Annotated in this window: 113 protein-coding genes, 1 pseudogene and 2 riboswitches (1 of these 116 only partly in view); of the genes and pseudogenes, 36 read left to right on the forward strand and 78 right to left on the reverse strand. The window is 51.5% G+C overall.

The window, feature by feature from the left end; genetic code table 11:
- The 3 genes from ACFSX3_RS23560 to ACFSX3_RS23570 all read left to right on the forward strand — a co-directional run.
- Positions 1–389 (forward strand): transposase (locus ACFSX3_RS23560; protein ID WP_379313333.1); only part of this gene is annotated, 389 nt, incomplete at its 5' end.
- Positions 390–683: 294 nt separating this feature from the next.
- Entirely contained in the window at positions 684–1,493 is an 810-nt protein-coding gene (locus ACFSX3_RS23565) for an AraC family transcriptional regulator (RefSeq protein ID WP_209990177.1), read from the forward strand.
- Positions 1,494–1,567: 74 nt separating this feature from the next.
- Entirely contained in the window at positions 1,568–2,539 is a 972-nt protein-coding gene (locus ACFSX3_RS23570; RefSeq protein ID WP_209990174.1) for a proline dehydrogenase family protein, read from the forward strand.
- 93 nt (positions 2,540–2,632) lie between these two features.
- Here ACFSX3_RS23570 and ACFSX3_RS23575 read toward each other — a convergent pair whose 3' ends face one another.
- Positions 2,633–3,376: a suppressor of fused domain protein gene (locus tag ACFSX3_RS23575; RefSeq protein ID WP_209990171.1), complete on the reverse strand. Its 744-nt coding sequence runs from the start codon at positions 3,374–3,376 to the stop codon at positions 2,633–2,635.
- Between the two features lie 114 nt (positions 3,377–3,490).
- Here ACFSX3_RS23575 and ACFSX3_RS23580 point away from each other — a divergent pair, with 114 nt between their 5' ends.
- The 3 genes from ACFSX3_RS23580 to ACFSX3_RS23590 all read left to right on the forward strand — a co-directional run bounded on the left by ACFSX3_RS23580 (position 3,491) and on the right by ACFSX3_RS23590 (position 9,928).
- Positions 3,491–4,075, forward strand: a complete 585-nt coding sequence (locus ACFSX3_RS23580; protein ID WP_379313334.1) for a hypothetical protein — start codon at positions 3,491–3,493, stop codon at positions 4,073–4,075.
- A 520-nt stretch (positions 4,076–4,595) separates the two neighbouring features.
- Positions 4,596–7,424: a sugar-binding protein gene (locus ACFSX3_RS23585; RefSeq protein ID WP_209990165.1), complete on the forward strand. Its 2,829-nt coding sequence runs from the start codon at positions 4,596–4,598 to the stop codon at positions 7,422–7,424.
- Between the two features lie 119 nt (positions 7,425–7,543).
- Positions 7,544–9,928 (forward strand): S-layer homology domain-containing protein, encoded by a 2,385-nt coding sequence (locus ACFSX3_RS23590; protein ID WP_379313336.1) that lies wholly within the window; start codon positions 7,544–7,546, stop codon positions 9,926–9,928.
- A gap of 136 nt (positions 9,929–10,064) precedes the next feature.
- Here the strand turns inward: ACFSX3_RS23590 and ACFSX3_RS23595 are convergent, their stop codons facing one another.
- On the reverse strand, positions 10,065–10,919 hold the full coding sequence (locus tag ACFSX3_RS23595) for an alpha/beta fold hydrolase (protein ID WP_209990159.1): 855 nt from the start codon (positions 10,917–10,919) through the stop codon (positions 10,065–10,067).
- A gap of 123 nt (positions 10,920–11,042) precedes the next feature.
- Between ACFSX3_RS23595 and ACFSX3_RS23600 the strand changes: the two genes are divergently transcribed.
- The 3 genes from ACFSX3_RS23600 (at position 11,043) to ACFSX3_RS23610 (ending at position 12,846) form a co-directional block, all read left to right on the forward strand.
- On the forward strand, positions 11,043–11,933 hold the full coding sequence (locus tag ACFSX3_RS23600) for a LysR family transcriptional regulator (protein ID WP_209990157.1): 891 nt from the start codon (positions 11,043–11,045) through the stop codon (positions 11,931–11,933).
- A gap of 130 nt (positions 11,934–12,063) precedes the next feature.
- Positions 12,064–12,258, forward strand: coding sequence for a GNAT family N-acetyltransferase (locus ACFSX3_RS23605; protein ID WP_209990153.1), 195 nt, complete (start codon positions 12,064–12,066; stop codon positions 12,256–12,258).
- Between the two features lie 99 nt (positions 12,259–12,357).
- Positions 12,358–12,846, forward strand: a complete 489-nt coding sequence (locus ACFSX3_RS23610) for an NUDIX hydrolase (protein ID WP_209990151.1) — start codon at positions 12,358–12,360, stop codon at positions 12,844–12,846.
- Positions 12,847–13,350: 504 nt separating this feature from the next.
- On the opposite strand, the gene ACFSX3_RS23615 is transcribed toward ACFSX3_RS23610, so the two are convergent.
- Together ACFSX3_RS23615 and ACFSX3_RS23620 are read right to left on the reverse strand one after the other, a co-directional pair.
- Positions 13,351–14,082 carry a DUF421 domain-containing protein gene (locus tag ACFSX3_RS23615; RefSeq protein WP_379313339.1) on the reverse strand — a complete coding sequence of 244 codons (732 nt, stop codon included), beginning with the start codon at positions 14,080–14,082 and terminating at the stop codon, positions 13,351–13,353.
- Positions 14,083–14,179: 97 nt separating this feature from the next.
- Positions 14,180–14,767 (reverse strand): TetR/AcrR family transcriptional regulator, encoded by a 588-nt coding sequence (locus ACFSX3_RS23620; protein WP_379256479.1) that lies wholly within the window; start codon positions 14,765–14,767, stop codon positions 14,180–14,182.
- A gap of 140 nt (positions 14,768–14,907) precedes the next feature.
- Here ACFSX3_RS23620 and ACFSX3_RS23625 point away from each other — a divergent pair, with 140 nt between their 5' ends.
- Entirely contained in the window at positions 14,908–15,792 is an 885-nt protein-coding gene (locus ACFSX3_RS23625; RefSeq protein ID WP_209990146.1) for an ABC transporter ATP-binding protein, read from the forward strand.
- On the forward strand, positions 15,789–16,589 hold the full coding sequence (locus tag ACFSX3_RS23630) for a hypothetical protein (RefSeq protein WP_209990143.1): 801 nt from the start codon (positions 15,789–15,791) through the stop codon (positions 16,587–16,589). The genes ACFSX3_RS23625 and ACFSX3_RS23630 overlap by 4 nt, the downstream gene beginning before the upstream one ends.
- Here the strand turns inward: ACFSX3_RS23630 and ACFSX3_RS23635 are convergent.
- A complete protein-coding gene (locus ACFSX3_RS23635) occupies positions 16,586–17,476 on the reverse strand; it encodes a LysR substrate-binding domain-containing protein (RefSeq protein ID WP_209990261.1) in 891 nt (296 codons plus the stop codon). The genes ACFSX3_RS23630 and ACFSX3_RS23635 overlap by 4 nt on opposite strands.
- A 127-nt stretch (positions 17,477–17,603) precedes the next feature.
- Between ACFSX3_RS23635 and ACFSX3_RS23640 the strand changes: the two genes are divergently transcribed.
- On the forward strand, positions 17,604–18,644 hold the full coding sequence (locus ACFSX3_RS23640; protein WP_209990141.1) for a YeiH family protein: 1,041 nt from the start codon (positions 17,604–17,606) through the stop codon (positions 18,642–18,644).
- Positions 18,645–18,649: 5 nt separating this feature from the next.
- Here the strand turns inward: ACFSX3_RS23640 and ACFSX3_RS23645 are convergent, their stop codons facing one another.
- On the reverse strand, positions 18,650–20,467 hold the full coding sequence (locus ACFSX3_RS23645) for an ABC transporter ATP-binding protein (RefSeq protein WP_209990138.1): 1,818 nt from the start codon (positions 20,465–20,467) through the stop codon (positions 18,650–18,652).
- A complete protein-coding gene (locus tag ACFSX3_RS23650) occupies positions 20,454–22,196 on the reverse strand; it encodes an ABC transporter ATP-binding protein (RefSeq protein ID WP_209990134.1) in 1,743 nt (580 codons plus the stop codon). The genes ACFSX3_RS23645 and ACFSX3_RS23650 overlap by 14 nt, the downstream gene beginning before the upstream one ends.
- A 109-nt stretch (positions 22,197–22,305) precedes the next feature.
- Between ACFSX3_RS23650 and ACFSX3_RS23655 the strand changes: the two genes are divergently transcribed.
- Positions 22,306–23,136, forward strand: coding sequence for a MerR family transcriptional regulator (locus ACFSX3_RS23655; RefSeq protein WP_209990131.1), 831 nt, complete (start codon positions 22,306–22,308; stop codon positions 23,134–23,136).
- 83 nt (positions 23,137–23,219) lie between these two features.
- Here ACFSX3_RS23655 and ACFSX3_RS23660 read toward each other — a convergent pair whose 3' ends face one another.
- Together ACFSX3_RS23660 and ACFSX3_RS23665 are read right to left on the reverse strand one after the other, a co-directional pair.
- Positions 23,220–23,693: a C40 family peptidase gene (locus ACFSX3_RS23660; RefSeq protein WP_209990129.1), complete on the reverse strand. Its 474-nt coding sequence runs from the start codon at positions 23,691–23,693 to the stop codon at positions 23,220–23,222.
- Positions 23,694–23,817: 124 nt separating this feature from the next.
- Complete coding sequence (locus tag ACFSX3_RS23665; RefSeq protein ID WP_209990126.1) at positions 23,818–25,599, reverse strand: glycoside hydrolase family 2 protein; 1,782 nt, start codon at positions 25,597–25,599, stop codon at positions 23,818–23,820.
- A 135-nt stretch (positions 25,600–25,734) separates the two neighbouring features.
- Between ACFSX3_RS23665 and ACFSX3_RS23670 the strand changes: the two genes are divergently transcribed.
- Entirely contained in the window at positions 25,735–26,514 is a 780-nt protein-coding gene (locus ACFSX3_RS23670; protein WP_209990123.1) for a helix-turn-helix domain-containing protein, read from the forward strand.
- A gap of 250 nt (positions 26,515–26,764) precedes the next feature.
- Here ACFSX3_RS23670 and ACFSX3_RS23675 read toward each other — a convergent pair whose 3' ends face one another.
- A complete protein-coding gene (locus tag ACFSX3_RS23675) occupies positions 26,765–26,959 on the reverse strand; it encodes a hypothetical protein (protein ID WP_209990120.1) in 195 nt (64 codons plus the stop codon).
- A 153-nt stretch (positions 26,960–27,112) separates the two neighbouring features.
- Here ACFSX3_RS23675 and ACFSX3_RS23680 point away from each other — a divergent pair, with 153 nt between their 5' ends.
- Complete coding sequence (locus tag ACFSX3_RS23680; RefSeq protein ID WP_209990117.1) at positions 27,113–27,715, forward strand: TetR/AcrR family transcriptional regulator; 603 nt, start codon at positions 27,113–27,115, stop codon at positions 27,713–27,715.
- On the opposite strand, the gene ACFSX3_RS23685 is transcribed toward ACFSX3_RS23680, so the two are convergent.
- The gene (locus tag ACFSX3_RS23685; protein ID WP_209990114.1) at positions 27,712–28,665 is read right to left on the reverse strand and encodes an NADP-dependent oxidoreductase; all 954 of its coding nucleotides are present in this window, start codon (positions 28,663–28,665) and stop codon (positions 27,712–27,714) included. The genes ACFSX3_RS23680 and ACFSX3_RS23685 overlap by 4 nt on opposite strands.
- A 173-nt stretch (positions 28,666–28,838) precedes the next feature.
- Here ACFSX3_RS23685 and ACFSX3_RS23690 point away from each other — a divergent pair, with 173 nt between their 5' ends.
- Complete coding sequence (locus ACFSX3_RS23690; protein WP_379256475.1) at positions 28,839–29,201, forward strand: ribosomal protein L7/L12; 363 nt, start codon at positions 28,839–28,841, stop codon at positions 29,199–29,201.
- A 97-nt stretch (positions 29,202–29,298) separates the two neighbouring features.
- Here ACFSX3_RS23690 and ACFSX3_RS23695 read toward each other — a convergent pair whose 3' ends face one another.
- From ACFSX3_RS23695 to ACFSX3_RS23705, 3 genes are read right to left on the reverse strand one after another with little or no spacing between them, the layout of a single operon-like run.
- Positions 29,299–29,937, reverse strand: a complete 639-nt coding sequence (locus ACFSX3_RS23695; protein WP_209990111.1) for an ABC-2 transporter permease — start codon at positions 29,935–29,937, stop codon at positions 29,299–29,301.
- The gene (locus tag ACFSX3_RS23700) at positions 29,930–30,799 is read right to left on the reverse strand and encodes an ABC transporter ATP-binding protein (RefSeq protein WP_209990108.1); all 870 of its coding nucleotides are present in this window, start codon (positions 30,797–30,799) and stop codon (positions 29,930–29,932) included. The genes ACFSX3_RS23695 and ACFSX3_RS23700 overlap by 8 nt, the downstream gene beginning before the upstream one ends.
- Positions 30,796–31,176 (reverse strand): GntR family transcriptional regulator, encoded by a 381-nt coding sequence (locus ACFSX3_RS23705; protein ID WP_209990105.1) that lies wholly within the window; start codon positions 31,174–31,176, stop codon positions 30,796–30,798. The genes ACFSX3_RS23700 and ACFSX3_RS23705 overlap by 4 nt, the downstream gene beginning before the upstream one ends.
- A gap of 187 nt (positions 31,177–31,363) precedes the next feature.
- Between ACFSX3_RS23705 and ACFSX3_RS23710 the strand changes: the two genes are divergently transcribed.
- Positions 31,364–32,830, forward strand: coding sequence for a hypothetical protein (locus tag ACFSX3_RS23710; RefSeq protein WP_209990102.1), 1,467 nt, complete (start codon positions 31,364–31,366; stop codon positions 32,828–32,830).
- A 5-nt stretch (positions 32,831–32,835) separates the two neighbouring features.
- Here the strand turns inward: ACFSX3_RS23710 and ACFSX3_RS23715 are convergent, their stop codons facing one another.
- Entirely contained in the window at positions 32,836–33,516 is a 681-nt protein-coding gene (locus ACFSX3_RS23715) for a succinylglutamate desuccinylase/aspartoacylase family protein (RefSeq protein ID WP_209990099.1), read from the reverse strand.
- Between the two features lie 377 nt (positions 33,517–33,893).
- Between ACFSX3_RS23715 and ACFSX3_RS23720 the strand changes: the two genes are divergently transcribed.
- Together ACFSX3_RS23720 and ACFSX3_RS23725 are read left to right on the forward strand one after the other, a co-directional pair.
- Positions 33,894–34,016 (forward strand): hypothetical protein, encoded by a 123-nt coding sequence (locus ACFSX3_RS23720; protein ID WP_339225215.1) that lies wholly within the window; start codon positions 33,894–33,896, stop codon positions 34,014–34,016.
- A 308-nt stretch (positions 34,017–34,324) separates the two neighbouring features.
- A complete protein-coding gene (locus tag ACFSX3_RS23725) occupies positions 34,325–35,482 on the forward strand; it encodes a C45 family autoproteolytic acyltransferase/hydolase (RefSeq protein WP_209990096.1) in 1,158 nt (385 codons plus the stop codon).
- Between the two features lie 17 nt (positions 35,483–35,499).
- Here the strand turns inward: ACFSX3_RS23725 and ACFSX3_RS23730 are convergent, their stop codons facing one another.
- Positions 35,500–36,018: a GrpB family protein gene (locus tag ACFSX3_RS23730; protein WP_209990094.1), complete on the reverse strand. Its 519-nt coding sequence runs from the start codon at positions 36,016–36,018 to the stop codon at positions 35,500–35,502.
- 96 nt (positions 36,019–36,114) lie between these two features.
- On the opposite strand from ACFSX3_RS23730, the gene ACFSX3_RS23735 reads away from it, so the two are divergent.
- From ACFSX3_RS23735 to ACFSX3_RS23755, 5 genes are all read left to right on the forward strand, one after another.
- Entirely contained in the window at positions 36,115–36,285 is a 171-nt protein-coding gene (locus ACFSX3_RS23735) for a hypothetical protein (protein WP_209990092.1), read from the forward strand.
- 246 nt (positions 36,286–36,531) lie between these two features.
- Positions 36,532–37,347, forward strand: coding sequence for a glutamate racemase (murI, locus tag ACFSX3_RS23740; protein WP_209990089.1), 816 nt, complete (start codon positions 36,532–36,534; stop codon positions 37,345–37,347).
- Entirely contained in the window at positions 37,344–38,117 is a 774-nt protein-coding gene (locus tag ACFSX3_RS23745) for a GNAT family N-acetyltransferase (protein WP_379256472.1), read from the forward strand. Before murI ends, ACFSX3_RS23745 begins: the two co-directional genes overlap by 4 nt.
- Before the next feature lie 47 nt (positions 38,118–38,164).
- Positions 38,165–38,533: a DUF4190 domain-containing protein gene (locus ACFSX3_RS23750; protein ID WP_209990083.1), complete on the forward strand. Its 369-nt coding sequence runs from the start codon at positions 38,165–38,167 to the stop codon at positions 38,531–38,533.
- A 26-nt stretch (positions 38,534–38,559) separates the two neighbouring features.
- Entirely contained in the window at positions 38,560–39,156 is a 597-nt protein-coding gene (locus tag ACFSX3_RS23755) for a DUF2441 domain-containing protein (protein WP_209990080.1), read from the forward strand.
- Here the strand turns inward: ACFSX3_RS23755 and ACFSX3_RS23760 are convergent.
- The 8 genes from ACFSX3_RS23760 to ACFSX3_RS23795 all read right to left on the reverse strand — a co-directional run bounded on the left by ACFSX3_RS23760 (position 39,134) and on the right by ACFSX3_RS23795 (position 47,379).
- A complete protein-coding gene (locus ACFSX3_RS23760; RefSeq protein WP_209990077.1) occupies positions 39,134–40,336 on the reverse strand; it encodes a response regulator in 1,203 nt (400 codons plus the stop codon). The genes ACFSX3_RS23755 and ACFSX3_RS23760 overlap by 23 nt on opposite strands.
- Positions 40,333–42,120: a cache domain-containing sensor histidine kinase gene (locus tag ACFSX3_RS23765; protein WP_209990074.1), complete on the reverse strand. Its 1,788-nt coding sequence runs from the start codon at positions 42,118–42,120 to the stop codon at positions 40,333–40,335. The genes ACFSX3_RS23760 and ACFSX3_RS23765 overlap by 4 nt, the downstream gene beginning before the upstream one ends.
- A 93-nt stretch (positions 42,121–42,213) precedes the next feature.
- Positions 42,214–43,038, reverse strand: a complete 825-nt coding sequence (locus ACFSX3_RS23770; RefSeq protein WP_209990072.1) for a carbohydrate ABC transporter permease — start codon at positions 43,036–43,038, stop codon at positions 42,214–42,216.
- Between the two features lie 18 nt (positions 43,039–43,056).
- Complete coding sequence (locus tag ACFSX3_RS23775; RefSeq protein WP_209990069.1) at positions 43,057–43,947, reverse strand: carbohydrate ABC transporter permease; 891 nt, start codon at positions 43,945–43,947, stop codon at positions 43,057–43,059.
- Between the two features lie 168 nt (positions 43,948–44,115).
- The gene (locus ACFSX3_RS23780) at positions 44,116–45,492 is read right to left on the reverse strand and encodes an extracellular solute-binding protein (RefSeq protein WP_209990066.1); all 1,377 of its coding nucleotides are present in this window, start codon (positions 45,490–45,492) and stop codon (positions 44,116–44,118) included.
- 101 nt (positions 45,493–45,593) lie between these two features.
- Positions 45,594–46,034 (reverse strand): GNAT family N-acetyltransferase, encoded by a 441-nt coding sequence (locus tag ACFSX3_RS23785; protein WP_209990064.1) that lies wholly within the window; start codon positions 46,032–46,034, stop codon positions 45,594–45,596.
- Positions 46,035–46,180: 146 nt separating this feature from the next.
- Entirely contained in the window at positions 46,181–46,810 is a 630-nt protein-coding gene (locus tag ACFSX3_RS23790; protein ID WP_209990059.1) for a hypothetical protein, read from the reverse strand.
- A gap of 137 nt (positions 46,811–46,947) precedes the next feature.
- Positions 46,948–47,379 (reverse strand): MarR family winged helix-turn-helix transcriptional regulator, encoded by a 432-nt coding sequence (locus ACFSX3_RS23795; protein WP_209990056.1) that lies wholly within the window; start codon positions 47,377–47,379, stop codon positions 46,948–46,950.
- 159 nt (positions 47,380–47,538) lie between these two features.
- Between ACFSX3_RS23795 and ACFSX3_RS23800 the strand changes: the two genes are divergently transcribed.
- Positions 47,539–48,849, forward strand: coding sequence for an amidohydrolase family protein (locus ACFSX3_RS23800; RefSeq protein ID WP_209990053.1), 1,311 nt, complete (start codon positions 47,539–47,541; stop codon positions 48,847–48,849).
- A 333-nt stretch (positions 48,850–49,182) separates the two neighbouring features.
- On the opposite strand, the gene ACFSX3_RS23805 is transcribed toward ACFSX3_RS23800, so the two are convergent.
- The 11 genes from ACFSX3_RS23805 to ACFSX3_RS23855 form a co-directional block, all read right to left on the reverse strand.
- Entirely contained in the window at positions 49,183–49,509 is a 327-nt protein-coding gene (locus tag ACFSX3_RS23805) for an antibiotic biosynthesis monooxygenase family protein (protein WP_209990050.1), read from the reverse strand.
- Positions 49,510–49,545: 36 nt separating this feature from the next.
- The gene (locus tag ACFSX3_RS23810) at positions 49,546–51,747 is read right to left on the reverse strand and encodes a DEAD/DEAH box helicase (RefSeq protein WP_209990047.1); all 2,202 of its coding nucleotides are present in this window, start codon (positions 51,745–51,747) and stop codon (positions 49,546–49,548) included.
- Positions 51,744–53,063 (reverse strand): ATP-binding protein, encoded by a 1,320-nt coding sequence (locus tag ACFSX3_RS23815; RefSeq protein ID WP_209990045.1) that lies wholly within the window; start codon positions 53,061–53,063, stop codon positions 51,744–51,746. Before ACFSX3_RS23815 ends, ACFSX3_RS23810 begins: the two co-directional genes overlap by 4 nt.
- 9 nt (positions 53,064–53,072) lie before the next feature.
- The gene (locus ACFSX3_RS23820) at positions 53,073–54,788 is read right to left on the reverse strand and encodes a TerB N-terminal domain-containing protein (protein ID WP_209990039.1); all 1,716 of its coding nucleotides are present in this window, start codon (positions 54,786–54,788) and stop codon (positions 53,073–53,075) included.
- 356 nt (positions 54,789–55,144) lie between these two features.
- Entirely contained in the window at positions 55,145–56,764 is a 1,620-nt protein-coding gene (locus ACFSX3_RS23825; RefSeq protein WP_209990036.1) for a response regulator, read from the reverse strand.
- Positions 56,761–58,575, reverse strand: coding sequence for a sensor histidine kinase (locus ACFSX3_RS23830; RefSeq protein WP_209990033.1), 1,815 nt, complete (start codon positions 58,573–58,575; stop codon positions 56,761–56,763). Before ACFSX3_RS23830 ends, ACFSX3_RS23825 begins: the two co-directional genes overlap by 4 nt.
- A 30-nt stretch (positions 58,576–58,605) precedes the next feature.
- Entirely contained in the window at positions 58,606–59,454 is an 849-nt protein-coding gene (locus ACFSX3_RS23835) for a carbohydrate ABC transporter permease (protein WP_209990030.1), read from the reverse strand.
- Between the two features lie 3 nt (positions 59,455–59,457).
- Positions 59,458–60,366: a carbohydrate ABC transporter permease gene (locus ACFSX3_RS23840; RefSeq protein ID WP_209990256.1), complete on the reverse strand. Its 909-nt coding sequence runs from the start codon at positions 60,364–60,366 to the stop codon at positions 59,458–59,460.
- Between the two features lie 62 nt (positions 60,367–60,428).
- Positions 60,429–61,772, reverse strand: a complete 1,344-nt coding sequence (locus ACFSX3_RS23845) for an ABC transporter substrate-binding protein (protein ID WP_209990027.1) — start codon at positions 61,770–61,772, stop codon at positions 60,429–60,431.
- A 187-nt stretch (positions 61,773–61,959) separates the two neighbouring features.
- Positions 61,960–63,177 (reverse strand): MFS transporter, encoded by a 1,218-nt coding sequence (locus ACFSX3_RS23850; RefSeq protein ID WP_339225234.1) that lies wholly within the window; start codon positions 63,175–63,177, stop codon positions 61,960–61,962.
- Positions 63,178–63,256: 79 nt separating this feature from the next.
- On the reverse strand, positions 63,257–64,024 hold the full coding sequence (locus ACFSX3_RS23855) for a DUF1836 domain-containing protein (RefSeq protein WP_209990024.1): 768 nt from the start codon (positions 64,022–64,024) through the stop codon (positions 63,257–63,259).
- A gap of 115 nt (positions 64,025–64,139) precedes the next feature.
- On the opposite strand from ACFSX3_RS23855, the gene ACFSX3_RS23860 reads away from it, so the two are divergent.
- Positions 64,140–65,462 (forward strand): hemolysin family protein, encoded by a 1,323-nt coding sequence (locus ACFSX3_RS23860; RefSeq protein WP_209990021.1) that lies wholly within the window; start codon positions 64,140–64,142, stop codon positions 65,460–65,462.
- A 117-nt stretch (positions 65,463–65,579) separates the two neighbouring features.
- Here the strand turns inward: ACFSX3_RS23860 and ACFSX3_RS23865 are convergent, their stop codons facing one another.
- Complete coding sequence (locus tag ACFSX3_RS23865) at positions 65,580–65,939, reverse strand: VOC family protein (protein ID WP_209990018.1); 360 nt, start codon at positions 65,937–65,939, stop codon at positions 65,580–65,582.
- 148 nt (positions 65,940–66,087) lie between these two features.
- Between ACFSX3_RS23865 and ACFSX3_RS23870 the strand changes: the two genes are divergently transcribed.
- Positions 66,088–67,440, forward strand: a complete 1,353-nt coding sequence (locus ACFSX3_RS23870; protein WP_209990015.1) for a TrkH family potassium uptake protein — start codon at positions 66,088–66,090, stop codon at positions 67,438–67,440.
- Positions 67,441–67,814: 374 nt separating this feature from the next.
- Here the strand turns inward: ACFSX3_RS23870 and ACFSX3_RS23875 are convergent, their stop codons facing one another.
- Positions 67,815–68,096: a hypothetical protein gene (locus tag ACFSX3_RS23875; protein ID WP_173137010.1), complete on the reverse strand. Its 282-nt coding sequence runs from the start codon at positions 68,094–68,096 to the stop codon at positions 67,815–67,817.
- A 162-nt stretch (positions 68,097–68,258) separates the two neighbouring features.
- Between ACFSX3_RS23875 and ACFSX3_RS23880 the strand changes: the two genes are divergently transcribed.
- The 3 genes from ACFSX3_RS23880 to ACFSX3_RS23890 all read left to right on the forward strand — a co-directional run bounded on the left by ACFSX3_RS23880 (position 68,259) and on the right by ACFSX3_RS23890 (position 71,199).
- A complete protein-coding gene (locus ACFSX3_RS23880) occupies positions 68,259–69,503 on the forward strand; it encodes an aminopeptidase (RefSeq protein ID WP_209990013.1) in 1,245 nt (414 codons plus the stop codon).
- Between the two features lie 51 nt (positions 69,504–69,554).
- Positions 69,555–70,784 carry an aminopeptidase gene (locus ACFSX3_RS23885; RefSeq protein WP_209990253.1) on the forward strand — a complete coding sequence of 410 codons (1,230 nt, stop codon included), beginning with the start codon at positions 69,555–69,557 and terminating at the stop codon, positions 70,782–70,784.
- Between the two features lie 238 nt (positions 70,785–71,022).
- Entirely contained in the window at positions 71,023–71,199 is a 177-nt protein-coding gene (locus ACFSX3_RS23890) for a hypothetical protein (RefSeq protein ID WP_209990267.1), read from the forward strand.
- 188 nt (positions 71,200–71,387) lie between these two features.
- Here ACFSX3_RS23890 and ACFSX3_RS23895 read toward each other — a convergent pair whose 3' ends face one another.
- From ACFSX3_RS23895 to ACFSX3_RS23910, 4 genes are all read right to left on the reverse strand, one after another.
- Entirely contained in the window at positions 71,388–72,080 is a 693-nt protein-coding gene (locus tag ACFSX3_RS23895) for an AlkZ-related protein (RefSeq protein ID WP_379256468.1), read from the reverse strand.
- An 82-nt stretch (positions 72,081–72,162) separates the two neighbouring features.
- The gene (locus tag ACFSX3_RS23900) at positions 72,163–72,522 is read right to left on the reverse strand and encodes a HesB/IscA family protein (protein WP_209990011.1); all 360 of its coding nucleotides are present in this window, start codon (positions 72,520–72,522) and stop codon (positions 72,163–72,165) included.
- A gap of 26 nt (positions 72,523–72,548) precedes the next feature.
- Positions 72,549–72,881, reverse strand: a complete 333-nt coding sequence (locus ACFSX3_RS23905) for a winged helix-turn-helix transcriptional regulator (protein ID WP_379256467.1) — start codon at positions 72,879–72,881, stop codon at positions 72,549–72,551.
- Positions 72,838–74,244, reverse strand: a complete 1,407-nt coding sequence (locus tag ACFSX3_RS23910; RefSeq protein WP_209990007.1) for an MFS transporter — start codon at positions 74,242–74,244, stop codon at positions 72,838–72,840. Before ACFSX3_RS23910 ends, ACFSX3_RS23905 begins: the two co-directional genes overlap by 44 nt.
- A 168-nt stretch (positions 74,245–74,412) precedes the next feature.
- Here ACFSX3_RS23910 and ACFSX3_RS23915 point away from each other — a divergent pair, with 168 nt between their 5' ends.
- Positions 74,413–75,072 (forward strand): helix-turn-helix transcriptional regulator, encoded by a 660-nt coding sequence (locus tag ACFSX3_RS23915; protein WP_209990005.1) that lies wholly within the window; start codon positions 74,413–74,415, stop codon positions 75,070–75,072.
- A gap of 37 nt (positions 75,073–75,109) precedes the next feature.
- Here ACFSX3_RS23915 and ACFSX3_RS23920 read toward each other — a convergent pair whose 3' ends face one another.
- The 6 genes from ACFSX3_RS23920 to ACFSX3_RS23945 all read right to left on the reverse strand — a co-directional run bounded on the left by ACFSX3_RS23920 (position 75,110) and on the right by ACFSX3_RS23945 (position 80,324).
- Entirely contained in the window at positions 75,110–75,694 is a 585-nt protein-coding gene (locus ACFSX3_RS23920; protein WP_209990003.1) for a TetR/AcrR family transcriptional regulator, read from the reverse strand.
- Positions 75,687–76,415 carry an MBL fold metallo-hydrolase gene (locus ACFSX3_RS23925; protein WP_209990001.1) on the reverse strand — a complete coding sequence of 243 codons (729 nt, stop codon included), beginning with the start codon at positions 76,413–76,415 and terminating at the stop codon, positions 75,687–75,689. Before ACFSX3_RS23925 ends, ACFSX3_RS23920 begins: the two co-directional genes overlap by 8 nt.
- A 194-nt stretch (positions 76,416–76,609) precedes the next feature.
- Positions 76,610–77,386: a phosphate ABC transporter ATP-binding protein PstB gene (gene pstB, locus ACFSX3_RS23930; RefSeq protein ID WP_209990000.1), complete on the reverse strand. Its 777-nt coding sequence runs from the start codon at positions 77,384–77,386 to the stop codon at positions 76,610–76,612.
- A gap of 97 nt (positions 77,387–77,483) precedes the next feature.
- On the reverse strand, positions 77,484–78,380 hold the full coding sequence (gene pstA, locus ACFSX3_RS23935) for a phosphate ABC transporter permease PstA (protein WP_209989998.1): 897 nt from the start codon (positions 78,378–78,380) through the stop codon (positions 77,484–77,486).
- Positions 78,377–79,210 (reverse strand): phosphate ABC transporter permease subunit PstC, encoded by an 834-nt coding sequence (pstC, locus tag ACFSX3_RS23940; RefSeq protein WP_379256465.1) that lies wholly within the window; start codon positions 79,208–79,210, stop codon positions 78,377–78,379. The genes pstA and pstC overlap by 4 nt, the downstream gene beginning before the upstream one ends.
- A 166-nt stretch (positions 79,211–79,376) precedes the next feature.
- Positions 79,377–80,324, reverse strand: a complete 948-nt coding sequence (locus ACFSX3_RS23945; RefSeq protein ID WP_209989994.1) for a phosphate ABC transporter substrate-binding protein PstS family protein — start codon at positions 80,322–80,324, stop codon at positions 79,377–79,379.
- A gap of 259 nt (positions 80,325–80,583) precedes the next feature.
- Here ACFSX3_RS23945 and ACFSX3_RS23950 point away from each other — a divergent pair, with 259 nt between their 5' ends.
- Positions 80,584–81,501 (forward strand): LysR substrate-binding domain-containing protein, encoded by a 918-nt coding sequence (locus tag ACFSX3_RS23950; RefSeq protein ID WP_209989991.1) that lies wholly within the window; start codon positions 80,584–80,586, stop codon positions 81,499–81,501.
- Between the two features lie 37 nt (positions 81,502–81,538).
- On the opposite strand, the gene ACFSX3_RS23955 is transcribed toward ACFSX3_RS23950, so the two are convergent.
- The 10 genes from ACFSX3_RS23955 to ACFSX3_RS24000 all read right to left on the reverse strand — a co-directional run bounded on the left by ACFSX3_RS23955 (position 81,539) and on the right by ACFSX3_RS24000 (position 89,253).
- Positions 81,539–82,375 carry a class I SAM-dependent methyltransferase gene (locus tag ACFSX3_RS23955; protein WP_209989990.1) on the reverse strand — a complete coding sequence of 279 codons (837 nt, stop codon included), beginning with the start codon at positions 82,373–82,375 and terminating at the stop codon, positions 81,539–81,541.
- A gap of 73 nt (positions 82,376–82,448) precedes the next feature.
- The gene (locus ACFSX3_RS23960; RefSeq protein WP_209989988.1) at positions 82,449–83,363 is read right to left on the reverse strand and encodes a DMT family transporter; all 915 of its coding nucleotides are present in this window, start codon (positions 83,361–83,363) and stop codon (positions 82,449–82,451) included.
- Positions 83,364–83,544: 181 nt separating this feature from the next.
- Complete coding sequence (locus ACFSX3_RS23965; protein WP_209989986.1) at positions 83,545–84,681, reverse strand: zinc-dependent alcohol dehydrogenase; 1,137 nt, start codon at positions 84,679–84,681, stop codon at positions 83,545–83,547.
- A 91-nt stretch (positions 84,682–84,772) separates the two neighbouring features.
- Positions 84,773–85,585, reverse strand: coding sequence for a VanW family protein (locus tag ACFSX3_RS23970; protein ID WP_209989984.1), 813 nt, complete (start codon positions 85,583–85,585; stop codon positions 84,773–84,775).
- Between the two features lie 62 nt (positions 85,586–85,647).
- The gene (locus ACFSX3_RS23975; RefSeq protein WP_209989982.1) at positions 85,648–85,809 is read right to left on the reverse strand and encodes a hypothetical protein; all 162 of its coding nucleotides are present in this window, start codon (positions 85,807–85,809) and stop codon (positions 85,648–85,650) included.
- Between the two features lie 96 nt (positions 85,810–85,905).
- Positions 85,906–86,628 carry a 7-carboxy-7-deazaguanine synthase QueE gene (queE, locus tag ACFSX3_RS23980; RefSeq protein ID WP_209990244.1) on the reverse strand — a complete coding sequence of 241 codons (723 nt, stop codon included), beginning with the start codon at positions 86,626–86,628 and terminating at the stop codon, positions 85,906–85,908.
- Positions 86,621–87,103 carry a 6-pyruvoyl trahydropterin synthase family protein gene (locus tag ACFSX3_RS23985; protein WP_209989980.1) on the reverse strand — a complete coding sequence of 161 codons (483 nt, stop codon included), beginning with the start codon at positions 87,101–87,103 and terminating at the stop codon, positions 86,621–86,623. Before ACFSX3_RS23985 ends, queE begins: the two co-directional genes overlap by 8 nt.
- Positions 87,088–87,768, reverse strand: a complete 681-nt coding sequence (gene queC / locus ACFSX3_RS23990) for a 7-cyano-7-deazaguanine synthase QueC (RefSeq protein ID WP_209989978.1) — start codon at positions 87,766–87,768, stop codon at positions 87,088–87,090. The genes ACFSX3_RS23985 and queC overlap by 16 nt, the downstream gene beginning before the upstream one ends.
- Positions 87,769–87,813: 45 nt before the next feature.
- Positions 87,814–88,314: a preQ(1) synthase gene (gene queF, locus ACFSX3_RS23995; RefSeq protein ID WP_209989975.1), complete on the reverse strand. Its 501-nt coding sequence runs from the start codon at positions 88,312–88,314 to the stop codon at positions 87,814–87,816.
- Positions 88,315–88,396: 82 nt separating this feature from the next.
- Positions 88,397–88,440, reverse strand: a riboswitch (PreQ1 riboswitch).
- Between the two features lie 72 nt (positions 88,441–88,512).
- Entirely contained in the window at positions 88,513–89,253 is a 741-nt protein-coding gene (locus ACFSX3_RS24000; RefSeq protein ID WP_209989972.1) for a ZIP family metal transporter, read from the reverse strand.
- 164 nt (positions 89,254–89,417) lie between these two features.
- Between ACFSX3_RS24000 and ACFSX3_RS24005 the strand changes: the two genes are divergently transcribed.
- Positions 89,418–89,753 (forward strand): hypothetical protein, encoded by a 336-nt coding sequence (locus ACFSX3_RS24005; RefSeq protein WP_209989969.1) that lies wholly within the window; start codon positions 89,418–89,420, stop codon positions 89,751–89,753.
- A gap of 196 nt (positions 89,754–89,949) precedes the next feature.
- On the opposite strand, the gene murB is transcribed toward ACFSX3_RS24005, so the two are convergent.
- From murB to ACFSX3_RS24085, 16 genes are all read right to left on the reverse strand, one after another.
- A complete protein-coding gene (gene murB, locus ACFSX3_RS24010) occupies positions 89,950–90,864 on the reverse strand; it encodes a UDP-N-acetylmuramate dehydrogenase (protein WP_209989966.1) in 915 nt (304 codons plus the stop codon).
- Positions 90,865–91,055: 191 nt separating this feature from the next.
- The gene (locus tag ACFSX3_RS24015) at positions 91,056–91,862 is read right to left on the reverse strand and encodes an ABC transporter ATP-binding protein (protein ID WP_209989963.1); all 807 of its coding nucleotides are present in this window, start codon (positions 91,860–91,862) and stop codon (positions 91,056–91,058) included.
- A gap of 41 nt (positions 91,863–91,903) precedes the next feature.
- The gene (locus ACFSX3_RS24020) at positions 91,904–92,938 is read right to left on the reverse strand and encodes a FecCD family ABC transporter permease (protein ID WP_209989960.1); all 1,035 of its coding nucleotides are present in this window, start codon (positions 92,936–92,938) and stop codon (positions 91,904–91,906) included.
- Positions 92,935–93,996, reverse strand: a complete 1,062-nt coding sequence (locus ACFSX3_RS24025) for a FecCD family ABC transporter permease (RefSeq protein WP_209989957.1) — start codon at positions 93,994–93,996, stop codon at positions 92,935–92,937. The genes ACFSX3_RS24020 and ACFSX3_RS24025 overlap by 4 nt, the downstream gene beginning before the upstream one ends.
- A 152-nt stretch (positions 93,997–94,148) precedes the next feature.
- Positions 94,149–95,183, reverse strand: a complete 1,035-nt coding sequence (locus ACFSX3_RS24030) for an ABC transporter substrate-binding protein (protein WP_209989955.1) — start codon at positions 95,181–95,183, stop codon at positions 94,149–94,151.
- 174 nt (positions 95,184–95,357) lie between these two features.
- Complete coding sequence (locus tag ACFSX3_RS24035; protein ID WP_209989952.1) at positions 95,358–97,175, reverse strand: APC family permease; 1,818 nt, start codon at positions 97,173–97,175, stop codon at positions 95,358–95,360.
- A 128-nt stretch (positions 97,176–97,303) separates the two neighbouring features.
- Positions 97,304–97,464: riboswitch (cyclic di-AMP (ydaO/yuaA leader) on the reverse strand.
- A gap of 226 nt (positions 97,465–97,690) precedes the next feature.
- Positions 97,691–98,125 carry a disulfide oxidoreductase gene (locus ACFSX3_RS24040; protein WP_209989949.1) on the reverse strand — a complete coding sequence of 145 codons (435 nt, stop codon included), beginning with the start codon at positions 98,123–98,125 and terminating at the stop codon, positions 97,691–97,693.
- Positions 98,122–98,883: a DsbA family protein gene (locus ACFSX3_RS24045; RefSeq protein ID WP_209989946.1), complete on the reverse strand. Its 762-nt coding sequence runs from the start codon at positions 98,881–98,883 to the stop codon at positions 98,122–98,124. The genes ACFSX3_RS24040 and ACFSX3_RS24045 overlap by 4 nt, the downstream gene beginning before the upstream one ends.
- A 93-nt stretch (positions 98,884–98,976) precedes the next feature.
- Positions 98,977–100,884, reverse strand: a complete 1,908-nt coding sequence (locus tag ACFSX3_RS24050; RefSeq protein WP_209989943.1) for a sensor histidine kinase — start codon at positions 100,882–100,884, stop codon at positions 98,977–98,979.
- 161 nt (positions 100,885–101,045) lie between these two features.
- On the reverse strand, positions 101,046–102,362 hold the full coding sequence (locus tag ACFSX3_RS24055; protein ID WP_209989941.1) for a hemolysin family protein: 1,317 nt from the start codon (positions 102,360–102,362) through the stop codon (positions 101,046–101,048).
- 316 nt (positions 102,363–102,678) lie between these two features.
- Positions 102,679–103,080: a spore coat protein GerQ gene (gene gerQ, locus ACFSX3_RS24060; protein ID WP_339225435.1), complete on the reverse strand. Its 402-nt coding sequence runs from the start codon at positions 103,078–103,080 to the stop codon at positions 102,679–102,681.
- Between the two features lie 192 nt (positions 103,081–103,272).
- Positions 103,273–103,695 carry a cell wall hydrolase gene (locus ACFSX3_RS24065; RefSeq protein WP_209989938.1) on the reverse strand — a complete coding sequence of 141 codons (423 nt, stop codon included), beginning with the start codon at positions 103,693–103,695 and terminating at the stop codon, positions 103,273–103,275.
- Between the two features lie 237 nt (positions 103,696–103,932).
- Positions 103,933–104,331: a DUF2500 domain-containing protein gene (locus tag ACFSX3_RS24070; protein WP_209989937.1), complete on the reverse strand. Its 399-nt coding sequence runs from the start codon at positions 104,329–104,331 to the stop codon at positions 103,933–103,935.
- Between the two features lie 174 nt (positions 104,332–104,505).
- The gene (locus tag ACFSX3_RS24075) at positions 104,506–104,682 is read right to left on the reverse strand and encodes a hypothetical protein (RefSeq protein ID WP_209989933.1); all 177 of its coding nucleotides are present in this window, start codon (positions 104,680–104,682) and stop codon (positions 104,506–104,508) included.
- A 229-nt stretch (positions 104,683–104,911) separates the two neighbouring features.
- Positions 104,912–106,204, reverse strand: a complete 1,293-nt coding sequence (locus ACFSX3_RS24080) for a WD40/YVTN/BNR-like repeat-containing protein (RefSeq protein WP_209989929.1) — start codon at positions 106,202–106,204, stop codon at positions 104,912–104,914.
- A 40-nt stretch (positions 106,205–106,244) separates the two neighbouring features.
- The gene (locus ACFSX3_RS24085; protein ID WP_209989927.1) at positions 106,245–107,630 is read right to left on the reverse strand and encodes an APC family permease; all 1,386 of its coding nucleotides are present in this window, start codon (positions 107,628–107,630) and stop codon (positions 106,245–106,247) included.
- A 200-nt stretch (positions 107,631–107,830) separates the two neighbouring features.
- Here ACFSX3_RS24085 and ACFSX3_RS24090 point away from each other — a divergent pair, with 200 nt between their 5' ends.
- Positions 107,831–108,754 carry an L-lactate dehydrogenase gene (locus ACFSX3_RS24090; RefSeq protein ID WP_209989924.1) on the forward strand — a complete coding sequence of 308 codons (924 nt, stop codon included), beginning with the start codon at positions 107,831–107,833 and terminating at the stop codon, positions 108,752–108,754.
- Between the two features lie 279 nt (positions 108,755–109,033).
- Here the strand turns inward: ACFSX3_RS24090 and ACFSX3_RS24095 are convergent, their stop codons facing one another.
- The gene (locus ACFSX3_RS24095) at positions 109,034–109,963 is read right to left on the reverse strand and encodes a tyrosine-type recombinase/integrase (protein ID WP_209989921.1); all 930 of its coding nucleotides are present in this window, start codon (positions 109,961–109,963) and stop codon (positions 109,034–109,036) included.
- A gap of 21 nt (positions 109,964–109,984) precedes the next feature.
- Between ACFSX3_RS24095 and ACFSX3_RS24100 the strand changes: the two are divergent.
- Positions 109,985–110,227, forward strand: a pseudogene (locus ACFSX3_RS24100) (amino acid permease); the annotation flags it as partial.
- Between the two features lie 483 nt (positions 110,228–110,710).
- On the opposite strand, the gene ACFSX3_RS24105 reads toward ACFSX3_RS24100, so the two are convergent.
- On the reverse strand, positions 110,711–112,084 hold the full coding sequence (locus ACFSX3_RS24105) for a DUF4179 domain-containing protein (RefSeq protein WP_209989918.1): 1,374 nt from the start codon (positions 112,082–112,084) through the stop codon (positions 110,711–110,713).
- Positions 112,081–112,617, reverse strand: a complete 537-nt coding sequence (locus ACFSX3_RS24110; RefSeq protein WP_209989915.1) for an RNA polymerase sigma factor — start codon at positions 112,615–112,617, stop codon at positions 112,081–112,083. Before ACFSX3_RS24110 ends, ACFSX3_RS24105 begins: the two co-directional genes overlap by 4 nt.
- Positions 112,618–112,754: 137 nt before the next feature.
- Between ACFSX3_RS24110 and ACFSX3_RS24115 the strand changes: the two genes are divergently transcribed.
- Positions 112,755–113,705, forward strand: coding sequence for an alpha/beta hydrolase (locus ACFSX3_RS24115; protein ID WP_209989912.1), 951 nt, complete (start codon positions 112,755–112,757; stop codon positions 113,703–113,705).
- Positions 113,706–113,787: 82 nt separating this feature from the next.
- On the opposite strand, the gene ACFSX3_RS24120 is transcribed toward ACFSX3_RS24115, so the two are convergent.
- Together ACFSX3_RS24120 and ACFSX3_RS24125 are read right to left on the reverse strand one after the other, a co-directional pair.
- A complete protein-coding gene (locus tag ACFSX3_RS24120) occupies positions 113,788–114,144 on the reverse strand; it encodes a hypothetical protein (protein ID WP_209989910.1) in 357 nt (118 codons plus the stop codon).
- Between the two features lie 112 nt (positions 114,145–114,256).
- On the reverse strand, positions 114,257–115,098 hold the 3' portion of the coding sequence (locus ACFSX3_RS24125) for an aminotransferase class I/II-fold pyridoxal phosphate-dependent enzyme (protein WP_379256458.1). The gene runs 379 nt beyond the window's last position; the window shows 842 of its 1,221 coding nt (coding positions 380–1,221); its start codon lies off the right edge, out of view; its stop codon occupies positions 114,257–114,259.

Here is a 115,098-nt window from a genome sequence, read left to right on the forward strand (position 1 = left end):
TTGGTGCCATTAACTATGAAATCGGCCAGGTTCATCACCGGGAAGAAGAAAAAGCGGATACGGCAGCCTTTATTCGATTTCTTGAAGATCTTCTCTCAGCCTATCCAAGTGGAAAAATTGCATTGGTTTTGTTTAACAGCCGGATTCATCACGCTACAGGGTTACAACCGTTTTTAAAGGAACACCCGCGTTTGCAACTGGTCTTTCTACCGCCTTACAGCCCAAACTTGAATCCGGTAGAAGGGCTATGGCTGTGGCTCAAAGCGGATGTGGTGAACAACATCTTTTTTGAAAAATTCTATAAGATTAGGCTTCATGTGAGTCAATTCATGAATCGGATTAACAAGCAACCGATGGAGACGATAGATCGTCTCCTCGTGAGGTTATAAACTTAATTGCGGTTTATATAGATTAGTAGTATTGACTTAGAGTGTGCTTAAACTCGTATACTGGTTACGTACGATGCAAGTAAGCGTAAGTTTAGAAGAGCATGAGCGGAAATTAATTGAGCAGGTTCAAACGATTCATCAAACTTTGGATATTCTGCGGAATAAAATTGATTACTACCGTTTTTGGGAAGATGATATCAGTCGCGAAGGAGACCGTTTGGAGTCAATTCGATGACCAGTTCAGCTATGATATAGATTAGAAATCGGTCAGAGCGATCAGGAAGGAGGGAAAGCATGCCTGAAGTTACGTTTTACCGGGATGAAGCGCTACCATTTCTGGAGGGGAAGTACTGTACGGCGGACGATCTAGCCTACCACAGGCATTTTCACGAAGAATATTCGGTCGGGCTCATAGATGCAGGCCACACGAACGCCTGGTGCGACGGCGAACAGCTTCAGGTGGAAGCGGGGAAGATGATCAGTTTTCCGCCGATGATGCTGCATGCCTGCCATCCGAAACCGGACGTGGAATGGCGGTATAAGATGTTGTTTATCCGCCCCGACTGGCTGCAAAAGCTTGGACCGGGGGAGCTTAACCGGCTGCACATCCCGTTCTTGTTGGGCGGAGGTAAGAATGAAACGTGCCGCGAACGATTAAATCACACGATGGGTGCGCTCGCAGGCGGCGGTTCTCCGCTTGAAACCGAGACGGCTCTCATTGAACTCGTGCAAGCTTTGGTTGACCCTAACGAGAATGACCTGGGGCATGCAAGCTCACCAGGTGTTCAGGAGCAAAAATACGTGAAGCTGATCAAAGACTACTTACAGGCGAATTTTACCGGGCAGGTCACACTTGAGCAATTGGAACAGGAAGCCGGAATCAGCCGCTTTCATCTGATCCGGCTCTTCAAAAAAGGGAGCCATCTGCCCCCTCATGCCTATCAAAACCTGCTTCGCATCAATCATGCCAAAATCCAGCTGGCGAAGCAGCGTCCGATCGTTGATATCGCGGCGGAGGCAGGTTATTATGACCAAAGCCATTTTACCAAGGCTTTCTCGAAAATTGTAGGGGCAACGCCCAGGCAATATGCGATGTCGATATAGAAGAGCAATTTTTTACAAGATTATGCCCTTCTGCGCAAGTACACTTGAAATACTTGTAGAAGGGGGGAACGTAAATGCATGATAACAAAGAGTGGGAACAGCAAGCTGCAGACGCATTAAAGTCAGTCGCCAGACGAATGGAAATCAAGGCTTATGTGGAGCAATCACCATTGCTATACGGGCTACTGAAAAAAGCCGCTTTACAGTATGTAACAGGCGAATCCCGTATAGACGGGCTCGAAGCGGGGCAGAGGCTTACTGCCAAAGGCTATGCCATTTCGCTAGAGTACATTGGCGAGAATACGGTAAATGCCGAGGAATGCGAGGCGGCCGTTCTGGAAATAACAGCGCTAATCGATGATCTCGGTAAACAGGGGGAATCCGCCCGCGTATCCTTCGATTTGTCACATATCGGACTGATGCTGGATACCGGGCTTGCTTATACGAACCTAATCAAATTAGCGGCACGAGCACTGGAAACAGAATTGGAGCTGTTCATCAGCATGGAAGAGTCCGCTAAGACAGAGCAGATCCTCGAGGTATACAAGCGGGCCGCGTCCAGATATCCGAATATCGGCATTACGCTGCAGGCACATTTACATCGGACGCCGGATGATTTGGCCGCGCTATCCGCTTCGCCAGGCCGGATACGAATCGTGAAAGGCGCCTATCAGGAGTCGGATGAGGTCGCGATACCCCGATCCGAATCGCTGAATGAGGGATATTTGCAGCTAGTGGGACAAGCGCTCGGAGACGGACACCGGGTTTCAGTTGCTACGCATGATGAGCGCATCATAAGGGAAGCGATACAGCGAGGTCTATTGACGGTGCATGGTGCGAAGCTGGAAATGCTGTACGGCATCCGGCCGGAGCTTGGCAGCAAGCTGAAATCAGCCGGTTATCCGGTTCAGATCTATTTGACCTATGGCCATGAGTGGTACTTGTACTTATGCCACCGGATCGCCGAATATCCACCGAATCTGTACCGGGCAGTTGCGAATATGGCCGATTCGCAGCGCGTTGATCCTGTGGAGGCATATGAATGAAGGATGTTCCATTTAAAAAGGCTGAGCCCAAAGTCATATCCTTGATTTAGGCTTAGCCTTTTAAAGCTGTTTCAAGCCCGTTAATCCGGGCAGTTATTTACAAACATTGTGTCTATTCGGATTCAGGACGAGGAAATCATCTGAAAGCTCAGACAGCTTGGCAACCAGTTCGTCCATACCGGACTCCAGTTTGAATTCCATTTCCTCCCGGTAAAGCGGAACCAGGAAATAAACCTGAACCTGATTGCCATCTTTCGTATGGACTGTGCTAACCTCTTCCGGCAGAGCAAACAGGATCACACCGGACAGCTCAGTGTTAGCCGCATATGGCTCGTAATCCTCAGTGTTGGGGATAGTATGGCCGTATCCAAGCCACGTCTGATACATATGCGGGAATCGGGCAAGCATCTTCATCAGCCGGATGGGCCAGTAGTTCTCCTCCGCTTCAAAATCCTCCTGCGTAAGCGGCCAGTCCGCCGGCAAAAACATCATCAGCTCCGCGCGTTCAAGATGCTTGTACTCTTTACGGATCTCCTGTGGGAGTGTCATCGGCAGATCGCTCATCCCATTGGTGTACAGCACCCGGTATGGCTCATCAGGTGTAGCATCCATAATATTCACATCAATATGTACGATGTCTGAAATCAGTTCGTGGAACACGCCAGTTTCCCGGTTTGGAAAGACTCGATTAAAATGTTCGTTTAAATCTTCCATATACAAAATATTGGAGGGAGGTGTAATCTGCCGCTCATCCTGAGCATCATAGCCATAAATGGTGGTACCGTCTTCCGATTTGGCCAATGTATTGCCGCCAAACAGCTTTTTGAAAAAGTTCATGTCTTTGCACTCCTCTGTGTGGATGGTTTGAAACCTCACTTGGAAGTATAACAAAAGACATAGCCCCGGAGCGATGGGTCTATCGATTCGAATTACATAGGATATGCATGCACAATGGTCGTGTATCAACCAGAGAGTTATTATGTGCCAGGACAAGAAACGCTGTACTTACATGTTGGAGAAGAAAGATTCTCTGAGACAAAAGCTTGGTCACCCGATACACTTCGAGCTGTAGATCCCAAAACTGGAAAGGTGAAGTGGGTATTCTCGTTTGCAAAGGCAGGATACGGATGGCCAAGTACAGAAAATCCTTTTGCTTATGCACCAGACGGTACGGTATACGCCTATTTCTCATTTCCAGGAGTTCTTTATTCTGTGAGTCCTGCAGGGAAGGAAAATTGGAGTAAGCGCGTAGGACAAGATCTAGGAGCATTTGACGGCAAGTTATACCGCATGAGTGACGGAAGCTTAATTATTGCAGGTCAGAAATCGGATACAATCGGTGCAGAAACGGTACAACTACTATCTTTCGATAAAAATGGCAATCAGAAAGCAAGTAAGGTGGTATCCGGCAAGTTAACTACTGTGTCGAAGAACCAAATCGCCATAGAGCTGTTAACAAAGCAGGGTAATGCTCAAAAAGTTGAAGTATACAACTCCTCCTTAATGTCGATTTGCTTACCTCCCAGTATATTTTAGATGCAAAAACGTTGGCATCTATTCACGAATTTAATGGAATACAAGGGTCTATATTGGACTATCGTGAGAATAGTGTCTTAGTATACGACTGGAATGAGGATAGGATCTCAAAGCATATATTGAAATAAGGTTTTAATAAATTGGATATGATTTTAAAGCCGCTTTCAGAATATTAATCTGTTAGCGGCTTTTTTGGTGGATTGAATAGCATTGTATATTTAACAAAGGCTTATACAATATAGACACTTGAAGGCAGGTGACATTAGGCATGGAGAGAGCTTTGACTATGCTTAAACTGCCACTTGAAGGTACTCAAACTATAAACATTTGATAACAACACTGTAGATTGATATTTGAATAAATAGTGAAATTCTGCATAGGGTGAAATAACAACAAATTTACGGAGGAGGAAATTATGAAAGCGCTATTATATTCGCTACGATGAAGTAAGCTGTTGAAGCTTTGTGTATACGATATGGGTAAGCCGTGGGCGCACGGATCGAAAAAAGGAGGATTTTCAATGATGTCAAAACGATTTGGCAGAGTGCTCGCGTTCCTCTGTTGCTTGCTAATGGTGGCGTCACTAATGCCTACCAGCTTTGCCGCCGCCACTGACAACAATGAGTATACAGAAGCACTTAATGGCGACAGCAGTTCTACAGCTCTTACAAGCTTGCAGACAAATGAAACGCCGACCGCCATTTTTGGAACTCCCGAACTCGGGTCAGACGACCCGCTGTGGGCCCTGACAATGGAGCATCTCATCAACAAAAGCACTGTGCCCGGCGACCCCAGGCCCCATTCCACAGGCACAGCCAGGATCCTTTGGGACCAAGATTACCTATATGCTCGCGTAGTCGTGGAGGATAGCAATCTATATCAGGGACCCGGCAATGATTATCAGTACGACGGCCTGGAGTTTTATGCCGGCGCTGGAACCCAAGGCGCGAATCAATGGCGCATCAGCGCGACGGGCGTGTTTTCAGGGCAAAACGCTCCGGGCAGAGCTGCGTGGACTGAGATCACGGACACAGGATATATCGTGGAGATGAGAATACCTAAAAGAACCTTGAACTTGCAGGCAGGCTCGTTTACCTTTGAAGTTTATATCAATAACTCGTCGGAAAAGGGCGGTGACCGCTATGAAGTCGTTTCCTGTTTCGGAATTCCGGACGCGGCTTACAACAATGCTGCTTCTTATACAAACAGCCTGAATCTCATTGCCGCTAGTGGAGCGGACGACAGATTCTCAATCACCGCCACGGCGGAATCGGGCGGCCGAATAACGCCGAACGCAGCCGGCAATGTTCTGAGAATAGCCAGCGGCTCAGACAAAACGTTTACGGTTACCTCCGATTACGGCAAAATTGTAAATACCGTAAAGGTAGACGGAGAGGACGCAGTTCTATCCGATGATGGCACTTATACCTTTTCAAATGTTGCCGCTAACCATACCCTTCAAGTGACATTCAAAAATGATTCGACCGCGGAGTTGCTCCCCTTTATTGTATGGAATGACAACTTCGCCCGTGGCGAGTACACGACGGCTGTCATCATTGATTTAGGCGAAGGGAAGGCGGCGGAAGGCTCCAAGCTTAATCCGGACTTGTTTACCGTCTCGGCCAGGAACACGACCCTGAACGGCGACTCGGTAACCTTTGAAGGGACGCGCAAGATCACTAGGGTATACGCCAATGACGAACCGAAGGTACGCGGCTATCTGGGGACGGTAAGCCGTTCACCAGATTATCAGGACGGACTGGAACGCGGCCGTTACATCGTAGTTGAGTTCGAGTTCTATTCAGAGAGTGGCGGCAATATAACGCTGGATGGCAACATGAACTCAACAAAACAGGTTTACAGCATCGTCCAAAACGGCGGGATCTTACTGACAGAAGGGGACCCGCTTAACTACGTGGTTTTTGAACAGGAAAAAGTTGTGAATCCGATCCTAGACCAATTTACAGCACCTACGGGCAATTCGGTCAATCGCGCGCTCTACCTTCACAAGGATGGAAACGGTGAGGTGTCGCGGGGCTTGCCGCTGTATGTCTATACCCACGGCATGGGACGCGGCGGCACAAGCGCTGCGACTGACCCAAAAGCGGCGATGAAATCCGCGAACGGCTCGGTCGCTCTGATGAAAAAAATAGAAAAAGATCCCGATAAATACGCCAGCCATATACTGAATATTTCCTATAATGGCACGAGTACTCCCTCCACAGCCAATGTTAAGAAGGTTATAGACGACCTGGTTGCCAGCGGTGCAGTGGACCCTAACCGTATTTACGCGGCGGGCTTCTCATGGGGCGGTCAGTATACGAACAGCTTAGTTAACGCATATCCCGGCTTCTTCGCGTCCGCCGCACCTATGTCTCCGGTAAGCGGCTCACCGAACGCGAACGCCAACTACGTTCACACCAACCTGGCCTATTGGATGTTTATCAATGAGTATAACGTTGGAGTATACCAGACTAACCTCGCTAACTTCATAAACGCCAATATGCCGAAAATGATCAACGCGAGAGCTTCGCGCTTTGAGAGCAATGAGGCTCTTATATGGCCTTACAATCAATTTGATCAGCCGAATCAGAAGCCGAATCCGAACCATTCACCTGCCCTGAGTGATTCGGTGGCGCACGAAGTTGAAGCGGCTGTTCTTTACAACGACATAACGATGGGGACGTGGAGCATAGCGCCAACAGCGCAGTCCTCTAACTTGCCGGCTTGGAACAATGACTACACTGACGTCTTTGATTGGATGTTCGCGCAGACCTCAGCAAACAATCGGCCTGTTGCCGGATACGGTTCACCAGTATTGGGCACAAACGACAAACTGTGGGAACAAGCTGTGGAGTTTGACATCAACAACAGTAGCGCACCCGACCAGAAGATAGGCCCCAAGGCCACCGGCAAAGCCAAAGTATTTTGGGACGAAGACTTTCTGTATGCACGCGTTGTGGTTACAGACCCGAATGTCTGCGTCGGTCACACGCCTGGCACTGAGTACATGACCGACAGCGTGGAATTTTATGTCGGTGACGGAAGAAGTGGCTCAAACCAGTGGCGTATTGGCGCAAGCGGTATTTTCTCAGGTCAAGCCGCTGCGGGCCGCGACGGTTCGGTTAAACGAACTGACACCGGGTATATCGCGGAAGTGAAGATACCTAGAAGAACCATTGAATTCACGAGCAATTCCCCGATTACGTTTGATGTGTACATCAATAACTCAACTGGTGCAGGGAATGACCGTTATGAGGTTGTATCCGGTTTAGGCCAACCCGACGCGGGTTATGGCAGTTCTGACAGTTTCAAGAATAGCTTGCTGCTGCTGGGAGCTCCACGGTAACCAGGCACCCTGTTAACGCCACGGCAGGATTAAACGGCACCATCTCGCCATCCGGCTTGATTCGGGTAGCTGACGGCGGAAGCCAATCCTTTACATTCACTCCTATCAGCGGTTATGTCGTGGATACCGTAACTGTAAATGGTGCGTCTGTAGAGATTGCAAACAATACCTATACCTTGAAAAACGTGAACACCGATGACAAGGTAATCCATGTTACATTCAAACCCGATCCGGCCGCAACGTTACTTAACTTTATCGTATACAATGATAACTTTGCCACCGGAGAATTTACCACAGCTGTTATCATTGATCTGGGTGCGGGAAATGAAGCTGTGGGTGCCGACCTTAGTTCAAATCTGTTTACAGTATCGGCGAGGAATACTCTGCTGAATGGTAACCTGGCATATCAAGGCACACGCACCGTCAATAGAGTATACGTCAATGACGAACCTAGACCCAGAGGGTATAAGGGTGTGAACCAGAACTCACCTGATTATCAAGCTGAACTTACTAAAGGCCGCTACATTGTTGTAGAATTGGAATTTTGGACATTAACCGGCGGACAGTCCACTTTGGAAGCATCCAAATCCACCGTCCAGAATTACAACATTGTATCTAGTGGCGATATCAAGCTTGATGGCAAGGCTGCCATTGTTAAGTCGTCTTTCGCACAGTCAGGTACCGTCAATGAAATCATCGACAAATTTGAAGTTGGTCCCAAAATTGACAAAGCGGAAGCGATGCAGTATGGACTCTATATTCATAAGGACGACAACGGCGTTCCGGTAGAAGGGCTTCCCCTTTACATCTACGCTCACGGTTCTACCCGCGGCGGTACACAGGACGGGGATACCTTTGCGCCCATCAGGTCCGCCAACGGAGCCACCGCGCTTATGAAAAAAATGGAGAAGAACGCTAAATACGCTAGTCATATCATCGCTTTGCGGGCTCAAAACAACGTTCAGGCAACACCCGCTACCTTAAAGGCTTATATCGATGATCTGGTAAGTAAGGGACTTGTTGACCCCAACCGTATCTACATGGCAGGCTTCTCTATGGGATCCGCTTATACGAATACTTTCTTGACGACATATCCCGATTTGCTCGCAGCCGCGGCGCCTATGTCTTTTCCACCATCAATCAACGCGAAACAAGCCGAAACTCTTAAAAACTTTGCATACTGGTCATTCGTTAACACAACTGATTCTTCAACAATAAAAACAGGGGCGGAAACTTATATAGCGAATATAATGCCCCTATTGGAAAACGCTAGGCACACGTTCATCGACAGAAATGAAATATTCGTTTGGCCTTATGACCAATGGACAAAGGCGGAAGCACCTGTTAATGGAACCAATTGGATTCCTTCCGGCCATGAGATGGAAGCTTCAGTTCTGTGGAACAATATTTCAGGGTACACAGATACTGTGTCCAATGTAGGTTCCAAAAAGGAGTGGAGCCTTAAACCTACGGCGCAGTCCTCTAAGTTGCCGACTTGGAACAATGACTACACTGACGTCTTTGATTGGATGTTCGCGCAGAGAAAAACGAGCGTACCCGGTGCTTCTGGTGGCAGTACGGGCAATACCGGCAATACCAGCACCAGCAATACGGGCAATACCAGCACCGGGACAGTCACTGGATCGTTGAAGCCGACCTACACAGTGATCACACCGAAGGATAAGCCCGCGGTCACGGACAAGAACGGCAATACCACCCTGCCCGGCGGCGGCGAGATTGCGACCAAGGGCGGGACGAAGATTAAGGTACCCGAAGGCACGACTATAGACTCAAAAGGTAAGGTGACCCTTCCGGCGGGCAAGAGCGCCGAAGTGACACTACACGGCGGCGCGAGTGCCGGCTTAGACAAAGGCATGTCGCTGAACATCCATGAGGGTACGGAATTTGTATTCGATGACGACACCCCGCTGGGCTTCCTCGTGGTGTCTGGCAATCCTTTCAGGGATGTCAACATGGACGACTGGTTCTACAGCTACGTAAACTCCGCCTACACATACGGTCTTTTCAACGGCACGACGTCCACGACGTTCTCACCGGGCACCTCAATGACGCGTGCGATGTACGTGCAGGTACTGGCCAATCTTGAGAACGTCAACCGCTCCGGCTACACGAATTCCCGTTTTAGCGACGTGACGGATGGGCAGTGGTACACGGCGGCAGTCGAGTGGGCGGCCGAAAGCGGCATCGTCAACGGTATAAACGCAGACCTGTTTGAACCCAATTCACCGATGACACGCGAGCAGATGCTGGTGATGCTGTACAATTACATGAAGTACAAGGGCTATGAGATACCTGAAAGCCAATCTAAGTCCTTCGCGGACGAGAGTCAGATCAGCTCATGGGCGTTGAAGGCCGTTCAGGCACAGCAGGGCATCGGAATTGTATCAGGTAAGCCGGGCAACTTCTTTGCCCCTCAAGCCACCGCCACCCGCGCTGAAGTAGCTGCTATCTTTATAAAGTTCATCGAATATCTCGCTAAGTAAAAGCGTAAACAGAAACATGCGGACCCTTTCGGCTGGGCAAGATCCAGCCGGAAGGGTCTCTTTTCAGCAATCCTGATTTCTGGAATCTGCTCCGCAGCACCATGAAATCACTTTCACAGTTCATTGGGAGATTGTATTAATCATTTTTTAAGAATTGTTTAATAAGCTCACTGATCTCTTTAGCATGTGTTTCGAGAGCAAAATGCCCTGTATCAAGTAAATGGACTTCCGCAGATGCAATATCACGCTTATAAGCTTCAGCTCCTGCAGGGAGGAAGGCAGGATCATTTTTACCCCATACGGCTAAAAGTTTAGGTTGATACCTACGGAAATAGGCCTGAAAATCAGGATAAAGATCCACATTTGTTCTATAATCAAGAATCAAGTCCAGTTGGATTTCCTCAGCCTCGGGGCGCAACATGTAAAAAATATCTAGGGAATAACCGTCTGGTGAAACAAGGCTAGCATCAGCTCCATATAGATACTGGAAGTTGCGAATGCTCTCGGGGGTCAAGGAATCGCGACATGCTTCACGATTATCAGGTGTCGGAGAGTGCCAATAAGTCTCCCAGGATCCCCATGCATCACTAAATCCCTCAGTATAAGCGTTGCCATTCTGACTAATAATTGCTTGAACTCTTTCCGGGTGAGCCACTGCCAAACGATAACCAACAGGTGCACCGTAATCAAACACATAAAGTACATACTGTTTGAGAGCTAATGCTTCAGTAAAACCATCAATAACTTGGAACAGGCTATCGAATGTGAATTTAAATTGACTGCGCGGTGGGGTTGTAGTATGACCGAATCCAGGGAGATCAGGGGCAATGACACGGTATTGTTCTGCCAGTTTGGGAATTAGGTCGCGAAACATATGACTTGAAGATGGAAAACCGTGTAATAATAAAATAACTTGACCGTCCTTAGGACCAGCTTCACGATAAAAAACTTCAATATCTCCAACCTTTTGCTGATGGTAACTAATCTTCATTCTTACATCTCCTTAGTGTAATTGGCTTTGAACTAAGGTTATCGTATAATAAAACCGTGTATTTGACTAACGAATAAATTGAATGTCTACTATTTCAATTTGGAATATAGAAGGGTGATCGATATGATAGATTTATTAGAAGGTCGTTTTTTTCTGGCCTTTATTGCTTTGCTTGAAGAAAAAAGTTTCAGTCGAGCTGCGGTTCGTTTAGGTTATGTTCAGTCCACAGTAACAACTCATATTCAACAGTTGGAAAAAATTAGCGGACAAAAATTGTTTCATCGATATCCACGAGGGATAGAACTTACAGAAGCGGGAAAGGTATTTTCAAAATATGCTTATCAGTATGTTCACTTAAGTCAATCCCTTAAAGAAAGTATGAACGAACTGGATCAGCCATGCGGAACAATACGTATTAGAACACAGGAATCTTTCTTTCTTACACGGATGCTTCCCTTTGTTCAAGAATACATAAGAAATTATCCAAACGTAAATTTGCGTATTGAACAAGGATCGTATCAAGATATCCTAAATGGTGTACTAGATTATGAGTTGGATTTTGGGATTGTTCCTCAAGATCCGAATCGCCAAGATATTCTTTTTTATCCAATTATGGAGGAGACGATTGTTTTTGCTGCATCTGAGGATATAGCTCGGAAAGTGAGAAATGCGGGATTTCAGATTCTAAATGACCAACTTTTTATCAGTAACGGCACATCTTGTTTGTATCATACGTCTGCTGTAGGTGTTTTAAAAAATGCTGGTATTATGGTTAAAGATGCGTTAGAGCTACCAAGTCTTGAGATGATAAAACAATATGTAAGCTGTGGAAATGGTTTTGCCTTACTCCCTGAAATAGCTATCAACAACGAACTAAAGACGGGTACACTAAAGATCCTTCCGTTTAATTCCAAAATGAGTTTTTCGCATGGTCTAATTGTTCATAAAAATCGTGAGCTTAGTTTTACTGCAAAAAGTTTTCAATCTGAACTCCAGCGTTTTTTATGGGTATAGGGGTTAGTGACCATTCTGTCTAAAATTCGGTAGCTTTTTAAGCTATTATGAATATAAAGTGAGTAACTATTATGTTCAATTGTTAAACTAAAATCCGATGCGGATAAGGGCGTGGGGATAAAAGAGAGCAATGGAGTTATGCGTCTCACGCAAACGGAAGGGAGAAGGAGTTGGCCGTGAACTCATTCGCTACGCGGAGAGTTATGTTCGGGCCATTGGAAACAGCCGGCTTCGTCTCGACTGTATGGCCGACAACCCAAGACTGAATTCATACTACGTAAATCTAGGATACGTGTTGCAGGGTCGCTTTGACGCGGGCTCCTGAAGCGCGCACTTGTATGAGAGGGAGATCACCGCAAAAGCAGGAAGGTACAGGAATGAAGTGGAATAAATATACAACTTTATCATATTTGGAGGTTGTAAAATGACGTTCCCGACACATATTGTATCTGCAGGCGGATTTGTAGAAGATGGAAATGGAAATATCCTTTTAGTAAAAGCCCATGATGATGGTTGGGTGTATCCTGGTGGGATAACCGAAGTTGGAGAAAATTTGGTTGATGGCGTTATTCGTGAAATCAAAGAGGAAAGTGGAATAGACGCCACCGTTAGCCATTTAATTAGTGTAGTTTCGAATACAGCAATCCATAAGTGGTATGACGGTGTGTCTGATGTCCCAACGAAGGTCATGTTCGATTTCGTGTGTAAAGCTGTGGGAGGAGAATTAACTACTTCTAATGAAACGAGCAATTGCAGATGGGTTCCAAAGGAACATGTTCTGGATTTGATTACTTTACCTGGGATCCGCATGCGCTATGAAGCGTATTTAAATTTTAACGGCTCTGTGAACTATATGGAGTATGTCACTGCGTCAACGACAGATTTTAATGTCAAGCTTCAAAGGAGTGTTTAGTTGTACAGATCAATAAACAAGATACTTAATAAATTCGAATGTTTAAGTAAAATTTAATGGAATAAAAGGGTCTATATTGGACTACCGTTAGAATAGCGTCTTAGTGCACGCGGGAAACGTTAGTTCAACGACAACAGCGGCAGTCTAAGACTTTATTAATCAAGTCTTAGACTGCCGCTGCTTTTATTATTGGATTAGTCTCGTGTTAAATCAATAACTTCATTTACTGCAAGAAAAAAGGGGGTTACTCAAAAAAGCGGCCTAAACACAGGAATAGCGTACAACAACAAGGGACTATGTTCTTGTCCACCGACAAATGAACAATCAGTGATGCAAAAGGCTGTTAGTCTTCATACATACATATGTACAAAATACGGGTTTTGTGAAGAAGTGTCATAATCAGTATTTCCACACCAGGCTTGCGGTTTATTTGTCTTTGAATATGGGAATGAATTCCTAATAAATATTAGGAGGGATTTCCAAACGTTGTTCGTTATGTCTTTTCTAATGCAAGATTGGCGGCGCAGAAGGCTGCTCGTTCAAATTCGTTATATTTAGATCGTGCTTATCATTGGCGGTGGCCAAAAAGACATCCGACAATTTTATCTTTTTACTGTTTAATTGTTCGCAAAGCCATGCTTCGGTTAAATTTAATTTTTCCAAGGTCTCCTTTTCAATTCTTCCTTCAATGATCACCGGGTAAGATATTGCAGGAACCTGAATAGAGATTCCCAAATCATTTCTCGTTACGGCGCACTTTTCAGCTTTCTTGAACGCTGTCAGCTTTCCATTTGCTTCAAGTACTGCCGTATCGACCTCTGAAATATCAAATATATCTACTTCTCTTAGCATTTGTAATATATTGTCAATCGGATAACGCTCCTTCTTCATGTTTTTCACTATAAAAAGACCATCCTTAATTACGACTACAGGTTCAAATGATACTAACCTCCCGAATCGTTTGCTCCTAACGAGTAATACCGAATAAATTTTTTGCATCAAGGCAATGACGATAATGGCTATCGCCGTATGAATATGTTCTATTTTAGGGTCCGCAATATCGGCACCCACTACGGCACCCAGCGCAAGAATAATTAAGAAATCAAATATAGGCAATTCGCCTATAGCTCTCCTCCCCATAAATAGTGTGGTAAATAACAGAAGAGGAAATATTGTTAGGATTCTTCCTATTACCACCATGCTATCTCTTGCAACATGCATAAAATTAATCTCCATGATTCTTACCTCCAATTTAATTATACTTAATTTGGATTACTCAGAAGATTTTTATGCACAATGTAATGGATAACATACATTTATCATCCGATAACATCTACTCTTTCTTTCCAAAGATCCCGTAAAAGAACAGATTACCGAGCTCTTTGCGCATATCAACGGTCAGCTTCTCCGCAATAGACGGGTTACCCATCATCGCTATTAATCCTTGCATATACATCATTATGGCTTCGGCGGATACACCGCCGTTTATTTGATTCTCCGCCTGCCCCTGCTCAATTAACTTCATGATCTCAGGAATGATTACTTCTCCGGCGTACTGCTCCACATGCTCTTTAAACGCGGGATCTTCAAACATAAAGTTCTTCATGCCCTCACTGTTTAAGGACTCTTGATTATTTACTGAAAGTTCGTACATTCTCTCCATCTTTTCTTTAAACGGCAGATCAGAATTAATCATTTGGATGAAATCGGTCCCAGTGCTATCCATCTCATAATAGAATACTTCCTTAGCCAGCATTTCCTTGCTTCCAAAAAAATTGTATATCGACGCCGGTGATACGCCTGCTTGCTGTGCAATCTCCCGCACACCGATCTCTTTAAAGTTTCGTGTCATAATCAGCTTGGTTAGCGATTGCAGGATTTGTTCCTTCTTCTTTTGTCTCCGTTTCTCAAAACCGTTCATATCCAATCCCTGCCTACCCCTTTAAAAGTTATGTAATAGTTTAACCTAATGTTATATTTTTATTGACTTCAGATCAAGCTGCGAATATTATGTAACTGAAATGATTATTGTTCTACGAATTTGCAGGGAGGTTGAATTCATTGATTAAGGTGGAGTCATTAACCAAGATTTACTCCAACGGCAAGGGAATACGGGATGTCAGCTTCGAGGTTCAAGAAGGCGAGGTCTTTGGTTTTCTTGGGCCCAACGGAGCCGGCAAAACAACAACCCTTCGCCATTTGATGGGCTTCATCAATCCTTCCAGCGGGAAGGCAAGCATTAACGGCCTGGATTGCCGGAAGGACGCCGCTCAAATCCAGAAAAAGCTCGGGTATGTACCTGGAGAAATTGCCTTTTATGAGAACATGACCGGAGCACAGTTTCTGACATTCATTGACGAATTGCGAGGCCGCAAGGATCACACACGCCGAGCCCAATTAATGACCCGATTTGAACTGGAGTCTGACCGGAAAATCCGTAAAATGTCCAAGGGAATGAAGCAAAAAGTGGGCTTAATTGCAGCGTTCATGAACGATCCTGCTGTGATTATTCTGGATGAGCCTACCAGCGGGTTAGATCCGCTCATGCAGAAACGGTTCGTCGAGCTAATCACCCTGGAACGGAGCAGAGGCAAAACGATTCTGATGTCTTCCCACATGTTGGATGAGATCGACCAGACCTGCGAACGTGCCGGCATTATCAGGGAAGGCGAAATCGTTGCCGTGGAGAAGATCCATATACTGAAGGAGGGGCTATTGCAAAGCTTTGTGGTAACGCTAGCCAGTGAAGCAGACATGGCAATCATCCAATCCAGCGGTCTTGACTATACTCCAAAGGGTCCTCTTATCGTTGAAATCTTCGTCAAACAGAACTACCATGATATGCTTCGAACGCTTGCCGATTGCAAGGTGATTCATATGGTCTCGCCCCCGCAGACGCTGGAGCAGATTTTCATGGGCTTCTATGGAAAGGAGCACTCCTTATGATCTCATGGGCCTTATTCAAAGCAAACCTAAGAGTCAACCGTTTCATATGGCTGCTTATTATCGCTGTCTATTCCTTCTATTCCGCTGTCCTAGTAAGCATGTTCAATCCTGATAGCGTAGACAAGTTAAAGGAAATGCTCGATATGCTTCCTGCTGAGTTAATGAACGCGATGGGAATGAACTTTGGGACCACTCTGCTTACCTTTTTGTCAGGAACACTATACAGTATCCTGCTCTACCTGTTCCCGTTGATCATCTCCATTATTGTTAACCATCGTCTCATAGCTGTACATGTGGATAAAGGCAGCATGTCCTACCTGTTGTCAACGGCCAACTCCAGAACCCGGATCGCTGCAACTCAGGCTGTATATAGCCTGGCTTCGATTACAGCAGTCTTCATGTGGCTTACAGGCTTGACGCTAGTCATCTCGTCCGCCATGTTCCCCGGACTTCTGGATACCAAGCAGTTCATCCTTTTGAATCTTTACGCGCTTTTGATGTATTACACCATCAATGGAATCTGCTTCTTTGCTTCCTGCATAGCTAATGAAGGCAAATATAGTCTTGGGCTTGGAGCCGGCCTCCCTATAACGTTTGTATTATTGCAAATGCTCGGTGATTCCGGAGAAAAGCTGAACTGGATTGGAAACTTGTCTTTGTTTGCTTTGTTTAGCCCGGAACGGTTATTCGCTGGTGACAGCTTTGCCTATGCAGCGATGGGAATTTTTGCTGGGCTTGCTGTCATTCTATATGCTTCGGGCATCTACTGTTTCAACAAGAAAGATCTGCATATCTAAAATGCATTGTCCAGCTTAACCAATCTCTCCACGAACACCTCATTTGCTCTGCTGGGAATATGACCGGTCAGCCGCACAATCGAGAAGTCTCTTTCCAGGCTCAGGCCCGGCACCGAAATCTCCATGAGCTGACCGGTCTCAATCTCCCTGCGGACCACCCACTTCGAAAGAATTGCAATGCCCAGTCCGGCAGCCACAGCCTCCTTCACCCCCTGACTGCTGTTGATCTCATAAGAGCGCTTAATCCTTAAATCTGCCTGTTCAAAAAAACGGTTGCTGAACGAACGTGTTCCTGAACCCCCTTCCCGCAGCACCCATATCTGATCCTGGAGTAAGGCAATCTCCGTGCCCCCCGATCTCACGAGCGGGTGACTCTCTGCAGCGACAATGATTAACTCATCTCTCATAAAAGGGACAACCTGAAGATCCGGCCCCTCAATACTCCCTTCGATCAGCCCCACTTCAATCTTATTCTCCCGTAAGGCCGCAACAATCTCCGTGGAATTGGCAATCGTCATACCCATGTCCACGTCAGGATATTGCTTGGCGAAGGATGAGAACAGCCGGGGCAACACATATTCGCCAATCGTAAAGCTTGCCCCGATATGTAAGCTTCCGCTGACGGTATCATGCAGCCGGGCCAGATCCAGCTTCACGGACTCATAGAGATTCAGCATTTCCTTCGCCCGTCTATAGAAGAGTTCTCCCGCTTCCGTCAACTTCACCCATTTGGGCGAACGGTTCATGAGCTTTACGCCGAGTTCCTTCTCCAGATTACGGATCTGCAGACTGACTCCAGGCTGTGACAGATGCAGAAGCTCTGCCGCCCTGGAAAAGTTCCGCTGCTCCACAACCGTTACATAGACTACCAAGGATTCAAGCATGATCGACCGCGCACCACCTTTAAGATAACAATTTATTATGATATAGATTTAAAATCCGTATTTCCCTAATCAATCATAACTGAATATAGTGTTTAAAGGAACTAAATCCAACCTATTGGACGTGACTTCGATGAATCCACAACTCGCGGTACACATGGAGGAAAAGAAAAAACTGGGGTTTGCGCTCGGTATCGCTTTGCCTCTAATGCTGGCCCTGTTCGCCAAATACGTATCTATCTTCCCCTTCTTGAGCATTATGGGGCAATTAGTAATAGCCATCCTGCTCGGAATGATCTGGAGAGCAACGCTAGGCGTTCCAAGTTATTTAACACCCGGCATCTCCTTTACCTCCAAAAAGCTCCTGCGGTATGGCATCATTTTGCTGGGCATGCGGCTTAGCCTGAAGGATATCCTTCAGGCTGGCCCCAAGGTGCTGCTGATCGCCTTGGTTTGTATTGGGTTCACAATCTGTACGGTGCTTGTGCTTGCGAGACTGTTCAAGGTAGAAAACAGACTGGGACTGCTGACGGCCTGCGGCACGGCGATCTGCGGAGCGGCAGCGGTAGTAGCCATCGCTCCGCAGCTCAAAGCAAGTGACGAGGAGACGGCGATCAGCGCGGCAACCGTTGCGATTTTAGGCACTCTTTTTACACTGGCGTATACCCTGCTCTACCCTTTCCTTAACTTGACTCCACTGGGCTACGGCATCTTCTCAGGGGCCACCCTCCATGAAATTGCTCATGTCATTGCAGCAACCGGGCCAGCCGGCAAGCAGGCGGTTGATCTGGCAGTCATCGTCAAATTAACGCGTGTCACCATGCTGGTGCCGATTGCTATACTCATCGGAATCTGGGCCAACCGCAAGGAGCGGCAGGCGAACCCGGAGACCGGACCCTCCAATTGGAGATCTGTACCGGTTCCTTGGTTCATCCTGGGGTTCCTGCTAATGAGCACCGTCAATACTCTGCAGATCATCCCTGAAGAATTCACGGGTAAGCTTGTACTCGTTGCGTACTTCCTCATGGCAATGGCTATGGCGGGACTCGGCCTGAACGTAGATTTGGCTGCTTTTAGACGCATGGGCCTCAAGGCCTTCGGAGCCGGCTTGATCGGATCAATCCTTCTGTCCGGGTTAGGCTTCCTGCTGGTGAAGGTTTTGAACTTGGGTTGATGTACTCAATCCCATTCAAACGCTCCTGTATACAGCTGATAGTAAATGCCTTTCCGTAAGATCAACTCCCCGTGATCCCCGCGCTCCATGATCTGGCCCTTGTCCATCACCATGATGGCATCGGAATTCCTTACGGTGGACAGGCGGTGGGCGATGACGAACACGGTTCTGTGATCCATTAGATTATCCATCCCCTTCTGTACCAGCGCTTCTGTCCGCGTATCGATGGATGAGGTTGCTTCATCGAGAATCATCACCGGCGGATTGGCAATGGCTGACCTGGCAATCGCCAGCAGCTGGCTTTGGCCCTGTGACAGCCCATTCCCGTTCCCGTCCAGCTGAGTCTGGTATCCGTCCGGCAAGCGTTCGATGAAGCTCGAGGCATAGGACAGCTTGGCGGCCTGCATAATCTCCTCGTCAGTGGCTTCCAGCCGTCCATAGCGGATATTATCGGCCACCGTGCCGGAGAACAGATGCGTGTCTTGCAGAACGATACCAAGCGACCGGCGCAGGTCCGCTTTGCGGATACGCTGTATATTGATGCCGTCATAGATGATCTCGCCTTGCGTGATATCGTAGAAGCGGTTCAGCAGGTTGGCCACGGTCGTTTTTCCGGCCCCTGTAGCGCCTACAAAAGCAAGCTTTTGCCCAGGCTTCGCATATAAAGTAATCTCCTGCAGCACCTGCTTCTTCCCGTCATACGTGAAGCACACATCCTTCAACTCCACCTTCCCGGCAAGCCTTACGGCAGAGCCGTCCTCCAGCCTCCATGCCCATCCTGAGCCCTGCTTATCTTGCTCCAGGGTCACACGTCCCTCGTCCTCTTCCGGCTGTTCATCCATCAGGTTGAAGATCCGCTGTGCGCCCGCAAGCGCCACCACGAACATATTGATCTGGGAGGAGATTTCAGCAATCGGCATCGTGAAGTTACGGGACAGGCTCAGGAACGCCGCAATACTTCCCAGCGTCAAGCCTTCATTCCAGCCGGATATCGACATGGCCCCACCCGCTATTGCCACCAGCACATAGATTAAGGTAGCCAAGTTGGCATTCACCGGCATCAGAATGTTGGAATACTTGTTGGCTGTCGTGGAATTCTCAAATAGTTCATGATTCAGCTGTGCGAACTGCTCGATGGATCGCTCTTCACGGCCGAATACCTGCACTACCTTTTGCCCGTGAATCATTTCTTCGATATATCCGTCTAGTGCGCCGATAGATTCCTGCTGCTCGAAAAAGTGGTGTGTCGCTTTTCCCCCTACTTTCTTGGTAATCCATAGCATCACCAATGCGCCTAATACCACTACAATCGTCAGCGGGACATCCAGATACAGCATCGTGCCCAGCACCACTATGACCGTCACAACCGTAGACAGCAATTGCGGCAATCCGTCTGTAAGCATCATATTCAGTGTATCTACGTCATTCGTGTAATGACTCATAATGTCACCGTGCTCCTTGCGGTCGAAGTACTTAATCGGCAGCTTCTGCATATGAGCAAACAGATGGTCACGGATTCTTTTCATAATGAGCTGTGAGATTGTAATCATCAGCCGCTTGGAGATAAATGTGCTGAGGACACCGGCGGCATAAATGACAGCTAGAATGGCTAGTGCCTGGAACAAGGCGTCGAATACCGGATGCTGATCGCCAAGCAGCGGCGTGATGAAGTCATCGATGAGCAGTCTCAGGAACGTAGCGGAAGCTACAGATACCGCAGAACTTACCAGCACCAGTAGGAGGGCCAGAGCGGTTCTGAACTTGAAGAGCTTGAAGTAGGCCAGGAGCTGCTTAATCGTTCTGCCATAATTAATGTTGTTCATGCTGTGCTTCCTCTCCCTTCGTCTGTGTGTTGTAAGCTTCCTGATAGATCGTACTCCGGCTCAAAAGCTCCTGATGCGTCCCGATATCCGCCAGCTCCCCGTCATCCAGCACAATAATCTGATCTGCATCTTCCACAGATGCGATCCGCTGGGCAATAATGATCTTGGTCGTATCCGGAATACTCTCCTTGAACACGGTCCGGATTAGTGCATCTGTGCGTGTATCCACTGCGCTGGTCGAATCATCCAGAATCAGGATTTTGGGCTTCTTCAGTAAAGCTCTGGCAATACATAACCGCTGCTTCTGCCCGCCGGATACATTCGTCCCCCCTTGATCCAGCCGGGTATCATATCCGTCAGGAAACGACGTGATGAACTCATGGGCCTGTGCAGCCTTGCAGGCGTCGATCAGCTCTTCGTCGGTAGCCGCTTCATTCCCCCAGCGCAGATTATCCTTGATGGAGCCGCCGAACAGTACATTTTTCTGCAGCACCATAGCGACCTGACTCCGCAGCACATGCAGATCATAGTCCTTCACATTCGTTCCGCTAACGAGCACCTCGCCTTCGGTGACATCATAGAGACGCGGAATGAGCTGCACCAATGTGGACTTGGCACTGCCCGACCCGCCGATAATGCCAATCGTCTGTCCCGAGCGAATATGCAGGTTGATCCCGGATAATGCATCCTTCTTGGCCTTACTGGAGTAACGGAAGGACACGTTACGGAACTCCACCTCGCCTGTATGCAGTTCAGTTACCGGGGAACCCGGACTTGTGATGTCCGGCTGTTCATCCAGCAGGTCATGGATACGTCCGGCAGAAGCACGGGCAATCGCCACCATCACGATCACGATCCCCAGCGTCATCAGGCTCATCAGAATTTGCATGGAGTAAGCGAATACGCCTGTCAGCTCTCCGGTCGTCATGTTGCCGCCCACCACGAGCTTGGCTCCGATCCAGGAGATGATCAGCATCACGCTATACAGAACCACCTGCATAAGAGGCAGCTCATAGGCCAAGATACGTTCTGCTTTTGCCATCTGCGCAAAAATCCTCTGCGATACTTCCTGAAACTTGGATACCTCATGCTCCTCCCGCACATAGGATTTGACCACCCGAATTCCTCGGACATTCTCCTGAACAACCTTATTCAGAGCGTCGTAGCTGTCGAAGGCACGTTCAAAGACCGGGAAGGCAAACTTCAAAATGAGCATCATCCCTGCCGCAAGCACAGGAATAACGATTACAAACCACCCCGCGATGGTAGGACTGATCCTGTAGGTCATAATCGTTGCAAAAATAATCATCACCGGGCTGCGGAACGCAATGCGAATAATCATAAGAAATGCATTCTGCACATGCGTTATATCCGTGGTCAGCCGGGTGACAATTCCTGAGGTCGAGAATTTATCCATATTGGAAAAGGACAGCCGCTGCACATGACGGAACAGGTCTTCCCGCAGATTTCGTCCGAAGCCAGACATCGCGGTGGCCGAGTGTTTACCGGCAAGTGCGCCGAATACCATGGAGACCAGAGCGAACAGGATCAGGATCAGACCATACTTCACGATCTGGTTCATCTGTCCCCCGGTAATACCCTGGTCAATTAACTCAGCCATGAGCAAGGGAATCAGCACCTCCATGGCAACCTCTCCAAGCAAAAATATAGGGGTCAGCCATGTATCCTTCTTATACTCCCGCACACTTTGCAATAACTTCCTGATCATAAGCATTCTCCTTCTTTGTTGTGAACAAGTTGATTAACCGTAAGAACAGAGGTTATTATAAACTGTATAGTAACTATACAGTCAACCCGTTATTTCGAAGGAGATTAAGATGGCTATGCTTAAGAATGATTTGATGTCCATTAGCGCCTTTTCCAAGCTGTCCCGTGTTCCGCGCAAAACGCTCATTTTCTATGATCAGATTGATCTATTCAAGCCCGCCTTCGTAGCTGACAACGGCTACCGGTATTACATCCGCAGCCAGCTCGATACGATTGGCGTGATCTATATTTTCAAGGAGCTGGGTATGTCGCTGGAGGATATCCGGGCGTATCTGGAGCACCGTTCTCCTCTTAGTACCCTGGAGCTTCTGCGAAAGCAGGAGGAGGTAGTTCAGCAGCAGATCGCGAAGCTCAACCTGGCCAAGGAAATGATGCTCCAGCGCGCGGAGAATATCGAGCATTCTCTGAATGTGGATACCAGCCGGATGGTTGTCGTCCTCCAAGAACGGAAGCCGATCCTGCGCAGCTGCCGTGTTCACGAATCCAGACGGGAATTAAACGAGGAGCTGTGGGATGATTTCCAGGAACGTCTGCATAAGGAGAATGCACCTGCCGGATATCCGGGCGGGGCCATTATATGTAAGGAGGACCTGCTGAGGCGGGACGGGGATATAATCTCCTATATGTTCAGCTTCATCACTACACAGCATCACGAACAAGAATATATGCCGGAAGGCTACTATCTTGTGTCTTACACCCGGGCTGATTATGAGGATACCGAGAAGATTTATCCGCAGATTTTTGATTACATTGACAAGAATCATTATGTTATTAAAGGAGATGCTTACGAGGAATTCCTGTTGGATGAGATCGTTATGAAGCGTCCTGAGGACTATCTGGTGCGGGTGATGGTGTATATCGAGGAGCCAGCCAAGTCATAAACCTCTACCAAAAACGGCGACCCGCCCCGGTAGATCCAGGGCAGCGTCGCCGTTTGTTTATAATATAAGGATTAGTGATCGAATTAATTGCCAGTTATCTTCTGATACGTGCTCTCAGAAATGGTTCTTCTGGCGGTAACATAACGTTCTTTATAGTAACCTGATGACAAGCTGGTGATCGTAACGCCCTTATTGCTTGAGGAATGTGCAAATTTGTTGTCGCCCACATAGATGCCTGCATGCGAGATGCCGTTGCCTCCGGTGTCGAAAAAGACAAGATCTCCCGGACGTAAATCGGACTTGGCTACATATTCGCCTGCACTTGCCTGCGACTTGGATGTTCTCGGAAGATCTAAGTTGAACTTGCCAAATATGTATATTATAAATCCGGAACAGTCAAACCCTTCAGATGCCTTGGTGCCCCCCCATTTATATGGAGTTCCCATAACATCATTAACCTCTTGGTCAAGCCTGGAGCTGTCATCCGCAGATGCTTTTTCAGATCCAAACGATAGCAATAGTACAATACTCAGAAGCCACACGATTCCTCTCTTCAAAAAGAACTCAGTCTCCTTTCTTGCCGGCTAATGCTGCCTGACAAATATTAATTTTTTGTAACTATTATGAATGATAGTTTAATATTCTCCTTTCGTCAACCCCTTCGGTGCTTTTTGAAAGAGTTTACATCCCCAGGCGCAGGTTAATCTCCCGTATCCGCTCCAGGGGCACCTTCGGCTCGCGCTGTGCAGTCATTAAGCCGTTGACCTCATCCTGAACGTCCGTAACCTGTGTATAACAGTACCCGGAGATGAACGGAATGGCCTGAATCGCACGGGTCAAACTGCCGAACCGCTCCAGAAAAGCTTCCTCGCTATCCACCTGATGCCCATAACCCCAGCCGTGCTCACTCTGGAAGGCAATCCCCCCATACTCGCTGATGATGACCGGCTGCCCCTGATAGCTGTACCCTTCTGCAAAAGCAAACTTCCATTCGTTATATGTGCCGTTACTGCCGGTAATAGAGTCTTTATCCTTGTAGGTTTCATATAGCGCTTCTCCCCGCTCCACATAATCATGCAGCGTCAGAATGTCGGACACGGTATGCTCCCAGCCGTCATTCGTAATCACCGGACGATAAGGATCGATAGATTTGGTCAAATAATAGATACCCTCCGTAAATGTCTGCTGCCGGACGTCATGAAGAATATTCTGCACCCCCCACGATTCGTTAAAAGGCACCCAGGTGATGATACACGGATGATTATACTGCTGCTGCACGACCTCCAGCCATTCCCTGGTGAACCGCTCCAGAGCCTCGTCGTTATATTCATAAGCAGCCGCCATCTCCGACCAGACCAATACCCCTTTGACGTCACACCAGTACAGGAACCGGGCGTCCTCCACCTTCATATGCTTGCGCAGACCGTTGTAGCCCATCTCCATAATCGCTTCAATATCTTGAATCAGCGCTTCTTCTGACGGCGGGGTCAGATGACTATCGGTCCAGTAGCCCTGGTCCAGGATCAGTCTTTGATACAGCGGGAGGTTGTTCAGCAGGATCTGGCCGCCCTTGATAGAGATATTGCGCATACCGACATACGAGCCGACCCGGTCTATCTCCTGTTCACCCGCATACAGCACGAACTCGATGTCAAAAAGATTCGGGTTCCCCGGAGACCACAGGTTCTGCAGCCAAGGCCCGTTAATGCCGCCCATCATGCTGACCTCCACGGTCATCGAAGCTCTATCTACCGGCAGGCTAAGCTTATTCACTCTTTCCCCTTGAAACGTAATTTCCGTCTCCAGCCGGAGATCCTGTGCTTCTGTGAGGCCGTGTACGCTATAGTCCAGCCGGAGCATTTGGCGGTTAATGTCGGGTGTCATTTTCACTATATCCAGCCGGGTAGCATGGACATGCTCCAGCCAGACGCTTTTCCAGATGCCGGTGGTTTGCACATAGAAAGAGTCGTGGTTCCGGCCCGCCCAGCGCTGCTTGCCCCGGGGCTGGAGACAGCTGTCGCTGTCACTCACAATCAGTACAATCTCGTTCACGCCCTCCGGTCTGAGCAGCTCGGTAATATCGAAGGAGAACCGCGCATACGCCCCCTCATGCTCTCCGGCATAGCTGCCGTTCACCCAGCAGACCGTCTTATAGTCCACGCCTTCAAAATGCAGCACCGTCCGCTTCCCTTCTACCGCCGGGGACACGACGAGTTGCTTGCGGTACCAGATCCGGGGGTGGAAGGTCTCCTCACCCATGCCGCTGGCCGCAGTCTCGTAGGTGAATGGAACGTTAATGATATGTGTAGCCGGAAAATGATCCATCCAGCGCGCCGCAACGCCAACATTGTCATCATCGAAGCTGAAATCCCACTCTCCGTTAAGATCCAGCCACTGGCTGCGGACAAATTGGGGTCTCGGGTAGCCCGGGGTATAGAATTTCGTAGCTGCTGTTCTAGTCATATCAGTTGTAGCCCTCTCTCTCGTTACTGAAGTATTCTCCATATTCACTATCACAGAGTACTCCCTTGTCCCGGGAAAGAAAATGAATTATTCTATTGATTGACTGATCTATCATCCAATAAGGTGGAATTGTATATGATCACCCTAAAGCGGTGCGGTTCGAATGTAATTCATCCAGAGGGTATGACGATTGACCGCCCGGAGGGCTCCGGCGATTACGTCTTCGTATTCTTTCGGAGCAAGATGGAGCTGAGGCTTCAGACGCGGAGCGTGTATGCTGAACCGAATACTTTTATCATCTATAACAGAGACAGCCACTATTACTACAAGGATGCGGAGCTTCCCCTGGTTCATGACTGGTTCCATTTTGAGCTGGAGGGGGCAGATGCTTGGTTTGACCGCTTGAAGCTGCCGCTGGATACCTTAATGAAGGCCCATGACCCGCTCTATATCACTAGAAAAGTGAACGAGCTTCACTGGGAGAATCTGCAGAACGGAACCTTCCGTCAGGAGATCATCAACTCCATTGTTCGTTGCCTGTTCATGAAGCTTAGCGATATGCGGCATCATGTGGAGTCCAGCCAGCCGGTCAGCAAATACTATGATTCATTCCTGAACCTGAGAAATGAAGTGCTCAGCTCCCCCTCCACCTGGTATTCTGTCGAACAGCTCGCGGAGCGGATGAACATGAGCCCGTCCTATTTTCAGCAGATCTATAAGCAAATCTTCGGCATTCCGGCCGTCAGCGACATCATCCTTAACCGCGTGGGCCATGCCTCCTATTTACTGAAGAACACCACGTATACCGTCAGCCAGATCTCTGCGAGTTGCGGTTATGAGAACGATGTCCATTTCATGCGGCAGTTCAAGAAGTTCACCGGCCAAACGCCGAGTGAATATCGGGGGAAGGGCTGATTGCGAAGGAAGAGCGGATCGGGGTTATTGGCTAGGTTGAACTTGAAAATAGACTGAAGGGGAAAAGTGGCGGAGGAGAATTTTGGAACTGTAGGAGCGGCAGCGTCCGCCTTTGTATTTGGATTTCTACCGCGAAAAGCGGTTCTAATTAATCAGGAAATCCAAATACAACAGCGGCCGGAGGGCCAAATGTTCACCGCAACGACGACCATGCTTAAAGTTATAATCTTAAGTGCATCTTTTTTTATAATCAAAAAATCCACATGAGCACACCAACAATCAAAGCAATAACACCTACCGCAATTACCATATCAGAGATCTGCCGCCATAATCCCAAAGGCCCTTCACGATGAAGCTTCTGTTCATTAACGTCATGGTTGGCTTTGTGCCCGCCGGGGTCATTCGAATAGATAGGGGGTCCACCGCCATTTGAGAATTCAGTCATTACAATCGCCTCCCTTCCCCCAATTATACACCATTTAATCTCATTTATGGTAAACGGAAAGAATTTGGCATAGCTTACATTTGAATTTTGGCTTTAAATATCCTATTTTAAAAAGATAGAGTTTCAGCAGTTAACGGAAGAGGCGAACACAGTATGGGCGATATACATGAGAGGATGTCAGCGGGAACCCGGGCTTTAATCGAGGATAACTTCCTCCAGCTCATGGAGCAGGATGGATTTCACAAGGTGAGCGTACGCCAGCTGGCGCTTAGAACACATATTAACAGGGGAACGTTCTATCTGCATTTTACGGATAAATACGATCTGCTGGAGCAGCTGCAGCGGGAAATACTGACAGGTCTGGAGCAGGTGATGGTTGTCAAAATCGTACGTGAAGAGATGTCCGGGCATTATCTGAAGGGCTTGCCCTATCCGCCCCTGGTGCATATCCTTGAGTATCTGCACCAGCACGGCGAGCGAATCCGCTTATTTCTCGGGGCTAAAGGGGAGGCGGGATTTCCGGGGCAATTCAAGGAGGTCATCAAGCGCAGCTTCTACCGGAAGCTGGAGATGAATGGCGTATTTGCCGACCACCCGGCGGTTCCTCCAGAATATCTCGCTGCGCATTCCGCGTCTATTTTTCTCGGAATTACGGAAGAATGGCTGCACAGCGGGATGCCTTATACTCCGGAGGAGCTGGCGGTGATCTATAATGAGGTCTTATTCATGCAGTCGACTCTGATCGCTAAGGCTTAAATCGTAATCAATACCTTACCCCGGAGCTTGCCGGCTTCGCTCATAGCATGGGAGGCAGCCAGCTCGGTAAGCGGCAGACGGTCAGTAATCCAGAGCTTCAGCTTGCCCGCATCCACCAGCTCCGCAACCCGCGTCAGCAGCGCACGATCCTCTTGTGCAAACAGCTGATGTACCTTAACGCTAAGCTGCGCCGCCAGCGCTTCGTCCGCAGGATTCACTGCCGATATCAGCGCTCCTCCCTCTTTTAGCAGCGGCAGCCATGTGTTGAGCACCTCGGTACTCTCAGGGGACAGATTGAGGATCAGATCCACCTTGTCCGTTAGCTTGTCCGTGACGCTCTCCTTGGTGTAATCAATAATCTCGTCAATCCCCAGCTCCCGAAGCTTTGGCATACTGGCCGCAGAGGAAGTCCCTATGACATACGCTCCATGCTGCTTGGCGAATTGCAGTGCATAGCTGCCTACCCCGCCAGCGGCTCCGGCAATCAGCACACGCCCACCCTGCGGCAGGTTACCATGAACGAATAACCCCTGCCATGCGGTTAAGACTCCAATCGGCAGCGCAGCTGCATCGGATAGCTCCAGGGAGACTGGCGCCAGCGCGGCATACTGCGTTTTGGTGACTACATACTCTGCGGCAGCGCCGTCACGGGACATATCGAGCGCAGCATAGACTCTGTCCCCCGGCTGAAAGTCCGTAACCTCTGCTCCTGCTGCCTCCACCGTACCCGACACCTCAATGTTAGGAATGTAAGGAAATTCATGCGGGAAAAAGGCTTGCAGGTAGCCCTTGCGGATTTTGACATCTGCTGCATTGAACGCAGTCCCTGCCACCTTAATCAGAATCTCGTCCGCTGCGGGAGAGGGGATCGGCGCATCCTCATACCTTAGCTCTTCTAGCCCTCCAAATTGATGTATCCGAATCGCCTTCATATGTGTAGCTTCGTCCATTGCGATCACTCCTATAGATGAATTGGGAATCCGCGTACCGTTGAAGCAAGAGGTGTACTGTTCCTGTAACTCATTGTAGGCTCCCGCTTAAGGGGATACAATCAACAATCAGGTCTGAAGTGTTCATTCTTTCTTCTTACGGGTAGTAGATAATTAGGGAAGGAGTAATGCCTATGGAACATATGGATACGATCGATCTTATCGCCATTCTGGCTCTGGTGCTGGCACTATTGCTTATGCTGAGTGTGTTCAGTCTGAAAAGGCGTGTGAACGAGCTAGAGTCCCGATTAGCGCAAAGAGATGCTTACGGAGGAATGTACTCTCCCCCAGCTAGCAGCAGAGCTGCTGACATCCCGGCTCCCCTGTTCGTACAGAACCCGGAGCTGGCACCAGACCTCGAGCGGAGAATCCGCCTGCTGATGGCCGAAGGCAAGAAGATCCAGGCGATCAAGGTCATGCGCGAAGCGCGGAATCTGGGCCTGAAGGAAGCTAAGGACTTCGTCGATAACCTGGAACAAGGCGGAAACTTCCGCTAAGTGAACCATGAGTGTATGATCAAGAATGACCTCAGACTGCCACTGGAGTGTGGAAGCTGAGGTCATTCTTGTGATGAAGCTTATACTGGCAATGAAGCTAGATATCTTTGTGCATATAAATCCGGGACGAAATCAGATAGGAGCTATAGATAATAACGAGGTATGCCAGCACGCCGATGGCAATAAGCAAGACATTATCCAATCTGCCAGTGCTAATCCATTCGGCAAGTGCCGGAAACCGTTTAGACAAGCTGGTAATTGCCGTGAAATTCAGCATGATCACCATTATAAAGATGAAGTTGACGATCTGCATCCCTTTTTGTCCCAGCCAGTAATACAGCGGCAGATAAATTGAGGCCAATAAAGGGAACGCGGCAGTAGCTATTCCCAGCTCTCTCCAGCGCAGCGGTTCATCCAGCTTGCCCATCGTAAAAGCAACCAGATACAGCAGAATCGTACAGGTCAGGCTGAACAAGGAGAATGGAATCAGCGTCATATATTTAGCCTGAATCAGCCGCTGTCTCGGGACCGGGAGCGTAACCAGAAACTTCTGATTGTTATGCTGCATATCGATGGTACAGGAGTTAATGAGCAGCAGCATAGCCGGAAACAGAGAGAACACCGTATAGGCTTCAGCGTTCATATAACCCATAATCAGATAATAGGGAATCAGCAGGAGGATGAACTTCCGGGTAAGCATGAAGTCTTTACGGATCAGAGCTATGGAGTTATACATGTGCTTCACTTCCTTTTACCGTATAGTACATAATCTCTTCCAGCGTAGGCATCTCGCAGACTGCGGTGTCCCTGAAATAACGTTCCCCCTCAGCACGGTTGCTGATCAGCCCTTCGAAGCCCAGCCCGTTCTCCCGCAGCCCCACGAACCACCGCCGGACATCCCGGTCCAGCAGTTCCTTCCCGCCTTTGACCAGCAGATAGCGTTCGCCCAGACTCTCCTTCATCTCATTGAAAATAATCCGTCCTTCGTTAATGAATGCAATATAGTCGGCAATCCGGTCCAGATCGGTAGTGTTATGAGTCGAGAACAGAATCGACTTCTTCTCATCCTGGATATGTTCACTAAGCAGTTCCAGCATCTCCCGGCGAAAAATCGGATCAAGTCCTGAGGTCGGCTCATCCATAATCAGCAGATCGGCACCATGGGACAGGGCGATAGCGAGGGAGAATTTGATCTTCATCCCCTTGGACAGATCCTTGATCTTCTTACCCGGTGGAAGCTTGAACAGCTCCTGAAACTTCACATATGTATCATTATTCCACCCGGGATAGAACGGGGCGATAATACTCTTCATCTGCTTAACGGTCATATTCTCATAATAGAAGCTCTCATCCGAGACGTAACCGATACGCGCCTTAACAACCGCCTGGTCCTGCTGGTTGTTCTGGCCGAACATCAGAATGTTGCCTTGGTCCGGGTAGATTAACCCCATCATCAACTTGATCAGCGAGGTCTTGCCTGCGCCATTCGGGCCGATCAGCCCTGTAATGTAGCCCTCCTTGATCGGTAGCGAAATATCCCGCAGCTCAAAACGGTCGTAGCGCTTGGTCACATGGTCTAGCTCAATTACATTACTCATTCCTGTTCCTCCTCATAGAGCAGCTTCAGCATCTCCGCGAGTTCAGCGTATTCCATGCCGAGCTGCCTGCTCTCGTCAATAATCTCCTTCAGCTTGCCCTCCACCATCCGCAGCCGCTGTTCCCGGATATATTCCTGATCGGCCCCGGAGACAAAAGAGCCCTTGCCCACAATCGAATTGATCAGCCCCTCCCGCTCCAGCTCCTCATAAGCCCGCTTCGTGGTAATGACGCTAATCTGCAGCTCCTTCGCTAGTAAGCGGATCGACGGCAGCGGCGTACCCGAGACCAGCTCGCCTTGGAGAATCATCTGGCGGACCTGTCCCACAATCTGGGCGTAGATCGGTTCGCCAGATGTACTTGATATCAAGATATTCATGCAGCAGCATCAGCTTCCTTTGTGTATTATGTATTTAGTGTATATATGTAATATATACACTATGCGCAGTTGTGTCAATCCCGAATTTCCCTGCTTACGCAGCAAGGTATTGAGCTGCTCCCTTATGGGAAATGGTATTACTATATTAGGGATGGTTACAGATCGTGGATACAGAAGGAGAATGAATATGCTTAAAAAAATTGCCGCACATCCGCTCGCCTGCATCCTGCTGGTAGCCGCTGCTATTGTGCTCATGCGGCCTATGTATTCCTATAACGACCCGGACACATTCTGGCATTTGGAGGTCGGGCGCTATATGCTGGAGCACGGGAAGATCCTCTATTATGCCATTCATACCTTTTATGGAGATCGGCTGCCGTATATCCCGCATGAAGCCGGGTTTCAGCTTCTGATTGCACCACTCTATCAAGGGTTCGGCTGGCCAGGGATTTATCTGCTGACTGCCCTATGCCTGTTCGCCTTAGTGATGGGGCTACTGCGCCTTGGACAAGTATCGCGCAGAGAGCTGGGGCTGGATCAGAACCATATTCTGCTGCTGCCCTTCGTCCTGCTGATCTCCTGCTGGATCTTCTATAACTACTTCAAAGGAAGACCACAAATGGTCTCCTCCCCGTTAATCGTCTGGTTCTTTGTCTGCCTGCGGGAATATCAAATGAAGCCCCGCGTCAAAGTTGCGGCTGCAATGATAATCTTCTCCTGCGTCATTGCCAATGTCCATACCGGAGTATGGCTCGTGATAGCCGTATTCACCGGAATGGCTGCGCTCGAGTCATTGATCGCCCGCAATCTCAGCCGCAAGCGTGCTGCCGTCTTCGGGCTTGTCCTACTGGCAGGACTGCCGAATCCGGGCGGGTTCAAAGGTCTGCTGTTTATTCTCACAGTCACTAGAAATCACTTCAATCTGCTGATTAATGAATGGCAGCCTCTGTCCTTCAGCCGGTTCGATCAATTGCCCATTCTGTTGCTGCTGCTCTTCTTCGCAATCACGTTACCGTTCTCCTTGCAGCAGAAGCCCTTCCGCTTCTTCCTGATGACCGGCATCCTCTACCTGGGAGTCTCGAATTTCAAGCAGAATCTGTTCATGTGGCTGTTCATTCCCTATTTTGCGGCTGTTTTCTTCGAGGTCTTGCCGCTTCCCGGTACCTTCAAAGGGCGTGAAAACACAAGATCCATCGCTATTGGACTCGCTGCCGGACTACTAATCAACACAGTCTCCATCTTCGTAGCTCCGCCAAGTGTTGCAAGTGCAGATTATCCGGTGCATGAGATGAATTATGTACTGGAGCATACACCGGCAGGTACACGGCCCAGGGTGCTGTCCAGCTATGGAACGTCGGGTTATGTGATGTTTCGCGGCGGGGATATCCTCTGTGACGGGCGCCAGGACCCTTTTATCACCAAAGCTTCGGCGGGAGCCCTCGGGTGGACGGCCTTTGAACGCTCCATGTATGGCTTCTCGGAGTATTTGCCCGATATTGTGAAGTATGATAAGCCGGATTATGTGATTGTCCCTAAGGGCAGCTCGGGGAGGCTCTATGCGGACTGGGTAAAAGCGTTCGGCACACCGGTCTACAAAGGCAGCTACGGAAGTGTATTCGATCTCCGCAAGCCTTCCTCAGCGGGCAGCAGCTAATGGGATTAGCCAATCATCCCCTGCGACCGCAGAAAGTGGTAGACGATCTCGCTCTGCAGCCTTACTCTTAAGGCATAATCCAGGCTCCAGCAGGTCTCTACGGTCACCGCCCGGGCACCGAGCAGGCGCTGGAAGGCCATCCGTGAAGTTCCCGCGCGCTCCCTATGCCGTATGTTGAAGCGGTAAGCTCTATTCGTGATGGTCTGATTCATCCGCATCACAATTTGCTTCGCCAGTCCATGCGCACGGCTGACCGGGCTGATGATCAGAGTCTGGCCGACCCGCTTCGGATTCAGCTCGGACAGCCCGTTCGCCTCATGCAGATCCAAAACCCAGGAGGGGCGGTAGCGCAAGGCAAGCTGCCATACGGCTGCCGACAATGGATGACGGGCCGGGGCGCCTTGTCCGCGCGGGAAGGTACGGTTCAGGTCAGGATTCCCGCGAATCCCCTTGCGCCGTGCGATTTGGTTCACCAGCGGAACGATAATCAGCTTCCCTGAGCGCAACATCAGATCTCCCCGGTAGAGCCGGCTGGCAATGCCCTGCGCTGCGCGGCTGCTCGCCGGCTCATTGCCGTGAACACCGGAGATGATCATGAATACAGGTCCTGGGACTCCGCTGCTAATGACATAATATGGTGTGGCATAAGGCGTTCCCGCTGCCAGCATGTGCTTCTCGACAGACACTGTGGTTCACCTCGCTCTGGATGATGTGGATGATGGTATACAAGATTCTGGACAGCACCAACGGTTACTCTGTAATGTATGCGGATTACCTGCGGGGGATTGGACGAATAGGACAGCAAAATAACCCCACAAAGTCAGGCTTTAGCTTCGATGATGACTCAGGTACTTTACGGGGGCCCAAAAACATATAAATTCTTTCTAAAAAAGCCGGCCAAGTCCTGTAATGGACTCATCCGGCTTCTTCTCTGGATGCACGCGGGTGCTAATAGAATAATAGCAGCGGCTCCTGTGTATAATGGAATAATTATGTATAATATGGATAGATCAAGCATAACCTTTGATGGCCTAATCCATTTCTATACTCCGAGGTGACCGTAATGCGGCGAACTAAACGTTCCGGCAGAGACCTTGTGTCTTTTCTGCTCAGCGCCTTCTCCATACTGATCATTGCGTTCTTCGTGATCCGCTATGTGCTTCAGACCGTTTCATTCGCACCTTAACATCTGCGCAACGCAAAAAGGAGCATTTGGGGGAAATGCTCCTCTTCGGCTTGCATATACCATGTATTAGGTTGCACTTCCGGAAGAATTATAATCCGAAAGTCTTACCAATAATTTACCTTAAAAATCACGATAATACAAGTATTTCCTTCTATTCCAGTGAAAATGTGACTAATTTATGACTGGGCTTCGCCGCTTGGCTGCACATCCGGGGATTTGAGACGCAGCGGGCTTTGCCGCCTGATCTGTACGCCCGTTATAATGAACCTACTCTGCGCAGAGAATAACGAAAAAGAAGGAGCATTCACATGGATGCTAATCCCCTGTTACAGCGCAAGACCGTACAATTTTCACATCTCGTTACTGAAGGCACTCATTATGAGGTCGGACGCGCCTTGGGAACCCATTATAAGAATAACTCTGCCATGCTATCCTTCTTATCCTCACCCTTCATGGGAGCCTCCCCGCTGACACCGTATGCTGCGGACAAAGCCATGGAGAGCTTCGAGCGCTACTGCCCCGGCTTAAATGAAGAAATTCAGGGCTTCGCCGATGAGACCGGAATTGAAGCTGCCCATGTCGTATTCTATTATTCCTACTTTCAGGCATCGGGCCACTGCACACAGGCAGTCTTTCGAACCGGAGCAAGTGCGGAGCGAAACGGACATATCTGTCATATGCGGAATTATGATTTTGGCTGGGAGGATGAGCCGTATAATCAGCTGCTGCTCAGCACAACCCGGGTGAAGGGCAAACCGGCACATACCGGCTTTGCGCTGCAGCTGTTCGGGCGTTATGACGGGATGAATGAGGCAGGTCTTACCGTAACCACCACCTCGGGGAGAATCCGGCCGGAGATGACCGGGGAGGGCTTTGTTTTTCCAGGCGTAGTCCGGGCCTTGCTGGATCAATGTACTACTGCGGAAGAAGCAGCTCAGCTCATGCGCAGCATGCCGGTGGCCGACTACAGAAACTTCCTGATCTCTGACGCCCAAGGGAACATCGCCCTCGTGGAGACGGCTGGTACCGAGAAAGCAATTCAGTACCATCCGGCTGCTGCCAGCTTAAGTGCAAGCCAGCTTGTGCTCTCGGCGAACCATTACACCCTGCCCACCATGCAGCTACATAATCAGCAAGTTATGGAGAACTCATGGACAAGATATGACGCGTTGCGGGCAGCACTTATGGACGACAGCACCGCTATCCATCCTGTAGCAGCCATGAAAGCTGCCGCAGGACGCGAATATCCCGAAGGGATCTGCTGTCACCATTACAGCGAAGGCTTAGGCACCTTATGGTCCGTGGTCTGTGACAATACAGCCCGCGAGCTGCATATCTGCTTCGGTTCCCCGCAGCTGAACGGCTGGAGAACATTCGGGTTCCATGACCCGGCTGGAATGCGTGTATACGAGGCAGTGCTGCCGGATAAGCCGTCCGCTGAGGGATTCTGGACCAGTCCCAGGTAAGCAAACCACTATTTTTTCTACTGTGACACCTTCTGCAAAATAGACTGTACAAATGCTGTCTTCCCGTCACAATACGCATCAATGTCATAACGGTATTTCTCAGCCAGCCGCTGCTTGACCGCCTGATATTCCTCCCGGGCAGCGGGATGGCAGCGCAGATAATCACGGAAGAGGATATGTTCTACATAACCCTTGCCGTCCTTAGGACATACATAGAGATGGTATTTCATGAAGCCGTCATCCTGGTTGCTCTTGAAGGCTTCCCTGCCCTCAATGCCCATATTGCCCTGATGCTCATAACCGAACGCCTGCAGTCTGCGGATGATCTCCGGCAGCTGTTCATAGCTCTCCATCACCAGATCGATATCAATTACAGGCTTAGCCCACAGCCCTTCAATCGAAGTGCTGCCCACATGCTCAGACCGGATAATCAGATCTCCCGCGATCTCCAGCATCCGCGCCTCAATTCTGCTGTATTCCGCCTTCCAGGCCGGATCATACGGAACCACTTCTACAACCTTGGTCTTCTCAGCCATAATTGTTCTCCTCCTTCGGCTATAACCTGTACCCGCCAATGGCATAAAATACAAACCGTAATCTCATACTAACCCACAGAGACGGAGGTGAACAGTATGCCCAAGAATAGTGCAGATCCGAAGCATGACCGTGCAGATAACCGTGCCGACAGTAAGAACAATCAGCAGAATCACGCCAGCATCAGCGAAATTCCCCAGATGGTGACTCCTAATAAAGCGGCAGATGTGGTGCCGAGTCTTAACGGTGTGACCAAGAACGAGAGCTGATTTCCGCTTTGTTATGCTTATAGACCAGGCTGCCCTCAAGGTATGGACGGGCAGCCTGGTCTTTTGCCGGGCAGAGCAGTTATACTATAAATCTAATGATAGAAATAGAATATATAGATTGAGCTTGAAAACACCCATAAGGATAGTGGCGGAGGGCCAAACATTCTCTGGAGTCACGGCTATCCCGTTATGGATACCTTACAAGTATAATCTATGGAATAGAATCATCAAGAAAAGAGTGGACGTATGCGAATTGGATTTTTTGACTCTGGAATTGGCGGATTAACCGTGCTTCATCAGGCGCTTAAGCTCTTGCCGCAAGAGGACTACCTCTTCTATGCAGATACCGACCATGTGCCCTATGGGGAGAAGACGAAAGACGAAGTCAGGGAATACATCCTGCAAGCGGTGGATTTCATGGCCCGGCAGCATATAAAAGCGTTGGTTGTCGCTTGTAACACAGCCACCAGCATCGTGATTGAAGAGCTGCGGCAGCGGTATGACTTTCCGGTGCTCGGGATCGAGCCGGCAGTGAAGCCTGCGGTTGAACAATCGGAGGGTAAGCAGAAGAAGGTGCTGGTACTCGCCACCCGCTTAACGCTGCAGGAGAAGAAGTATCATGATTTGGTGCACCGTATCGATCACGGGGAGATTGTAGACAGTCTGCCGCTGCCCGGGCTGGTTGAGTTTGCGGAGCGCTTTGATTTTGACGAAGAGAGAATCATTCCCTATCTGAAAAGTGCGCTGGCACACTTGGACCTTAAGCGGTACAGCACGGTGGTCCTTGGTTGTACCCATTTCCCCTACTTCGAGGGAAGCCTGCGGAAGATATTCCCGGATACGGTTGACTTCATCTCCGGCAGTCTCGGAACCGCCAGACACCTGAAGCAGATTCTTCAAGCGGAGGGCCGGATTAATGAGGGGACGGGCGATATCCTTTTTTACAGATCCAGTGTACAGGTAGATGATCCCGCAATGTTATCCAAGTATGAGCGTCTGTTCAAACGTCTGGATGAAATGGAACAATCTATTAATCGGAGCAAAAGGAGTGATCTCACTTGAGTCACTATACAACCATAATGGAAAGATTACGCCAGAATCCGCTGAAGAATGTAACGCTGCTCAAAATGATGACGGCTTATCATACTCAGATAGATTGCGTGCTGATTGAACAAAAGGAAGAGTGGGGCGTGCTGCTGCTTATGCCTGCCACCACCTTCGGCTATGATCACCGGACCTACCCGGAAGCTGACACCGTTGTGTTGATGGACTACAGCAGCCCCGAGGTCTTCCCTGCCCTGCTCAAGCGGTTGCCGAAGGACGCCAACCTGGTCTTCAAGCTTCAGGAGGATGCTTACCGCCAAGCGCTGGAACCGTATTTCACGCTGCGGCGGGTCCGTAGTCTCTACTCTTATTCTTCGGCCGAAGGCCAGAGGTTCAGCGCAGATGAAGCCTGCACGGTCAGTGAAGCTATCGATGAACGGCTGCTGCCGCTGTGGATGGCGAATGATTATTCGTTAGAGGAGATCACGCAGTATTTTGAAGACGGGGCGTTCGCTGTGACGTTATTTGACGGGGATACGCCACTCAGTACATGTATGGTGTACCGCAATGAGGAGCGAATCTGGGAAATAGGCGGCGTACGCACCATAGAAGCTGCCAGACAGCGTGGATTGGCACAGCGCGTAGTCCGCACAGCAGTCTTCCACACCCAGAAGCGGGGCTACATTCCCAGGTATCAGGTGCTGGAGAACAATCTCGCCTCCATCCGCCTCGCCGAATCCATTGGCCTTACCCGCGCTGTCACGCTGGAGCACTGGCTTAATTATTGATGGATTGAATAGGAGCATTCGCTCACTACCTATGAAGGAGTTAGATGATGAATAATCCCCCTCCGCCCTATGGAGAACAGAATTATTACCAGCAGTACCCTAAGCCTCCGCAGGAGCGGATGAACGGCAAAGCGGTTGCAGCACTTGTGCTGGGTATTCTCTCCATTGTAATACCTTACGTCGGCATCTTATTCGGGATTACCGCAATCGTTCTGGCTACACTTGCCTTTAAGGAGATCCGTTACAGCTATGAGCAAGGCCGGGGACTCGCGATCGCCGGGCTGGTCTGCGGAATAGCCTCCACCTTTATTTACACCATTCTCATCATCATGTTTGTTTTAGCTATTCTGTTATTCAATAGTGCACACACTGCGACGGGGTATGAGTTATTATCTGCATATAGTTTCTTAGTGTAATCATCCATATATACAGGAGGTAGACTATGCAAGCAAGCGAAAGATACGTTTACCACATTGTGACCCGAAAGAAGATGGCCCTGAATCAAATCATTAATTTTGACAACCAGCAAAAAAACACCTTGTATCATTTCTTTTTTGAGCAAGAACAGATGAATTCCAAAGGGGAAGACGTTATTCAAATCCTGCACGGTAATTATACTGATGACGGATTGAAATTGGATAAAGAGGATGCAGAGGTTACGGTTAAGTATGCGGAGCAGACCATCAGAGCGGTTCGAGAGGTTATCGTTGAAATGGTTAGGCTACAGGAACATCCTGAGTATCCTTCACGTTTGTCTTGCTTATACGCAGCGAAGAGCTATGAAGACGCCCTAATGTGGAAAAGCATATTCGATTCGCACCACAGGAAAGTGTTGCAGATCGTGAGACTTAAGGTTACTGGAGCTATTTTTGAAGGTGACGGCAGTCTGTTGCCCAAGGAAGAAGCGACTCCATTCTCCCGTAAAATCGAACAAGCCAGAGAATACTGGAAAGGTAATCTCACTAACGCGCTTCCAGAGCTGTTGATTAACGGAAGAATCGAAGTAGCAGACATCATCACAGAGTACCCCTGCTCCTAAGAATGCTAATGTTCTCCGCTTGGCGGTATTCTGTAGGGGTGAGCTGGTATTTCTTGCGGAACATCTGGGTAAAATGGCGCATGTCCTGGTATCCTACCCGTTCTGCGATATCGGCCAGCTTCAGCCCCGGATTCAGCAGTAATAGCTTCGCCTGTTCCAGCCGCAGCGAGGTGACATATTCCTTGTATCCCTGCCCTGTCTTCTGCTTGAACAGCTGGCTGAAATATGCCGGATTCAGGAACACCACCGAAGCGATTCTCTCCAGTGACAGCTCCTCATAGAAATGCTCCTTAATATATTGCAGCGCCACTTCAATCGCCTTCTCTCCACTCCCCTTGAGCGGCTCAAGCGGCGGCCCCTGGAAAGCCGATGCTTCCCGCATCCGCTTCACGATCTGAGGCACCGTATGGAAGTCACAGCTCCGCCCGGAATGGATAATCTGAAAAGGGATTTTCAAATAATGCGTCAGATGAGTCTTCACCTCCTCCTGGAACTGCTCTACCCGCACACTCTCGCCCGGTGTGATCAGGCCCAGCAGGTGCTGGCGGTCATAGCTGACCACGAAGCCCCGCCCATACCGCTCGATCAGCTCGGAGAGAACATTCTCGACAATGAAATGCTCCAGACGGGCGCTCCGATCCCCCGGCTCCAGCTGAATCATGACCAGATAGAAGGAATGATAATCTTCAATGAACGCGTCGATGTCCAGATTCCCGATATCCAGCCCGGAGGCCAGCCGCTGAAAAACCCCCTCGCGCAGGAACCGCAGACTGGCCTTCAGCCGCTCGCCTTGCCGCGAGATCTGGTTATCCTGCTGGATTTCGGTCGTCAGGCTGTCGATCAGCTCGGTCAGCTTATGCTTGCCGATTGGCTTCAGCAGATAGTCGCGCGCCCCCAGCCGGACCGCTTCCTGGGCGTAGGAGAATTCGCTGTGGGCAGAGATGACAATCCATTTCACATACGGATACCGGCGCTTCGAGATTTTCATGAATTCCAGCCCGTTCATGCCCGGCATCAGAATATCGGTTAGCACGATATGGATATGCTGCTCCTCCAGAATCTTCACCGCTTCCTCCGCCCGGCCGGCCACAAACACCTGATGCTCTGCACTGATCTGCTTGATCGTGCGTTTGATGCCTTCACGGATGGCCCGTTCATCATCGGCTATAAGAATATTCATCTCGGCAGCTCTCCTTCCACTGGAATAGGCAGCACGATCGCCACCTGCGTCCCCTCACCGGGGAAGCTCTGAATCTGTAGACCATACCCCTCCCCGAACATGAACCGCAGACGGCGGTGCAGGTTCTGGAGTCCGATCCCGCTTTTGCCGCCTTCTCTGCCACTGGAGCCCGAACTATCGGGACCCTCCACATTCAACGATTCTTGTAGCCTTGCCAGCTGCTCCCCGTTCATTCCGTCCCCGTTATCCTCCACAATTAGCTCAAGATGATCGCTCTCTTGCCGGGTATAGACCTTGAGAATCCCCTGACGCGCGAGCGGCTCCAGTCCATGCTTGACCGCATTCTCAATGACCGGCTGCACCGTCATCTTCGGGACCCTTATGTTCAGCCAGCGTTCATCGATATCTGTCACGATCACGAGGCGGCCCTCCAGCCGGATCGAGATGATCTTCAGGTAATGCCCGATCTGCTCCAGCTCCTCGCTCAGGCTCACCTCAGCCCCGTCTTCCCACTGGCTGCTGTAGCGGAACATCGAGGACAGAGAGAGCACCAGCTCGCCAAGCTGTTCATTGCCCTCCTCATCCAGCATCCAGTAGATCATATCCAGCGTATTGTAGAGAAAATGCGGGTTCACCTGGGACTGCAGGGCATGCAGCTCCGCATTTTTTTCGCTGACTGAGGACAGCTTGACCCGCTCAATCAGCTCCTCGATCCGCCGGACCATCCGGTTGAAGGAAGCAACCAGAATGTTAATCTCCTGATACGAAGAGACCTTGACCATGCCGCCGAAATTCCCCACCTCCACCTGACGCATCTCGCGGATCAGCTTCTTCAGCGGCGAAGAGATGGTCTGCGATACGATCGACGCAATCAGCGTGGAGACCAGGATCAGCGCCGAGATCACAATCAAGAGATAACGCTTCATCTCCACCAGCTCCACATTCAGATCCTTGTCCGGAGTAATACTCATCACCCACCAGCCCGAGAAAGACAGCTTGGACGCCACAACCAGTTGCCCGCGCTCCTGCTGAACCATCACATGCTCCGAGGCCGGGAGCTTAGGCAGACGGGCAGCGTCCGGCTGCGGATCTGTGGCCGAGGTGACAAACCGTCCATCCGGGGACATCAGGTAGACCTGACTGTGCGTGCCCAGCTTCAGATTCTCCAGCGCCTCCAGCACCGGCTGCGGGTCCGTCTCATACAGCACGATGCCGATCGGCTTATGCTCATTGAGGTCATAGAGCTGCCGCCCGAAGGCGAAGACCGGGCTGTCCTCCACCTGGTCGATCAGGGAGTGCGGGTACACCCCGAGCCAGACCATTTTCCCCGAGGATGCCTGCAATTGCCGGTACCAGTCCTCCTGCCTATAATTCGGATCGACCACATTCATATAGTTGCCATAGTTGTAGATCTTGCCGCGGTCAGTGATCACATGGATACCCACCAGATCGTCCCGCGAATAAAAAATCGAGCCGATAATATTCGTCACCGTCTGCTCATTGATATAGGCCACCGCCGGCCCGTCCGTCTTCTCATTAATCAAGCGGATCATCTCGAAGTTATTGCTGAGCGACTTGGACAATGCGTCATACCCCTTATAGAGAAGCGTGAATAAGCCTGCGCTCTGGGCGACGTTTTTTTGCGACAAATCACCGATCTTCTCATGCAATTGGTCTGTAGTCCGGTTATAGTACAGCAGGCTGACAATAAGCAGAATACTGGACATGCAAAAAAGAAACAGCAAGAACAACCGATGATGAATGGAATGAAAGCCGATCTTCATAAGCCTCTCCCCTTTTCGCACCCAGTTCTGCCGTTTCCTATTATAAAACTTTACCAATTTCATATGCAATGAAGGAATCCAAGCGCCTGCCCTTTATCCTTTAACCGCTCCTGCCACCATCCCTTTAGTAATCTGATTCGACAGGAAGAAGTAAATCAGAATCACCGGCAGCGCGCCCATGACGAGGAAGGCCCCGATATTCCCGTAGTTGACCGAATACTGGCTCACGAAGGTGTAGACCCCGAATGGAAGGGTTTTGAGCTTCTCTGACGAGATGAACGTGGCGGCCAAGATGTATTCGTTCCAGATGTTGATGAAGGTTAAGATACATACGGTCATGACAGGTGGAATGGACACCGGCAGGATAATGCTGCGGAAGATCCGATACACGCTCGCCCCGTCGATGAACGCCGATTCTTCGATCTCATGTGGAATAGCTCTCATGAAGCCGCTCAATATGAACACGGCGATGGGAGTCGAGAACGCGATGTACGGCAGAATCAGCGACCAGTGGGTGTTGAGAATATGCATGTTTTTGAAAATAATCATCAGCGGCAGCAGCGTGGCCTGCATCGGAATCATCATCCCCATCAGGAAAATGGTCATCACGACATTGCCGTATTTCCACCGGAACCGGGAGATCGCATAGGCCGCCATCGAAGCCAGCAGAATGACACATATCATCGTAAGCGCAGTAACGAACACACTGTTCGACAGGTACTTCAGATAGCTGCCCGAGGTGTAAGCCTCGTAGTAGTTATGCCACTGGAATTTTCGCGGAAAAGAAAAGAAGCTCCCGTCCAGAATCTCCTCATTCGTCTTCAGGGAGTATAACAGCAGCCACAGCAGCGGGTAGAGCTGGGTAATGACAGGAATGGCAAAAAGAAGATACACGATTCCTTTTTTAAGCTTACGCATGGTCCGCGCACTCCTTTCCTATTCGAATTTTCGCTCAAGCCGGTTGAAGATCATGTTGATGATGCCGGTAAAAATGAGACAGACCACCACGAGGAAGGTCGCAATCGCGCTGCCGTAGCCATACTTGAAGGACAAGAAGGAACTGTTATACATATGGGTGGAGATGACATCCGTTGCATGTGCAGGACCGCCGCCAGTCATGACCATAACCAGGTCGAAGGCTTGCAGGGACCCGATAAACGCCAGGATGATCGAGATTTTGAAAATCGGAATGATCAGCGGAAGCGTAATGTAACGATCCGCCTTGAAGCCGTCAGCCCCGTCAATTCTGGCCGCTTCGTACAGCTCGTCGGGAATGTTCTGCACTCCGGTATACTGAATCAGCAGATGGTAGCCGAAATACTGCCACAGGGACACCAGATACAGAGAATACATGGCGATGTTAGGCTCGGTCAGCCAGTTATGCGTCCAGCTCTCAAGCCCCAGGGACACCAGCACACCGTTCAGCATGCCCCCCATCGAAGTAGGGTTATAGATGGTCTTCCAGAGTTGTCCAATAATAACGACTGATAAGATGACCGGCGTGAAGTAGATCGACACCAGCGTATTGGCTCTGCGCAGATAGCGGTTAAGCAGGATCGCCATCCCCAGACAGAGCGGGATTTCCAGCATGGAAGCCACGGCGTACAGCAGCGTTCTCCGTACAGAGGGCCAGAACACCGGGTCATGCCAGAACATATTCTTGAAGTTGCCGAAGCCGACGAACTGAGAGGTCGTCAGACCATCCCACTTCAATAAGCCCGTGTATAATGAGACCAGTATGGGAACGAATACCAGGCACACATAGAGCAGCAGACATGGCAGTATGAAGACGGCGATTGTGCGTGCCGGCACCTTAAGGACTTTCATCTTTCCCGCCTCCTATCAAGCAGATTCTTCTTTGTCTAATGATTTATACAGTTAATAATTAATGCCATTAACTTTAAAAAGTGCATGATAAACCCGATGCGAAGCGTCCTGAATCAGCTGGCTTCGCATCGAGTAGGACAGTTGTACGGTTACTATTTGACTTGCTGGTTATTTGTTGGCTTCAAAAGCAGCCTGATGTTCTTTGGCTACCGCCTTGGAATCCATCTTCTGGACGAACAGGTTCTGAATGCTGCTGAGGTGGACCTGTGCGGTTGCAGGGTTCATGGTGTTATCGAACGCCAGGTCGCCGCCCTTCACTTGGTTGAACAGTCCGGCAATGTTCACTGCCAGATCGGAATACCCGGCAGCCTTGAGGTCGCCATCTACCTTTTGGCCGATCCCCACAGCGTTCTTCAGCTCAAATTGCTTCTTAGGATACTCGGTGCCGAAGTAGTTCAGGAAGTCCTTGGTTTCCTTCAGATGCTCGCTGTTGGCCGATACGGCGAAGGCGCTGCCGGGGGCCAGCATGAATTCGTTGGGATCTCCCTTGCCGTTCACTGTCGGGAACTGGAAGGCTCCCACTTTACCGGCTACCGGGGAAGCGTCAATCGCGCCAGTCTCCCAGGAACCGATGGACCACATGGCAGCTTTACCTGTCTTGAAAATATTACCGCCAGCATTGGCATCAATGGAGGTGGCACCGTCAGGGAAGGCACCCGCTTGAACCAGGGCCTGGAAGGCGTCAACTGCTTCGATGAACGCAGGATCTTCAAAGGTCTTTTTGCCATCGAGCACATCTTGCAGGAAGCCGGGGCCGCCGTTAGTGCGCAGCAGAATGTTCATGAACAGGAACGAGCCGGTCCAGGAATCCTTTTCGCCGATGGCCAGTGGTGTGATGCCCTTATCCTTCAGGATCTTCACATCCTTCAGCATTTCCTCGAAGGTAGTTGGAGGGGCAGCGATGCCGGCTTGGGCGAACAGGTCTTTATTGTAGTAGACGACTTCAATGTTGTTACCGTCGGGGATGGCATACACATTATTATCGAAGCTGTAGTAGTCGAGGAGGCCCTTCTGGTACGTGTCCTTCAGGCCATTCTGATCGAGCATGTCGTTCAGCGGAGCGAACAATCCTGCATCGACGAACGGTTTCATTTGGGCTGCCGGGTTCACGATGGTGATGTCCGGCACTTCTTTGGAGGCAGCCTGTGTCTTCAGCTTCACCTTCTGCTGGTCCGTGTTCAGCGTGTCGAGTTCGATTTTCACATTGGGATGCTCTTTCATGTACGCGTCGGTCAGCTCACGGATCATTTTGTAATTGGGCGTTGCGGGATCGGGGTAGATGTTCTGGAAGGTAAGCGTTACTTTTTTATCGCTCGGTGCATCTGTAGCTGCGGCATTGCCGCTGCCTGTGGCGGCGTTCGGTGCGGCGGTGTCCTTAGCCTTGGAATTGGCATTGTTGTTCGAGTTCCCGCATGCGGCAAGGCTTACTGCCATTAGCGCGGCGAACGCGACGGTGGCGGTTTGCTTCATTTTTCTATTGACCATAATTAAAGCCCCCTCTGTCGTGATAAGCTAATTATCATCACAGAGAGCGCTTACAACAAGGTGGGAACTGCAGAAATGAGGTTTGTTTTTTCTAGGTATGGTTAATCCCCTAAGCTTTTCACTAACAGCTGTTCATCGTCTTTCACATAGCTGCACTGTTCATAGGTGCTAATGGCCGCAGTGTTGCTACTGCCTGTCAGTACCTTTATACTTTTCACTCCGCATTGTCTGAAATTTTCTTCCAGGCAAGCAATAAGGGCCATGGCCATTCCTTGTCTTCGGGCGGCTTCTTCTACGTAGAGTTCGGTTATTTCTCCATAGGGCTCATCATAACAAAAGGAAGAGTAGCATTGACCACAGCCGAAACCAACGATTCTACCGTTCATCTCTGCTACGGCAATCAGTTCATTACGGTTTATATTCAAATGTTCCCTGATCTTAGCTGCGGGTCTGGTTACCCCGCCGTTAAATTCCTGATTGAGTCTGGAAAGTTCTTCAGCATCGGCTGAGGATGCCAGCCTTACTTTTGCCGTAGAATCCATCTTGGGTCACCTCGTATATTGTATGTATATAAGCTATAAGACACACTTAAGTTTCGAACTTGAAGCTTCGTCGGCACTGCGGTGAACATTTGGACTTCCGGCCGGTTGCTACTGCTCCTACAGTTCCAAATCTCCACTCCGCTGCTTCATAATAACGCTAATTCTTGAAGAACTTCCTTTACATCACAGCTGGAATTCAAGATATGGATCATCTCTTCAGTAATGGGGAGATCATCGTAGATTTTTGCAACAACCTCTAAGGATAAGGGTAAATCAAAATAATCTGATGCAAATTCCACAAAATCCTCTGGCGTATGGAATATACAGCCCAGTAAAAAATCAGAACCATCGCTTGCACCTTTTGGAATCTCAACGTTTCCCTTGTTCCAGTTCCTGTCACTGTTTTTACGCCAAATACAAAAAGTTACATCGTCTTTTTCAAATGCTTCATCATCGAGTAAAGATAATAATTCCTTGGGGACATCATCATAAATCCCTTGCCATACTTTATGCTCATCTTGCGCATATGGGCTTAATCCGGATTCATGATCGAAGCCTTTTATGATGGAGCCTTCAGGGGAAAACAAAATAAACAGATGATCCCCTGATCCATTATCTATTTTCGCCATAGAAACACCCTCATTCCAATCTTGAACATAGCTATGGTAACGAAGCCATTCCTCCGGACAAAGAATAATATTCAGTGATGCTTGGATTTTCATTAGCTTTTGTAACATTGCTGGATCTGGTAGACGCTCTAAGATAATTGCTTCCATGAATTCTCACTCTTTCTTCTTTCATTGCACAACTAGAGTAACCAATCGTCCTCGTTAAATCCTACAAAGTCCTCCAATGAACAAGGAAATATCAACAAAGATTGATAATTAAGTTCTAAAATAGGATGGTTTTTCCTTTATGATAATTGTTCATTAATTTTGATCAATATTTCCTTCAAGATTTGCTTCTCCTCCTCGGTAAGGATTTGAACAATTTCTTCCTCTACCTTTCGGAACGAATCTTGAAATTCCTCAATCAGTTCGACCGCTTTTGGCAATACATATATATTTTTTTGCCGTTCATTATTGGCCGGGATTTTGCGCTCGATGAACCCTTTTTGTTCTAGACCTTGAAGCATGGTTGTAATACTGGCCCCACGTAGTTGAAACCGATCGGCAAGATTCTTTTGAATAATATGATTATTTTGGTTCTGGTAAATATAATCGATTACTTTTCCTTGTTGAGCGTTTAACCCCTGCTCTTTTATACTTTCGTCCGCTCTTTTCTTTAACTTAAGACCGATAATCTGAAACAAATCGAGATAAGGCGTAATCTCTCGGGATTGCATGATCGTCCCCCCTGTGATTGTTAGCAATCTAACTTTAAGCAACTAAACTATACTGTGATCCTATATACTTGTCAAAATAAATATTAGCCAATTGACAGTTAGTTAACTAATAGTTATGATTCTAATTGTTTAGATTACAAACACTTGGGAGGAATTCAAATGGAGAAGGTCACACAAAATGCTGCGTTAGAACAAGTTACGGCAATTACGAATATACGTATTTTTGATGGAAATCAAATTATTGCGCCAAGACATATTGTCGTTAAGGGTGAGTCCATAATATCAGTGGGCGGAGACCTTCCGGCCGATGCAACGATTATTGATGGAGAAAATGCGACTCTATTGCCTGGTCTTATTGATGCACATGTCCACACCTCGATCGGCGGATTACGAGATGCACTAAAATTCGGCGTGACGACAGAACTCGAAATGAACGGCGATTTTACTAAAAGAGGGCGCGAGATTCAGTTGAAAAATGTGAATGACGTCGCAGACGTCCGTTCTGCTGGCATGGCGATCACTGCTCCGGGCGGACACCCGGATGAATTATTGCCAGATGGAGATGAAATACCGGAATTCGTATTAAAGGAACTAGAGAAGTTATCGGAGGAAGACCGGGAATCAATGTTGGCTGCATACGCTCACGATCACGAAGAAATACCGCAAGTGACGACGGTGGAAGAAGCGGTTAAACATGTGCATACCCAAGTGGAGAATGGCGCCGACTATATTAAAATCATGATTGAAGAAGGAACGGTCATGGGTGCGCCTGGCCTGCCTGTACTAAGCGACGAGATTCTAAAAACAGCCGTGACTGAAGCCCACAAGTTCGATAAGCTGGTCATCGCCCACGTATTGACGGCTCTTTCCTCGCAAGAGGCCATTGATCTAGGAGTCGACGGTTTGGGACACTTGTTTATCGACAGACCCGAGTATACGTCCCGGTTAGTAATGTCCATAGCGGCTTCAGGCGCTTTTGTTACACCGTGCTTAGTGTTGAATTCATCTATCATTGGAAATCCGGCATCGGAATTGGCGAATGATCCTCGTGTTCATTCCAAACTAAGTTCGGATTGGATCGATATTTTGAACTCAAGCTTCAATACGTTTCCGCAAGGCAATATGGAGAACAGCTTTAAAAATGTGATGGACCTTCACCGTGCCGGAGTTGATATTCTGGTTGGGACGGATGTCGCTCCGGTTCCTGTTCCGAATCTTGGCGGCCTTGCTCATGGAGCCAGCGTCCATCATGAGATGCAATTGCTGGTGAAGGCCGGGTTCACTGCGATAGAAGCGCTTCAGTCAGCTACCGCAAAACCGGCCCGTTGCTTTGGTCTTAATGATCGCGGTCGTATTGCCGAAGGTGCACGCGCTGACCTTATTTTAGTAACCGGTGATCCGACAATCAACATCTCGGATACCTTGTCAATCAAATCTGTGTGGTTCAAAGGTGTGCAGCAACGAGATTAATTAGTTTCAATGTCCCCGTCAACCATTTAAAACATGGACCGCCCTCAACATGCAAAGCGAATGAGGAGGGTGATTATTTCCGGTCTCCCTGTTTTCTTGAGTTCAGAAATGCTCATTTTTATAGTTTGGGAAATTAAGGGTTTTAATCAGGGCGAGTTCTAGTAAATAAAGTTTTGGAGATTGGTGCGGGATCAGGAAGAATTACCGGGCACACTTGATTGTGGAATGAATCTCATCTATGTGGTGCAAAAGTTATAGTCCCGCCGTTCAATAAAAAGCAGCCGGTCCCTATAGGATCGGCTGCTTTTTGTTGAATTCCCATACTCGGCTTATTCAAGCCTTTTCAAATCCATAATCCCGTTCAACCTTGCATACCCTTGTTTTATAAGCAAGATACCAATCGGATATCCCTTTGCTCTGGGCTACTAAATGTCGTTCGTTTTGTTTCCATTGGTGTATAGCTTCGAGAGAATCCCAATAAGACACAGTAATACCTACACCTTCTCTGGCACTTTCTACTCCGAGAAATCCAGGTTGGACGGATGCAAGTTTCTCCATTTCATCTGCCATTTCCGCATATTGGCTATCCCCATCTGTTCGTTCCGATGTAAAAATCACTGCGTAATAAGGTGTTTGTGGTGTTTTAGCAATCTCGCTCATGATTTCACCTCCGTTATTTGGGTATCGCTATATCTATTATGCCGTAGGCAACTTCCACTGTTTGATCACGCTGACCAGTCCAGGGACATCGAGGCCGTCGAGCGAAAAGGCTTTGCGCAGCAGGTCATGCGGGATGAACTCATCGTATTTGCCGAGGTAAGGGGCTTCATCCGGCTTCAGGAGCGTGAGTGCATCCGTAGCGGCAGCGGTCTCGGCGATGATCTCATCCTCCAGCTTCTCTGCGTCCACTTTACCGGCGACCACCATATAATACGGTTCCATCGGCACGACCGAGCGCAAGCCCAGCGGCTCCTTCAGATTGTTCTTCAGCAGGCGCTCCAGGGTACGGAACTGGCGGCTGCCAGCCCACGGAAGGATGAACATGGAGTCTCCCCCGGCTGGCAGAACGGAACGTGTCAGCAGTCCGCTCTCCTTGGCGAGCCTGCGGGCCCGTTCCAGTCTGGCGGCTGCGCTTGGCGCAAGGTAAGGGTACAAGGCCGTAGATCCTAGTACCTCGCGGATCTTCGTCATAATTCGGGTATGGACATCTCCGCCTGCGCCTAGCCATAAGGTGTCTACTTTGCCGCGTGAGCCTTTGACATAGACAGCCTTGTGACGGTTGTCCACCTCTTCGACTTTCCATAGCTTGCCTGCCAGTGTGAAGCAGTAGCCCGGAGGCGGAACGGTGGTAATGGACCCGATCTCCTCCGTCCCGTTATAGACGACATGCTCTTCATCGTCCTTGAATACCGCATAGAAACGGAAGTTGTTAACGATCTTCTCGCCCGCCATCCCGATCAGCAGGCTGCCCTCATCCATCTTCTCGATATGGCCCATGCCCAGCATGTACTCCATGAAGTCATCATAATCAGCGGGATCAATGCTTCGGAAGGACGGAAGGCTTAGCACAGCCTCCTTCAGCTCCTCCGGCTCTGCTTCACCCATGCTCTTCAGGATGCTCATCGTCTGATGATACAGGAGACCGACCGGCAGCTGGCGCACGACCAGCGGCTCTACCCATTTCTCGCGTACGTACAGCTCGATGACGGCAATGGCCCGCAGCAGCGTCCACGGCATGCGCGCCGGGAGCTGCGCCTCCTCGTCCTCCTCCTCGGGCGTGACGAAGATCATCTCGGAGGCGGCGTCCCCGCGCCTGCCCGAGCGGCCCAGCCGCTGCACAAAGCTCGCGCAGCTATAAGGCGCGCCGAGCTGCAGCACCCGCTCCAGCTCGCCCAGATCAATTCCCAGCTCCAGCGTCAGCGTCGCTGCAGCAACCGCCGGCCCCGCACCCTCACGGAGCGTGGCCTCCGTCTCTTCGCGCAGCATCGCGGAGATGCTTCCATGATGCACATGGAAGACATCCCGCTCGCCGCGCTTAGCGGCAATGCGCCGCATCTCCAGGATGGCCTCTTCGGCATCGGTGCGGCTGTTCGTGAAGATCAACGCTTTCTTGACATGCGTGTGATCATAGATGAAGCCATAATAAGCCTGGCGCGCCCGCTCCAGGTGTTCGGCCTCCCCCTCGTCCCGCGCATCCGGGAACGAAAAATGCTCCACGCTCAGCCGCAGCTTGCGCCCGCCCTGCGGCGCGCTGACCTCCACGCTCTCGCGCGTGCCCGCTGCCAGCCACTCCGTGACGGAAGCGTAGTCGCTTAAGGTCGCAGAGAGGCCAACCCTCCGCGGATGACAGCCCGCCATCCGCGAGATCCGCGCCAGCTGGCTCAGCACCTGAATGCCGCGGTCCGCACCCATGAAGGCATGAACTTCATCGATGACGATGAAGCGCAGATCATGGAACAGGGCCGGGATCGCATTCGGGCGGTTCATCAGCAGGCCCTCCAGCGATTCGGGGGTAATCTGCAGCACCCCCGAAGGGTTCTGCATCAGCTTGGTCTTGTCCGCCTGCGGCACATCGCCATGCCAGTGCCAGACCGGAATGTTCCCTTCACGCAACAGATCGTTCAGCCGCGTGAACTGGTCATTAATCAGCGCCTTCAGCGGCGCGATATACAGGATACCTACAGATGCAGACGGACGCTCATATAGCTCCGTGAGCGCCGGGAAGAAGGCCGCTTCTGTCTTGCCTGAGGCCGTCCCTGAAGCGATCAGCAGATGATGAGGCGTGTCAAACAGCACGCGGCAGGCATCGACCTGCGCCTCGCGCAGCGTATCCCAGCGGTTCTTGTAGATGAATTCCTTGATGAACGGAGCTAGCCGGTAGAACGGGTTATCACTCATAGGTCGAACTCCGCCAGGAAGCCGTCCAACTCATTCTGCTCCGTCTCGGCAGGCCGCGAAGTCCGCTCTCCGACCAGCTTCTCGAATGAAATCTCCGGGTGCTGGTGCAGGGTATGCAGCAGATCCATGAAGTCCCGCACCACCTCACGTGCGGTGAGCAGTTCATCAGCCCCCAGCCGGTTGACCGCCTCTTCCATGAAATGCACCAGCTGCTCCTGCGTTAGTCTTGCTTCATATCCGTAATGCAGCGCATGAATGTCCCGCAGCTTCTGGAGCAGGATCAGAATCTCTTCGTGGGAGAGCATATCCAGTGCAATAATCGGTCCTGTGTAATTGTTCAGCCCGCTGCCTGCATACCGTCCGGCCACCAGCCGGGAGCGCAAGGCCTCATAGCTGAACAGTCCGCGCCGGTGGTCCTCCACGAATTGTGGCGTACCGCCAACGAAGATGCCCAGCCGCTCTGCTTTGCCTTGCATCGTATCATTGAACATGGTCAGCAGCTTCTCGTAATTGCTCTGCCGCGAGATGCTGTTCGTAATCTTGTAGAGGTTCACCCCTTCATCGATGAACAGCAACAAGCCTTTATAGCCGATAGCTCCGGTGAATTCTGCCCACAGCTTCATGTAGTCATACCAGTTGTCATCATCGATGATGACACCAACCCCTAGTGCCTTCCGCGCTTCCGTACGGGTCGGGAATTCTCCCCTCAGCCAGCGCAGGGCATCCTGCTTCAGCTCGTCATCGGCCAGCTTGTGTCCGTTCCAGTAGGAAGCCAACACCTTGGCGAAGTCGAAGCCATGTACCAGCCCGCGCATCTCAGAGGCCACTGAATAAATGCGCTGCTCGACCTCATCGCCCAGCTCCGGTGCGTCAGGGCCGTAGCCCTTTTCCTGCATCACAGCCTGCTGCAGCGTCATGATCCACTTTTGCAGCATAATCTCCAGCGCCCCTCCATCCGGACGGGTCCGGGTCGAGAGATGGCTCATTAGCTCGCGGTAGGTGGCGAGCCCCTGGCCCTTCGTGCCCACCAGCCGCCGCTCCGGCGACAGATCGGCATCGGCAACCACGAAGTCGCGGTCCATCGCATAGTTGCGGATGATCTGGAGCAGGAAGCTTTTACCGCTGCCGAATTTGCCTGTAATCAGCTTGAAGGCGGCTCCGCCATCGGCGATGTTCTCCATATCGCGGAGAATCGCCTCCACCTCCGGCCGGCGGCCGACGGCGATATGTTCAAGACCGATACGCGGTACAACTCCCGCTGTCAGCGAATTGACGAGCGCGGTGGTCATCCGCTTCGGTATTTTGAGTGGGTTCATTTACGAATTTCACCTCTTTATATAGTCCAGCATGGTTAGACATTCTTCGGTCAGCTCTTCCCCGTCAATGATGAGGTCTCCCAGACTGTCCATTGCCAGCTCATTAATCTCATCGTACAGCAGCTCTGCCATCGTTCCTGCTCCCGCAGCCAGCCGCTGCACCTTCGCAGAACCGTCCTCCTCTGCCAGCGCCAGCATGGTCTCCCGTTGCAGCGGAGTCAGCTCCGAAGCAAACAGTGTCCAGCGGTCCGCTTCGCTATCAGAGGTTGGCGGATGGGAAGCGGTAAGCTTCTGTCCGGCGGACAGGGAATCACCGGGAGGCTCTTCGCGGTGCACTACTACGTGCTCACCACCGGTGATCTGGCCCGCTTGCTCTTCAGGTTTTGAAGAGCAAGCGGAAACACTTTCCTCGCCCGCTGATTCAGCTCTCCCAAACGCATCCACAGCATTTCCGATACCAGCCAATCCGGCTTCTCCATGTGCTTCTTCAGACTCAATTCCCCAATCCGCATCATCTTCATGACCCGGCTCCCCTGTGTCTTCCACCGTAAGCAGGGAACGCACCACCTCGGAGTCGCTTTCCAGCTGCTCCAGCTTCTGCTGGTCAATGACCACCGCCGGTCCCTTCTCTTCCTGCTCCGCCTTGCGGAATTCACGCTCCAGAAAACGGGTGACGAGATCATCCATATCGGCATCGACCCGTACATCCTTCAGTCTTCCCCGGTAGCCCATCAGCGCCCGCAGCTTATTCTCGGTCAGCCGGAAGAGGCGGGTAATCAGGCTGCGCAGCGGTGGGGACTTGCTAACACGGATAACAGGCACAAGAACAGAATAACCATACAGGGAGATATCGTATACCGCACTGCGGAACAAATACCGTTCACGGACGATTGGCGGGCTAGGCGGGAACATCGTGATCAGATTCGAGCCGTGCTTCCGCGCGACATAAGCATCAATTAGGGCTACTACCTGGGGGATGTAACGATCCGCAGCGATTTTACCCTCGCCGGTATAAAATTTCGACTTGCTGATATCATAGTCCGACATCACACTAAGCACCTCAATGCTAAGCTGCTCCGGGGCAGCCGACAGGCAGCGGACCAGCTCAAGCTCAGCCAGATCCCCCGCCAGCCCACGCGAACGGGCCACGATCTCCGAGAGCGGAATATCCAGCTTATGGACAAAAGAGAAATCCGCAATCCACCCGCCAAGGTACTGATCCAGACGTTTGTAATTATCGCGGTAGGCCTCCCACAGCAGGCTGAGCTGACGGCAGCCCTCCTGAGGCTCATCCCAGCCCACGCCGTTAATCAGCTCATAGATATGCAGGAAGATATATGAAAGATCGGTCTTCGGGTATCTCCCCTGCCGGACTTCATCCCGCCAGAAAAAATACCATCTGCTCTGTGCGCCGGTCATATGCCCGTAGGTAGGCCAGTAGCTTTTGAACGGGACGAAAAGCGCCGCAGGCTCCTTGTGCTCTACAAGCTCACGGGCACGCTGAACGAACTCACTCTCTGTAGTGGTTACCGGCTCCGCACTCTCTTCCATATCCCATAACTGGAGCTGGACTGTATCGTAACCGGACGTTGTTTTCTTAACCGGCGCTGACTTAGGCTTCCGGCTGCCTTCATCTACAACACCGCGCGGCGGAATCGCCACATTCTGCTCCGTACTCTCCCAGACCAGCTCCGAGAAATGCAGCCCCTGCCTGTCTTTAGCCATGCTTCATCGCCCCACCCGTATGTCTTGGTAATTCTCACATTATATCATATAGCCTATGCAGCAGATGCAGCCGTTCCAGTCATGTATTGGAGTAGTCCGCATCACCGCTAAAATATCCGAGATACCCGTCTATGTAGTCGCACATTCGCACAGCAGGAATACGCCCGCCCTCCAGCATCCCGCCATAAATCAATAAAAAGACCTTGAGAGACTAACTTCTCAAGATCTTGGATGAGAGCGTCTGTCACCGCACCGCAACTTGATGTAACCTGCCGGGCAATGAGAACGTTCGTTTGTGTCTCCATAAGAATATACTATACTCACCCTGCGGGCTGCAATAGCGGAGATCGGGAAAATCACCCCTTCAAATAATCACTAGGGCTGCGCCCGGTAATCATCTTGAACACCTGGCTGAAATAGGCAGGGTTGTTGAAGCCGACCATTTCACTGATCTCATACACCATATGCTGGCCGGATTGCAGGAATTCGATGGCCCGGTCCACCCGGTACTGGTTCAGGTAGCTGACGAAATTCTCACCGCTGATCCGTTTGAACAGCTGGCTTAGATATTTCGGATGCACATGCAGCTCCTGCGCGAGGCCCATGAAGCTGATCTCCTGGGTATAGTGGGCTTCCACATAGCTTTTGACGCTCTCCACCAGCCGGTTCTTCTTGACGTTCATCTCGGTAAAAGCTGCGGTCAGGAAGGCCGGGATCATCTGGCCCATCCACTCCGTCAAGCTTCTCCAGGTATAGTAGCCCGTCACCGCCTGCAGGAATTCGGACATGCTCATAGGAGGAGTGCGGCCTGGGCAGCAGGCATTCCAATAGTACATCAGCGTAGTGAACAGCCCGACACACACAGTCTGAATATCCTGAATGTTATTCTGGTCATCCTGCCGGAGCCTGCCGAAGATGATCTCCCAGGTCTCCCATACTTTTGAGGAATCCCGGCACAGCAGCACCTCATTCCACTCTTGAAGCAGCCGGGAATAGTCCTCCAGCGTCCAGGGGTTGGTGCTTCCGCACGGCTCATAGGCGTAGATGGGACTGGTCTCCTGAAACTCTGCGGAAGCAAGCGCCTCTCTGCTCTCCAGATACGAATCGATCAGTTCATGGATAGCAGATTTGACCGAACCAATGCCGGCATAGGCCTGAAGCTGAATGTAATTCCGGATTTTATCCATCGTCTCCTGAACCACTTCCTTCAGAACGGGAATCGGCTCTCCCGCCTCACGGTCCAGCAGCAGCACCACCAGCAGATCGTCGGAATAGTCGAGCACATGTCCCTGCACAGAGGGATGTCCGGCAAGCTTGTGCTGCAGCGTCTCCCGGCAGATATTACCGGCTCCGAAGCGAAGCAGCTGCCATTCGCGCTCCTTCAGCTTGTGCAGCGGCGAAGGGCGGTTCAGCTGGATACTGGCCGCCGCCAGCCGCTGCGGACGGGTAATCTGCAGATATCCAAGCCGTTCCTCAGAGCATTCCTCCGCGCTGTAGCGGGTAGTCAGCAGTTCCATAAGCAGGCGTTCCCGCAAAAAAGGAAGCGTGCGGCCGAATTCCTGCTGATAACGCTCCTCCAGCCGCTTCTTCTGCTCTCCGGCATTCAGAGCCAGCAGCACAACGCGGAGCACAGCTTCGATCTCATCTACCCGGGCCGGCTTCAGCAGGAAATGGCTGACGCCCCAGCGCATCGCCTGCCGGGCATTCTCGAATTCCTCGTAGCCGCTCAGGATAATAACCGGCAGCTCCGGGGCCAGCTCCCTCAGGGCCTCTGTAAGTTCCAACCCGCCCATGCCCGGCATATAGACATCGGTCATCACCAGATCGGGGGAGAGCCTGCGGAACAGCTCCAGCGCTTCATGGCCGTTGACCGCTGTTCCAGCCAGGGTCAGGCCCAGCTTCTCCCAGTCCACATGTCTCGTAAGGGCTTTCAGAATATGCGGGTCGTCATCCACCAGCAGGATAGAGCGGCTCATAGCTGATCGCGCAGCAGCCGCTCCAGCTGCTCCTCCGTCTCAATGACTGGCAGCGTAATCATAGCCGCAACCCCTTTCTCCGGCCGGTTGGCCAAGTATAGTCCGTACGGTTCCCCGCAATACAGCTGAATCCGGCTCATCACATTCCGGGTGCCGATGCCGCTCACCTGCTCCATCGACCAGCCTTCCGCCAAGCCCCGGCCGTTATCCAGCAGTGTGATTTGCAAGTAAGGCTGGCTTCCCGGCGTTTTGACCTCCCTGACCTCCAGGTGAATTTGCAAAGGGCCGGAGCCAGGCTCCCGGCTGCCATGAATAATTGAATTCTCAATCAGCGGCTGGATTATGACCTTTGGAATGAAATAACTCCTCACCGCCGGGTCCGCAATCGACTCCGTATACTCGATGGCAATCGGCAGCCGTTCCTGCTGGATGCTCACATAACACCGCGCATGCTCCAGCTCGTCGCGCAGACGAATGAGCATTCTGCCGCCGCTGAGGCCGATGCGCAGCATTTTCCCAAGCTGGGTGATCATGTAGCTGATATCCTGGGCGTCGTAATCCATAGCCTTCCAGTGAATCATATCCAGTGTGTTGTACAGGAAATGCGGCTTGATCTGGGCCTCCAGCAGCCCTGCCTGAGCCTCCCGCTTCGCGGCGCTTGCTTCCCGCTCGCTCTGCACCAGCTCCTGCAGCCGGTTCACCATGTGGTTGAAGCCGTAAGACATCTGCGTGTATTCCTCCGTCAGCGACTCACTCATACTGGCCCGGAAATCTCCGCGCTCCAGCTTCCGCATCTCCTGAATCAGCCTGCGCACCGGACGGATCATATTACGGATGAAGAAATACGCCAGCAGCGCCGACAGGAGCAGACAGAGCAGTCCGATCCCGATCACCTGCCTGTCCGCCTTACGAACCTCCTGCAGCAGCTCACGCGTCGGGATCACCTGGACCAGCCGCCAGGAGATGGTGCTCGGTCTGGAGAACAGGACGAGATAGGACTGCCCGTCTTTTTTCAGCAGCTCATAGCCTTCATTGCCTTCATACGTATGCTGGTAGAGCCAGTCTGCCTCCAGTACAGCCTTACCGGCAGACCCATTCTCCTTGTTCACGAGCAGCAGGAGATTGCCGCTTGTATCCACCAGATGAATCTGGCCGTCCAGCACAGCAGGAATATCCTTGAACTGCTTGAGGATATCGTCTGCGGACAGCCGGATATAGAGGTAGCCAATCGTTTTGCCTTCATTTCCGAACAGATGCTGGATATGGCCGATCAGATAAGGCTCGTCTTCGCCGCCGCTGCCCTCCAGGGGAACCCAGAGCGAATCCGCCTGCTTCAGCTTGGGGTACCAGCTCTCGTTCCTAATTGAAGAGACCGGAAAGACAAGATCCGTCGAGCTTTGCGGCACCCCGCTGAACAAATCGCTGTAAATCTCAATCGAGCTTACCCCTTCGTTCAGCACCAGCGAATGCTGGAGTATCTCCGTAATCTCCCGCCTTCTGGAGATCATCTGATACTTGGAGGCAGGCGTAGTCTCCAGCCCCTCAATAACGTTCTTGTTCGCTGCAATGGAGTAGGCGGTGCCCGACACATTGGTCATGAAGTCGAAGCCACGCTTCGTGCTCTCATTCAGCAGGGCAAGCCTGGTGGTACTGATCTCACTGAAGGTTACGTCCGAGAAAGTCCGGTACGCCAGCAGAACAATGAACCCGAGAAAGATCAGATTGAACGTAATAATACTGGCCGCCATCAGCGTGGAGAGCTTGCTCCGCCTGATCCGCAGCAGCCAGGTGCCGAGCATTCTTTTTTGCATCTGCCCCATCCCTATGCTTTTCCCCAGATTCTATCCTTTCAGGCCGGATGTCGCAATTCCTTCCACGAAATACTTTTGCAGCGTGATGAAGAGAATGAAGCACGGCACCAGCGACAATACCGACATGGCGAACATCGGGCCCCAATCCGACTGTGAGCTGGAGTCCAGGAACAGCCTTAGCCCGAGCGGTACTGTGTATTTCCCGATATCGCTAAGGAAGATGAGCTGGCTGAAGAAATCATCCCAGGTCCACATAAAGGTGAAAATCATCGTCGTGATCAGCGCAGGCAGCGCCAGCGGAATAATAATCCGGCTGAAGATTTGAACCGGCCCGCAGCCGTCGATCGTTGCCGCTTCGTCCAGCTCCTTCGGCAAGCCGCGGATGAACTGTACCGTCAGGAAGATAAAGAAGCCGTCCGTCGCCATCCACTTGGGCAGAATCAGCGGCGCGAAGGTGTTCACCCAGCCCAGGCTGTTAAAAAGGATGTAACGCGGGATAAGGGTCACATGCAGCGGCAGCATAATCGTCATCAGCATCAGTGCAAAGCCCAGTGCCTTGAACCGGAAATTCAGCCGCGCGAACGCATAAGCCGCCATGGAGCAGGTGATCACATTGCCGAGCACGGCCCCCAGAGAGACCAGTGCCGAGTTTTGCAGGAACCGGGCGAAGGAGCTGCCCTGGAAGCCGAACCAGCCGCTGACATAATTATGGAAATTCCACTGCCGGGGCCAGAACCAGATTTCCGAGAAAATCATATTCGCCGGCTTAAACGAGCTGCCCACCAGCCACAGCACCGGGTACAGCATGACAAAGGCGATCAGACAGATGATAAAGTGTTTAAGCATAGCGGCACTTTTCGATGCACTGCCTGTATTCATAGCTTATTTCCCCCCATCTTCATAATGCACCCACAGCTTGCTGCTGCCGAATAGCAGGAGTGTGAATATCCCGATCAGCAGCACCAGCACCCAGGCCATCGCCGAGGCGTAGCCCATCTGGAAGAAGGAGAAGCCCTTCTTGTACAGGTAGAGGGAATACATCAGGGTGGAGTTCACGGGTCCCCCGCTGCCGTTACTGATAATGAACGCTTGGGTGAATGACTGGAAGGCGGTGATCGTCTGCATGATAACATTGAAAAAGATAACCGGAGACAGCACCGGCAGCGTAATATGCAGGAATTGCCCCACCTTGCCTGCACCGTCCACTGAAGAGGCGTCATAATATTCCGGCGGCACCTGCTTCAGCCCGAACAGGAAGATGATCATCGACGAGCCGAATTGCCATACTGACAGCAGGATAAGCGAATACAACGAGTATTTGGGATTCGATACCCAGTCAGGCGCCTGTATCCCCACCATGGCCAATAGCTGATTCACAAGGCCTCCGCCGCCCAGCATCTTGCGCCACAGCATGGCAATAGCGACACTGCCTCCAAGCAGTGTAGGGATGTAGTAGACCGTCCGGTAGATGCCCAGGCCCCGTATTCCTTTGTTAAGGAGCAGGGCGACCGCCAGGGCGAACATCAGCTTCAGCGGCACCGACACGAATACGAAGATAAACGTCACCTTAAGCGATTGGATAAATAACGGATCTGCGGTGAGCATTGTGGTGAAATTATCCAATCCGATCCATCTGGAGCTCTCCAGAATACTGTAATCTGTAAAAGAAAAATAGAGCGAGGCCGCCATCGGCCCCAGGGTCAGGCACACCAGCCCCAGCAGCCAGGGCGACAGGAACAGGAGGGCGATCCCGTTCTGGTTGTAGCGCAGCTTTGGTTTACGCCGCTTCATGCCTGCTGGTCTATCTACTGTAATCAGATCTGCACTCAATGGCTCTCTTCCCTCCTCTATATTTATTTGGCCTTGTCCAGTATGGCGTTAGCACCGGAGATGAACTGTTCGCTTACCTGCGGAATGCCGGCCTGACCGAAGGAGATCTGCTCGCTGGCGCTCTTGAAGTTCTTATCAATCTCCGAGAAGCCCTGCGGGTAAGGCGGGTCAATATCACTGGAATGCTTGGAGACCACATCGATAAAATCAAAGATTAACTGCTCCTCGGCGGTAAGCGACGGCTTCAGCTGCTCCCGCACTGCGGAATTGACCGGCACTCCCCGTTCAGCCCCCAGAATAGCGGTGCCTTCCGGGTCATTGACCATGAAGTCGATCAGCTTCGCCACCTCCTTGGGATGCTTGGTCTTGGCATTCCCGGAGACGAACTGGCCGGGCTTCAGATATTCGCCGATCTTCTGCTCCCCTTCCATATGAGGGATTACCTGCATCTTCAGCTTCTGGCTCTGATCCTTCAGCACATTCTGATAGGTAATCAACTGGTTGGACCAGGCAAAATCAAGGGCGGACTGGCCAACGGACAGCGGCCGGGTCTCCAGAGCATTCGTCATCGCGGCAGTCACCTCTGCCGTTGTAGCGCCGCCGCTGTCCCGCAGGCCCTGCCAGTAATTGAACCATTCATCGATGACCTCCTGGGAGACACCGAGCTTGTTCCCGGCGAACAGGCCGCTCCCGTTCTGGCGCACGAATACCTCGAAGATGTTCGTCGTGCCCGAAATATCCGGCGTCCCATAGTAGCCGTCACCTTTCTTCTTAGCAATCGCATTCGCCATCTCCGCAAAGTCCTTCCAGGTCCACGACTCCTGCGGCTCCGCAATCCCCAGCTCCTGAAGCACGGAAGCATTATAGACCACGCCGGGAGCGTTCACTCCAAGAGTAACGGCGTACAATTTGCCGTCAATACTTCCTGCCGAGAGCATGCTGCTGTCATGGTCCTCCGTCCGCAGCGATCCATCCTGGGTATAAGGCGTCAGGTCAAGCAAGGTGCCGCGCTTGGCATAATCGGACAGGAACGCATAGTCCATCTGAATGATATCTGGAGCATTCGAGCCTGCTACCTGAGTAGACAGCTTATCGAAATAACCGTCCCAGCCGGAATATTCCGGCTTAATCGTGATCCCCGGATTCTTCTCCTCGAAGCGCTTGATCATCTTGGTGGTCAGATCGTGGCGTGTCTGCGAGCCCCACCAGGTCATGCGCAGCTCAATTGCAGGCGCCGAACCCTCTGTCTTGGAAGAAGCCTTGGCTTCGTCCGGTGCATTCGATCCGCCGGATGAGCACGCAGCCGTAGTCATCAGCAATATGGAGCTTAGAAGCAGTACAAGTCCTTTGGTCCCCTTGATTGTCATCTGTTGCCTCCTCAAATTTGTGAAGTAAGCGGTTACATAAATGATTATACGGAACGCCCTGCATAGGGTAAATCCAGAAAAGTAAGGGGTTATATCAAATAAGTAAGACAAAAGCCAGCCGGAATCTTCCGGCTGGCCTGTTAGTCCTGTTAAGTTCTGCTAAGTATGAATCTATTCCACCAGAAGTCTACTCAAGCTCCAGTCCCTTCGTTTCTTTCCCCAGGAACAGCACCGCCAGGGCGCCGATTACAATCGTAACGAAGAAGATCATGAAGATGGAGCCGATCCCGACCGCCTTGCCGACCATCAGGCCAACCAATGTTGGGGCAATAATGCCGCCAATCCGTCCAAAGGAGGTGGCGAGTCCCACACCTGTGGAACGGATCTTAGTCGGATACAACTCAGGCGTGTACGCGTACATCCCGCCCCAGGCCCCCAGGTTGAAGAACGACAGACAGATCCCGGCAGCCATCAGCATGCCCTCGGTCGTTGAGTTCCCGAACCAGGCAGCGCTGACGGCTGTCAGCAGCAGATAGATGACCAGTACGAATTTGCGGCCGTATTTCTCGATGAAATAGGCGGCGGTGAAGTATCCCGGCAACTGGGCGAGTGTCATGATCAGCACATACTCGAAGCTTTTGACCAGACTGAAGCCCTTAAGCACCATCACCGTCGGCAGCCACAGGAACATTCCATAATAAGAGAAGACCACGGTGAACCACAGAATCCACAGCATGATGGTCGAGCGGCGGTACTCTGCCGACCAGACTGCCGCCACACGCTTACGCAGGGGCACTGGAGGAGCTTTCTTGATCTCCGCGAACTTCGGTGAGTCATCGATTGCCCTGCGCAGATAGAGCGCATATAACGCCGGTACCGCCCCGATGGCGAAGGCGATCCGCCAGCCGTAATCCGGAATGACGAAATAAGCGATCAGCGCCGACAGAATCCAGCCTAACGCCCAGAAGCTCTCGAGCAGCACAACAGCACGGCCTCTTTCCTTAACCGGCATGCTCTCGGATACCAGAGTCGAAGCCACCGGCAGCTCTCCGCCCAGCCCGAAGCCGGCAATGAAGCGCAGCACACATAATACTGCATAACCTGCGGCGAAGGCCGACAGTCCGCTTGCAATTGAGAAGATCAGCAGCGTCCAGAGCAGCACCGATTTGCGGCCGAAGCGGTCCGCCAGAATTCCGGCGGCAGCTGCACCGACCGCCATCCCCACCGAGTTAATGCTGGTTAAATAGCCGATCTTTTCCGGTCCCAGCGACCATTCCTTGGCTAGTGCAGCCACGACGAACGAGATCATCCCTACATCCATCGCGTCGAACATCCAGCTTAGACCTGCACTGAAGAGCAGCTTCCGCTGCTTCGGATTTTGCAGCAGCGACATTTGATTCCACATGACTTAAGGCCCCTCTCCCCTGATTCCCGTTACAATAATTCCTGACTAGTATCACTTACACATTCTAGAAGCGGATGATTCAAAAATCAAGGAATAACACCGCATTGAAATATTGCCGGGCCATCGCCTGAAAATAACAGGTCTGCACCGAGATCGCAGCGATCAGCAGCATATTCTGCACCGCATCCCGCTGCCCTCTGCTCAGATGGCTGAGCCGCTTCATCATTCCGTCCATGGCCGACTTGATTCCGCTGTCCGATTTCCACGGATATTCCTTGGGATTACCGGTTAGAGCCTGCCCCCCAGCCGGCACCGGGGAACGGGTCTTAATCTCCTCGAACAGCTCGGCATACCCATGATACAGCTGTGCCGGTTCCACCAGATCATCGTCATCACGTTCAGGCGCCAGGAACAGCATACGAAAGAGCTGCCTGATGCTCTCGAAATCAAGCGCAGCCTTAAGATCATCTATTATAAATAGAATGGCCGCCTGATTAATGGAGTACTTCTTCCCTTCACGCGGGGACCCGAGATATTCCTTGAAATCGCGCTTCACCCAGTTCTGCATAGCAGAGACGGATAACGTGGAATACTCAATCAGACCGCCAAGCGAAGCGATTTCACCCAGGGACAGCCCTTTGACGCCGCCGCCTTTGATCAGCTTTTGCAGAATCGGGGGGATATCCGTAGACAGAAAAGCGGGCAGGCTTGTCCCCTCCCGCACCTCGTCACGGTGGAATTTGGTCCAGGCTTCCTGCAGAATATGGAGCGGCTTCCGCTCCGAGTTAGGCCCTAGAGACAGTAATAGTCCGGACATCTCTATCCGGCTAAGTGTAAAAGCTTCCATAGCTGGCAACCCTCCACCATTTGATATTTCATCGAAAAGTTCGTACAATAGGTTCTTAAGAACTCATAATATGAGTATAACCTATTTTAGGGACGAAAGGGATGGTAAAGATTATATGGGTATAGGACTTAGTTTGACGCTCGTGGCAATTTTGATTATTTTAACCGCATTTTTTGTAGCGACGGAGTTTGCAGTAGTGAGATTACGGGGAAGCCAGGTCAGCCAAATGGTGCTGGACGGCAAGAAGAACGCACTGGCAGTACAGCGGGTAGCCGCTAACCTGGACGGATATTTGTCCGCCTGCCAGCTCGGTATCACGATTACTGCACTCGGGATCGGGGCATTGGCAGAGCCTGCTTTTGAGCAGCTGCTTATTCCACTGTTTGATCTGGCTGGTGTGAGTCACAACGTTAGTAAGCCCATTGCGTTTGCATTGGCCTTCATTATCGCCACCTTCCTCCATGTCGTGGTCGGAGAGCTTGCACCGAAGACCGCCGCTATTAATATTCCGGAGAAAATTGGTCAGATTACCGCACCGCTGATTATTTGGTTCTACAGAGTATTGTACCCTTTGATTTGGATCATGAACGGTTCCGCCAACCTGCTCGTCCGTATGTTCGGTATGAAGCCTGCCAGTGAACACGGCGATGCGCACAGTGAAGACGAGATCCGCCTGATCCTGTCCGAGAGCTATGAGAGCGGAAAAATCAACAAAGCGGAATATGGTTATGTTAACCGGATTTTCACCTTTGATGAGATGCTCGCCAAAGAAATTATGGTTCCCCGGACAGATATGGTATGCCTGTTCACCGATCATTCGCTGCAAGAGAACTTTGATATTATCCGCAAGGAGCAGTACACCCGCTTCCCTGTAGCTGACGGCAGCAAAGACAATATCATTGGTATGATCAATACCAAGCAGCTCTACCTGCAATATGACAATAATCCTGATTTCGATTTCAAAAGCCTGATCCTGCCGCTGGTGACCGTGTCGGAAGTTACGCCAGTGAAGACTCTGCTGACCCGTATGCAGAAGGAGCGCGTGCATATCGCCCTGCTGCTTGATGAATACGGCGGCACCTCCGGCCTGATTACAATTGAGGACATCCTGGAAGAGATTGTCGGCGAGATCCGTGATGAGTTCGACGGGGATGAACGCAGAAATGTGGAGAAGCTGAGCGAGACCCATTATCTGTTCGACGGCAATGTCTCCCTGCTGGAGGTCAAGGATCTTACCGGACTTGATTTCCATGATGAGGAAGTCACCACCATCGGCGGATGGCTCTACAGTCACCTGGAAGAGCCGGTGGTCGGCAAAAGCCATCAATACGAGCATGTCACCTTGACCGTCCGTGAGATGAACCGCCACCGTATCCGCAGTGTCGAGATCCTGATCGATCTGTCGGTCACCGAGGATTCTGCTCCAGGCAACGAATAAGGCGTATAGATAAGCCGCAACGAATAAGGCGCTCCCCTTGAGTTACTGGGGAGCGCCTTATTTATGTTTTATTCTTGTATAATTAATGTGATTAACAAATATAATTAACCCGATTAACTAACTGACGAATCGGCAGATCATTAACACGTTTCCGTCCGGGTCCTTGAAGTTAAACCAGTGGTCATTCTCAATATCGGTAAGGATCTCAGCTCCGCTGGCTTTGACATAATCATAAGCGGCATCAATATCGTCGGTAAGCAGATGGAAGGACGGCACCTTCAGCACGGCTTCGGCTGTGAATATTTTGCTGTCCAGTACGATCCCCGGCCCCTGCATCGGCACCTCATACAGATGCCCGAATAATACTTCGCCATCAAGCGGCAGTCCGAGCAGACTGCAATACCAGCTCTTGGACCTTTCGATATCACTAACCGGGATGAAGACAGCGCCAATCTGATTGCGTATCGGACTTGTCACAGCAGTATAGCCTCCTCATAGAGTGTAAGTTATTGAATCCTACAGCCTTTAATGATTTCGATAAAATATGTCAATTTCCTGCCTGTTTAGGGATGAGAATATAAGTTATGCTATAATCTTGTCAGATCCTATCCCTATTGTCAGGAGAATGAACTTGGCTAACCTTTTCTTTGGGCATTTGAAGCTAACGCCGCCCAAAATATTATCCCTCGGCTTCGTGATCCTGATCGCTGCCGGAACCCTGCTGTTATCGCTGCCCGCTGCTTCTACCGGCGGAAGAATCTCATTCATTGATGCGCTGTTCATGGCAACCTCGGCGACCTGCGTAACCGGTCTTGCCGTTATCGACACCGGAACAGAGCTATCGACCTTCGGACAAGTTGTACTGCTGGTGCTCTTCCAGTTCGGTGGTCTCGGCTTCGTAACGATGGCTACGCTGATCACCCTGGTGCTGAACAAACGGATCTCGTTGAAGGAGCGCCTCTTGCTGCAGGAATCTATGAACCAGAATTCCATGCAGGGGATCGTGAAGCTGATCCGCCGGGTGCTTATCTATTCACTGGTGATCCAGTTGACCGGGGCCATTCTGCTGGCTGCCAGATTTATAGTAGATATGCCGATAGGCAAAGCAGCCTATTATGGATTATTCCATAGCATCTCGATCTTCAACAATGCGGGCTTCGACTTGTTCGGCGATGTTCACGGGCCCTTCAGCGGATTAACCCGGTACGTAGAAGATCCCGTTGTGAATATTACCTCCATGCTGCTGATCTTCCTTGGCGGTATCGGCTTCATCGTCTTATCCGATGTAATCGATTATCCCAAGCGCAAGCGGCTCATGCTGCACTCGAAGGTCGTGCTGGCGACTTCAGCTGTGCTGATTCTGGTCGGTGCGATTATCTTCTTCTGGCTTGAATGGAACGCTACACTGAAGCCGCTGCATGCCGGAGGCAAGATTATGGCCTCCTTCCTGCAAGCTATTACGCCGCGTTCCGGCGGCGTGACTACTATTGAGATTCCGCTGCTGCGGGAATCCACCCAATTCCTGATGATTCTGCTGATGTTCATCGGGGCGGCTCCCGGCTCCACCGGCGGCGGAATCAAGATTACCACCTTTGCCATTCTGGCTAGCACCGCTTACGCCAAGCTCCGGGGCAAAGAGGATATCGTGATGTTCCGCCACCGGATCTCGAAGGAGAATGTCTACAGGGCCATCACCATGACACTGCTCTCACTGATGCTGGTAGTCATCTCTACCATGCTCTTGTCCATAACAGAACGCGCAGATTTCCTCAGTGTATTATTTGAAGCGGTGTCCGCCTTCGGCACCTCAGGCATCACCATGGGACTGACCACAGAGCTGACCACGATCGGCAAGGTGCTGGTGATCATTCTCATGTTCGTGGGCCGGACCGGACCGCTTACCCTGGCCTATGCGCTCAAGCCGAAGAACAGCAAGGAGCTGTACCGTTACCCGGAAGGCAATATTACTATCGGCTAAGGGCAGCGACTATTAAGAACAAAATCACCCATACGGGTGAATGAGATTACCTGCGCGCCAGCAAATGTATGTTGTTTTTCGCATACATTCGGGCCACATACCTGCGTGCCAGCAGAATGTATGTTGTTTTTCGCATACATTCGAGGCACATGCCTGCGTGCCAGCAAATGTGTATTGTTTTTCGCATACATTCGGGTCATGCGCCTGCATGTGAGCACAATGTATGCTGTTTTTCGCATACATTCGAGCCACATGCCTGCACGCCACTTATACGTAACAGAAGAAAATCATAATCTCCTCTACTAAAAATGCGACCCTACTCGTCCAAGGCAATCAGACGGGTCGGGGTCGCATTGTTATATCCGGAATAAGCCTTAAGCTTCCTCTTCCGGGATCTCCTGGGTATCCAGCGCTGCATCCAGCAGCTGATTGTACAGATCATCATCATTCTCCAGCAGCGCATCCACTTCCAGGAACTGCTCCTCACTCCCCGGCTCACCGGCGAAGCTCAGGCTGTAATCCCATTCGGTTCCACGGGAGCTGAAGAATGTAATCTCATACGGGGAATGGTGATTCTCTAATGTAAATACCGTTCTCCCAACAAAACTTCTATCCTCTACGCGTTTCATTTCTGCTTTGGTGATTTCCAGGTTCATTCTCTTTCCTTCCTTTCATCTGATCATACCCACGATATTCAGTATAACATTGATATGTCAGCATTTCTCTTTCCTTTTGCGCTGTAATTGACTTTTTTCATCCGGCGGTTAATAATTTAGTACAATGCTTATACAGAGCTAAAAATTATGGTAATGGAGGAAATGTCAATGACTGAAACAGAGCTTCAGGACAAGCTAAGTAAATATGCTGATTTAGCAGTACAAATCGGTGTGAATGTTCAGCCGGGACAAATCCTGGTCGTGAACGCCCCGATCACTGCGGCCGAGTTCGTCCGCCTGATAACGGCCAAGGCGTATGCCATCGGCGCCAGCCAAGTGAAGGTGAACTGGAGTGACGAGTTCATCACCCGCCAGCAGTTCGAGCATGCGTCGCCCGAAGTATTTACCAAGGCCCCAACCTGGTTTGCCGGTGAAATGACTGAGCTTGCCGAGAACGGTGCCGCCTTCCTGTCGGTCATTGCCGAGAACCCGGATGCCCTCAAAGGCATTGATCCTGAGCGGATTGCGAACTTCCAGAAGACACGGGGCGCAGCGCTTACGAAATACCGTGAATTGCAGATGTCCGACAAGGTTAGCTGGAGCATTGTAGCGATTCCTTCCCAGCCTTGGGCAGACAAAGTCTTCCCTGAGGTCCCTGCTGACCAGCGTGTAGACAAGCTGTGGGAGGCTATCTTCCATACCGTCCGTCTGGACCGTGAGGACCCTGTTGCCGCCTGGCAGGAGCATCTCGACACCCTTGAGTCGAAGGCTAATGTTCTTAACGCAAAAAAGTACGCCAGCCTGCATTACATAGCACCTGGAACTGACCTTAGCATCGAGCTGCCTGAAGGCCATTTATGGGCGCAGGGGGATAGCATCAATGCCAAAGGTCATTCTTTTGTCGCCAACATGCCAACCGAAGAAGTATTCACAGCTCCGCTGAAAACCGGTGTTAACGGTACAGTCCGCAGCACGAAGCCACTCAGCTACGGCGGGAATGTGATTGACGGCTTCTCGATCACTTTTGAACAGGGCCGGATTACCAATGTGAGCGCCGAGCAGGGTCAAGAAGCCCTCGAATATCTGATTAGCCTGGATGAAGGCGCCAAGTATCTGGGTGAAGTCGCACTTGTGCCGCATAAGTCGCCGATCTCGGAATCAGGGATTCTGTACTTCAATACTTTGTTCGACGAGAATGCCTCCAACCATCTGGCGATTGGTACTGCCTATGCCTTCTGTCTGGAAGGCGGCAAAGAAATGAACCAGGATGAACTGACCGCCCGCGGCCTCAACAACAGTGTGACCCACGTTGACTTCATGATCGGCTCCGCCGAGATGGATATCTACGGAATTACCGCTGACGGTACGCGCGAGCCGGTCTTCCAGAAGGGCAACTGGGCCTTCTAAAACCCTTATATGCTATTGCATTTCATTAGATAATGAATGGAGCTGAAGCTATTGCTGGATTTCAACCAAAAGCTGGAGAACTACGCACTGCTCGCTGTAAAGATCGGCGTTAATATTCAACCCGGCCAGACCCTTGTCGTGAATGCGGATATCGTATCGGCTGAGCTGGTCCGCCTGATTGTACGCCAGGCCTATGAAGCAGGTGCGAAGCTCGTCAAAGTTAACTATTCCGATGAATTCGTCACCCGTACCCGTTATGATCTCGCACCGTCCGAGAGCTTCCTGGAGCCGCCGAAGTGGCAGGCCGATGAGCTGGAGGATCTGGCACGGGGCGGCGCGGCGTTCCTGACGATCATCTCCGCGAATCCGGACTTGCTGAACGGTGTAGAGGCAAGCCGGATTGCAGACCATCAGAAGACCGCCGGTCAAGCTATGGCTCCTTACCGCGAGATGCTGATGGCTAACCAGGTCAGCTGGACCGGCCTCGCCTTCCCATCCGCCTCTTGGGCCGCGAAGGTGTTCCCGGACGCTGCACCTCAGCAGCAGATTGACCTGCTCTGGGACGCCATCTTCAAGGCTGTGCGTGCAGACCAGGAGAATCCGGTGCAGGCCTGGAGTGTCCATCTGGCCGGCCTGAAGCAGCGCTGTGAGCTGCTGAACGCGAAGAAATACCGCAAGCTGCACTACACGGCTCCGGGCACTGATCTGACGATCGAATTGCCTGAAGGCCATCTCTGGTGTCAGGCGGGTGCGGTGAACAGCCGCGGCATGGCCTTCCTGGCTAATATTCCGACCGAGGAAGTGTTCACCGCTCCGCTGAAGAGCGGTGCGAACGGTACGGTCCGCAGCACGAAGCCGCTCAGCTATGGCGGCAACATCATCGACCGCTTCAGTCTGACCCTGGAGAATGGTAAGGTTACTGACTTTACTGCTGAAGTGGGCCAGGAAGCCTTGGCTTCTCTACTGGCGATGGATGAAGGTGCCGCCTACTTCGGTGAAGTGGCGCTTGTGCCTTTCCACTCTCCGATCTCGGAGAGCGGCATTCTCTACTACACCACCCTGTATGACGAGAATGCTTCCTGCCATCTGGCACTTGGCGCTTCCTACGCCTTTACCCTGCAGGACGGCATTAACATGACCAAGGAACAACTGGTGGAGTTGGGCATGAACCAAAGCCTCACCCATGTTGACTTCATGATGGGCTCCCCGGAGATGAACATCGACGGAATTGCCGATGACGGCTCCACCGACCCGATTTTCCGTAATGGAGACTGGGCTTAAGCTTAATCTTTGTACTATGAATCAGACCCCGCTATTTCCTCTTGAGGAATGGCGGGGTCTTTGTGTTGAACTGAGGTAAAAGCAAGACAAATAGTCCAAATGTGAACATTCAGTCAAAGAATTTTCACAATATTGTTGAAATTAGTTCACAAATATGTCACAATACAATTATAGATAGTGTTTACAGTGCCAAAAGAGGAATGTTTTAGTCCATGAATAATCTAAGGAGGGAATTCTGATGAAAGAATCTTTCACTCATGACAACACAGATTCTACGGAAACAGAACGTCTGGAAGTCCAGGCTCCCAAAGACTTAAGTATCGTTGCCTCCGACGCCATCAAGTACACCGCCTACATCATGCTGCTGTTCGGATTCCTGTACTTCCTGGTTGCCTACCTTGGCCCTATGCTGTAAGGCTGCTTCAATATACACAAGATACGCAGGACAATCACATATTCGTAAGCGCTTACGGCCGGTCTGCTCCTGCGGGAATGAGATTAGCCGTTTTTATTTGTCCCCCTGGCAAAATGCCAAAAGCGGCAGCCCTCTTCAGCTAGAGGACTACCGTTTTTTAAAAGGACGGCAAAGCCGTTTATACTTACTTATTTCCAGCCCAGCGCCTTGTTGATCCAGGTAACCGCCTCAGGCGCCCACGCTGCTTCCATACCTGAACGCAGCCAGGCTATCGCCTCATCTCTCGATCCCTCAAAGGGCGGAATGCCCGCTTCCTGCATCCAGTGCTCCGAGGTTTCAAAAGAGGTGCTGTTCCAGCCATTCGGCTCTCCATCTGCATTCACCCGCTGCTTCACACCGGAGATTACGATATCCAGAGACCCTTGCAGCTCTGTTACCGCATTGTCAAAAGCCGTCTTCTTCTCCTTGGCCTTCATATCCGCCATAGAGCGCAGCTGGCGTGTCTCAATTCCCTCGTTCGCCCGGATAATCTCCAGCAGAGTCAGCGCTTCTCTCGTGGCCAAGCCGCTCTGATACCGCTCTTCCAGAGACTGCTGAGGCCCGGCCGCTGCCAAGTAAGCCGGAAGCCACTCGCGGGATACGAGCACGGCTTTTTTCTTGATGAATTTTCCGTAGCCGGCTAAGCCTTCTCCGGGAAATCTGACCCGCCAGCGCCAGGGGTCGTGTTCTGTATCGGTATGCCAATTCTCCGCCAGCGTCAGCCCGTTCACGGACGGATGCTCCGGGATCAGAGGGGCCAGTGGCACAATCCCCAGCCTGGCAACTACCTCAGCCATCTCTTCAAAGGTGGTTACATTCTCTTGATTACCTGCTTCGCCCACGTCATTCAGCCTCCTAAATCAATCTGGCTTGTACACCAAATTAAGCTTATCACTATAGACGGGAAAATTCACTTCCCGCAGGTTAATCACATTTTTTAACTTCCCCCCGATAGTTAGCCATCCGAAAACTGGCCCCGCATCCACATGAGGCTTTGGCATTAGGGTTATTCATGGTGAATCCGCCTATCATTCCGCTTTGTTCATAGTCAATTTCAAGACCGTCAATATATGAAATACTCTTCGTGTGAACTAATATACGGAATTTATCTTTATTGAATACCATATCCTCCTCCGTTTGCTGCTCATCCAAGACAAGGGTATAAGATAATCCGCTGCATCCCCCTTCTTCAACACCTACTCTAAGAAAAGAGTGCCGGGTATCCGCGTTTAACAAGATTTCGGCGATTTTCTCTGCTGCGATCTCACTGACCTCAATGTTCATCTTCATTCCTCCTATACAAGCTTAATTTAGTTTTGGGTACCCCAGTCCATTAAACAAGGTATGAACGTAGCGAGAGCCGCTCCTTTTGGTGTAAGTTCATACGTGGTTTTTGTAGGGTGCTGCGGACTGGTTCTCTTGACCAGATTATGATGTTGAAGCTCCTTTAGACGCTGGGATAGGATTCTTTGCGTAATGGAAGGGATACTCCGGATCATTTCGCTAAATTTCTTCGGACCGTAAGAAAGAGAGAATAAGATATGGATCGTCCATTTAGACCCGATGATGTCAAAGGCTATAAGAAGTTTCTCCGTATCCTCAGTGGACAATGACCGGTACACCCTCTTTCTTAGGATCAGCATTTCCGATGGATTGCTGCGAGATCCTAGTGCTGGAAATGATACTTATGACGATCAACAAGAGATGGAAGCCCATGGCTACAATTAAGCCGGATTGCAGTGACATTCCAGCAGCCTGACAAACGACAAGGATGGAACCCCCAATCCCGATAACTACACCGGGTGTAAAAGAATCCGCAAATTGCAGATTTGCCGAGGTTTGGCCCGCACCGCCTTCCCCGGCTTGGGAAAAGGCTACAACACCGCTAACCGGATGCGCCAATCCAATACCGACCCCGGCGATGATCTGACCCATAACTGCAACAGCAACAGACACAACCGGTATCCAAAAGACGATGGCAATCCCGATGGCAAGCAGAAATACCCCCAGAATAATTCTCATATGACGTCCACGGCCCTGATCTGCCGCATCCCAACGTCCTTGCACATACGCAATGATACACCAGCTTAACGCAGCACTCGCTACAATTAAACCAGCCTGAGAAGGTGTAATTCCCTTCACATCAATTAGAGCCAATACCAGGAAATTCTGTGTGCTGGCATAGGCCGCGAAGAACAACCCGCGTGTTGCCAGAATCGACGGCATCCCTCTTCGCAGCGTAAGCGTTCCCTTCGGCAGCAATTGACGGAGCGGGAATATCATACCTACGAGGCCAATCATGACGAATACAAATCCCATCATACTCGGAAGCATACTTAGACCAACCAGGAAAAGTCCAGTACCCATTGTTAGGAGTAACGCCATCCAAGTGGATGAAGATCCGCTAGCCACTCCCGTATTCTGCACTTTCAATTTCCTGAACGCAGGTAAACTAAGCACTGCTGAAACAACCAGCACAGGTAAGATCCCCCAGAAAACAAACCGCCAGGACCACTGATCTGCTATAAGACCTGCCACATATGGACCGAGCATGGACGGAAGAACATAGGCTGTACCAAAGGCTCCAAGTATCTTGGCACGTAACTCATCCGGGTAATTTAAGGATATGGCTGTATACACACAAGTCATCATAGCTCCGGCACCCAAACCTTGCAGGGCCCGTGATCCAATCATGATATACATATCGCCTGCGGTTGCGGCAGCGACCAGTCCTGCGATAAACAACAGAAGCGCATATGTGAATGGTGCTGCAGGTCCTCTTTTATCTATAATTCGACCGACGACCAGCGTACCGATAATCTGTGCAAGCAGATACGTACTGAATATCCAGCCGAACAGGCTAAGACCGTTCAAGTCTCCGGCAATCGAAGGAGCAATGGTGGTTACGGATAGACCTTCGAATCCAACGGCCATCACTGACAGGATAATCCCTATGGATAGTGCAAAATAACGCGGGCTGAAAATACTTTGATGATTAGACGACATGAATGGTGACCTCCAGGAAAGTTTGGTATGTATACATCGTATCCGGATACTTAGTAAACATTTTTGTTTATAATGTCTAAGCTACAGTCCGCCTTTGACTTTGTCAACATTTTTATTTAAAATGTAGGGAGTGATGTAGCTTCAATAGCTGCAAAAAGGAGGTGCACCATGAGCCGGAATGAAATCAAAAAAGATGTATCCACCAGTACCCGAAGAGCGATCATTAATCTGTTAAAGGAACGCGGGGGCATGGATGTTGTGGCACTCTCCTCTCAATTTTCGCTGTCTGGAATGGCTATTCGCCAACATTTGAATGCGCTGAAGGAAGAAGGATTGGTTACAAATGTGGAAGAGGCGCGTCCCATGGGCCGGCCCACCAAGCTATGGATATTAACGCCCGCGGCTAATCGTTTTTTCCCAACCGGATATTCGGATTTATCCATCAGTCTCATTCAGTCGATGAAGGAAGCTTTTGGTAACGAAGGGCTGGACAAGCTGCTGGATGTTCGAAATAAAAAGATGCAGGCACAATATCTCGAGCATCTTGGTGCGGCATCGGAGGTTAGAGAGAAATTAGAGAAACTGGCCGAGATTCGAACGAATGAAGGTTATATGGCCGAGGTTAAGGAGCAGGAGGATGGCAGTCTCTTATTCATCGAGAAACATTGCCCGATCTGTGAAGCGGCGGCTGTATGTACCGGGTTATGCAAGAATGAGTTGCATTTATTTAAAACAGTTCTAGGCGATGATGTTCATATTGAACGGGGGGAGTACCTTTTAAAGGGAGGCAGAAACTGCAGCTACACCGTTAGGCCAAATCAGCCGTAACAAAAAGAGCAACCTCACTTGGAGATTGCTCTTTTTGTCATTTCAGGCTTGCTGCGTCTGATCCCATACAGCCGATTCCGGCAATATAGGTGTTAATCAACCGGGTAAGAGTGACATTCAGGTCCAGCGGCATTGCAAATCCGCCTTGATGCTCCAGAGTGGAGAAGCCGTGCAGGATACTCCGTAGTCCCCTTACGGCATGTAGCCTCCCTTCCTCATCCAGTCCGAAGCCGGATAACACCTGGAGGATCAGCGAGAGGATCTTCCCGCCTGCTGCTTCCAGAGCTGTGTCTCCCTGCTCCGGTGCTTTCAGAGTTGTCTGATACAGTCCCGGATGCTGTCTGGTGAACTCAATGTAGGCCTGGCTCATGGCATGAACGGCAACCTCTCCACTGACACCTTCCATTGCCGCAGACATGACCTCATACAGCTGCTCCAGGCCATATACTGCCATCAGTGTACGCAGCCCCGCAAGTCCGTTAATGTGATTATAGAGTGACGGGGAACGGACACCCAGCTTCGCGGCAAGTGCAGCCAGCGTCACTTCTTCCACTCCGTATTCATCCGCCAGCTCTGCGGCAGCCAGCACCAGCGTGTGCGTGTCCAGACCTGCTCTAGCCATGTACCCTCTCTCCTCCCTTTACTTGCCCTTCAGCCTCCGCAGCCGCCCGTTTCATCGCCTCTACCGGAGCTATAAGCAGATCACCATGTCCTACCGCCAGTACAGTTGGGGCAAGATCAATCAGCCTGTAGGCACTGACCAAGGCCTGTTCGGGGCTCCAAGTCGCCATAGCCGGAAAAGGAAACCAGGCGACCTTCTTGCCGGACACCGCCGTGGCCCGGAAGGTCTGAAACGCATCGCCAACGATCATCGCCCCACTGCGCCGGTCCTGGAAAGACATCGATCCCGGCGTATGTCCGGGAGTGCTGAACGCCGTCAGCGAGCCGATACTATCGCCGTCATGCAGCAGAATGTCGGGCCGGGTTACTATTTTGGCGGGTACACTGCCCTTAATGGGAGTCTGCAGCTCACCGGCTCTGAGCGAGCGGTCACCAGCCAATAATGCAGCATCCCGCTCCGAGATATAGACCTTAGCCTCCGGTACCTGCTTCTTCAAAGCATCAAGTGCCCCGACATGATCCATGTGGCCATGGGTCAGAATGATGCGGGTCAGCGGCTTACCGAGCTTGGCGGCCTGACTCAGAATGCCTTGCAGACTGTAGGACATTCCCGCGTCTATAAGGGTAAGCTCCTGTTCTTCTTCGATCAAATAGCAATTCACTGGAAAAATACGCGGCAGCCACGTCAGCTGATGCAAATGGCCTTCTCTTGTTACTCTCATTGTAACTTCCTCCTCAAAACTAATCTAATTAGTTAAAATATAAACTAAGATGGTTAGTTTTGCAAGAGTTAATTAAAAATACCCGCTCCACCTAGGCAAAAATCAAAAACACCACCCGCAATGGATGGTGTCTGAACGACCCGTGTTATCAGTTTTATCGATTTTGTCTATACCCGTCTGTACCTGTCTCCCGATCAGCCAAACCGGCCCATAATGTACTCCTGCGTCATCTGGTTCTCGGGGTTCGTGAAGACCTTCTCGGTCTTGTCGTATTCCACAAGGGAGCCGAGATAGAAGTAGGCGGTGTAGTCCGAGATCCGCGCGGCCTGCTGCATGTTGTGGGTGACAATCACGATGCGCAGCTGCTCCTTGAGCTCTTTGATCAGCTCTTCCACCTTGCCGGTCGATACCGGGTCAAGTGCCGAAGCCGGCTCATCGAGCAGCAGGATCTGCGGGTTGACCGACAGCGCCCGGGCGATACACAGGCGCTGTTGCTGTCCGCCGGACAACGCCAGAGCGGAGTCCTTCAAGCGGTCTTTGACCTCGTCCCACAAGGCGGCGCGGCGCAGGCTGCTCTCCACGATTTCATCCAGCGCCTGCTTGCCCTTGATGCCATGATATTTCGGGCCGAAGGCGATATTGTCGTAGATCGATTTATAGAACGGATTGGGCTTCTGCCAGACCATGCCGATTTTTTGCCGCAGCTTGATTACATCCGTGCCTGTAGCATTGATATCCACACCGTCAATCCAGATGCTGCCTTTGGTTGTAGAGCCTGAAATATCGTCATTCATCCGGTTGAGCGACCGCAGGAAGGTAGATTTCCCGCAGCCCGACGGGCCGATCAATGCGGTTACCGTATTCTGGGCAAAAGGAAGACTAATCCCCTTCACCGCCTCATACGTGCCATAATAAATACTCAGATCCTCCGTTTGAAATGATTCGCGCACCACTGGTTCCGCTATTCCCATCTCGTACTCCTCCTAAAAGTTATGATAGCATACTCGCTTCTGACTCTTCTGCGCAAAACTCGCTTCGGAAGCCTATGCCCTCTTGTATCTAACAAGCCTAGCTCATTCTCTTGGATGCAGTAAGCTTGCGGTAGATGAATCTGCCGAAGAAACGGGCAGCCAGATTGAAGATCAATACGGTCAGCACCAGGACGGCTGAAGCCCCTGCTGCGATCTGCAGCGCATCCGGCGCCAGGCCTTCACTGTTGACCTTCCAGATATGCACCGCCAGCGTCTCCGCCGGACGGAACGGGTTAAGCGGTGAGGAAGGACTCAGCGGATTCCAGTTGCTGAAGTCCAGGCGCGGGCTGCTCATTCCTGCGGTGAACATCAGCGCGGCCGCTTCACCGAACACGCGGCCGGCCGACAGGATCGTGCCGGTGATAATAGTCGGCAAGGCTACCGGGAGCAATACCGAGGTAACGATCTTCCACTTGGATAATCCGAGCGCGAAGCCTGCCTCCTTCTGCTGCTTAGGCACCGTGCGGAAGGCTTGCTCCGTAATACGCACCATCAGCGGAAGGTTGAAGAAGGTTAACGCGAGCGCACCCGAGATCAGGGAGAACCCGAGATTGAAGGTGTTGACGATCAGCAAGAGACCAAACAGTCCCACGATAATCGACGGGAAGGAAGACAATACCTCCACGACCAGACGGATGAAGTTGGTCAGCTTGCCGGGACGGGCATACTCCGCCATGAAGATTCCGGCACCCAGCCCCAGCGGCACGGTGATGATCAAGGTCAGCACCAGCAGGAACAAGGAGTTGAATAGCTGCGGCCCGACGCCTCCGCCTGCGCGGATCTTTTGCGGCGCCGAGGTCAGGAAGTCCCAGCTAATATGACTCATGCCGCGGATCAGGATATACCCGAGTAAGCTAACCAGGATGGCTACAATCAGCAAGGCCAGGGTTACTATAATGGCAGTGGCTACTTTGTCAGCAGTTCTAGGCTTCAAATTCTATTTCTCCTTTCGAGCATTCTCACCAGCAGGACGAATACAAAGGTCATCAGCATCAGCACGAGCGCCATACTCCACAGCGCATTGTTCTGCGGTGAACCCATCGTTGTATTCCCCATACCCAGCGTGATAACACTGGTAAGGGTGGATGCGGACTCGAACAGGGAGTGCGGCACGAACGGCGCGTTACCGATAACCATCTGCACGGCAAGGGCCTCGCCGAAGGCGCGGGCCATGCCAAGCACTACACCCGTCATAATCGCCGGGAAGGTCGTCGGGAGAATAACCCGGGAGATCGTCTGCCAGCGTGTGGCACCGAGCGCAAAGGATGATTCTTTCAAGTTTTGCGGCAATGAAGCAAGCGCGTCTGCAGCCACGCTGGTAATCGTCGGCAGAATCATGACCGACAGCACTAGCGCGCCTGCAGCCACCCCGATGCCCTGTCCGGGCAGCGTATCCCGCAGAAATGGAACAATGACGCTTAAGCCTACGAAGCCGTAGACAACGGATGGAATACCTGACAGCAGCTCGATGACCGGCTGCAGCAGCTTTTTACCCCAGCCCGGCACAATCTCAGTCATGAAGAGCGCCGCGCAGATGCTGAGCGGACTTGCGATAAGTGCAGCCAGCAGCGTGACCAGGAAGGAACCCGAGATGAACGGGAAGGCTCCATAGGATGGCGTGTCTGCTTCAGGCGACCACTTCGTGCCGAACAGGAATTCTGAGACCTTGACCTCACCGTTAACGAAATTGGCAACGCCTTTGGAGGCTACGAAATAGACCATGGATACAATGATGACAATGAGCAGCAGCACGCAAAAGGACATATAAATACGTCCGATTAAATTTTCTATATGATGTTTTTCCAGCCGCTTGTTTGTTGGTTGTCCCCTCAAGATTGCTCCCTCTTTCTAAAGTGAAAAGAGAGGCAGAAGATATCCGCCTCTAATCACATTAAAGTTCAAATCATTTAACCTTGTGAACCAATGAAGCTTATTTAGGTGTTACAGTACCTGCAACATCACGGGATACCTGCATTTTGGAAGCCGGGATGTAGCCAAGCTCGACCACGTCGCCAGTCTGTACTTCATCCGTCAGGAAGTAATCAAGGAACGCTTTTACAGTCTCATTAGGTTCACCGTTAGTGTACATGTGCTCGTAAGCCCACACCGGATATTTACCGGCCACTACGTTGTCAACAGAAGGCTCAACGCCGTCATAACTTAGAGTTTTTACGGAATCATCGAGGTAGGACAGCGCCAGGTAACCGATCGCTCCTGGTGTTTCACCGATCATTTTCTTAACTGTACCGGAGGAATCCTCTTGGATCGAACCCTTCAGGTCTTCGGTTTTGGTGCCAAGGGCGAAGCTTTCAAAGGTAGCACGGGTACCCGAGCTTGCCGGACGGTTGATGATCTGGATGGCCTGGTCTGCACCGCCGACCTCTTTCCAGTTCATGATTTTACCGGTGAAAATGTCCACCAGCTGTTGCTTGGTCAAGCTGTCTACGCCTGCCTTCGGGTTGCTTACTGCTGCAATCGCTACAACCGCCACCTGGTGATCTACCAGCTCAGCCGCCTTCGCTGCATCCTTCAGCTTCTCTTCCGCGAATACGTCCGAGTTCCCGATATCGACTTGCTTCTCAGAGACCTGAGTCAAGCCCGTTCCGCTGCCGCCGCCTTGAACCTGAATGTCCACGCCTGCATTCGCATCCATGAATTTCTCAGCTACCTGCTCTACGAGCGGCTGAAGTGCTGTGGAGCCTGACGCCAGGACCGAACCGCTTAGCTTCGCACCGCTGCTGGTTTCTGTGTTTGTAGCAGCCGGTGTATTCCCTCCGTTATTGGTTGTTGCCTTATTTCCCCCGTTGTTGCCGCATGCTGAAAGTGCCAGTACGCTTGTAAGAGTCAAAGCCATGATCCACGATTTTTTGAATTGCATTGTTTTTTTTCCTCCTAAAGGTTTTGTGAGTGTCTGCTGCGTTCCTTCTGCTTCGTACAAAACTCACTTGGGAAGCATTATTGTGTGTCTATCAGCTTCTCTTCTGACTCTTCTTATTCTAGGGCCCGTTCGTTAGATAAAAGTACTGAGTTTGTAAACCGAAGGATAAAAGTTATAATATAGATTGAATAATTAAATAGATAATATCTATATCGAAACAACAATAGGGGTCTTTTTGCCCCATCCCGGAGGAATCTTCATGAACCTTGTAAAGCTGCAAATCTTAGTTCTCATCGAAAAATATAAAAAAGTTACGGATGTAGCCGCAGAGATGAACCTTAAGCAGCCTACCGTCTCCTTCCATATGAAAAGTCTGGAGAGTGAGCTTGGCGCTTCCCTCTTCCAATACCGGAGCGGCCGCGTCCTGCTGACGGATGCCGGACGCGCTTTGTATCAATATGCGGTCCGCATTGTCTCGCTAAGCGCGGAGGCGGAGCGGACGGTCAAGCAGTTCACCTCGCTCGCCTCGGGGAATCTGGAGCTTACCGCCAGCGATATCCCTGCCAGTTATCTTGTGCCCAAACTGCTGTCCCAATTCACACAGCATTATGACGGGATCGATGTCTATTTGTCCGTGCTGCCGGATGACGCCGTCCGGGAACGTCTGCGCAGCCGGGAAATCCAGCTCGCCGTGCTGCACAGTACAGAGGGCCAGGATGATACCTTCCATACGCAGGTGATTGCTGAAGAGGAGACCGTACTGGTCTTTGCGCCGGAGCATCCCTTTGCCGGGGAGCAGGAGCTGACCGCCCAAGCCGTAGCACGCGAGCCTTGGGTCCAGCATGAAGCCGCCTCCTTCCTGCGCGGAATCTCCGACCAGTGGGCACAGCTTAATAACGTAAGGGTATGGAATCATGCGGTGCTGGGCTCGCCGGAGGCAGTCAAGGGGATGCTCTACACAGGTAGAATGGTGGGAGTGTTCTCCCGCTCCGGGATTGAGGCTGAAGTAGCGGCGGGCCGTCTGGCCTACGCCAGGCTACCGGGAATACTTCCGGATAACGGGTCTTTTGTGCTGGCTTGGCGTAAGGATTATACACTGTCTCCGCTCCAGCAGGCTTTTGCCGGGATGGCAGCGGGTTCTGCAACAAAAAACGGTATCCCCGGAGCGCCTGTGTAACTGCGCTAACGGGGATACCGTGTGGTGGTGAACCTTATTATCTTTTGACAGCAACCAGGGTGAAAGTCTTGGGAATTCCCTTATCGTACACATCCGACGACAGGTTAGGCTCCTCCACCAGCTCCTTAATCACAAGTCCGCTGGCTGCGGCAGCGGTAACCAGCTCGCCCAGCGTCCAGCGCCGCCAGTAGACGACATTCGGCTTGTCCGCCTCCGATGCTCCTCCTGAAGAAGGCATGTATTTGGAATAGGACACCTGCTTCTCTTCAAGCGCCGTATCAAAATAATCCCCGCTCACCTTATGCTTTCGCACCTTGGCCGTTGAGCCCTTGGAGGAGATCAGCTTGGTCGTTACCGGATGGAAATCCCGCAGCACGAACGTCCCGCCCGGTGCCAGCAAGCGGTATGCGGTAGCCATGAACGGAGCCAAATCCGTAAAATAATGAACAATCCCCATTTCAGCAAAAACCGTATCATAAGAGCCGTTAAGGTGCGCTTCCGGCAACTCCAGGACATCCGAAACGATATAGTCAAGCTGCACCCCGGCCGCCTGCGCGAGTTCACCGGCATAACGGGCATTGGCCTCCGAAAAATCTGCGACAGTCACCTCAGCCCCCAGCAGCCCTAGTGCCACCGCCTTCATGCCGTTAGAGCCCATCAGATTCATGATCCTCCGGCCCTTCACTTCACCGAGATAGGTATTCAGCGGATACAGCTTCCCCGCAGGGTCCCTGAGCAGCTTCTCCGCAGCCTCCACAGGGGTTCCGAACCGGCTGGTCCAGGCCGCATAGGTATCCTCATTCCACAGCTCCTCACTGGTAGGTGCCGCCTCCTTATGGAGGCCAGCCGGTTCATTCTGATTAGGTTCATTCATTGCTTTCGTTACCCCTTTATCTATGTTCTATAAAATGTAATCAAGTTTGCCTCACAGGTCTGTCCGCGTATAGCTACGAAGCGTTCGGCAGAGACTGCCGGAGCTTCAGCGCTTTCCTGCGCCCGGCATACAGATAGACGCCAAGCCCGGCCATGACAAGTACGCCGCCCGCCCACTGCAGGCCGCTAAGCTGCTCACCCAGCAGCAGGAACGCTAGAATGCTCGCGCCGACAGGCTCTCCCAGGATATTCATCGAGACGGTAGTCGCTGACGTATATTGCAGCAGCCAGTTGAACAGGATATGGCCGAAGACGGTCGGCACCACCGCCAGCAGGACGAAGATTCCCCATTCCCGGGCCGGATAATCGAAGAACGGGGTGCCGGTCACGAGATTGTAGACAGCAAATACGGCGGCCGCCGCGATAAATACAATCAGGCTGTACAGATAGGACGGCATACGCGCCACCAGCTTTTGTCCAAGCAGCATATGTGCGGCTACCGCCACGGTTCCGCCAACCGACAGCATGTCGCCCTTCAGATTCTCAGCAGACAAGCCAATGTCTCCCCAGCCGATAAAAGTAACGCCGAAGATGGCAATCGCCATCCCCAGAATGGCAGAGATCGAGTTACGCTCTTTATACAGTATGTACGCACCGAGCATAATGAATAACGGCTCCAGCGCCATGATCATCGTCGAGCTGGCCACCGAGGTATAATTCAACGAACCCATCCAGAGCAGAAAATGCAGGGCAAGCATGACACCGGACACTCCCAGCAGCAGCCAGTCCTTCCGCCGCAGCTGAAAGAGTGCCCCGCTATAGGGACGGGCGAACGGCAGCATCAGCAGCGAGGTGAACAGCAGACGGTACATCCCTTGGACCGATACGGGCGCGGAGGACCATTTAATGAAGATGGAAGAAAACGAGATGGCCACAATTCCGATTACCATCAAGAGAGGAACGGGAACGGGCGGTTTATGGGTACGCATGACAGAACGCCCTTTCATGGGATGTAAGACTCATTATGTTAATTTAACGTAAATCGGCGAAAAATGCAGCATTTTTTCACAATAATTATTCTATACCGAACGCATAAACAAAGGCACGGAATCCGCGGATAACGGGTCCCATGCCTTATAGAAGCTCAACTGACAGAGGCTACTCCTACTGTTACGGCTTAAGCACTACCTTGATACAGTCCTCTTCCTTCTCCTGAAACACCTTATAGCCATGCTCTGCGCGGCTGATCGGCAGCCGGTGGGTGATGATATCTGTGGGATCGAACTTCTTCTCCTTAATCATCTTGTAGAGCTCAGGCATATAATGAATCACGGGAGCCTGTCCCATCTTCAACGTGATATTGCGTTCGAACAGATGGCCCAATGGGAACATATTGTAATTCAGGCCATAGACGCCGATTAACTGGATGGTGCCGAACTTGCGGACCACCTCGGAGGCGATACGGAAAGCCCCCAGTGAGCCGCCCTGCAGCATCAAGGCTGTCTCCACCTTCTCCACAACCGTCTTCTTGGCATCCAGTCCCACGCAGTCGATCACCACATCAGCTCCGCCGCGTGTAATCTCCTTAAGGTTCAGCTCTACATCCTTGGTCTGCTCAAAATTCACCGTCTCCACGTAATTTGTCAGCTTCGCATGCTGGAGCCGGTAATCGACATAGTCCACCGCGATGACACGGGATGCCCCTTTCATCCAGGCAAACTTCTGTGTCAGCAGACCTACCGGGCCACAGCCAAGCACAATGACGGTATCACCGGGCTTCACTCCGGCATTCTCGACACCCCACCAGGCAGTCGGGACAATATCCGAGAGGAACAACAGCTGCTCGTCTTCCATCTCCGCGTCCTCCGGGACGACAAACGGCCCGAAGTTGCCGTAAGGCACCCGTAGCAGCTCCGCCTGCCCTCCGGCGAATCCGCCGTATGAATCCGAATAGCCCAGATAGCCGCCGGTATCCTTCGCTTCATTCGCATGGTCACATTGGCTCTCCATCTCATGCTGGCAGAAGAAGCATTGCCCGCATGCTACATTGAACGGGACAATGACCCGGTCGCCCCTCTTGACCCTGGTAACCTCCGGGCCCACCTCTTCCACAATCCCCATCGGCTCATGTCCGATAATGTAGTCATCATGCATTCCCGGTATTTCCCCGTTATAGATATGCAGATCCGATCCGCAAATAGCGGTTGTGGTTATGCGGACGAGGATGTCATCCTTCTTCTCCAGCCGCGCATCGGCGACCTCCTTGACCTCTACCTTCTTCTTGCCTTGATAGGTTACTGCCTTCATAAGTGTCGGTCACTCCTTCGGAAGTAAGATTATGGACATAGCAAGCTGATCGGAACAGCCTTACTATGGTATAACCCCAAATCCTGCGGATTTATCCGTGCAGCAGCGGAGAATACATCATCAGCGCATGATTCTCTGCCACCGCTTCGTCACCAGCCAGCTCTCCGCTATGCGTCAGCACTCTGCGCCGGATCGCGTTGCGCCGGATATACCCGCCCCAAGGCTCCAGACTGATACGGTGCCCGTCTTCATAGACTTCATAATGGTAGAGCTGCTGTCCTTCACAGCGCCATTCTCCGTGCAGATGGGTCTCATCCAGATGCAGCTTAAGCTGATAAGCAACTTGTGTATCATTGCGAAGCTGGAGATCCAGATAATTATAAGCACAGGTCGCCCCGCTGCCAAAAGGCTGAGTCCGCTGCTCATCGGGAAAGACATCATAGCTGTGCCGGTGCCGTTCGGTAACCGTCAGCGGCGTATGCAGCGTCATCCAGTAGATGAGATTGGACAATTGGCAGAGCCCGCCGCCTGTGCCGGAACGGAACCCGCCATAATGGAGCACCATTCCGTCCAGGTAGCCCTTTCTCCTTGTAGGCTTGCCGATCCTGCGCCAATAGGAGAAGCTCTCGCCCGGTTGAATGACAAGCCCGTCCAGCTTCGCCACCGCGAGCCTCAGGTTCACGATTTTGTTGTGCTGAAGCTGCATATCCACATTGCGCAATTTGCGCAGCAGCGGTGTAGCATGGCTGGCCGCTTCGTACTGCAGAGCTTCACCGCGCTGTTCTGTAGCTAAGCGTCCGCTGGCTGTGATCCATTTCCAGTATCTTTTCCAGGTAAAATACCGCTTCCCTGCATACAACCTCAGCTTGGAACGCCGGATAGGCTTCATAGCCTTCATCGTCATTGCATATCCCCCCCCCCCCCCCCGTGTAGCAATTCTGCCGATTCTATAATTATATTAATCCTCTACTCTGGAAGCTTCTCAGAGATTACCAGAATAAATGTAGCGAGCGGTCCCAGCAGCAACGACAACAGAAACCAGTTCATTCCGCTCCGGTTCTTCCCTTGCGCCAGTCCGGCATTAATCAGAGCCAGTGTACCCCAGCCTGCGTAATATCCATTACCCATTCTATTTCCACCTCTGTTTCCTGCAAATAGTAAAAGACCGGGCCTCCTTGCTCAAGAAGCCCTGTCTTCAGTATACCTAATCCTTATGAGAAAATCTTACTTTCCCCGCTTATTATGCCAGATCAGGGCATGCAGCTGCGGCAGCACGCGTGCGCGGTTCATCTGCGGATCGGCAATGACCTGCCCGAACAGCCATTCCAGCCGCTTCAGCAGACGGCCTGAGATGTCGCCTTCCTCGGTGACGTTATCGTTGCCCGGCTGCAGGAACAGCGGGACCTCAGGGTACCTGAAATGTACCTTGCGGGCATACTCATAGTCCTCCTGGTTAAAAACAACCACCTTCAGGCTATGCGCAGCCTTGCCGTTACCAGCGACTCTATGCATAATCTCATCCAGCTTATCCCAGTCCGTCTGCATCCCGGAGCTGGGCGGCTTGGGGCTGATCGTCAGCACATCCACTTCATGGAACCAATCCTGCCACCGGCTGCCCTGCGTCTCAATCGCCGCCTGGATGCCGCGTTCGTGGAGGAGGGAGATGAATTCTCCCATCGCCTCCCCGATCAATGCCGGGTTCCCCCCGGAGATGGTGACACAATTGAAGTTATCCCCGGCCAGCTCCAGCAGCCCGTCGAGAATTTCCTGCGGCGCAAGCATCGTCACTTTATCCTTGGCCGAGCCGTCCCAGGTGAAGGCGGAATCGCACCAGCCGCAGCGGTAGTCGCAGCCGTAGGTGCGGACGAACATCGTTTTGACGCCAATGACCGCCCCTTCCCCCTGAATCGTCGGACCGAACATTTCAATAACAGGGATTCTACTCATCATCGCAGCCTCCGTACAGCCGGTAAGCCGGTCCCTCCTCGGGTATATCTGCTGCCAGCACTTCAGCCCAGGAGGTAGGGGTCTCCCATAGCTTGACCGAATACACCGGCAACGCCGCCCGTTTCAGCTCATAGGCAATGTAGGCAGACAGATTCTCTGCTGTGGTGCGGAAGGAGAGCAGCGCGACTTTGGAGCTTGTCGCCATTAGCGTCTCCAGCACAGGCTCATTGCCCATCGCCAGAAAAGCATGATCCAGCCGCCCAACCACCGCCTCCTGCACAGCCGCCTTAATATCGCTGAAATCGATGACGAACCCTTCATCCGATTGCCCTTCCAGCGCGGACGGCACGCCCTTCAGCACTACCTCAAGCTTGTAGGTATGCCCATGCAGATTGCTGCATTTCCCCTTGTGCCCGATAAGCTGATGGGCAGCATCGAAGGTGAATATTTTGCAGACGGCTACTTCGCCCCGCATGATAGTCCCTCCTCCTGACACTCTGCCTCATATTGCTCCAGACCCCTCTGGCGCAGAAGACATGCCGGACAGGTGCCGCAGCCGCTGCCGATGATGCCGTTATAGCAGGTCAAAGTCTGCTCCCGGATATAATCGAACTGGCCAAGTTCGTCCGCCAGCTTCCAGGTTTGCTTCTTGTCCAGCCACATCAGCGGGGTATGAATGACGAACTCCACATCCATCGACAGATTAAGCGTGACATTCAGCGACTTCACAAATACATCGCGGCAGTCCGGGTACCCGCTGAAGTCCGTCTGGCAGACCCCGGTGATAATGTTGGAGTAGCCGAGCTGCTTGGCCAGAATGGCCGCGAAGGATAAGAACAGCAGATTACGTCCATCCACGAACGTGCTGGGCAGCTCCTCTCCCTCACCTGCGGTAATCTCAATATCATCCCGGGTCAAGGCGTTCGGAGCAAGCTGGTTCAGCAGCCCCAGGTCCAGAATATGCTGCTTCACGCCGAACCTCGCGGCAATCGCCTTGGCGACTTCAATCTCGGCCGCATGGCGCTGATTATAATTGAACGTGACCACCTGAACCTCCTGGAATTCCTGCAATGCCCATGCCAGGCAGGTCGTGCTGTCTTGGCCGCCGCTGAAGACGACTAATGCTTTTCTATTTACCATACTGATCTCTCCTCCTGATTGCTCTGCGAAGCTGGTTCCTGCGGATTAACGGTTGTCCACTTTCTCGGGATACAGATCATGATTCATCAGCCGGTGCTCGGCCATCGCCTCATATTTGGTTCCCGGACGCCCCCAGTTGCAGTAAGGATCAATGGAAATGCCGCCGCGCGGCGTGAATTTGCCCCACACCTCGATATAACGCGGCTCCATCAGCGAGATCAGATCATTCATAATAATGTTGACACAGTCCTCATGGAAATCCCCATGATTGCGGAAGCTGAACAGATAGAGCTTCAGTGACTTCGATTCCACCATCCGGATATCAGGAATGTACGAGATATACATCACCCCGAAATCCGGCTGACCGGTAACAGGACACAGGCTGGTGAACTCGGGACAGTTGAATTTGACAAAATAATCACGGCCGGGATGCTTGTTATCGAACGCCTCCAGAATCCCCGGATCATAGCCGAACTTGTACTGCGTGCCTTGGTTGCCCAGCAGGGTAACCTCCTGCATTTCCGCTTGTATTCTACCTTCTGACATGACAAAAAACCCCTCTCTTTTCCCTAGGCCCCTGGCCTGAACTGGAAAGAAGAACGAGATTTCGAAAACCTGGCTCTACTAAGATAGCTTAGTTTTTTATAGAGGGAGTTCGCGAACCTCTCCTGCGCGCGGCGCAGATTCCTTCTTTATCTTGGTGCGTCTTGAACTATACCATGATTGCAGCGGGCTTGACAACCCTCACAGCTGATCCAGAATCAGAGAGCACAGCAGTCCCATCGCAGCGATGAACCCCGTGAGCGGCCCGCCTTCTTCGTAGGCTTCGGGCATCATGCTGGAGGACACCATGGCAATAATTCCTCCCCCGGCAAAAGAGGCAATCAGCGCTTCCGTATACCCGCTTGCGTGATCCATGAACGCATACCCCGCCCCTGAGGCGAGGGTGGAGATCGCCAGTACGCCGAGCCACAGCAGCATGATCTTGCCTTTGCCATAGCCGTCCTGCTTCAGTCCAGCCGTGCTGGACAAGCCTTCAGGAATATTGCTGATGAAGATGGCAATGACCAGCAGCACGCTAACGCCCTGACCCGCAATGAGACTTGCGCCGATCATGATCGATTCAGGAATCGCATCCAGTACCGTTCCGGCAAAAATAGCCAGCCCTCCGCCCTTGGCATCGTTCTTCCCTGAAGGCGCTCTGGCTGAGCGCTTGCGTCCCGCTCCGCCTTTACGCGAGATCAGCCAGTCGAACACTGTGAACACCAGTGCTCCAGCGGTGAACCCGATAATCGTCGGGGCCAGCCCGCCGTCACTGGCAGAATCCTCTAGCAATTCATACGCCGCCGCGCCGATCAGCACCCCGGTACCGAACGCCATAATGAAGCCGATCAGCTTATTCGGAATACGCAGGAATAAGGCCAAGAGAGCGCCAATCAAGACCGCCGAGCCGGAGACTGCGCCCCATAATAAAGCGTTCCCCATTTGATTCACCTTCTTATAAGATATTGGCATCATTACAATGCATAAGAATAGTTTACACACGAATGAAGAAAGGCAAACACCCTGCATATTTCACGGATTCATTTGCATTGAAAGGGGTAACTTAGAATTAACAATCTCTATTAACCGAAGGATGGGATCATACTATGGAAGCAAACGTACAGAAGCTTATCGAGTGGCTGGAAGCCCGCAAGGATACAACACTGGTCATCGAAAAGCAGGAGCTGGAGGATCTGGACACCGTCCATTTCAAGCTGGAGACCGTTGACTACCGGAACGCTGAGGATGTCATTGATGATTATCTGGACAGTGCGGTCATTCTGCGCGGTACAGGCAGTACCCTGAATGCGGATGGAGAGCTGGTGCCCCTGCCGCAGCCGGGATATGAGCTGGCAGTGAGCGGACTACAGCTTCATGAAGTGTCCGAAGCCAAGGTGGATCTGCAGACAAGCCGGGCGAAATATTCTCTGGCCGTAAGCTGATCATCCGGCGGCTCCGGCCGTAAGAATCTAAAGAGGGTGCAGTGATAAGCCAACATTCCGGCTTAGAGCTGCACCCTTTTTCCAAATATAAGAATTTATGTTTTTCACGCTATAAATTATCCTTCTATTTCTCGCCGAAACGGCACCGTCCTTTAAAAGGACGGCAAAGTCGTTTCCACTTGGCAAAAACTATCGCCTATAATTCTTCCCCGATAATCTCCACTTCCGTCTCCAGCTCTACATCGAACTTGTGCTTCACCGCTGTGCGTACATGCTGGATCAATCCGATATAATCACTGGCCGTCGCATTGTCGGCGTTGATAATGAAGCCCGCATGCTTGCGTGAAACCTCTGCGCCTCCGATGCGCGTACCCTGAAGTCCGCTTTCCTGAATCAGCTGGCCCGCGAACCGGCCCGGCGGCCGCTTAAATACACTGCCGCAGGACGGATACTCCAGCGGCTGCTTCGATTCCCGCAGATAGGTTAACTCATCCATGGACGCCTTAATCGCGGCAGGATCGCCTGGCAGAAGCTTGAATCTCGCCTCCAGTACAATATATTGTCCGCTGGCGAAGATGCTGCTGCGGTATCCCCATTGCAGCTGATCGCTGTGCAGGGTGAGTAGCTGCCCGTTCTGATCGATCACGAGCGCACTGTGCAGCACATCCTTCACTTCCCCGCCGTAGGCTCCGGCGTTCATGTACAGTGCCCCGCCTACCGTGCCGGGGATGCCGCAGGCGAATTCCAGACCGGTGAGCTCCTGCTCCAGCGCATAGCCCGAGACATCGATAATCTTCGCCCCGCACTGCGCATAGAGCAGGCCGCCACGGATGCCCATCCCGGACAGATCCGAGGTCTGGAGCACGATGCCGCGGATGCCTCCGTCCCGGATAATAACATTGGAGCCGTTACCGAGAATCGTAAGCGGGATCTGATGATCATGGGCATAGGCAGAGATGCTCTGGATTTCTTCATATGTAACAGGGGCCGCCAGGACATCTGCTTCGCCGCCCATGCGGGTATAGACCAGATTCTTAAGGCTCTCGCGGCGCTTCAGCGAGCCTGCTGTAACTAGCGGCTGCAAATCCTCATATATGTTGTCAATATTCATCCTTCATACTCCTAACTCTATGAACAAGATAATGGTGATGCTCATCGCCGGGCAATCACGGCTTCAGCAACCACAACTTTATCAACGAACAGGCTCCCTTGTCAATGACAGGAGCCTGTTAAGTAGCTGCATACTGCATTATTATGTTTCAAATTTCCCAATTATACCCTATTCGCCAGCCGCTCCTCCTCCTACAGCCCGGCTACTTTGTACGCAGCCAGCTCATAAGGCAGACAGAGCGGCACACCTGTACGCGGATCAGGAACAATATCCGCCTCAATGCCGAATACCTCGCGCAGCACCGCCGGTGTCATTACCTCATTCGGAGCGCCTTCGCTGATCACATTGCCGGATTTGATCGCTACCATATGCTGCGCGTAACGGGAGGCATGGTTCAAATCATGGACCACCATAATAATCGTCCGGCCTTCCTGCTCATTCAGCTTCTGCAGCAGCTGAAGCACCTCCAGCTGATGGGCCATATCCAGGAAGGTCGTTGGTTCATCAAGGAACAGGATCTCCGTCTGCTGTGCCAGCGCCATAGCAATCCAGGCCCGCTGCCGTTGTCCGCCGGAGAGCCGGTCAATCGGCCGGTCATGGAATTCATTCATGCCGGTCAGGGCAATCGCTTCGGCAATAATGCTGCGGTCTTCAGGCGTCAGACTGCCGAAGCCCTTCTGATGCGGATACCGGCCATACCCCACCAGCTCGGATACCGTCAAGCCGTCCGGCGCGGTAGGATTCTGTGGTAGAATCGCCAATTGCCGGGCCACCTCTTTGGTGGACAGATTGTGAATCGACTTCCCGTCCAGCATGACATTCCCGCTCTTCGGCTTCATGATCCGGGCCATCGTCTTCAGAATCGTGGACTTCCCCGATCCGTTCGCCCCGACGAGCGCCGTAATCTTCCCTGTCGGAAGCGACAGATTCAGCCCCTTCACAATCATAGTCTCCGCATATCCGATGCTCAGCTGCTCTGTATTTAAACGTTCCGACATGATACACACTCCTTAGATTTTTTAATATATACATCCCTGTGTTACGCTTTCGATGTGGCCAAAAGATATAAAAAGTACGGAGCTCCAATGATCGCTACCACGATACCTGCAGGTACCTCTGCAGGCTGCAGGATCCAGCGCCCGATCGTATCTGCCGTAAGCAGCAGCAGGGCTCCGAGCAGAGCAGCCGCAGGCAGCAGGATCTGATGGCGCGGACCGACCAGCCTGCGGGCCAGATGCGGCGCAATTAGCCCGACAAAGCCAATGCTGCCGCTTACCGATACACAGGCTCCTGCCAGCGCAACAGCCGCAGCCAGCAGCCACCGCCGTTCCCGTTCGAGCGGCAGGCCCAGTCCCTTGGAGAGCTCATCGCCGAGATTCAGTACGTTGAGCACCCGGGCTTTGTAGAATGCGAAGGGCAGCAGGATCAATATCCAGGGCAGCAGGGCTAGCACAAACCGCCAGTCTCCGCCCCAGATTTTACCGGCCAGCCAGATGGCTACGAACTGATAATTCTGCGGGTCGAGTCTTAATGACAAAATAAGCTGAAAAGCATATATCCCGGCACCCACAGCAATCCCGATCAGGATCAGCCGTGTCGGCGAGAGCCCATCCTCCCGCCTGTAAGACAGGAAGTAGACCAGTGTTGCAGTAAGCGAGGCTCCTGCCAGTGCCAGCAGCGGAAGCACGAGGATCGGAGCTGCTGTAGTAGCCGGTACAAAGGATATAAAGATCAGTACGGCGAATCCGGCTCCGGCATTAATCCCCAAGGTGGAAGGCTCAGCGAGAGCATTACGCGACAAGCCTTGCAGAATTGCACCGGCTACCGCGAAGCCGGCACCAATCAGCAAGGAGATCACGATCCGCGGCAACCGGAAATCAAACAGAATCAGCTGCTGCTGCTTGGTGCCGTTGCCGGATAGGGTATGTAGAACCTCGAGCGGTGAGAGACGCATAAAGCCGGTATTCATACTGACCAGAAACAGAATGACGATAAGTACAGCAAGCAGTGTCAGAATACCAGCCTCTCTGGAACGGCGCGGTTTGGCCGGGGGGAATGAGGTGTAACGGTTCATTTGAGCTCCCCCTTGCGTTTGCTGGCCAGATAGATGAAGAACGGTACACCGAATACGGCAATCAAGGCACCTATCGGTGTTTCGTATGGCGCATTAATCATCCTGGCCGCAATATCGGCCACCAGGACCAGAATGCTTCCAAGGACTGCGGAGCAGGGAATAATCCAGCGGTAGTCAACCCCCACGAGGTAACGCGTAATATGCGGAATGATTAATCCGACAAAAGCGATCGGGCCCACCGTGGAGACTGCCGCTCCGGCGAGGAGGACGACAATAATCATCCCTGCGGTCTGTACCAGACCGGTGCGCTGTCCGAGACCCGCTGCAACATCCCTGCCCAGGCTCAGAAGCGTAATCGAACGCGACAGCATCAGCGCACCGATCAGGGCCGTCGCGACCCAAGGAGATATTACCTGCAGCTGCTTCCAGCTCGCTCCGCCAATCCCCCCGGCCATCCAGAAGGCGATATCCTGAGAGAGGCTGAACAGGATAGCAATGCCCTGGCTGACCGCCAGCAGCATGGCACTTACTGCCGCACCGGCGAGGGTCAGCCGAAGCGGGGTCAATCCGCTATGGGAGAGTGAACCGATCCCGAATACCAGCAGTGAGGCCACAGCCGCTCCAAGGAAGCAATACAGCATGATATACGCGAAGGATAATGTTGGCGCGAAAGCAAAAGCCAGGGCCAGGCCAACACCCGCTCCTGCATTAAGCCCGAGCAGCCCGGAATCCGCCAGCGGGTTGCGGGTCATACCCTGCAGAATCGCACCGGCAACGGCAAAACATGCGCCGACCAGCGCCCCTGCGGCAGCCCGGGGAATCCGCAGCTCCCGGATGACCTGATGCTGGGGCAGCTCCGGATTGAACCGGAACACCGCCTCCCATACGGTAGCCAGCCGGATATCCGCTGCACCAACCGATACAGATACCATCAGGCCGAAGACAATCGCTGCTATTCCCAGCACCAGAATAACAGCAGCGGCAAGCGGCCGCGACCGAACAGGAGTGTTCCCTTCATCAGAAGGAGCTTGTAGAGCAGAATCTGTGGATGAAGCCATATGCCGTCTCCTTATCAGGATTATTAGGGAAATATAAATGATTATGATTCTCATTATCGCAAATATATGAATATTGTTCAACTTAAAAAAGAGGCAGGCTTCTATATCCTGAGGATATAAAAGCCTGCACAATTCTCCGGCCGGTAAAGAACCTATTTTACAAAACTGCTCAGAATATCATCGATGGTCTTGGAATTGGCTATAGGACCGCTGTACAGCCAGCTGGTATCTTTGCCGAATTCGTGAACATTCCCTGCCTTAACGGCCGGAATTCCCTTCCAGACTGCGCCTTCTGTAATCTCAGCTCCGCTTGCCTTGTCACTGTTCACCAGAATGATATGCTCTGCAGTCAGCTCAGATAATTTCTCCAGTGAAATGGGATTCCAAGGTGCTCTGGATTCTGCAGGAATGTCGGTCACGAGATTCGGGAGCTTCACTCCAAGATCGCCATACAATACCGCACCGCTGCTGCGGGTCTCATCTACAATGAAGAAATTCTTTGACACCAGCCACAGAACAGCTACTGAATCATCGCCGATTGCCGCTGTTACAGCCGCTTTGGCTGAAGCCGCTTTCTGATCATAGTCTGCAATAGCCTTCTCCGCTTCCGGTGTCTTATTGAGCAGCTCACCGACCTTGAGCAAGGCTGCGCGCCAATCACTGCTGACCTCGTCGCCGAGTACATAGGTTGGTGCAATCTTGTTCAGCTGGTCATAAAGACCGTTCTGAACCGCCCCCTCCGACTGGACAATGTGGAAATCCGGCGTGAAGCTGGTAACCGCTTCAAGCGGCAGGTCATAGCTGATCGGCGGAACATCCTTAAGCTCAGCAGCGAGGTAAGCCTGGGTACCGTTCTTCGTAGACCACTGGGCAACCGGAGTCACGCCGAGTGCCACCAGATAATCCTCCAGATAAGAAGCAATTACACGCTGCGGATTAGCGGGGACGGTCACCTGATGTCCCATTGCATCCGTTACGGTCTTCTCCACAGCGGGTGCAGCGGGTGCAGCAGTTGCTGCAGGTACCGCAGTGGCTCCCACGGTTGCCGAAGGTGCGGTGCTTGCTCCACCGTTACTGCCTGCATTGCTATTATTATTTCCGCAAGCGGACAGCAGCAGTGTTGTAGTCATAAGTCCGGCCACCGTCAGCTTCCCGCTTCTGGATCCTTGCAGGTTGAACGAAAACATTGAATACCCCTCCTGTATGTTACCCTCTTGATTGGCAAAAGCCCTGTTACCTTCACCTTGTCTATACTGATGATATTGATTCTCATTCTCTATGTCAACCAATAACTTATAATAACGTAAAAACGGCCGCCTCCGCATCAAGCAGAAACAGCCGTCTTCTTATAATCTTCTATATTATTTATGCAGGTGGAACGGAACCGTAGCGATGACAATGTCCTTCTGATTCATCAGATAAGAGCGGATGAACAAGCTGGTCTGATTATGCAGCACCGCCTGCCACCAGTGCTTGGTAACGAATTGCGGAATCAGGACGGTAATATGGTCCGTTGAAGCCGTCTTCCACTCTACCGTATCGATGAATTTCACCAGCGGGCGGATAATGCTCCGGTAGCGGGAGCGCAGGACGATCAGGCGTACGCCGGGGTCCCACTCCTCCCACTTCTGTTCCATCTTGTGTATCTCTTCTTCATCGAAGCCCACATATACAGCAACCACATTATCGGTCAATGACTTCGCATAACTGATCGAATGCAGTACAGCGCGGGTTACACCAGCGACTGGAACGACTACGGTGCTTCCTTTGATACAAGGCTTGTCAGTAGCCGGACAGATCCGCAGCTGATCGGCAATATTCATATAATGGCGGTGAATCCGGTGGAACACAATGATGACAACCGGCAGGAAGATGAAAGCCATCCACACGCTGGAGAATTTGGTGATAATGAAGATCAGGGTGATCGTTAACGTGGTGAGCATCCCGACCGTATTCACGGCGAACTTGCTCTGCCAGCCTTTCGGCTTCGTTCTGTACCATTGGACCATCATGCCAAGCTGCGACAGCGTGAACGGAATGAATACCCCCACTGCATATAATGGAATGAGCCCTTCTGTATTCCCGTGAAAGGCCGCTACCAGCACTGCCGACATCACGCCGAGGAAAATAATGCCGTTGGAGAAGCCAAGCCGGTCGCCGCGCACCATGAAGGCATGGGGCAGATATTTGTCTTTGGCGAACATGAACGCCAGCAGCGGGAAGGCCGAGTATGCTGTATTGGCTGCCAGGAACAGGATAACCGCCGTAATTCCCTGAATGAAGAAGTACAACCCGCCCCGCCCGAAGGTAGATTCGGTAATCTGCGAGACCACGGTGGCCTTCTCATCGGGCATGATGCCATACCAGTAAGCCAGCAGCGTAATCCCTGTGAACATGGCTCCGAGAATGAGGCCCATGAGCATCAGCGTTTTGGCTGCATTTTTCTCCGCCGGCGCTTTGAAGTTAGGAATGGCATTGGAGACCGCCTCAACCCCGGTCAGAGCCGAACAGCCGGAGCTGAATGCCTTCAGCAGCAGGAACATACTGACATTGGAGACTGCCGTGCCAATCTCAGGAACGTGGGCATGAGCCCCGCCGGTTGCATATTTGAAGATCCCTGCGATAATCAGTACGAAGATGGAGACCACGAACAGATAGACCGGGATGGCGATGAACGAAGCCGATTCAGTCACTCCGCGCAGGTTGACAATCGTTAAGAGCAAGATAACAGATACTGCTATAAGTACACTATGATTATGAAGATTTGGAAAAGCCGAAGTGATCGCATCCGTCCCCGCCGAGGCGCTTACCGCCACCGTCAGAATGTAATCCACCAGCAGCGAGCCGCCGGCCAGTAGCCCGGTATGCACCCCAAGATTGGTTTTGGCTACAATATAAGCACCTCCGCCCTGCGGATAGGCGAATATCGTCTGCCGGTAAGACAGAATCAGGATGGCCAGCAAGCCCAATACGGCTAATGCAATTGGCAAGGAGTACCAGATGGCGGTGAACCCGGCGGCCACCAGTACGATTAGAATTTGTTCTGTTCCGTAGGCTACAGACGATAGCGCATCAGAAGACAGGACAGCCAGTGCTTTCACCTTGGATAACTTTTCATGATCGAGTTCGTTCGACTTCATCGGACGCCCGATCAATAGTCGTTTTACCTTGCTTACCATTGTAATAACAGTTCCTCTCTTGGTTAAGTTGAAATGGGCTTTCCCTGCGCTGTTTTCATAAGTGGATTTCATAAATGCAGGCACCAAAATAAGCATACGGAAATGATCCGCATGCCTAATGTGCATGGTCATTATCCCACTAGTAGCTTACGAGGTTAGCTGGCGGATTCGGACTGTGGTAGCCCTACGGTTACAGGTCCTTGCGGACTGCTCCGATTCACCCCTTTTGGCCTTGGCCAAAGTGTGGTTCCCCCGTTTTTCCTTCCGGAAAATTCAGCGCATATTCAACTTCTCACAAGGACTAATATTAAGCTACAATGCGTCTTCCGTAAAGCGTGGAAACAAATGAAAAAAGAATGAAAAGAACTCAAAACAACCAAATTCATCATCCGGTATGTCTTGATCTTTCATTCTCTTTCATTATCCCTATATCACGTGATTTTACAGGGTTTTTGCATATTATTTTTTGCTAAAATTAAGGGGATTCTCTTCTCTTCCTTCTGTCCGTCAGCTTCTTACTCTACAGGCTCCTCTTTGCGTCCTGTCCATAGTAAAATGGAAATTAATGCAAACGCGATGAGTGCCAGCAAAGGGATCGTTATAAATCCGAACCAATTCAGATAATCCTTGTTGCACGGTACGCCGATTGTACAGGGAATCACTTTGCTGAGTGCCGGTATTTTCTGCTCCGCATAATGATAAATGGAGATGCTCCCGCCGATCAGGCTAAGGGGAAGCACATAAGGAATGATCCGCTTGTCCGCCCGGTAGGTGGCGATCCCCAGCAGGAACAGCTGCGGGTACATGAAGATCCGCTGGAACCAGCACAGCTTGCACGGCTCGTAATGCAGGACCTCACTGAGATATAGGCTACCCGCTACAGCCACCACACAGACGAACCAGGCCAAGTACAGACAATTACGCCGGCAGAAGGCAGAGAAGGCGGTCATTGGGCGGTTGCAGCTGCTGCTGCTGTTGCTGCTTGAATCTGGGCGTCAATCGCCTCCATATTGAAAGGCTCCTTCACCTTGATGCCATTCACGAACAAGGACGGTGTATTCGTTACGCCCGCATCCGTGCCAAGCTGAATATCCCGGTCAAGCTCCTTCTCATAGGTACGGCCATCAATATCCTTGCGCAGCAGGTCATAATCCACCGGTAGCTCCAGCTGCTTGGCAAGACTCACCATGAAGTCAGGCGTAGCCCATTCCTTGTCTTCATTCCCCTGATTGGCATAGATCGCATCGAAATACTTCCAGAACGCTTCCTGGTTCTGATGATAGACCGACAGCGCTGCAAGAGAGGCCGTTCTCGAATCCTGGGCGATGAAGGCCAGATTCACGAAATAGAAGGCGGCTTTATTCTGATCCACATAGCCCTGAACGATCTGCGGTTTGATGACACCGGTGAACTGGGCGCAAGCCGGACATTTAAAATCGCCGAATTCCACAATTTTGACCGGAGCATCCTCCTTGCCAAGCCGCATCATTTCACTGTAATTGAAGGCAACCGGCTTACTGTCTGTGCCGGCAGGCGAAGAGTCCTTCGAAGCCAGCATGAATAAGCCTACAAAAATAATAATGACGATGGCCACCGTACTCACGATCAGAATTCTCGTTTTCTGCTTCTGCTGCTCCTGCTCTGCCCTGCGCTTCTCCTGCTTGCTCATCTGGGGAGCCATGACATTGTTCTTTTTTGTTTTGCTCAAAGAGAGTTCCTTTCCGTCCTCTGGACTGTCGTGATAAAAGAATAGTTACTTTCAAATTATATAATGTTAACTCTCTTGTTGGCAATCGCTGTCTTAGACAGCTTCGTTCTCCCCGCCCCCCGTATCCTGGCCGAAGAATACCTCTGGGGAATGCTCCTGTGATTGTAGCCTGATTCTGAAGAAGAACTGTGTGCCGCCCCCCTCTGCCGGCTCTGCCCAGATCTCTCCTTGCATCAGATCGACCAGCTTCTTGCAGATTGCAAGGCCCAGACCCGTGCCGGGGTATTTGCGGGTGTGCGACCCGTCCACCTGCGAGAAGGACTGGAAGAGCAGCTGCAGCTTATCCGGTGAGATGCCAATGCCAGTATCACGTACCATGAATTGCAGAGCCTGAGCGGTCTCCCTGACGCCATAGGACTCCACCTTAACCGTTACCGTGCCGGATGGCGTGAATTTCACAGCATTGCCGATCAGGTTGATCAGAATCTGGCGGATACGCGGGGCATCCCCGGTGAACTTGTCAGGAAGCCCCTCTTCGATCTCCAGCTTCAGGGATAACGGCTTGTCTTGTGTGCTCACCATGAACAGCTCCATACAGCCCTGGAGCAGCGCCTTCAGCCCGAAACTATCCTTATTCAGCGCCAGCCCATCCGCCTCCAGCCGGGAGATATCGAGAATATCGCTCATCACATGCAGCAGAGCGTAGCTGCTTGTACTCTGAAGTCTTAGGAGCTCCAGATGCTCGGGACTACTGATCTCCTCGGCCAACAGCTGGTTGACGCCGATAATGCCGTTCAGCGGTGTGCGGATCTCATGGCTCATGGTAGCCAGGAACTCGCTTTTCATCTTCACAGCACTCTCTGCGGCATCCCTGGCCTCCAGCAGCTCATACTGATACTTCATCAAGGCAGTCACATCCTCGGCCACGATATAGACCCACTGCTCCGTATGATGCAGCAAAGGAAAGACGGTGACACTACAGATCAGTTGCTCCCCGCCTTTGCTTCGGACCTTCAGCTCCAGCTTGGAGGACTGCCCCCTTGAAGCGCGCGTTATGGCATCCCGTACGGCCGCTTCATCCCGTTCGCTGTATAGTATCGCCTTATAATTCCCCAGTTCTTCACTGCTATATCCGGTAATGTCCCGCAGAGCAGGATTAGCACTGATAATCTTCTTGCGTGCAGGATCAATACAGATCACCATGTCAGGGTTATGCTCGAAAAGGGCAGTATACCGCTGCTCGTTAAAGGCCGCTGACTCGAGTATCCGCTGCCGGTCCCTGTACAGCAGAGCCAGGACGATCGACACAATGAACAGGAAGGAGCCGCAGAGAATCATTCCCAGTATGGAATCCTTCAGATAGAGCACTTGCCCGGCTGCACTGGACGATTCTCCTACAGGGAATGAAGCGCCAGCCATGGCGGCGTAGTGAATGCCTGTGAACGCGCCGGTCAGGGTCAGGACAAGCAGCAGCTTTTTGAAGCTGAACATATTGTAGGGTTGCTCCAGCCACTTCGGATCGTAGGATGCGGTCACCACCGGGACGATCAGAGCGAACAATACCGCCAGTATAATGGAAAAGGCGCCTTGACTATATGTTGCTGTAAGCCTCATCGACAGAATCCCGCTGAAATGCATAATCAGGATGCCGCTGCTGAACAAGAGTCCCCCTAAGGCCAGGTAGATCCTGCTGCGGGTGTGCGGGTTATTCAACATCACTAACAGCATATATGAAGCTGCCACGGGAATGATTAGAGAGAACGCCAATAATGGCAGGTTATACGATACCGGAACGCCCATATCCATTGCGCGCATCCCGATGAAATGCATGCTCCACAGGCCTGTGCCAAGCACCAGGGAGATGAGTAGGATATACCGGGAGCTCCGCTTCCCGCGAAGCAGCCGTTCCGTCAGATCCAGCGCCGTGAAACAGGAGAGAAAGGCTATAGCAACCGATAAGAGGACAAGCAGATCATTGTATGTGTTAAAATGATGTTCCAACGCTCCCGCCCCCTTTTTGAATCGGATATACTGCATGTATTTACACTTCCTTACCCGCCTTAAATCCACCCGAATCGGAGAAACGCCAGAACAATTCATCCGTATAATGACAAAAAAGCACAGCGCTATAGTAGCGCCATGCTTATAGTGTATGCAGCAGCTTATGCTCCGGCTTCTTCTGTCAATAACTGCAGCTTCAGCAGCTTGATCCGGGAAATCCGCTTATTGTCGGTTTCTTCGACCACGAATAAATGATTGTCAAACTCGATGGACTGGCCCTTTTGCGGCGGATTGACCTCCAGCTTGGAGTATAGCCACCCGCCGATCGTGTCGTAATCATGGGTATCCATATGAATTCCGAGCTTGTCGTTGATCTCTTCAATCAGCATCAGTCCGTCTATGGAGAACTCATCCTCTCCCAGCTTCTCAATGCCGGCCCGCTCCTCGTCGAACTCATCCTGAATCTCGCCGACAATCTCTTCCATGATATCCTCCAGCGTAACCATACCCGAGGTACCGCCGTATTCATCAATAAGAATGGCGATTTGGGTCTTGGCACGCTGCATGACCTTCAGGAGACTGCTGATCTGAATCGATTCCGGCACTGTCAATATCGGACGGATCAATTCAGTATAGCTCGGCGCCTTCTCCCGGATCATATCCTTAATGTGAATGAAGCCGAGGATATGGTCCTTGTCTCCGTCACAGACCGGATAACGGGTTCTCATGCCATCGAAGGCAATCTCCAGGTTCTCTTCCGTCTCCAAATGCGTGTTCAGACAGATCATTTCCGTGCGCGGAATCATAATCTCTCTGGCCATCGTGTCGGCGAATCCAAAAATATTATCCACCAGCGTCATTTCTGTATTGTCGATCAAGCCGCTTTTGTTACTCTCCTGCATCAGAATGCGGATTTCTTCCTCCGTATGCGCAGTTGCCAGCTCGGAAGCCGGTGTGAGACGGAAGATCCGCAGCAGGGCCCGGGCCAGCCCGTTAACCACCCAGATGAACGGAAACATGATCCGGTAGAAAACGTTCATCGGTCCCGCAGTTAACAGAAGCACCGCCTCAGCCTTGTTCACAGCTATGGTCTTCGGTGCAAGCTCGCCGAGTACGATATGGAGAACCGTGATGAACATGAAGGCAATAATCAGGGAAGTGACAAATACCGTGGTCTCGTCAAAGCCCAGCCCTCTGATCAGCGGCCCCACAATCGTGGCCACGGCCGGTTCTCCGAGCCAGCCCAGTGCAAGCGAAGCAAGAGTCACCCCAAGCTGGCACGCCGACAGAAAGCCATCCAGATTATGGACGATCTTCCTGGCGGCCAGCGCCCTCTTGCTGCCTTCCTCAATCAGCGATTCAATGCGCCCGCTGCGCACCTTCACCATCGCATACTCCACCGAAACGAAAAAACCGTTAAGCAGCACAAGCAAAATAATAAGTCCTACATGTAATATACCAGGTAAAGGGTCGCTCAATTTATACTCCTATCCACCGTAATCTGTACGGATGGATAGGCCCACCTCCTTCGTTTGCTCAAAATGTCAGATCTGATAACGCCAGTAATGCCCTTGCGTATCAATTCCCCAATGCCCTCATCTCCTATACAAAATCACGGATTATAAATAATACTTTCATTATATAAATATATTAGGTAAAACAGCAAGCATGCGTGTCCCCTTGAAAAATACAGCATATGCGCGTACGGGAGCATAAGTAACGGCTGACCCCCTTCAAACAAAGGTGGACAGCCGTTTTTGGGTTATTCTATGGATAAATGGCCGGAAAAGCGGATTAGCAGTTGCGCACTCCCAGCGGATTCCCGATAACGCCCGGATATTGATAGACAAGCGGCTCTTCAAAAGTAGCATAATCGAAGTTTACCATCAGCAGCACGACCCGCTGTCCGGTAGCACGGTCACTGATAATCAGGTGGTCACGGCCCGCAGCTTCCAGCACGCCGGTATAGACCTTGGCATTCCAGTCTTTGTTGTTCTCATACGTGAAATAGAAGGTGCCTACCTTGCCAAGGTTCAGGCGGAAAATGTTCTCCACGTAGGACTGTTCAAACACAGGTGCGGCTGTTGAGACCACCGTGCCGCCAGGCATCATGGGACTGCCGCTGCTCACCTGCGGGGGCATGGCGACCATGGTGCCCATGTTTCCCATTTTACCCATATTCCCGATATGTCCCATGTTATTCATGTTATTCATGTTGTTCATGTTGTTCATGTTGTTCATGTTGTTCATGTTGTTCATGTTGTGCATGTTATCCATATTGTTCATGCTGCCTGCGGGATTGCTGCCCATCATATAAGGAACTGGGCGGTACGGTTGAACGATCATGTACGGATTACCTCCTAAAGTGTAATACTTGCTTTGTCTTGCCTAGTATACTGCCGGACAATCTCCCTGTGTCGGAGTGAAGAAGCAGTGAGCCTTGTAGCGTCCGGTATTCTGCTGATTGTACCAGTTCGCGGGACAGTCGCCGACAGGGCGGAAGAACCAGAGCGCATTCGAAGCTGGCCAGGTTCTCTCCCCGTTAATCGCACGTTTCGCCAGCCGGATATCGGCTTCCCGCGCCCGTTGATAGAAGTATCCCTTCTGCGGGGCTTCAAAGCCGCCGGGGCTCTGGTACACCATGTCGTTCACACTGCGGATGTTGTTGAAATCCAGACAATTGCCAAGAATCCGGTTCACGCCGACATTGCCGACCATCAGCATGCCTGACTCCCCATCCTCTTCAGCCTCTGCCCGCATCAGCCGTGCAAGCACCCTTACGTCCTCCGAGTTTGTTTTGATGACAGCCACGCGTTCTCCTCCTTGCCTTCATTTCATTGATGGTGAAGCCATACAGACTTCGATAGTCTCCGTTGTTCTTTTACTGCTCGCTGTATTGTATGTGCATTCGCCCAAGAGGTGACAGTCTGCGCCCAAATTCCGCCTCCTCTTCCTCCGTCCCCTTACTGGCGATATGCCAAAAAACCCCTTGCTCCACAACGGGAACCAGGGGTTACAATCACCATCTATATTACATTGCCATCTTAGCTACTCCGCCGTGGAGTAATGAGGACGCCGCTGAAAGCCATGATACCGCGTGCCCTGATAGGTCAGTATGCCTTGATCTCCCTCAGCGCTCATTCCGTATTCCTGGCCCTCCACCTTGAACTCCCTGCGCATCCCATCCTCAGCTTCGTAGGTCAGATAGTAGGTGGTGCTGGTCCGGCTGGAGAGACTGTCCTCCTGAGACTGCTGCTGGCGTACTTCGGTCCGCTTACTCACGATACGGGCGGGAATGGACTGCAGGGGGGCATTATTATTCCGGCTCCACTGAAGCAATCCCCGGCCCGCTGACACAGCGATGATCCCCACGACCAGAGCGAGAAAGACCGGCAATACCGTTCCTGTAAAATCGAACAGCCAGGATGGATCACTTCCCGTTCCCATTGTCTTTTCCCCCTTATTCCCAGGTAGTTAGCTTGCCTGCCCCTATAGTCTTCTCTACATGTATATGCCTCTTGTCTGCCAGACAGCACCGGAAGGAACAGCAAATAGACCATTCAGGCTCCGGTGCTGCCGGGAACTTAAATGGTCTAGGGTAATACCCGAGTGGCGGTTACATTAAGCATGTACAAGGTCTAACAGTTGTCTGGTTTCGTTCGTTTCTTCCGGCATCATACCGTTCTCTGCCCAGCAAGCCTTGCATTGTTCTTCCGTCTGGCACAGGTGAGCGTCATCGCAGTGGTAGCATAATTGCATCAGGTTTCTAGTCATATAATCCGTTTCAAAAGTTGTCATTGTAATCTCTCCTATTCGGGTTGAAGGTTTGTTTGAAAGTTTGTGAAAAAATGAACTTGCTTTCTATGTGTTAAATATATCACAGGATTCAAAGTTTGTCATGTGATTTATTTCACATTTTTAAAGAAAATTTTAAATAAGATTTTTCCTTATATTGTAGGGGCCTTTAAAGGGAGCTGTTGGGAAAAAAAGAGGCTATCCGTCAGAACGGACAACCTCCTCTATAGTATTACATTACCCGCCAGCTCTCGCCGCCGTTGGTGGTCTGAAGCAGGATCGACCGGCGGTCCTCCTCCTTGGAGATCAGCAGCCAGCCGACATCGCTTGAGATGAATTGCAGCTTCACGACCTCCGGATACTCCAGCAGCTTGGACTGTAGCACAGTGCTAGCCGGAAGGGCCGTCCAGGTCACTCCCTGGTCCACTGTCTTATAGAGCAGATTACCCTCCAGCGACCAGCCTGTCATGGAATTCAGGAAGTCGGGTGCCAGATTGCGGTTCATGCCGGACAGCGGCGGCCGCCCGAACGTGGTGAACTTCCAATTCTCTCCCCCGTTGGCGGTAAAATAGCCGTTAAAGGTCATGCTGCCTTCCTTTTCCTTCTGACAGCCGACCGGCATCCAGCCTCCCGCCGCATTCGCTCCGAAGAATTCAGGTACACCCGTAACGACCCGGTCACATCCGGCAAAGCTGTCATTCACCAGGAATTCAGAACCGGATACCCAGGTGGACCCTCCGTCCTTGGTCATATAAATCTTGGGCAGAGCGCCGGTCTGCAGCATAACAAACCCGCGGCTCTCGTCATTAAAGATCATCCCGGTTGTTACCCCGGCATGCGGGATGGAACTAGTCGGCAGATTCGGATTATACTGCTCATTCTGCATCACCAGATTCCAGGTCGCTCCGCCATCCTTGGTAGCATACAAGGCTTTGCTCTCTTTGGTGGCACTCGCATCCCACTTGGTCATCAGCCAGCCCTTCGAGGGTGAGCTGAAATAGATGGAGGACAGTTTATTGGAATCAGGAAACGCAGAGATCTGCCAGCTATGTCCCCCGTCAGTGGTACGCAGCACCACAGTCTCGGTGGAGCCGAACGAGCTGCGGATAATCCAGCCGTGCTCGGGGTCGGTGAAGAAAATCTCTTTGCCATACACCGGATTGTTCAGAAACTGCACATTCGTGGCTGGAGAAATATTCGCCCAAGTCTTGCCGTTATTCAGTGTCATGTACATTCGCAGCTCGTTGCGGGTCACTCCCCAGGCCAGTCCCGCTGAAGCGTTCAGCAGCCGGAAATCGGTCAGCCGGGTCTGAATCTGATATTTCGGTGCGCTGTCGGCATCGATATTCTTGTTATCGGGGGTGATGACCGTGATCATCTGCCCTTCTTCCGGCGCTTCAGTCGGCTGAGGAGGCCGGGTCGGCTCTGGCGAAGGCGCGGACGAGCAAGCCGAGAGAACAAGCAGAGTCATAAGAAGCATCAACACCACTCTTAGAACCTTGGAATCTGAAGCTTTGGCTGACAATGCTCTCTCTCCTTTTCTTCATGAATGATGATTTCAAAGATTATTTCTTCGTATTCAGATTACTGCGTTTATAGCCGTACAGCGCGTAGATGACCAGCCCGATTGCAACCCAGATTATGAAGCCAATCCAGGTCTCTCTGCCGAGATTATACATTAAGTAGCCGCAGGCAGCCGCACTTAAGAGTGGAACCAGCGGAACCCAGGGAACCCGGAAGCCTCTTTGGAGATCTGTCTTCGTCCGGCGGAGCATAATTACACCCAGAGACACAACCAGGAAGGCAAATAAGGTGCCGATGCTCGTCAGATTCGCCAGCCGGTCCAGAGGAACGAAGCCGGTAAGCACAGCGATAAGACTGCCCACCATCCACGTGCTGCGTACCGGGGTATGCGTCTTAGCACTAACCTTGGATAAGCTCTTCGGCAGCAGCCCGTCCCGCGAGATGGCGAACAGCAGCCGGGTCTGACCGAACAGCATAACCAGCAAGACGGTGGTCATCCCGGCAATAGCGCCGACAGAGATCAGTCCGGCAATCATATTCTGACCCACGAACCGCAGGGCGAAGGATACCGGATCACTGACATTCAGGCTCTGATAAGGCACAATGCCCGTCAGGACCAAGGATACGGCGATATATAAGACTGTACAGATAGCAAGGGAGGAAATAATCCCGATCGGAAGATCGCGCTGCGGGCGCTTTACTTCTTCTGCGGCGGTTGAAATGGCATCAAAGCCAATGTAGGCAAAAAATACAGTGGCCGCGCCATTCATCACGCCATGAATCCCAAACGGCAGGAAGGGCGTCCAGTTCTCCGGCTTCACATAGAAAATACCGGTGACGATGAACAGCAGCACCACCGAAATCTTAATTGCGACCATCACTGCGTTAAAACGGGCGGTTTCCTTAACTCCCCGCGTGAGCAGATAGGAGATCAGCAGGATAATGATGACGGCAGGCAGATTAATGAAGGTTCCCTTATCCGCATTATACGCTCCAGACAAAGCTGTGGGCAAATGTATCCCGAAGCCCTCCAGCAGACCCTGGAAATACCCGGACCATCCGCTGCTTACCGCTGCGGCGGCAACCCCGTATTCCAGTACAAGGTCCCAGCCGAGCACCCAGGCCAGTAATTCGCCGAAGGCTACATAGCTGTAGGCATAAGCGCTGCCGGATACCGGCAGGGTGGACGCAAATTCAGAATAGCACAGGGCGGAGAGCACACAGGCAATTCCCGCGATGATGAAGGAGAGCACCAGTCCCGGGCCGGCATGCTCCGCAGCAGCCACTCCCGTCATTACAAAGATCCCGGTGCCGATAATGGCCCCCACCCCAAGCATCGTCAAATCCATGGCGCCCAGTGTCTTGCTAAGCTTCTCCGCTCCGGCATTCTGGGGAATGGCCAGCGGTTTTTTGCGGAATAAATCCATACTTCAGTTCGCTCCTGTCAAGTGGTTGAGTGGATAATAGAAAAACCTTTGTTAGCTTACCCTATTTCGGGTAATGGATGAAAAACGGACAGCTTGAAAACACTATCCCTAGCGATTATGATGGATAAGATTGGACCGCATGTGGAATGGCTCAGCCTTCCTTATACTACCAAAATACAAATGCTGGAGGAGATTTAACCATGGCCCCATTTAAGCCCAATCGTGTTGTAGTCATCGGTACCGGTGCAGTCGGAACCACTACAGCCTACACGCTGCTGCTGCGTAAGCGTATGCCCGAGCTTGTACTGATCGATGTGAACCACCAGAAGGCGCTTGGTGAAGCGCTGGATATGAACCATGGCATGCCTTTTGTTGGAGGTGTGAAGCTATGGGCCGGTACCTATGAGGATTGCCGTGAAGCCGACATTATTATCGTCACAGCCGGAGCCTCCCAGAAGCCTGGTGAAACCCGGATCGACCTGCTCCGCAAGAACATCTCGATCTTCAAAGATATCATCCAGAAAATCACGAAATACAACCAGCACGCCATCCTGCTGATTGCGACCAATCCGGTCGATATCCTGGCGTACGCCACCCTGAAGATCAGCGGCTTCGATCGCAGACGGGTTATCGGCTCAGGAACTGTATTGGACAGCGCCCGCTTCCGTTACCTGATTGGAAAGCACAAGGAGATTGACCCGCGCAGCATCCATGGGCAGATCATCGGGGAGCATGGCGATTCCGAGCTGCCGGTCTGGAGTCTCGCCAATGTCGCGGGGATTGATCTAGGCTTCGATGAAGCCGAACGCAAAGAAATCTTCGAGGATACGAAGAACGCCGCTTACGAGATCATTGATGCCAAAGGATCAACATCCTATGCCATCGCTCTGGCCCTGGACCGCATTGTTTCCTCTATCCTGAACAATGAAGGTTCCGTGCTTAATGTATCCACCTTGCTGAACAACTACAACGGTGTCTCCGATGTGTTCCTCGGCGCGCCATGTGTTGTGGACCGCTCGGGTGTACGTGAAGTACTGGATCTTCCGCTCAGCGAAGAAGAACAGAGCTTGTTCCAGCAGTCCGCTGACAAGCTCAAGGGTGAAATTTCCAAGCTGGAGCTATAATTCCAGCCGGAACAAGCCGGCCGCCAATCCGCAGGGATTGGCGGCCTTTTTTTGAAATCCAAGCATTGAAATCTAGAATCCAAGCATTTACAAGCCGCGAAGACGCGTTAAGCGACTAAAGTAAATTATGCGGTTGATTTCACAATCCGTTTTTCCCTTTCTCATGGTAGCAATTCATAGACAAGTTGTCATCCTCAAAATGCACATTTCATGTAATTTATGCGTTAGGGTATGAACAAAAGTTCATAGTTCAATTGATAATAATGCTGGACAGGCCGATTACAGGCTGCCGCTCAGCTTATCAGCACTGCTGATTTGCAGTCGGGACATGGCCTCTTCCTTCTCACGGCTCGTAATATGCGTATATACTGTAGTCGTCTGAATGGAAGAATGACCCAGCAGCTCCTGCACGGTCCGCAGATCCGTGCCCTTGCGCAGCAGCATGGTGGCGAACGAGTGCCTCAGCTTATGGCTCGAATAGGCGCGCTGCTGGGAGGAAGGCAGCTCACTCTGGTAACGGCTGAAGGTATCCGCGGCAATGCCTTGAATCCCCCGGATCGACAGCCTGCGGCCCTTCTGCGAGATGAACATAGCTTCTTCTTTGCTGCGCCAAGGGACCAGCCGGTCCGCAATCGCCTGATCGAGATACGGGGCCACATCCTCCGGAACCGGAATGCCCCGCCATTTGCGCCCTTTGCCGAAGACCCGCAGAGTACGTCGGTCTACATTATAATCACTCAGATTCAGCGTATGTACTTCCCCTACCCGCAGCCCCATATAGGACATGAGCAGAAAGACGGCCAGATTACGGCTTCTATACTTGCCGTCTACCGCCGAGAGGAAACGCTCCAGCTCTTGCTCCTCCAGATAGACCGGCTCACGGTTTTTGTCAGTCTTGGATTTCTTGATTCCTGCCGCCGGGTTGATGGATAACAGCTCCAGCTCCGACAGTGCCTTGAACAGACAATTCACCGAAGCGTGCTTACGGTTACGGGTGGCATCGCTGACTCCCCGCTCACGGACCGAGGTCAGGTAGGACACCACATGCAGCTTCTTGACCGTTCCCAGCTCCCTGCCGTTCAGGCTGTTCAGGAACTCCCGCACATCGGCAAGGTAGGATTTCTGGGTATGTGCTGTATAACCGGCATCCTTCATCCAGATCAGGAAGGCCTCCAGCTCTTCTTCGTATGTTAATTCCAGCTCATTCATGATCTGTCCCCCCTCTTAAGTACAACTATTATATCATTCCTCAACGCCACCTTCATTCTTACCTATATTGGAGGTTGTGCCGCCGGAATCCGCCTCTTGCGCGGCAGCCGTGCAGGGGTAACGATCAGCTTCATTTCTTTTGCCGCCACACTGGCCGTGTTCCCGTTCACTGGCTGGGCAATTCTCTACCCGCTGCTGATTACAGTGTTGTTTGCCGGGGTGGACTATTTGAGATACGGGGTAAGGCGTGTGGGGAAGCGGTGAGGGGTAATTTACTGTTACACACTTTGGAGTGGAACTCGAAGCTTGGTCGTCGCTGCGGTGAACATTTGGCCCTCCGGCCGCTGTTGTGTTTGGATTTCCTGACTATAACCGCTCTTCGCGGTAGAAATCCAAACACAAAGGCAGACGCTACCGCTCCTACAGTTCCAAATTTCCCCTCCGCTTCTTTTTGCTTTTTGTTAATTTCTTAAGTGCTTAAAACAAAATGATCTGCGACTGCGCATCCATCCCGTGTACCTGCATGCCTGCACTTTGTATTCGGCTTTTGATATACATTCGGTTCGCAGTCTTCATGCCTGCATATTGTATTCGGTTTTTCGCATACATCCTGCTCGCTGTCTTCATGTCAGCATATTGTATTTCGTTTTTCGCATACATTTGGTCCAGGCTATCCTCAAACAGGCCAAGCCCATCCATGACAGGACAGGCGCGGCCTTTCTTTTATATAGCGATGAATTTCAGAAGCTATTTGGCCCACTGAACCGGAATCCGCAGACGGAATTGTTGTATATCCTCCGGATATGAGAAGGACCGGGCCATAATCTCAAGCTTATCAGAGGGCTGCACGGGCGGAAAAATCAGTTTAAATGCCAGTTTATCCCGGCTAATGCGCACCGGCTGTCCTTTGGGGAAGATTGGATCATCCTCTTCCTCCCTTAAGCTAAGCGGAGTATTCTGGCTCATCACCTGACTGGCCTCATAATATACAACCGTCTGCTTCTCCTCATAATCAACGGAAGTTACCTTCACCGTTCCTCCTTCATTACCCTTCAGCATGATAGGGAACGACCCATTCAGGTGTCGGCGGTCCTCTGTCTGCTTCACTGCTCCATTCTCCAGCGGTTCTGTAACGATCAGGTTCACATAGGCCGGCTTAGGATTGAGCGCTGTCAGCGGTGAGAAGTTGAAGTAGTAGTAGTCATTGGTTGCGCCTCCTCCCTGATCCGTATACAAGGTTCCTATATCATCCTGGAGTATAACGTTCAGCTTCTCACGGGGGTATAGATTCCGCACAATCACTTGTGTATTGACTGGACCAAGAGTCAGCTTCTCCAGCATATATAATGACTTCTTGTAAGTGAAATTCAGATCTTTCGGGTACACGGTTGAAGTCAGCGCTTCACTCATGCTTTTATCCAGCGGGATGGTGAGATCCCAATTTCCTTTGGTGGCTCCGATTGCATTAATGGTCATATCCAGCGTCAACTGACCGGGCAGATCCTTATCTCCAAAAGATTTCCGGGTGGTCCCTATAAAGGTGTGATCTCCTGTAATCGTAAAATCATGTGTGTAAATAGACTGCGGTTCATGGCCTCTCAGATGTAGTTCATAGTAGACCTCCGCGTCCTTCTGTGAAATCGGCGGTGAGGATGCCGGATAAGTTACTTCGTAATTAAGCACCAGTTGAATACCGTCATAATACACCTCTGCCATCTCAAAAGTGATCCCCTGATCCTTGGCTTCAAGGCCCACTGGGCTGCCAAGCTGCTTCTGCTCAATAACTTTGAGGTTTGCTGTGTACACATCTTTAGCGTACAAATAATCGAAGAAAGGAATGACACGCAGCGCTTCAGCAACCGGGGGCGAGACGAATCCGATCCCTATAATTGATCCGGCTGTAACTGCCAGCGCAGCTGTGGCCCCGATGATTCGCTTCCTGTACGTTGATAACCGGTGTCTGCCCCTTGGAGCTTCCTTTACTCTTCCTATATGTAGCTGCCACAGCTCATCAAAATGAACGGAAGAAGGCATACTGTGTATCATGTGTTCAGCTTCCTTCTGTAATTGTGCGGTTACTGCCTCGGATTCAACATCCAGCCTGTCCTTAGCTGTCGTCATTTAAGCCCCTCCTTCATCATCAGCACGCCGGGGTCAAGTTCTCCGCATTCTCTCAGCTTGCGCAGTGCCGCATGAAGCCTGGATTTGCAGGTTCCCAGCGGAATACTTAGTACCTCTGCGGTTTCGGGAAGCGATAATCCGGCATAATAGTGTAAGGTGATCACTTCCCGCAGCTTCGCGGACAGATGGCTGACCGCTTGCCATAACTCCAGCTGACTCTCACTATGCAGAGCGAAGCTCTCGGCGGAGTGCTCTTTTCCCTCTATAGGAACGCCCGCCAGCAGTTGTATCCAGGTCTTCCTGCGTAACAGATTACGGGACGTATTTACGGCAATCCGGTACAGCCAAGGCCGAAGCGGCCTGGAGGGATCATACAAATGATATTTTGCAAAAGCACGCAGAAAAGTCTCCTGGGTAATATCATCGGCCAGCACCCGCTGCTTGGTCATCATAAGGGCAATCCCATAAATATAAGAGGAGTGTACTTCAAACATGTCCTTGGCCTGCTGTTCTGTGATGGGATAATCCTTCACGCTCGCTTCCTCCCCTTTCTTACTGGATATACGCTTTGACCCGGCTCTTCCGTTCGCTTTACGTTTCAGAAAGTTGTCAGGCGGTTATGGATGAGAAGAGCTTGACCTAATCTGCTAGAAGAAGGAGACTGAAACCTATGTCTGATTATAAAAGAGTGATTCTTGAACCTGCAGCTCAGAAATTCGCCGATGATAATGCCAAGCCTCCCTTCCTGCCCGATCTGGGTCCGGAAAAAGGCCGCGAAACGGTCAACACTGTTCAGGCTGACGAAATTGAAAAACCCGAGGCAGATCTTCAGGATCTGACCGTAGCCGGCGGCCCCGGCGGTGAAGTAAAGGTCCGCATTCTTCGTCCGGTAGGCACCTCCGGCACTTCCCTGCCGGTCATTCTCTATATTCATGGCGCAGGCTGGGTATTCGGCAATAGCCATACACATGACCGGCTCATCCGCGAGCTGACTGTGGGTACAGGCGCTGCCGTGGTATTCCCGGAGTACAGCCTGTCCCCGGAAGCCAAGTATCCTACAGCCATTGAAGAAATCTATACGGTCCTGGAATGGATTGCCCGTGAAGGCTCCATGTACGGACTGGATGCTACCAGACTGAGTGTGGCCGGAGACAGTGTCGGCGGCAACATGACTGCTGCCATCACCCTGATGGCCAAAGAACGCAGCGGTCCGGCCATCTCTAAGCAATTGCTTTTCTATCCGGTTACAGACGCTTCCTTCGATACCGAATCGTATCATCAGTTCGCAGAAGGCTATTTCCTCCAGCGTGAAGGCATGAAATGGTTCTGGGATCAATATACCACCGATCCTGAGCAGCGGGCACAGATTACGGCCTCTCCGCTGCGGGCCAGTCTGGACCAGCTTAGCGGTCTGCCGGAAGCCTTGATTATCACCGGTGAAGCTGATGTGCTTCGTGATGAAGGGGAGGCTTATGCGAATAAGCTTCGTGAAGCAGGCGTTCCCGTTACGGCCGTTCGCTTCCAGGGCATTATCCACGATTTCGTGATGCTGAACGCGCTGGCAGACACTAAGGCTAACCAGGGAGCTTTGCTGCTGGCAACCGCTTGGTTGAAGCACTAGCTCCCGCATCATAAGAAAGCCCGTAACGGAACATCACTCCGCTGCGGGCTTCTTTTCGTGTATATCTGCTTGTCGGTATCCTCTATTTCCGCTGGGAATAGAACTCCGCTGCTTTGATCAGCATATCCTTCAGCGAACCGAAGGAGGTGGTCTTTGATACATGCTCATCCAGCTGATCCTGCGGGAGCGACTTTATCTCCTCTGCCGAGCCGGCAGAGAATCCTCCTTTTTGCAGCAGCTCCTTCAAGGACTCGAAGGGAGTGAACTTTTGCAGAAAAGAACTCGATAGCAGCTGCTCCAGCGGCAGCTTCTGTAGCAGTTGCTCGACAGGCAGCTTATCCAGCGGCAATTTCTGCAGCAGCTCTCCTACCCGTCCTTCTTTAAGGGAACCGACTACTCCTTGTAGTTTATCGCCTAAGCCTCCAATGTTAAAGCCCATAAGGTCAACCTCCTGAATAACTGTAGTTGATCCTTATTACCCCAAATTCAGATTAGCGAATTATATAGGTTAACATAATATTGATTATGTTACTCAATGGCACTTCTCAACTTTATCTCTCCGAACGCAGAAACTCCCCTATCCTCCGGGCAGCTTCCAGCAGACGTTCTTCCTCCTCTACCAGCGCAATCCGCACATACCCTTCCCCCTGGCTGCCAAAAGCATCTCCCGGTATGACCGCTACCCCGGTTCTCAGCAGCAGGTCATGCGCGAAGCGGCGCGAACTTCCGGCTTCACCGCTACTCCCATAGGCATCCGGCAGCTTCACCCAAATAAACATAGTAGCTTCCGGCGAGGGCACCGCCCACCCTTCAAGATGTAGCGCCTCTACCAGAAGATTCCGCCGCCGCTCATACAGCACAGCTACTCCTTGGTCCGGCCCAGAGGCCATCGCTTGCTCCAGCGCGACAACCGCCGCTTCCTGGATTGGCTCGAAGACGCCGTAATCCACATTGCTTTTCAGCTCCCGCAGCGCCCCGACGGCCTGCGCGTTCCCCGTCATGAAGCCGATGCGGCAGCCGGCCATGTTGAAGCTTTTGGAGAAGGAATGAAATTCAACGGCGGTATCCCTCGCCCCAGGCACCTGGAGGATGCTGATCGGCCGGTATCCATCGAACCCCATCTCTGAATACGCCAGATCATGCACAACCAGCACATCCCACTTACGGGCAAGCGCCACAACCCGCTCCATGTATGCCAAGTCCACAGTAACCGAAATCGGATTGCCGGGAAAACTAAGCAGGATAAAAGAGGCTTCGCGCCAGACCTCCTCAGGAATACTGTCCAGATCCGGCCGGAACGCATTCTCCTCCAAGAGCGGCAGCGGCCAAGACCTAACCCCTGCAATTGCGAGCGCCCCTGAATAAATGGGATAACCAGGGTCCGGCACAATCG

The organism is Paenibacillus rhizoplanae (genome assembly GCF_042684125.1).
GTDB classification, from domain to species: domain Bacteria; phylum Bacillota; class Bacilli; order Paenibacillales; family Paenibacillaceae; genus Paenibacillus_AQ; species Paenibacillus_AQ rhizoplanae.

Coding starts and splice junctions, on each gene's coding strand:
- ACFSX3_RS23620 (WP_379256479.1), bottom strand. CDS start 14,767: ATGAACGGTTTTGAGAAACGGAGACAAAAGAAGAAGGAACAAATCCTG.
- ACFSX3_RS23585 (WP_209990165.1), top strand. CDS start 4,596: ATGATGTCAAAACGATTTGGCAGAGTGCTCGCGTTCCTCTGTTGCTTG.
- ACFSX3_RS24005 (WP_209989969.1), top strand. CDS start 89,418: ATGGAAGCAAACGTACAGAAGCTTATCGAGTGGCTGGAAGCCCGCAAG.
- ACFSX3_RS23805 (WP_209990050.1), bottom strand. CDS start 49,509: ATGAGCGAGATTGCTAAAACACCACAAACACCTTATTACGCAGTGATT.
- ACFSX3_RS23610 (WP_209990151.1), top strand. CDS start 12,358: ATGACGTTCCCGACACATATTGTATCTGCAGGCGGATTTGTAGAAGAT.
- ACFSX3_RS23595 (WP_209990159.1), bottom strand. CDS start 10,919: ATGAAGATTAGTTACCATCAGCAAAAGGTTGGAGATATTGAAGTTTTT.
- ACFSX3_RS23630 (WP_209990143.1), top strand. CDS start 15,789: ATGATCTCATGGGCCTTATTCAAAGCAAACCTAAGAGTCAACCGTTTC.
- ACFSX3_RS23950 (WP_209989991.1), top strand. CDS start 80,584: ATGAACCTTGTAAAGCTGCAAATCTTAGTTCTCATCGAAAAATATAAA.
- ACFSX3_RS23680 (WP_209990117.1), top strand. CDS start 27,113: ATGGGCGATATACATGAGAGGATGTCAGCGGGAACCCGGGCTTTAATC.
- ACFSX3_RS23640 (WP_209990141.1), top strand. CDS start 17,604: ATGAATCCACAACTCGCGGTACACATGGAGGAAAAGAAAAAACTGGGG.
- ACFSX3_RS23605 (WP_209990153.1), top strand. CDS start 12,064: ATGGAGTTATGCGTCTCACGCAAACGGAAGGGAGAAGGAGTTGGCCGT.
- ACFSX3_RS24120 (WP_209989910.1), bottom strand. CDS start 114,144: ATGGGCTTTAACATTGGAGGCTTAGGCGATAAACTACAAGGAGTAGTC.
- ACFSX3_RS23905 (WP_379256467.1), bottom strand. CDS start 72,881: ATGCTGATCCTAAGAAAGAGGGTGTACCGGTCATTGTCCACTGAGGAT.
- ACFSX3_RS23955 (WP_209989990.1), bottom strand. CDS start 82,375: ATGAATGAACCTAATCAGAATGAACCGGCTGGCCTCCATAAGGAGGCG.
- pstB (WP_209990000.1), bottom strand. CDS start 77,386: ATGGGAATAGCGGAACCAGTGGTGCGCGAATCATTTCAAACGGAGGAT.
- ACFSX3_RS23570 (WP_209990174.1), top strand. CDS start 1,568: ATGCATGATAACAAAGAGTGGGAACAGCAAGCTGCAGACGCATTAAAG.
- ACFSX3_RS23900 (WP_209990011.1), bottom strand. CDS start 72,522: ATGAACATTGAGGTCAGTGAGATCGCAGCAGAGAAAATCGCCGAAATC.
- ACFSX3_RS23790 (WP_209990059.1), bottom strand. CDS start 46,810: ATGGAAGCAATTATCTTAGAGCGTCTACCAGATCCAGCAATGTTACAA.
- ACFSX3_RS23710 (WP_209990102.1), top strand. CDS start 31,364: ATGCTTAAAAAAATTGCCGCACATCCGCTCGCCTGCATCCTGCTGGTA.
- ACFSX3_RS24035 (WP_209989952.1), bottom strand. CDS start 97,175: ATGGTAAGCAAGGTAAAACGACTATTGATCGGGCGTCCGATGAAGTCG.
- ACFSX3_RS24105 (WP_209989918.1), bottom strand. CDS start 112,084: ATGACGACAGCTAAGGACAGGCTGGATGTTGAATCCGAGGCAGTAACC.
- ACFSX3_RS23785 (WP_209990064.1), bottom strand. CDS start 46,034: ATGGATTCTACGGCAAAAGTAAGGCTGGCATCCTCAGCCGATGCTGAA.
- ACFSX3_RS23795 (WP_209990056.1), bottom strand. CDS start 47,379: ATGCAATCCCGAGAGATTACGCCTTATCTCGATTTGTTTCAGATTATC.
- ACFSX3_RS23725 (WP_209990096.1), top strand. CDS start 34,325: ATGGATGCTAATCCCCTGTTACAGCGCAAGACCGTACAATTTTCACAT.
- ACFSX3_RS23655 (WP_209990131.1), top strand. CDS start 22,306: ATGGCTATGCTTAAGAATGATTTGATGTCCATTAGCGCCTTTTCCAAG.
- ACFSX3_RS23945 (WP_209989994.1), bottom strand. CDS start 80,324: ATGCAATTCAAAAAATCGTGGATCATGGCTTTGACTCTTACAAGCGTA.
- ACFSX3_RS24000 (WP_209989972.1), bottom strand. CDS start 89,253: ATGGGGAACGCTTTATTATGGGGCGCAGTCTCCGGCTCGGCGGTCTTG.
- ACFSX3_RS23760 (WP_209990077.1), bottom strand. CDS start 40,336: ATGAATATTCTTATAGCCGATGATGAACGGGCCATCCGTGAAGGCATC.
- ACFSX3_RS23825 (WP_209990036.1), bottom strand. CDS start 56,764: ATGAGCCGCTCTATCCTGCTGGTGGATGACGACCCGCATATTCTGAAA.
- ACFSX3_RS23840 (WP_209990256.1), bottom strand. CDS start 60,366: ATGAAGCGGCGTAAACCAAAGCTGCGCTACAACCAGAACGGGATCGCC.
- ACFSX3_RS23750 (WP_209990083.1), top strand. CDS start 38,165: ATGAATAATCCCCCTCCGCCCTATGGAGAACAGAATTATTACCAGCAG.
- ACFSX3_RS23925 (WP_209990001.1), bottom strand. CDS start 76,415: ATGAGAGTAACAAGAGAAGGCCATTTGCATCAGCTGACGTGGCTGCCG.
- ACFSX3_RS23695 (WP_209990111.1), bottom strand. CDS start 29,937: ATGTATAACTCCATAGCTCTGATCCGTAAAGACTTCATGCTTACCCGG.
- ACFSX3_RS23870 (WP_209990015.1), top strand. CDS start 66,088: ATGAACTTGGCTAACCTTTTCTTTGGGCATTTGAAGCTAACGCCGCCC.
- ACFSX3_RS23815 (WP_209990045.1), bottom strand. CDS start 53,063: ATGAACCCACTCAAAATACCGAAGCGGATGACCACCGCGCTCGTCAAT.
- ACFSX3_RS23700 (WP_209990108.1), bottom strand. CDS start 30,799: ATGAGTAATGTAATTGAGCTAGACCATGTGACCAAGCGCTACGACCGT.
- ACFSX3_RS23580 (WP_379313334.1), top strand. CDS start 3,491: ATGGTCGTGTATCAACCAGAGAGTTATTATGTGCCAGGACAAGAAACG.
- ACFSX3_RS24075 (WP_209989933.1), bottom strand. CDS start 104,682: ATGACAACTTTTGAAACGGATTATATGACTAGAAACCTGATGCAATTA.
- ACFSX3_RS23705 (WP_209990105.1), bottom strand. CDS start 31,176: ATGAATATCTTGATATCAAGTACATCTGGCGAACCGATCTACGCCCAG.
- ACFSX3_RS23665 (WP_209990126.1), bottom strand. CDS start 25,599: ATGACTAGAACAGCAGCTACGAAATTCTATACCCCGGGCTACCCGAGA.
- ACFSX3_RS23600 (WP_209990157.1), top strand. CDS start 11,043: ATGATAGATTTATTAGAAGGTCGTTTTTTTCTGGCCTTTATTGCTTTG.
- ACFSX3_RS23770 (WP_209990072.1), bottom strand. CDS start 43,038: ATGCGTAAGCTTAAAAAAGGAATCGTGTATCTTCTTTTTGCCATTCCT.
- ACFSX3_RS24070 (WP_209989937.1), bottom strand. CDS start 104,331: ATGGGAACGGGAAGTGATCCATCCTGGCTGTTCGATTTTACAGGAACG.
- ACFSX3_RS24090 (WP_209989924.1), top strand. CDS start 107,831: ATGGCCCCATTTAAGCCCAATCGTGTTGTAGTCATCGGTACCGGTGCA.
- ACFSX3_RS23910 (WP_209990007.1), bottom strand. CDS start 74,244: ATGTCGTCTAATCATCAAAGTATTTTCAGCCCGCGTTATTTTGCACTA.
- murI (WP_209990089.1), top strand. CDS start 36,532: ATGCGAATTGGATTTTTTGACTCTGGAATTGGCGGATTAACCGTGCTT.
- ACFSX3_RS24015 (WP_209989963.1), bottom strand. CDS start 91,862: ATGTCGGAACGTTTAAATACAGAGCAGCTGAGCATCGGATATGCGGAG.
- ACFSX3_RS23755 (WP_209990080.1), top strand. CDS start 38,560: ATGCAAGCAAGCGAAAGATACGTTTACCACATTGTGACCCGAAAGAAG.
- ACFSX3_RS23965 (WP_209989986.1), bottom strand. CDS start 84,681: ATGAAGGCAGTAACCTATCAAGGCAAGAAGAAGGTAGAGGTCAAGGAG.
- ACFSX3_RS23645 (WP_209990138.1), bottom strand. CDS start 20,467: ATGAACAACATTAATTATGGCAGAACGATTAAGCAGCTCCTGGCCTAC.
- ACFSX3_RS23735 (WP_209990092.1), top strand. CDS start 36,115: ATGCCCAAGAATAGTGCAGATCCGAAGCATGACCGTGCAGATAACCGT.
- ACFSX3_RS23730 (WP_209990094.1), bottom strand. CDS start 36,018: ATGGCTGAGAAGACCAAGGTTGTAGAAGTGGTTCCGTATGATCCGGCC.
- ACFSX3_RS24040 (WP_209989949.1), bottom strand. CDS start 98,125: ATGACCGCCTTCTCTGCCTTCTGCCGGCGTAATTGTCTGTACTTGGCC.
- pstC (WP_379256465.1), bottom strand. CDS start 79,210: ATGTCCTTTTGCGTGCTGCTGCTCATTGTCATCATTGTATCCATGGTC.
- ACFSX3_RS23960 (WP_209989988.1), bottom strand. CDS start 83,363: ATGCGTACCCATAAACCGCCCGTTCCCGTTCCTCTCTTGATGGTAATC.
- ACFSX3_RS23880 (WP_209990013.1), top strand. CDS start 68,259: ATGTCAATGACTGAAACAGAGCTTCAGGACAAGCTAAGTAAATATGCT.
- ACFSX3_RS23775 (WP_209990069.1), bottom strand. CDS start 43,947: ATGAAAGTCCTTAAGGTGCCGGCACGCACAATCGCCGTCTTCATACTG.
- gerQ (WP_339225435.1), bottom strand. CDS start 103,080: ATGGGACATATCGGGAATATGGGTAAAATGGGAAACATGGGCACCATG.
- ACFSX3_RS23820 (WP_209990039.1), bottom strand. CDS start 54,788: ATGGCTAAAGACAGGCAGGGGCTGCATTTCTCGGAGCTGGTCTGGGAG.
- ACFSX3_RS23565 (WP_209990177.1), top strand. CDS start 684: ATGCCTGAAGTTACGTTTTACCGGGATGAAGCGCTACCATTTCTGGAG.
- ACFSX3_RS23830 (WP_209990033.1), bottom strand. CDS start 58,575: ATGCAAAAAAGAATGCTCGGCACCTGGCTGCTGCGGATCAGGCGGAGC.
- ACFSX3_RS23810 (WP_209990047.1), bottom strand. CDS start 51,747: ATGAGTGATAACCCGTTCTACCGGCTAGCTCCGTTCATCAAGGAATTC.
- ACFSX3_RS23800 (WP_209990053.1), top strand. CDS start 47,539: ATGGAGAAGGTCACACAAAATGCTGCGTTAGAACAAGTTACGGCAATT.
- ACFSX3_RS23850 (WP_339225234.1), bottom strand. CDS start 63,177: ATGTGGAATCAAATGTCGCTGCTGCAAAATCCGAAGCAGCGGAAGCTG.
- ACFSX3_RS23690 (WP_379256475.1), top strand. CDS start 28,839: ATGGAACATATGGATACGATCGATCTTATCGCCATTCTGGCTCTGGTG.
- ACFSX3_RS23985 (WP_209989980.1), bottom strand. CDS start 87,103: ATGCGGGGCGAAGTAGCCGTCTGCAAAATATTCACCTTCGATGCTGCC.
- ACFSX3_RS23915 (WP_209990005.1), top strand. CDS start 74,413: ATGAGCCGGAATGAAATCAAAAAAGATGTATCCACCAGTACCCGAAGA.
- ACFSX3_RS23780 (WP_209990066.1), bottom strand. CDS start 45,492: ATGGTCAATAGAAAAATGAAGCAAACCGCCACCGTCGCGTTCGCCGCG.
- queF (WP_209989975.1), bottom strand. CDS start 88,314: ATGTCAGAAGGTAGAATACAAGCGGAAATGCAGGAGGTTACCCTGCTG.
- ACFSX3_RS23670 (WP_209990123.1), top strand. CDS start 25,735: ATGATCACCCTAAAGCGGTGCGGTTCGAATGTAATTCATCCAGAGGGT.
- ACFSX3_RS24115 (WP_209989912.1), top strand. CDS start 112,755: ATGTCTGATTATAAAAGAGTGATTCTTGAACCTGCAGCTCAGAAATTC.
- ACFSX3_RS24025 (WP_209989957.1), bottom strand. CDS start 93,996: ATGGCTTCATCCACAGATTCTGCTCTACAAGCTCCTTCTGATGAAGGG.
- ACFSX3_RS23875 (WP_173137010.1), bottom strand. CDS start 68,096: ATGAACCTGGAAATCACCAAAGCAGAAATGAAACGCGTAGAGGATAGA.
- ACFSX3_RS23765 (WP_209990074.1), bottom strand. CDS start 42,120: ATGAAGATCGGCTTTCATTCCATTCATCATCGGTTGTTCTTGCTGTTT.
- queE (WP_209990244.1), bottom strand. CDS start 86,628: ATGAGTAGAATCCCTGTTATTGAAATGTTCGGTCCGACGATTCAGGGG.
- ACFSX3_RS23855 (WP_209990024.1), bottom strand. CDS start 64,024: ATGGAAGCTTTTACACTTAGCCGGATAGAGATGTCCGGACTATTACTG.
- ACFSX3_RS23615 (WP_379313339.1), bottom strand. CDS start 14,082: ATGGAGATTAATTTTATGCATGTTGCAAGAGATAGCATGGTGGTAATA.
- ACFSX3_RS23845 (WP_209990027.1), bottom strand. CDS start 61,772: ATGACAATCAAGGGGACCAAAGGACTTGTACTGCTTCTAAGCTCCATA.
- ACFSX3_RS23675 (WP_209990120.1), bottom strand. CDS start 26,959: ATGACTGAATTCTCAAATGGCGGTGGACCCCCTATCTATTCGAATGAC.
- ACFSX3_RS23970 (WP_209989984.1), bottom strand. CDS start 85,585: ATGACGATGAAGGCTATGAAGCCTATCCGGCGTTCCAAGCTGAGGTTG.
- ACFSX3_RS23650 (WP_209990134.1), bottom strand. CDS start 22,196: ATGATCAGGAAGTTATTGCAAAGTGTGCGGGAGTATAAGAAGGATACA.
- ACFSX3_RS24030 (WP_209989955.1), bottom strand. CDS start 95,183: ATGTTTTCGTTCAACCTGCAAGGATCCAGAAGCGGGAAGCTGACGGTG.
- ACFSX3_RS23920 (WP_209990003.1), bottom strand. CDS start 75,694: ATGGCTAGAGCAGGTCTGGACACGCACACGCTGGTGCTGGCTGCCGCA.
- ACFSX3_RS23720 (WP_339225215.1), top strand. CDS start 33,894: ATGCGGCGAACTAAACGTTCCGGCAGAGACCTTGTGTCTTTTCTGCTC.
- murB (WP_209989966.1), bottom strand. CDS start 90,864: ATGAATATTGACAACATATATGAGGATTTGCAGCCGCTAGTTACAGCA.
- ACFSX3_RS23975 (WP_209989982.1), bottom strand. CDS start 85,809: ATGGGTAATGGATATTACGCAGGCTGGGGTACACTGGCTCTGATTAAT.
- ACFSX3_RS24020 (WP_209989960.1), bottom strand. CDS start 92,938: ATGAACCGTTACACCTCATTCCCCCCGGCCAAACCGCGCCGTTCCAGA.
- ACFSX3_RS24095 (WP_209989921.1), bottom strand. CDS start 109,963: ATGAATGAGCTGGAATTAACATACGAAGAAGAGCTGGAGGCCTTCCTG.
- ACFSX3_RS23575 (WP_209990171.1), bottom strand. CDS start 3,376: ATGAACTTTTTCAAAAAGCTGTTTGGCGGCAATACATTGGCCAAATCG.
- ACFSX3_RS23890 (WP_209990267.1), top strand. CDS start 71,023: ATGAAAGAATCTTTCACTCATGACAACACAGATTCTACGGAAACAGAA.
- ACFSX3_RS24085 (WP_209989927.1), bottom strand. CDS start 107,630: ATGGATTTATTCCGCAAAAAACCGCTGGCCATTCCCCAGAATGCCGGA.
- ACFSX3_RS23860 (WP_209990021.1), top strand. CDS start 64,140: ATGGGTATAGGACTTAGTTTGACGCTCGTGGCAATTTTGATTATTTTA.
- queC (WP_209989978.1), bottom strand. CDS start 87,768: ATGGTAAATAGAAAAGCATTAGTCGTCTTCAGCGGCGGCCAAGACAGC.
- ACFSX3_RS23835 (WP_209990030.1), bottom strand. CDS start 59,454: ATGAATACAGGCAGTGCATCGAAAAGTGCCGCTATGCTTAAACACTTT.
- ACFSX3_RS23685 (WP_209990114.1), bottom strand. CDS start 28,665: ATGGACGAAGCTACACATATGAAGGCGATTCGGATACATCAATTTGGA.